The organism is Flavobacterium sp. WC2409 (genome assembly GCF_041200085.1).
GTDB lineage: Bacteria > Bacteroidota > Bacteroidia > Flavobacteriales > Flavobacteriaceae > Flavobacterium.
In genome coordinates this window covers 1492743-1608085 of record NZ_CP165625.1, presented here as the reverse complement: position 1 = coordinate 1608085, position 115343 = coordinate 1492743, and the positions used below count along the sequence as shown (strand labels likewise).

At 33.0% G+C, this 115343-nt stretch carries 94 protein-coding genes and 1 other RNA gene (2 of these 95 cut by a window edge); 42 read left to right on the top strand and 53 right to left on the bottom strand.

What is annotated here, in order from left to right:
- Positions 1–52: the 5' portion of a 5'-nucleotidase C-terminal domain-containing protein gene (locus AB3G34_RS06945; RefSeq protein WP_367770218.1), read on the bottom strand. It extends 728 nt beyond the left edge of the window; 52 of the gene's 780 nt are visible here — the first part of the coding sequence; its start codon is at positions 50–52; its stop codon lies off the left edge, out of view.
- A gap of 47 nt (positions 53–99) precedes the next feature.
- Between AB3G34_RS06945 and AB3G34_RS06940 the strand changes: the two genes are divergently transcribed.
- The 13 genes from AB3G34_RS06940 to AB3G34_RS06880 all read left to right on the top strand — a co-directional run bounded on the left by AB3G34_RS06940 (position 100) and on the right by AB3G34_RS06880 (position 12853).
- Positions 100–618: a hypothetical protein gene (locus AB3G34_RS06940; RefSeq protein WP_369753889.1), complete on the top strand. Its 519-nt coding sequence runs from the start codon at positions 100–102 to the stop codon at positions 616–618.
- A 6-nt stretch (positions 619–624) separates the two neighbouring features.
- Positions 625–1506, top strand: coding sequence for a 4-hydroxy-tetrahydrodipicolinate synthase (gene dapA / locus AB3G34_RS06935; RefSeq protein WP_367753365.1), 882 nt, complete (start codon positions 625–627; stop codon positions 1504–1506).
- Between the two features lie 137 nt (positions 1507–1643).
- On the top strand, positions 1644–2438 hold the full coding sequence (locus AB3G34_RS06930) for an outer membrane protein assembly factor BamD (RefSeq protein WP_367753363.1): 795 nt from the start codon (positions 1644–1646) through the stop codon (positions 2436–2438).
- Positions 2439–2446: 8 nt separating this feature from the next.
- The gene (locus AB3G34_RS06925; protein ID WP_007138306.1) at positions 2447–2764 is read left to right on the top strand and encodes a DNA-directed RNA polymerase subunit omega; all 318 of its coding nucleotides are present in this window, start codon (positions 2447–2449) and stop codon (positions 2762–2764) included.
- Between the two features lie 6 nt (positions 2765–2770).
- Positions 2771–3982: a bifunctional phosphopantothenoylcysteine decarboxylase/phosphopantothenate--cysteine ligase CoaBC gene (coaBC, locus tag AB3G34_RS06920; protein ID WP_367770212.1), complete on the top strand. Its 1212-nt coding sequence runs from the start codon at positions 2771–2773 to the stop codon at positions 3980–3982.
- Positions 3975–4859: a DUF4835 family protein gene (locus AB3G34_RS06915; RefSeq protein ID WP_369753888.1), complete on the top strand. Its 885-nt coding sequence runs from the start codon at positions 3975–3977 to the stop codon at positions 4857–4859. The genes coaBC and AB3G34_RS06915 overlap by 8 nt, the downstream gene beginning before the upstream one ends.
- Before the next feature lie 53 nt (positions 4860–4912).
- Entirely contained in the window at positions 4913–6565 is a 1653-nt protein-coding gene (gene recN / locus AB3G34_RS06910; protein WP_369753887.1) for a DNA repair protein RecN, read from the top strand.
- A 92-nt stretch (positions 6566–6657) separates the two neighbouring features.
- A complete protein-coding gene (gene fabV, locus AB3G34_RS06905) occupies positions 6658–7848 on the top strand; it encodes an enoyl-ACP reductase FabV (RefSeq protein ID WP_369753886.1) in 1191 nt (396 codons plus the stop codon).
- A 99-nt stretch (positions 7849–7947) separates the two neighbouring features.
- Positions 7948–8754, top strand: a complete 807-nt coding sequence (locus tag AB3G34_RS06900) for an enoyl-ACP reductase (protein ID WP_367770202.1) — start codon at positions 7948–7950, stop codon at positions 8752–8754.
- Positions 8755–8889: 135 nt separating this feature from the next.
- Positions 8890–9888: a glycosyltransferase family 2 protein gene (locus tag AB3G34_RS06895; protein ID WP_369753885.1), complete on the top strand. Its 999-nt coding sequence runs from the start codon at positions 8890–8892 to the stop codon at positions 9886–9888.
- Positions 9889–9890: 2 nt separating this feature from the next.
- The gene (gene coaE, locus AB3G34_RS06890) at positions 9891–10487 is read left to right on the top strand and encodes a dephospho-CoA kinase (protein WP_367770197.1); all 597 of its coding nucleotides are present in this window, start codon (positions 9891–9893) and stop codon (positions 10485–10487) included.
- A gap of 59 nt (positions 10488–10546) precedes the next feature.
- A complete protein-coding gene (locus AB3G34_RS06885) occupies positions 10547–12136 on the top strand; it encodes a sensor histidine kinase (protein ID WP_369753884.1) in 1590 nt (529 codons plus the stop codon).
- 3 nt (positions 12137–12139) lie between these two features.
- The gene (locus AB3G34_RS06880) at positions 12140–12853 is read left to right on the top strand and encodes a response regulator transcription factor (RefSeq protein ID WP_367770194.1); all 714 of its coding nucleotides are present in this window, start codon (positions 12140–12142) and stop codon (positions 12851–12853) included.
- A 193-nt stretch (positions 12854–13046) separates the two neighbouring features.
- Here AB3G34_RS06880 and AB3G34_RS06875 read toward each other — a convergent pair whose 3' ends face one another.
- From AB3G34_RS06875 to AB3G34_RS06845, 7 genes are all read right to left on the bottom strand, one after another.
- Positions 13047–13787, bottom strand: a complete 741-nt coding sequence (locus tag AB3G34_RS06875) for an acyl-[acyl-carrier-protein] thioesterase (protein WP_367770191.1) — start codon at positions 13785–13787, stop codon at positions 13047–13049.
- Between the two features lie 15 nt (positions 13788–13802).
- Positions 13803–14729: a tRNA (adenosine(37)-N6)-dimethylallyltransferase MiaA gene (gene miaA / locus AB3G34_RS06870; RefSeq protein WP_369753883.1), complete on the bottom strand. Its 927-nt coding sequence runs from the start codon at positions 14727–14729 to the stop codon at positions 13803–13805.
- A gap of 184 nt (positions 14730–14913) precedes the next feature.
- Entirely contained in the window at positions 14914–15741 is an 828-nt protein-coding gene (locus AB3G34_RS06865; protein ID WP_367770186.1) for an ion transporter, read from the bottom strand.
- A gap of 28 nt (positions 15742–15769) precedes the next feature.
- The gene (locus tag AB3G34_RS06860) at positions 15770–17131 is read right to left on the bottom strand and encodes an exonuclease domain-containing protein (RefSeq protein WP_367770183.1); all 1362 of its coding nucleotides are present in this window, start codon (positions 17129–17131) and stop codon (positions 15770–15772) included.
- A 71-nt stretch (positions 17132–17202) separates the two neighbouring features.
- Positions 17203–17862, bottom strand: a complete 660-nt coding sequence (locus AB3G34_RS06855) for a YggS family pyridoxal phosphate-dependent enzyme (protein ID WP_367753335.1) — start codon at positions 17860–17862, stop codon at positions 17203–17205.
- Positions 17863–18112: 250 nt separating this feature from the next.
- Positions 18113–19000, bottom strand: a complete 888-nt coding sequence (locus AB3G34_RS06850) for a 3-hydroxyacyl-CoA dehydrogenase family protein (RefSeq protein ID WP_369753882.1) — start codon at positions 18998–19000, stop codon at positions 18113–18115.
- Positions 19001–19058: 58 nt separating this feature from the next.
- Positions 19059–20024, bottom strand: a complete 966-nt coding sequence (locus tag AB3G34_RS06845) for a Gfo/Idh/MocA family protein (protein WP_367753331.1) — start codon at positions 20022–20024, stop codon at positions 19059–19061.
- Between the two features lie 145 nt (positions 20025–20169).
- On the opposite strand from AB3G34_RS06845, the gene AB3G34_RS06840 reads away from it, so the two are divergent.
- Positions 20170–20811, top strand: a complete 642-nt coding sequence (locus tag AB3G34_RS06840; protein WP_367753329.1) for a protein-L-isoaspartate(D-aspartate) O-methyltransferase — start codon at positions 20170–20172, stop codon at positions 20809–20811.
- A 133-nt stretch (positions 20812–20944) separates the two neighbouring features.
- Here AB3G34_RS06840 and AB3G34_RS06835 read toward each other — a convergent pair whose 3' ends face one another.
- Together AB3G34_RS06835 and smpB are read right to left on the bottom strand one after the other, a co-directional pair.
- Complete coding sequence (locus AB3G34_RS06835) at positions 20945–21997, bottom strand: Fic family protein (protein ID WP_369753881.1); 1053 nt, start codon at positions 21995–21997, stop codon at positions 20945–20947.
- A 103-nt stretch (positions 21998–22100) separates the two neighbouring features.
- Positions 22101–22553, bottom strand: a complete 453-nt coding sequence (smpB, locus tag AB3G34_RS06830; protein ID WP_369753880.1) for an SsrA-binding protein SmpB — start codon at positions 22551–22553, stop codon at positions 22101–22103.
- 70 nt (positions 22554–22623) lie between these two features.
- On the opposite strand from smpB, the gene AB3G34_RS06825 reads away from it, so the two are divergent.
- Complete coding sequence (locus AB3G34_RS06825) at positions 22624–22860, top strand: VF530 family DNA-binding protein (RefSeq protein WP_367770171.1); 237 nt, start codon at positions 22624–22626, stop codon at positions 22858–22860.
- On the opposite strand, the gene AB3G34_RS06820 is transcribed toward AB3G34_RS06825, so the two are convergent.
- The 3 genes from AB3G34_RS06820 to AB3G34_RS06810 all read right to left on the bottom strand — a co-directional run bounded on the left by AB3G34_RS06820 (position 22852) and on the right by AB3G34_RS06810 (position 24929).
- Positions 22852–23403 (bottom strand): DUF3575 domain-containing protein, encoded by a 552-nt coding sequence (locus tag AB3G34_RS06820; protein WP_367770168.1) that lies wholly within the window; start codon positions 23401–23403, stop codon positions 22852–22854. The genes AB3G34_RS06825 and AB3G34_RS06820 overlap by 9 nt on opposite strands.
- A gap of 106 nt (positions 23404–23509) precedes the next feature.
- Entirely contained in the window at positions 23510–24061 is a 552-nt protein-coding gene (locus tag AB3G34_RS06815) for a GNAT family N-acetyltransferase (protein WP_369753879.1), read from the bottom strand.
- A 19-nt stretch (positions 24062–24080) separates the two neighbouring features.
- A complete protein-coding gene (locus AB3G34_RS06810; RefSeq protein ID WP_369753878.1) occupies positions 24081–24929 on the bottom strand; it encodes an aldose 1-epimerase family protein in 849 nt (282 codons plus the stop codon).
- Between the two features lie 179 nt (positions 24930–25108).
- Here AB3G34_RS06810 and AB3G34_RS06805 point away from each other — a divergent pair, with 179 nt between their 5' ends.
- Positions 25109–27376, top strand: coding sequence for a M1 family metallopeptidase (locus AB3G34_RS06805; protein ID WP_369753877.1), 2268 nt, complete (start codon positions 25109–25111; stop codon positions 27374–27376).
- Between the two features lie 79 nt (positions 27377–27455).
- Here the strand turns inward: AB3G34_RS06805 and AB3G34_RS06800 are convergent, their stop codons facing one another.
- A complete protein-coding gene (locus tag AB3G34_RS06800) occupies positions 27456–28499 on the bottom strand; it encodes an agmatine/peptidylarginine deiminase (protein WP_369753876.1) in 1044 nt (347 codons plus the stop codon).
- 2 nt (positions 28500–28501) lie between these two features.
- The gene (locus tag AB3G34_RS06795; protein WP_367770160.1) at positions 28502–29389 is read right to left on the bottom strand and encodes a carbon-nitrogen hydrolase; all 888 of its coding nucleotides are present in this window, start codon (positions 29387–29389) and stop codon (positions 28502–28504) included.
- 183 nt (positions 29390–29572) lie between these two features.
- Between AB3G34_RS06795 and AB3G34_RS06790 the strand changes: the two genes are divergently transcribed.
- Positions 29573–29854: a hypothetical protein gene (locus AB3G34_RS06790; protein ID WP_367753311.1), complete on the top strand. Its 282-nt coding sequence runs from the start codon at positions 29573–29575 to the stop codon at positions 29852–29854.
- Positions 29855–29946: 92 nt separating this feature from the next.
- Here the strand turns inward: AB3G34_RS06790 and AB3G34_RS06785 are convergent, their stop codons facing one another.
- The 3 genes from AB3G34_RS06785 to clpB form a co-directional block, all read right to left on the bottom strand.
- A complete protein-coding gene (locus AB3G34_RS06785; protein WP_367770157.1) occupies positions 29947–30336 on the bottom strand; it encodes a DUF2809 domain-containing protein in 390 nt (129 codons plus the stop codon).
- 178 nt (positions 30337–30514) lie between these two features.
- Positions 30515–31603 carry a PAS domain S-box protein gene (locus tag AB3G34_RS06780; RefSeq protein ID WP_369753875.1) on the bottom strand — a complete coding sequence of 363 codons (1089 nt, stop codon included), beginning with the start codon at positions 31601–31603 and terminating at the stop codon, positions 30515–30517.
- A 524-nt stretch (positions 31604–32127) separates the two neighbouring features.
- Positions 32128–34734 (bottom strand): ATP-dependent chaperone ClpB, encoded by a 2607-nt coding sequence (gene clpB, locus AB3G34_RS06775; protein ID WP_369753874.1) that lies wholly within the window; start codon positions 34732–34734, stop codon positions 32128–32130.
- A gap of 158 nt (positions 34735–34892) precedes the next feature.
- Between clpB and ytxJ the strand changes: the two genes are divergently transcribed.
- Positions 34893–35282 carry a bacillithiol system redox-active protein YtxJ gene (ytxJ, locus tag AB3G34_RS06770; protein ID WP_367753301.1) on the top strand — a complete coding sequence of 130 codons (390 nt, stop codon included), beginning with the start codon at positions 34893–34895 and terminating at the stop codon, positions 35280–35282.
- 81 nt (positions 35283–35363) lie between these two features.
- Here ytxJ and AB3G34_RS06765 read toward each other — a convergent pair whose 3' ends face one another.
- From AB3G34_RS06765 to AB3G34_RS06690, 16 genes are all read right to left on the bottom strand, one after another.
- Positions 35364–36527, bottom strand: a complete 1164-nt coding sequence (locus tag AB3G34_RS06765; RefSeq protein WP_369753873.1) for a hypothetical protein — start codon at positions 36525–36527, stop codon at positions 35364–35366.
- Positions 36508–37506, bottom strand: coding sequence for a DUF2157 domain-containing protein (locus AB3G34_RS06760; RefSeq protein ID WP_369753872.1), 999 nt, complete (start codon positions 37504–37506; stop codon positions 36508–36510). The genes AB3G34_RS06765 and AB3G34_RS06760 overlap by 20 nt, the downstream gene beginning before the upstream one ends.
- A 143-nt stretch (positions 37507–37649) precedes the next feature.
- Positions 37650–38930 carry an argininosuccinate lyase gene (argH, locus tag AB3G34_RS06755; protein ID WP_367770144.1) on the bottom strand — a complete coding sequence of 427 codons (1281 nt, stop codon included), beginning with the start codon at positions 38928–38930 and terminating at the stop codon, positions 37650–37652.
- A 167-nt stretch (positions 38931–39097) separates the two neighbouring features.
- Positions 39098–40168: a M20 family metallo-hydrolase gene (locus AB3G34_RS06750; protein ID WP_369753871.1), complete on the bottom strand. Its 1071-nt coding sequence runs from the start codon at positions 40166–40168 to the stop codon at positions 39098–39100.
- A 52-nt stretch (positions 40169–40220) separates the two neighbouring features.
- Positions 40221–41006 carry an acetylglutamate kinase gene (gene argB / locus AB3G34_RS06745; protein WP_367770138.1) on the bottom strand — a complete coding sequence of 262 codons (786 nt, stop codon included), beginning with the start codon at positions 41004–41006 and terminating at the stop codon, positions 40221–40223.
- Positions 40996–41943, bottom strand: coding sequence for an N-acetylornithine carbamoyltransferase (locus AB3G34_RS06740; protein WP_367770135.1), 948 nt, complete (start codon positions 41941–41943; stop codon positions 40996–40998). The genes argB and AB3G34_RS06740 overlap by 11 nt, the downstream gene beginning before the upstream one ends.
- 66 nt (positions 41944–42009) lie before the next feature.
- Positions 42010–42771, bottom strand: coding sequence for a glutamate 5-kinase (gene proB, locus AB3G34_RS06735; RefSeq protein WP_367770132.1), 762 nt, complete (start codon positions 42769–42771; stop codon positions 42010–42012).
- Positions 42772–42861: 90 nt separating this feature from the next.
- A complete protein-coding gene (locus AB3G34_RS06730) occupies positions 42862–44058 on the bottom strand; it encodes a glutamate-5-semialdehyde dehydrogenase (protein ID WP_369753870.1) in 1197 nt (398 codons plus the stop codon).
- Positions 44059–44142: 84 nt separating this feature from the next.
- Positions 44143–45279, bottom strand: coding sequence for an aspartate aminotransferase family protein (locus AB3G34_RS06725; RefSeq protein WP_367770128.1), 1137 nt, complete (start codon positions 45277–45279; stop codon positions 44143–44145).
- A gap of 71 nt (positions 45280–45350) precedes the next feature.
- Positions 45351–46328: an N-acetyl-gamma-glutamyl-phosphate reductase gene (gene argC, locus AB3G34_RS06720; protein ID WP_369753869.1), complete on the bottom strand. Its 978-nt coding sequence runs from the start codon at positions 46326–46328 to the stop codon at positions 45351–45353.
- Between the two features lie 130 nt (positions 46329–46458).
- Positions 46459–47652 (bottom strand): argininosuccinate synthase, encoded by a 1194-nt coding sequence (locus tag AB3G34_RS06715; RefSeq protein WP_367753280.1) that lies wholly within the window; start codon positions 47650–47652, stop codon positions 46459–46461.
- Between the two features lie 69 nt (positions 47653–47721).
- Positions 47722–48339: a GNAT family N-acetyltransferase gene (locus tag AB3G34_RS06710; RefSeq protein ID WP_369753868.1), complete on the bottom strand. Its 618-nt coding sequence runs from the start codon at positions 48337–48339 to the stop codon at positions 47722–47724.
- Positions 48340–48797: 458 nt separating this feature from the next.
- Positions 48798–49982, bottom strand: coding sequence for a hypothetical protein (locus AB3G34_RS06705; RefSeq protein WP_369753867.1), 1185 nt, complete (start codon positions 49980–49982; stop codon positions 48798–48800).
- A 153-nt stretch (positions 49983–50135) separates the two neighbouring features.
- Complete coding sequence (locus AB3G34_RS06700; RefSeq protein ID WP_367770118.1) at positions 50136–51797, bottom strand: MFS transporter; 1662 nt, start codon at positions 51795–51797, stop codon at positions 50136–50138.
- A 194-nt stretch (positions 51798–51991) separates the two neighbouring features.
- The gene (locus tag AB3G34_RS06695; RefSeq protein ID WP_367753272.1) at positions 51992–52699 is read right to left on the bottom strand and encodes a LytR/AlgR family response regulator transcription factor; all 708 of its coding nucleotides are present in this window, start codon (positions 52697–52699) and stop codon (positions 51992–51994) included.
- Positions 52689–53522, bottom strand: coding sequence for a sensor histidine kinase (locus AB3G34_RS06690; RefSeq protein WP_367770112.1), 834 nt, complete (start codon positions 53520–53522; stop codon positions 52689–52691). The genes AB3G34_RS06695 and AB3G34_RS06690 overlap by 11 nt, the downstream gene beginning before the upstream one ends.
- A gap of 492 nt (positions 53523–54014) precedes the next feature.
- Here AB3G34_RS06690 and AB3G34_RS06685 point away from each other — a divergent pair, with 492 nt between their 5' ends.
- From AB3G34_RS06685 to AB3G34_RS06665, 5 genes are all read left to right on the top strand, one after another.
- Positions 54015–57044: a SusC/RagA family TonB-linked outer membrane protein gene (locus tag AB3G34_RS06685; protein WP_369753866.1), complete on the top strand. Its 3030-nt coding sequence runs from the start codon at positions 54015–54017 to the stop codon at positions 57042–57044.
- Between the two features lie 10 nt (positions 57045–57054).
- Positions 57055–58635 (top strand): RagB/SusD family nutrient uptake outer membrane protein, encoded by a 1581-nt coding sequence (locus AB3G34_RS06680; protein ID WP_367770107.1) that lies wholly within the window; start codon positions 57055–57057, stop codon positions 58633–58635.
- 103 nt (positions 58636–58738) lie between these two features.
- A complete protein-coding gene (gene nagB, locus AB3G34_RS06675) occupies positions 58739–60676 on the top strand; it encodes a glucosamine-6-phosphate deaminase (protein WP_369753865.1) in 1938 nt (645 codons plus the stop codon).
- Positions 60677–60705: 29 nt separating this feature from the next.
- Complete coding sequence (locus tag AB3G34_RS06670; RefSeq protein WP_369753864.1) at positions 60706–62733, top strand: beta-N-acetylhexosaminidase; 2028 nt, start codon at positions 60706–60708, stop codon at positions 62731–62733.
- Between the two features lie 198 nt (positions 62734–62931).
- A complete protein-coding gene (locus tag AB3G34_RS06665; RefSeq protein WP_367770099.1) occupies positions 62932–64548 on the top strand; it encodes an ABC-F family ATP-binding cassette domain-containing protein in 1617 nt (538 codons plus the stop codon).
- A gap of 52 nt (positions 64549–64600) precedes the next feature.
- Here the strand turns inward: AB3G34_RS06665 and AB3G34_RS06660 are convergent, their stop codons facing one another.
- Positions 64601–66406: a T9SS type B sorting domain-containing protein gene (locus AB3G34_RS06660; RefSeq protein WP_369753863.1), complete on the bottom strand. Its 1806-nt coding sequence runs from the start codon at positions 66404–66406 to the stop codon at positions 64601–64603.
- A gap of 106 nt (positions 66407–66512) precedes the next feature.
- Positions 66513–66686 (bottom strand): hypothetical protein, encoded by a 174-nt coding sequence (locus AB3G34_RS06655; protein ID WP_367770094.1) that lies wholly within the window; start codon positions 66684–66686, stop codon positions 66513–66515.
- A gap of 317 nt (positions 66687–67003) precedes the next feature.
- Between AB3G34_RS06655 and pyrR the strand changes: the two genes are divergently transcribed.
- From pyrR to AB3G34_RS06620, 7 genes are all read left to right on the top strand, one after another.
- The gene (gene pyrR / locus AB3G34_RS06650) at positions 67004–67543 is read left to right on the top strand and encodes a bifunctional pyr operon transcriptional regulator/uracil phosphoribosyltransferase PyrR (protein WP_367770091.1); all 540 of its coding nucleotides are present in this window, start codon (positions 67004–67006) and stop codon (positions 67541–67543) included.
- Positions 67544–67601: 58 nt separating this feature from the next.
- Positions 67602–68528: an aspartate carbamoyltransferase catalytic subunit gene (locus AB3G34_RS06645; protein WP_367753252.1), complete on the top strand. Its 927-nt coding sequence runs from the start codon at positions 67602–67604 to the stop codon at positions 68526–68528.
- Positions 68529–68582: 54 nt separating this feature from the next.
- Positions 68583–68915 (top strand): ribonuclease Z, encoded by a 333-nt coding sequence (locus tag AB3G34_RS06640; protein ID WP_367753250.1) that lies wholly within the window; start codon positions 68583–68585, stop codon positions 68913–68915.
- 55 nt (positions 68916–68970) lie between these two features.
- The gene (locus tag AB3G34_RS06635; protein WP_369753862.1) at positions 68971–69876 is read left to right on the top strand and encodes a ribonuclease Z; all 906 of its coding nucleotides are present in this window, start codon (positions 68971–68973) and stop codon (positions 69874–69876) included.
- A 77-nt stretch (positions 69877–69953) separates the two neighbouring features.
- Entirely contained in the window at positions 69954–70598 is a 645-nt protein-coding gene (pdxH, locus tag AB3G34_RS06630) for a pyridoxamine 5'-phosphate oxidase (protein WP_369753861.1), read from the top strand.
- 161 nt (positions 70599–70759) lie between these two features.
- Entirely contained in the window at positions 70760–71263 is a 504-nt protein-coding gene (locus AB3G34_RS06625; RefSeq protein WP_369753860.1) for a CAP domain-containing protein, read from the top strand.
- A gap of 483 nt (positions 71264–71746) precedes the next feature.
- On the top strand, positions 71747–72250 hold the full coding sequence (locus AB3G34_RS06620; protein ID WP_367770080.1) for a CAP domain-containing protein: 504 nt from the start codon (positions 71747–71749) through the stop codon (positions 72248–72250).
- Positions 72251–72318: 68 nt separating this feature from the next.
- Here AB3G34_RS06620 and AB3G34_RS06615 read toward each other — a convergent pair whose 3' ends face one another.
- From AB3G34_RS06615 to AB3G34_RS06580, 8 genes are all read right to left on the bottom strand, one after another.
- Positions 72319–74256, bottom strand: a complete 1938-nt coding sequence (locus tag AB3G34_RS06615) for an OmpA family protein (protein WP_369753859.1) — start codon at positions 74254–74256, stop codon at positions 72319–72321.
- Positions 74257–74315: 59 nt separating this feature from the next.
- Positions 74316–75014 (bottom strand): tol-pal system YbgF family protein, encoded by a 699-nt coding sequence (locus AB3G34_RS06610; RefSeq protein WP_367753238.1) that lies wholly within the window; start codon positions 75012–75014, stop codon positions 74316–74318.
- 19 nt (positions 75015–75033) lie between these two features.
- Positions 75034–75441 carry a tetratricopeptide repeat protein gene (locus tag AB3G34_RS06605; RefSeq protein WP_369753857.1) on the bottom strand — a complete coding sequence of 136 codons (408 nt, stop codon included), beginning with the start codon at positions 75439–75441 and terminating at the stop codon, positions 75034–75036.
- A gap of 12 nt (positions 75442–75453) precedes the next feature.
- Complete coding sequence (locus AB3G34_RS06600; protein WP_367753234.1) at positions 75454–76362, bottom strand: type IX secretion system membrane protein PorP/SprF; 909 nt, start codon at positions 76360–76362, stop codon at positions 75454–75456.
- A gap of 62 nt (positions 76363–76424) precedes the next feature.
- The gene (locus AB3G34_RS06595; protein WP_369753855.1) at positions 76425–83978 is read right to left on the bottom strand and encodes a gliding motility-associated C-terminal domain-containing protein; all 7554 of its coding nucleotides are present in this window, start codon (positions 83976–83978) and stop codon (positions 76425–76427) included.
- Between the two features lie 960 nt (positions 83979–84938).
- Complete coding sequence (locus tag AB3G34_RS06590; protein WP_369753854.1) at positions 84939–86876, bottom strand: OmpA family protein; 1938 nt, start codon at positions 86874–86876, stop codon at positions 84939–84941.
- 12 nt (positions 86877–86888) lie between these two features.
- Entirely contained in the window at positions 86889–87797 is a 909-nt protein-coding gene (locus AB3G34_RS06585) for a type IX secretion system membrane protein PorP/SprF (protein WP_367753228.1), read from the bottom strand.
- Between the two features lie 59 nt (positions 87798–87856).
- The gene (locus AB3G34_RS06580; protein ID WP_369753853.1) at positions 87857–98884 is read right to left on the bottom strand and encodes a gliding motility-associated C-terminal domain-containing protein; all 11028 of its coding nucleotides are present in this window, start codon (positions 98882–98884) and stop codon (positions 87857–87859) included.
- Positions 98885–99256: 372 nt separating this feature from the next.
- Here AB3G34_RS06580 and AB3G34_RS06575 point away from each other — a divergent pair, with 372 nt between their 5' ends.
- Genes AB3G34_RS06575 through AB3G34_RS06560 form a run of 4 tightly spaced genes read left to right on the top strand, consistent with a single transcriptional unit; the run spans position 99257 to position 103346 of the window.
- The gene (locus AB3G34_RS06575) at positions 99257–99742 is read left to right on the top strand and encodes a histidine phosphatase family protein (protein WP_369753852.1); all 486 of its coding nucleotides are present in this window, start codon (positions 99257–99259) and stop codon (positions 99740–99742) included.
- Positions 99743–99752: 10 nt separating this feature from the next.
- Positions 99753–101822 (top strand): polyphosphate kinase 1, encoded by a 2070-nt coding sequence (gene ppk1, locus AB3G34_RS06570; protein WP_367753222.1) that lies wholly within the window; start codon positions 99753–99755, stop codon positions 101820–101822.
- A 50-nt stretch (positions 101823–101872) separates the two neighbouring features.
- Entirely contained in the window at positions 101873–102763 is an 891-nt protein-coding gene (locus AB3G34_RS06565; RefSeq protein WP_367753220.1) for a Ppx/GppA phosphatase family protein, read from the top strand.
- A gap of 7 nt (positions 102764–102770) precedes the next feature.
- Positions 102771–103346: a TMEM175 family protein gene (locus AB3G34_RS06560; RefSeq protein WP_369753851.1), complete on the top strand. Its 576-nt coding sequence runs from the start codon at positions 102771–102773 to the stop codon at positions 103344–103346.
- Position 103347: 1 nt separating this feature from the next.
- On the opposite strand, the gene AB3G34_RS06555 is transcribed toward AB3G34_RS06560, so the two are convergent.
- On the bottom strand, positions 103348–103638 hold the full coding sequence (locus tag AB3G34_RS06555) for a DNA polymerase III (protein WP_367753216.1): 291 nt from the start codon (positions 103636–103638) through the stop codon (positions 103348–103350).
- Positions 103639–103705: 67 nt separating this feature from the next.
- On the opposite strand from AB3G34_RS06555, the gene AB3G34_RS06550 reads away from it, so the two are divergent.
- Positions 103706–103969 carry a hypothetical protein gene (locus tag AB3G34_RS06550; protein ID WP_369753850.1) on the top strand — a complete coding sequence of 88 codons (264 nt, stop codon included), beginning with the start codon at positions 103706–103708 and terminating at the stop codon, positions 103967–103969.
- 28 nt (positions 103970–103997) lie between these two features.
- Here AB3G34_RS06550 and dnaX read toward each other — a convergent pair whose 3' ends face one another.
- The 4 genes from dnaX to AB3G34_RS06530 form a co-directional block, all read right to left on the bottom strand.
- Positions 103998–105083, bottom strand: a complete 1086-nt coding sequence (gene dnaX, locus AB3G34_RS06545; RefSeq protein ID WP_369753849.1) for a DNA polymerase III subunit gamma/tau — start codon at positions 105081–105083, stop codon at positions 103998–104000.
- A 98-nt stretch (positions 105084–105181) separates the two neighbouring features.
- Positions 105182–106297, bottom strand: a complete 1116-nt coding sequence (locus AB3G34_RS06540; protein WP_369753848.1) for a class I SAM-dependent methyltransferase — start codon at positions 106295–106297, stop codon at positions 105182–105184.
- Positions 106298–106397: 100 nt separating this feature from the next.
- Complete coding sequence (locus AB3G34_RS06535) at positions 106398–106697, bottom strand: hypothetical protein (RefSeq protein ID WP_369753847.1); 300 nt, start codon at positions 106695–106697, stop codon at positions 106398–106400.
- A gap of 40 nt (positions 106698–106737) precedes the next feature.
- The gene (locus AB3G34_RS06530; protein WP_369753846.1) at positions 106738–107049 is read right to left on the bottom strand and encodes a hypothetical protein; all 312 of its coding nucleotides are present in this window, start codon (positions 107047–107049) and stop codon (positions 106738–106740) included.
- Between the two features lie 116 nt (positions 107050–107165).
- Between AB3G34_RS06530 and rnpB the strand changes: the two genes are divergently transcribed.
- From rnpB to AB3G34_RS06515, 3 genes are all read left to right on the top strand, one after another.
- Positions 107166–107485: RNase P RNA component class A (gene rnpB / locus AB3G34_RS06525), an RNA gene on the top strand.
- A gap of 125 nt (positions 107486–107610) precedes the next feature.
- On the top strand, positions 107611–108549 hold the full coding sequence (locus tag AB3G34_RS06520; RefSeq protein WP_369753845.1) for a ketopantoate reductase family protein: 939 nt from the start codon (positions 107611–107613) through the stop codon (positions 108547–108549).
- 63 nt (positions 108550–108612) lie between these two features.
- The gene (locus AB3G34_RS06515) at positions 108613–109146 is read left to right on the top strand and encodes a hypothetical protein (protein WP_369753844.1); all 534 of its coding nucleotides are present in this window, start codon (positions 108613–108615) and stop codon (positions 109144–109146) included.
- A 67-nt stretch (positions 109147–109213) separates the two neighbouring features.
- Here AB3G34_RS06515 and AB3G34_RS06510 read toward each other — a convergent pair whose 3' ends face one another.
- Together AB3G34_RS06510 and AB3G34_RS06505 are read right to left on the bottom strand one after the other, a co-directional pair.
- A complete protein-coding gene (locus tag AB3G34_RS06510) occupies positions 109214–109807 on the bottom strand; it encodes an RsmD family RNA methyltransferase (protein WP_369753843.1) in 594 nt (197 codons plus the stop codon).
- The gene (locus AB3G34_RS06505) at positions 109804–110625 is read right to left on the bottom strand and encodes a DUF3822 family protein (RefSeq protein WP_369753842.1); all 822 of its coding nucleotides are present in this window, start codon (positions 110623–110625) and stop codon (positions 109804–109806) included. Before AB3G34_RS06505 ends, AB3G34_RS06510 begins: the two co-directional genes overlap by 4 nt.
- 153 nt (positions 110626–110778) lie before the next feature.
- On the opposite strand from AB3G34_RS06505, the gene AB3G34_RS06500 reads away from it, so the two are divergent.
- On the top strand, positions 110779–112200 hold the full coding sequence (locus AB3G34_RS06500) for an ATP-dependent RecD-like DNA helicase (RefSeq protein WP_369753840.1): 1422 nt from the start codon (positions 110779–110781) through the stop codon (positions 112198–112200).
- A 13-nt stretch (positions 112201–112213) separates the two neighbouring features.
- On the opposite strand, the gene AB3G34_RS06495 is transcribed toward AB3G34_RS06500, so the two are convergent.
- Positions 112214–112576, bottom strand: a complete 363-nt coding sequence (locus tag AB3G34_RS06495) for a winged helix-turn-helix transcriptional regulator (RefSeq protein WP_367753196.1) — start codon at positions 112574–112576, stop codon at positions 112214–112216.
- Between the two features lie 118 nt (positions 112577–112694).
- Here AB3G34_RS06495 and AB3G34_RS06490 point away from each other — a divergent pair, with 118 nt between their 5' ends.
- The 3 genes from AB3G34_RS06490 to kdsB all read left to right on the top strand — a co-directional run bounded on the left by AB3G34_RS06490 (position 112695) and on the right by kdsB (position 115321).
- Positions 112695–113573, top strand: coding sequence for an SDR family oxidoreductase (locus tag AB3G34_RS06490; protein WP_369753839.1), 879 nt, complete (start codon positions 112695–112697; stop codon positions 113571–113573).
- Between the two features lie 121 nt (positions 113574–113694).
- Positions 113695–114525, top strand: a complete 831-nt coding sequence (gene ygiD, locus AB3G34_RS06485; protein ID WP_367770031.1) for a 4,5-DOPA dioxygenase extradiol — start codon at positions 113695–113697, stop codon at positions 114523–114525.
- 70 nt (positions 114526–114595) lie between these two features.
- Positions 114596–115321: a 3-deoxy-manno-octulosonate cytidylyltransferase gene (gene kdsB, locus AB3G34_RS06480; RefSeq protein ID WP_369753838.1), complete on the top strand. Its 726-nt coding sequence runs from the start codon at positions 114596–114598 to the stop codon at positions 115319–115321.
- Here kdsB and AB3G34_RS06475 read toward each other — a convergent pair whose 3' ends face one another.
- Positions 115322–115343 carry the 3' portion of a potassium channel family protein gene (locus AB3G34_RS06475; protein ID WP_367753189.1) on the bottom strand. The gene runs 689 nt beyond the window's last position, so 22 of the gene's 711 nt are visible here — the last part of the coding sequence; the start codon falls outside the window, past its right edge; the stop codon is at positions 115322–115324.

Sequence of the window (115343 nt, the reverse complement as noted above, 5' to 3'; positions counted from 1 at the left end):
AGAATATAACAAAAAGTTTTAAAACTTCGTTATACTTTTTTAGATTTACCATTTATAATATGACTTAATTAATTAATTTTGTAAGCGAGTAAAAATAGTATGTTTTTAAATTATATAAAAGAGTTTTCTGTAAAAAAAACAGTAAAAAATAGTTTACTTAATGTAAAGAGCAATCTGGATTCAGGAACTATTAAAACAGTAGGTTTACTTATTGACGAGAGTTATTTTTCTGAAATAAATCTTTTAGTTAATGAGTTACGGTTAAACGGAATCTTGGAAGAGAATATAGAAGTATTAGTTTATACTAATCGCTTAAAAAAAAATAAAAGTATTTCGCAAGCTACTTTTAGTTCAAAAAATTTAAACTGGAATGCAACGATAAGCAATTCAGCTGTAAATGATTTTGTAAATAAAGAGTTTGATTTACTAATAAGCTATTATGATATAGAAAAAGCAATTTTGTTAGTTGTTACAAACGAATCAAAAGCGCATTTTAAAGTTGGTTTTTCTTCTATTGATAAAAGATTAAATGATTTAATGATCAATACAAATGCAGAAAACTATAAGGTCTTTACTCACGAATTATTTAGGTATTTAAAAATTTTAAACAAAATATAATCTAACATGCAATCATTAATAGGAACTGGTGTTGCTCTAGTAACTCCATTTAAAGAAGATTTTTCAGTTGATACAGAAGCTTTAAAAAGCATAGTAAATTTTTCTGTAGATGGAGGAATTGAATACCTTGTTATCTTAGGTACAACTGCAGAAAATGCTACACTATCTCAAGAAGAGAAGGAACTAGTTATAAAAACGGTTATTGAAGCTAATAATGGAAGATTACCTTTAGTACTAGGAGTAGGAGGGAATGATACTAGAAAGATTGTAGAAGAATTGAAGACAAGAGATTTTTCTCCTTTTGTAGCAATATTATCAGTTTCACCATTTTATAATAAGCCAACACAGGAAGGTATTTATCAGCATTTTAAGGCAGTGTCTGAAGCTTCTCCTGTACCAGTAATTATTTATAATGTGCCTGGAAGAACAGCAAGTAATATGTTGCCGTCAACCGTTTTTCGTTTAGCTAATGACTTTAAAAACATTGTAGCTATTAAAGAAGCTGCGGGTGATATGGCTCAAGCACTTCAATTATTGAAAAATAAACCAAAAGATTTCCTTGTAATATCCGGTGATGATATGATTGCCTTACCAATGGTTTTAGCAGGAGGTTCAGGTGTTATATCGGTAATTGGGCAAGGATTTCCTAAACAATTTTCTGAAATGATACGATTGGGTTTGAACCGTAAGGTAGATGATGCTTATAAACTGCATTATCTTTTAATGGACTGTATCGATATGATTTTTGAACAAGGAAACCCTGCGGGAATCAAACAAGTGTTTCAATCACTAGGGATTACAGAGAATTTTGTACGATTACCTTTAGTAAAGGTAGATGAATCTTTAAGTAATAGAATATCGGAATTTGTTAAAAATATCGATAAATAAGCCTTTAAAACACTGCTTTTTTTTAAGCAAAGAAATATTTTGTAGTAGCTAAATTAATAACTAAATTTGCAACCGAAACTTCGGTATGATTTTTTGTGGATTGTTAACAGTTCATGAGATTTTAAAAAAATAAAAAAATGAAAAAAATTGTATCTCTAATACTTCTGATTGCTTTTTTTACTTCTTGTAATGAATATCAAAAGGCTTTAAAAAAGGATGATGTAGCCGTAAAGTTTGAAATGGGAACTAAGTTATATGATGCTGGAAAATATACTAAAGCAATTCGACTTTTTGAGCAAATTGCACCAGCATATAGAGGAAAACCTCAAGCAGAAAAATTGTTTTATATGTTTGCACAGTCTTATTATAAAACAGGTCAATTTTACTTAGCTGGATATCAGTTCGAAAGTTTTGTATCGGGTTATCCAAAAAGTGAAAAATTACAAGAAGCTGCATTTTTAGGAGCAAAAAGTTATTCAAAATTATCTCCAGTCTATAGTTTAGATCAAACAGATACTACTAAAGCAATTGATAAGTTACAAGCTTTTATAGATAGTTATCCTAACTCAGAATACTTGGCGGAAGCTAATGAAACGGTAAAGGTATTAGCAGAAAAAATTGAGAAAAAAGTTTTTGAAAATGCTAAAGGATACAATACAATTTCTGATTATAAATCAGCGTTAGTAGCTTTAGATAATTTTATTGCTGATTATCCTGGTACAAAATACAAAGAAGATGCTTTGTATTATAAATTTGATTCTGCTTATCAATTAGGGATTAATAGTATTGATTCTAAAATGGAGGATCGATTAAATGTTGCAAAAACGGCGTATTCTAACTTAATAAAATTTAAGGCAGATACCCAATATAAAGAAAAAGCGAACGTAATGTTAGCTCGTGTTGAACAAGATTTACAAAAATTTACTAAATAAATAAAGTCATGGATTTAAAAAAGACGAATGCTCCAGTAAATACAATAACATATAATAAAACTGTTATTGAAGAACCTACTGGTAATGTGTATGAAGCAATAACCATTATGGCTAAAAGAGCGAACCAAATTAACTCTGAGATCAAGAAAGAATTGACAGAGAAATTGGAAGAATTTGCTACATATAATGACAGTCTTGAAGAAGTTTTTGAAAACAAAGAACAAATTGAAGTTTCAAAATTCTATGAAAAATTGCCTAAACCACATGCTTTAGCAGTTCAAGAATGGTTAGATGGTAAAATTTACCATAGAGATTCAACTAAATAATACTATATGTCAGTTTTAAGCGGTAAGAAAGTTTTACTAGGGATATCTGGTGGAATTGCCGCCTATAAAACAGCGTCTTTAGTACGACTTTTCATAAAAGCAGGTGCACATGTCCAAGTGATAATGACACCTGCTTCTAAGGATTTTGTAACTCCTCTTACTTTATCTACATTATCCAAAAATCCCGTGCATTCTACTTTTTTTAATCAAGAGGAAGAAAACGAGAAATGGAATAATCATGTCGAATTGGGATTATGGGCTGATTTAATGGTCATAGCTCCAGCAACTGCAAATACGCTTTCTAAGATGGCAAATGGCAGTTGTGACAATCTTCTTATCGCTACTTATCTTTCGGCTAAATGCCCAGTTTACTTTGCTCCAGCAATGGATTTAGATATGTACAAACATCCTTCAACATTAGCTAGTTTTAAGGCTTTAAATGAATTTGGGAATACGATCATTCCTGCAGAAAGCGGAGAATTAGCAAGTGGACTTTCTGGTGAAGGTAGAATGGCTGAACCAGAAAACATCATCGCTTTTCTTGAAGCTGATTTAGAAAGTAAATTGCCTTTAAAAGGAAAAAAAATACTAATAACAGCTGGTCCTACGTACGAAGCAATAGACCCTGTGCGTTTTATAGGAAATCATTCTTCGGGAAAAATGGGATTTGATATTGCAAATAGCGCGGCAAATTTAGGAGCATCTGTTATTTTAGTTTCGGGGCCAACAAAATTTAAAGCTAACCATTCGTTAATTAAAGTGCTTAATGTGGTTTCTGCGCAAGAAATGTATGATGCTTGTCATCTGTATTTTAATGATGTAGATGTAGCTATTGCTGCAGCCGCCGTTGCGGATTATAGACCAAAAACGGTAGCTACACAAAAAATAAAAAAAGCACCGGACAACTTTACAATTGAATTAGAAAAAACAAAAGATATCTTAGCTTCACTTGGAGCAATCAAGAAAAAACAGTTCTTAATTGGATTTGCTTTAGAGACAGAAAACGAAATTGAAAATGCAAAGGGGAAAATCCAGAAAAAAAACTTAGATTTGATTGTTCTAAATTCTTTGCAAGATGAAGGAGCTGGTTTTGGTAAAACTACTAATAAAGTTACTTTTATCGACAAAGATTTTAATATTGAACCAATGGATTTGAAATCGAAAGAAGCAGTTTCTGACGATATTTTAAACAAAGTAGTAAACTATTTTCATGAATAAAATAATTACCTTTTTTGTGTTATTGTCATTTGGGCTTGTGCAAGCGCAACAGCTAAATTGTACAGTATCGGTAAATTCACAAAAATTGAGTAATTCAAATCAACAAGTTTTTAAAACTTTAGAAACTTCTTTAAATGAATTTGTAAATAAAACCGATTGGAACGGGCAAAACTATAAACAGCAGGAGAAAATTAATTGCTCCATGTTTATTACAATACAGTCAAACAGCTCAGATCAATTTGTTGCAACGATACAAGTTCAATCCTCCAGACCTATTTATGGTTCTTCTTATTCTTCACCAGTTTTGAATTATAATGATAAAGATTTTAGTTTTAGATATACAGAATACGAGAGTTTAATTTTTAACCCAACCGTTTTTGAATCTAATTTAGTTTCAGTTATTTCATTCTATAGTTATATTATACTAGGAATGGATAATGATACCTTTGAGTCCGAATCGGGAAATTCTAATTTTGAAACTGCACAAAATATTGCTGGAATTGCTCAGCAAAGTGGATATAAAGGATGGAGCCAAATTGATGGAAATCAAAACAGGTATTTTTTAATCAACGATATGTTATCTCCTGCTTATTCTCAATTACGCAAAACGAGTTTTGAATATCATACGGGATTAGATGTAATGTCAAAGGATTTGAAATCGGCTAAAGAAAAAATTAAATTATCATTATTAAATATTGGAAAACTGAATGCTTCCAAACCTAATGCATTCCTAACTCGCATTTTTTTTGATGCTAAGTCTGATGAAATTGTTTCTATTTTTTCTGGAGGTACCTCTATAACAGTTTCGGATTTAATTGAAAACTTAAATAAAGTTTCTCCTTTAAATTCAAGTAAATGGGCCATGTTAAAATATTGACATTTGCTCAATTTTAAGAATATTACACTCATAATTACCCTAAAAACAGCTAAATGATTACTGCACTATCGATAAAAAACTATGCCCTAATAGAAAAATTAACGATCGATTTTTCTAAAGGATTTTCAATAATTACAGGAGAAACAGGTGCTGGTAAATCGATAATATTAGGCGCATTAGGATTGGTATTAGGGAAAAGAGCGGATCTCTCTTCTTTAAAAAACAAAGAGGAAAAGTGTATTATCGAAGCTCATTTTGAAATCTCTAAATATAATTTAGCTCCTTTTTTTAAAGAAAACGATTTAGATTACGAAGACGATACTATAATTAGGCGTGAAATTCTTCCTTCAGGTAAATCAAGAGCATTTATTAATGACAGTCCTGTAAATCTTCAAGAATTACAAGACTTGGGTTTGTTTTTGATTGATATTCATTCACAACAACAAACAAGAGAACTCTCTGATGAAAATGTTCAATTTGAAATAATTGATGCAATTGCAAACAATCAGGATAATATTTTAAAATATCAGTCTCTTTTAAAATCGTATAAACAAGATAAATCTAAACTTAATTCCCTAATTAAAAAACAAGGGGAGTCAATAAAAGAGCAAGAATACAATACCTTTTTACTGAACGAACTCCTTGAAGCTAAATTAGTATCAGGTGAACAAGAGGTTTTAGAGTCTGATTTTGAAAAATTAAATAATGTCGAAATAATAAAAGAATCTATTGATCGCTCTTTAGCTATTGGAAACGATGAACAAATTGGTGTTTTGAATAATCTAAAAGAAATTAAAAGTTCATTACAAAAAATAGCTTCATTTTCAACAGATTATAGCGCGTTATCTGAACGAATAGTAAGTTTGACAATTGAGTTTGATGATATTTCGAATGAGTTAAATCGTTGCTCAGAAAAATTAATCAATGATCCAGAAAAAATGGATGCGATTGGACAAAAATTGCAACTTATTTACAATTTGCAAAAAAAGCATCAAGTTACCTCAGTCGATGAATTAGTAGAAATTCAAGCTAATTTAGAGCAGTCTGTTTTAGAATTAGGTAATTTAGACGAAGAAATTAAAGGTATTTCGATTGCAATTGGAGAGAAAATAATCGCCTTAGATTTAATTGCAAAAAGTATTCATGATAAAAGACATCAAGCTATTCCAGTTTTGTCTCAAAAAATGATTACTATTTTAGAAACTCTAGGGATGCCTAATGTTCGTTTTGATATTCAGTTAGTTGAATCAGACTCTTACCTAGCTAATGGAAAAGAGGAACTTCAATTTTTGTTTTCGGCTAATAAAGGAACCGACTTTGGAATATTAAAGAAAGTGGCTTCTGGTGGTGAAATGTCTAGAATAATGCTTGCTGTTAAAGCGATATTAGCACAATATTCAAAATTGCCTACTTTAATTTTTGATGAAATTGATACAGGTGTTTCCGGTGAGATTGCTATTAAAATGGGAGAGATAATGAAAGAAATGAGTAGCGGAATGCAAATCTTTGCTATCACACATCTACCACAAATAGCTGCCAAAGGGAATGCACATTTTAAAGTGTTTAAATCAACTATCGGGGAGGACACACAATCAGAGTTGAAACTCTTATCAGATGAAGAACGTATTGTTGAAATAGCCCAAATGTTATCAGGAACTGTTGTTTCTGATTCGGCTCTAAATCATGCAAAAGCCTTGCTGAACTAGATTTTTGGATTATATTTGTTCTGCTTTGAAAAGCCTACGTAAAGAAAACCGAAGTAATTAAAATTATAAATCAACGAATAAAAAGTATAAAAATGATCATAGAACCAAGAATGAGAGGATTTATTTGTTTGACATCTCACCCAGAAGGATGCGAGCAAAATGTTAAAAATCAAATCGAATATGTGAAATCAAAAGGCATTATTGATGGTGCTAAAAAAGTTTTGATTATTGGAGCTTCAACTGGTTTTGGTTTGGCATCTAGAATAACAAGTGCTTTTGGATCGAATGCTTCAACTATTGGTGTGTTTTTTGAAAAACCACCTAGCGAAGGTAAAACAGCTTCTCCGGGTTGGTATAATTCTGCAGCTTTTGAAAAAGAAGCGCATAAAGCGGGATTATATGCAAAAAGTATCAATGGAGATGCTTTTTCAGATGAAGTAAAAAAACAAACATTAGACTTAATTAAAGCGGACTTAGGACAAATTGATTTAGTAATTTATAGTTTGGCTTCTCCAGTTCGTTTGGATCCTAAAACAGGAATCTTGCACCGTTCTGTTTTGAAACCTATAGGAAGTACTTTTACAAATAAAACAGTTGATTTTCACTCCGGTAAAGTTTCTGAAATATCTATCGAGCCTTGTAGCGGTGATGATATTGAGAATACCGTTAAAGTAATGGGTGGTGAAGATTGGGCTATGTGGATTGATGCTTTAAAAGCAGAGAATTTATTAGCTCCTGGAGCTACAACAGTTGCTTATTCTTATATTGGACCATCATTGACTGAAGCGGTTTATAGAAAAGGAACAATTGGTCGTGCTAAAGATCATCTAGAAGCTACTGCTTTTACTATTACAGATAGTCTTGCGGATATTAATGGTAAAGCGTATGTATCAGTAAACAAGGCTTTGGTTACGCAAGCAAGTTCAGCTATTCCAGTTATTCCATTGTACATTTCATTATTGTATAAAATAATGAAAGAAGAAGGAATTCATGAAGGATGCATTGAGCAAATACAACGTTTGTACCAAGATAGATTGTATACAGGTGCAGCAGTTCCTACTGATGAAAAAGGAAGAATTCGTATCGATGATTTAGAGATGCGTGCTGATGTACAAGCTAAAATAGCCAAATTATGGCAAGAAGCTACAACTGAAAATTTAGCAGAATTAGGAGATTTAGAAGGATACAGAAGTGACTTTCATAACCTATTCGGATTTGGATTTGAAGGAGTAGATTACAAAGCAGATACAAATGAAATGGTTGGTGTCGAAAGTATTGGATAATATTCATTTACAGTAATAAATTTTTAATAACACCTTAATTTCATATTGGATCATTCCTTTAGAAATTAAGGTGTTTTTTTAACTAAAAAAGTATAATAAATGTACAATTTACTAAAAGGGAAAAGAGGAATTATATTTGGAGCCTTAGATGAAAATTCAATAGCATGGAAAACAGCTGAACGAGTTCATGAAGAAGGCGGTATTTTTATTTTGTCAAATGCTCCAGCGGCAATGCGTATGGGGTCAATTGATGAATTAGCTTTAAAAACGGGTTCTAAAGTCATAGCTGCAGATGCTACTTCAGTACCTGATTTAGAAAATTTAGTAGATCAAGCTATCGAAATTCTTGGAGGAAAAATTGATTTTGTTTTGCATTCTATAGGGATGTCTGTCAACGTCCGAAAAGGAAATCATTACACGAATCAGAATTACGATTACACCGAAAAAGGATGGAATGTATCTGCTGTTTCGTTTCATAAAGTAATGCAAGTTTTGTATAAAAAAGATGCTATGAATGAGTGGGGAAGTATTGTTGCATTGTCTTATATGGCGGCACAACGTGTTTTTCCAGATTATAATGACATGGCAGACAATAAAGCATATTTAGAATCAATTGCCCGTAGTTTTGGCTATTTCTTTGGTAGAGATAAAAAGGTAAGAGTGAATACAATTTCACAATCGCCAACAGCTACAAAAGCGGGACAGGGAGTTAAAGGTTTTGGTGGTTTTATTTCATTTGCGGATAAAATGTCTCCTCTTGGTAATGCAACGGCGCTGGATTGTGCTAATTATACCGTATCCATGTTCTCCGATTTAACCAAAATGGTTACACTTCAAAACTTGCTTCATGATGGTGGATTCTCTACTATGGGAGTGAGTCAGGAAGTCATGGAAATGTTTGAATAATAAGTCAATTCATAATAAAATGTTTGTTAAAACCATTGCTTAATTCGTGATGGTTTTTTTATTGATATACTTTAAAAGTATATCTTTGCTCCCTTATTTATCCAATTTATTTTAACTAATACCACATAGCTATATATGTTGTTTTCTTTAATTATTCCCGTTTATAATCGACCGGATGAAGTTGATGAACTTTTAGAAAGTTTGTCACAAACAGATTATAAAGAAGATTTTGAAATTGTGCTTGTTGAAGATGGATCGTATTTAAAATGTGATGATGTTCTTCAAAAATATTCAGCTAAATTATCTATTTCCTATTATTATAAAGAAAATTCAGGCCCTGGAGATTCAAGGAACTTTGGAATGCTCAAAGCCAAAGGAGATTATTTTATCATATTCGATTCAGATTGTATTATTCCAAAGCAGTATTTGAATGAAGTTGATAAAGCTTTAAAAGAAAATTATGTGGATTGTTTCGGAGGTCCTGATAAAGCTTTAGATAGTTTTTCGGATATACAAAAAGCAATTAATTTTGCCATGACTTCCTTTTTAACAACAGGAGGAATACGTGGTGGTTCTGAAAAAATCGATAAATTCCAACCTAGGAGTTTTAATATGGGTTTGTCTCGCAAAGCTTTTGAAGCGTCTAAAGGCTTTGGAAACATTCATCCAGGTGAAGATCCCGACTTATCTATCCGATTGTGGAATCTTGGTTTTGAAACCAAACTATTTCCAAATGCGTATGTATATCATAAGAGAAGGATTGATTGGGAGAAGTTTTCCATTCAAGTAAATAAATTTGGTAAAGCGAGACCTATATTGAATAGTTGGTATCCAAAATACAATAAGCTTACCTTTTTCTTTCCTTCTGTATTTATAATTGGATTTGGATTGGCCGTTTTCTTATTGATATTTACGTATGATTATTTGTTGAAATTGTATTTTGTTTATTTTCTAATTCTATTTATTGTTTCAGCTTATCAAAATAAAAGTGTCAAAATTGGTTATTTATCGATAGTTGCTGTTTGGAAACAATTTTACGGTTATGGTTTGGGATTTATAGAATCCTATATTAAAGTTATCGTTTTAAAGCAAAAACCTCAAATTGCTTTTCCAGAATTATTTTTTAAAGTTTAATTATGGCAAAAATTATTGGCTTAACGGGTGGTATTGGGAGCGGTAAAACTACTATTGCAAAACTTTTCATAAAAAGAGGAATTCCCGTTTATATTGCAGATGATGAGGCAAAAAAAGTAATGCAATCTTCAAAAATCGTTCATGCTATTAAAAAAGAATTTGGCGAGACCATCTTTGAAGGGACTACTTTAAATAGAGAAAAGCTGGCTGAAATTGTGTTTAATGATTCTGATAAATTGAAAGTGCTCAATAGTATTGTTCATCCAGCTGTAAAAGAGGATTTTAAAGCTTGGCTTTTGAAAAACGATGCATTTCCTTTTGTAATGTATGAATCGGCTATTTTATTTGAAAGCGGTAATTATAAAGATTTTGATATAATAATTACGGTTACAGCACCTATTGAATTAAGGATTGAAAGAGTTTTACAACGAGATAATACAACCCGAGATCTTGTTTTAAAAAGAATAAATTCGCAATGGACTGATGCACAACGTATTTCGAAAAGTGATTATATAATTGAAAATATTAATTTAGATATTTCAAAAAACGAAATTGACAATATTCTTAAAATTTTAAGGATAAAACAAAAGGAGTCCTAGATGTTAATGTTTGGTTAATATATTATCATTCATACTGTTAAAATGTTAATTTTGTTCCGATGAATAAATTATTTTTTAGATTACTTGTTTTGTTAATGAGCTTATCCTTAATAGGAATAATTCTCGTTCAAGTGTATTGGTTTAATTCTTCGTTTAAAAATAACGATGAACAGTTTAAATTTCACGTAACACAAGTTATTGCTAATGTTGCTGATAAACTTCAAAAACAAGAAGCATATAGTTTTTATGATAAATACAATCATTATAAAGATAGTACTGGAAAAATTCCTCAAAAGAATGATTTACTAGAGTTTTATTATGTTCAAAAGAATCCTTTAACAAATAAAACTATTGTTTATTCTAATAGTATTATTTCGGAAGATTATAACATATCTCCTTCGTTCTTTGAAAAGAAATTTGGTTCAGGTGCAGAACGTTTTAAGAATTTTAATTCTAAACGTGTTACTGAGGTTTATAACAACAATACCATTGATAAATCAAATTTATCTCAAAGTCTTACTCCAGATGTAAAAATTGAAAAATCAGGAAATTTAGATGTTTTAGATAATGCTCAATTTGAAATTTTCTTTAAAGATATTGCCTCTGCAATGCCTCTTCAAGAAAGGATTTCTAAAGAAACTCTTCAGAAATTAATCAAAAAAGAATTGGAAGAATATGGGGTTAAAACAAAATTTGAATTTGGAATATATAGTAATGGTTTAGCTACTAAAATAAAATCTGATGATTTTAAATATGATAAAGAGGCAACGTATTCTATTCCTGTTTTCGCGGATAATGAAGGAAATGAAAAATATAAGTTATTAGTTACGTTTCCACACAAGAAAAAATTCTTGTTGTCTGAACTGATACGAATTACAGTATTGTCAATCGTTTTCACATTGATTATTTTGGTGGCCTATTCAAGTGCATTGAACCAATTGATCCGCCAACGTCAAATTTCAGAAATCAAAACAGATTTCATAAATAACATGACGCATGAATTTAAGACTCCTATTGCGACAATCAATTTGGCTTTGGATGCCATTAAAAATCCAAAGATAATTGATGATAAAGAGAAGGTTTTGAAATATTTGCAAATGATTCGTGACGAGAATAAGCGAATGCATGCTCAGGTAGAAAATGTATTGAGGATTTCAAAATTAGAGAAAAAAGAACTTGATATCGAAAAAGAATCAAGCGATGTTGAGGAAGTTATAAATGATGCTATTGAGCATGTTAATTTAATATTAGAAGACAGAGAAGGTACAATTAATTGTCATTTTGATGCTGCAAGAACTACCGTTTTAATAAACGAGGTTCATTTTACTAATGTAATTGTAAATGTATTAGAAAATGCCATTAAGTACTCACCAGATATACCTGAAATTGATGTTTATACTGAAAATGTAAAAGACATGATTCTTATAAAGGTAAAAGATAAAGGATTAGGAATGAGTAAAGTTGCTCAGAAAAGAGTTTTTGAAAAATTTTATAGAGAGCATACAGGAGACCTTCATAATGTTAAAGGACATGGATTAGGTTTAGCGTATGTAAAAAGAATAGTTGAAGACCATAATGGTCAAGTATACGTTGAAAGTGAAAAGGGAAAAGGGAGTTCCTTCATAATAAAAATACCACTAATAAATTAAAATATGGAAAATATAAATAAAAAAATTCTTTTAGTAGAAGACGACCTAAATTTTGGTGCTGTACTTAAAGATTATTTAATGTTAAATGATTTTGATGTCGTTTTAGCTAAAAACGGGATGGAAGGATTTGAAAAATTCAAAAAAGATACTTACGATTTATGCATTCTTGATGTCATGATGCCTTATAAAGATGGGTATACTTTGGCTAAGGAAATTAGAGAGAAAAATAGCGAAGTGCCTATTATCTTTTTGACAGCAAAATCAATGAAAGAGGATGTCTTAAAAGGATACAAAGCTGGTGCTGATGATTATTTGAACAAGCCTTTTGATTCAGAAGTTTTACTTATGAAAATCAAAGCAATTATTCAAAGAAAGTCTTCAGATGTGAAAGCAGAACAAGTTCAGTTTGAATTTAATGTTGGAAAATTTCACCTAAATTCAAAATTGAGATTCTTAACTTTTAATGGAGAAGAACCAATTAAATTGTCTCCAAAAGAGAATGAATTATTAAAAATGTTAATCCTTCATGAAAATGATTTAATGCCAAGAGAATTGGCCTTAACTAAAATATGGAGAGATGACAACTATTTTACTTCAAGAAGTATGGACGTTTACATCGCTAAATTAAGAAAGTATCTTAAACTAGATGAGGATGTTGAAATCCTAAATATTCACGGAGAAGGGTTTAGATTGGTTGTTAAGAACAAAACAGCATAAATTAAAATAAGGCTTCGAGAAATCGGAGCTTTTTTTTTTGAAACTATTCCTGTCTTACACTACACCATTTATCATAAAAGAAACAATTTCCAATACCTAAAAAAGAGCTTCCGCTGGTCGCTTTTTTTAGGTAGGAAATTCATTTTTTTATTTCAAAATGCTTTTTGTTTCAGTCAGGGTTAGGGAATGGTATCTATTTCAAGTTAAGTTGTAATGCAAAACAGTTTTTTTCCTCTTTAGTAATGCTAAATACAACTGATTCTTCGGATACATTTTCATGAATAACCACTTGGTCCTTTAAAGAGAGTTCTTTCATGAAATTCATTTCAAAACTTTTGATTTCTTGATTTAAGATTGTTTTTTCATCTACTAAATCAAGGCACCATTCTAAGTACTTCACATTATTGACGTGATTTACAATATCCAAATCAGATAAAAAGACTGTTTTTTCAAATAACTCTTCTTTTTCGGGGCTAATGCTTATTTTAGAAAAAGGTGCTACAGTTGCTTTCTTTTCTGGATACAATTCAAAGTGTTCGTAAGGTAAAGCTAGTCCTTCTGGACGACGTTTTTCGGTATTAAAAACGGCCCAAAAAGTTTCAGTACCAATGATTTTTTTACCATTGAGATGCATTTCTAATGCACGAACTGAGCGAGAATTCTCTAATGTGTTGATCCAAGTTTTTACAGTCACAAGATCTCCCCATTTTGGCAATGCAGTGATTTCAACGCGCATTCTACTCAAAACCCAGGCTTGATTAAATTCCTGCATATCTGAAAAACTAATCCCACCCATATCCGAATGTGCAGCAGCAGTTAGTTGTAAAAGATTACACAAATCAGTGTATTTTAAGTAGCCGTTAGGCATGCATTGTGTAAAATTGATTTCCCAATCCTTGCTTAGTATTGAAGTGAAATTTGGACTTATTGGCATATAAATAATTATGAATTATGAATTATGAATTATCGATTCTATATAATTAAAGATAGTTTGGTATGGAGTTTCGTAATTAAACCATTTTGTATTCTCGTCTCTTTTAAACCAAGTGAGTTGGCGTTTAGAGAAGCGTCTAGTGTTTTTCTTGATTTCTTCGGTGGCAAATTCTAGTGTAAACTCCCCGTCAAAATAACTGAATAATTCTCTATATCCTACAGTTTGTAATGCATTGAGCTCTTTGTTAGGATATACTGTTTTAGCTTCTTTTAATAGCCCTTCTTTCATCATGATGTCCACTCGTTGATTGATGCGATTGTACATGATGCTTCTATCAGCTTCAAGTCCTATAAGAATAGGATTGAAGTTGCGACTATTTTGTTTCTGATTTAAAAAAGAAGAATACGGTTTTCCGGAACCAATACATACTTCTACAAAACGCATCATGCGTTGTGGGTTTTGTAGGGTTTGTGGATTTTCGGTTGTTAGGGTTTTAAAATAAGTAGGATCTAATTTTTGGAGTTGTTCTTGCAAATACCCAATCCCTAATTTTTCATAAGTTGCATTTACTGATTCTCGAATTGAGGAATCTATTTCTGGAAATTCATCAAATCCTTTTAGAACTGCATTGACATACAAACCAGAACCTCCCACAAGAACTACATAATCATTAGTTAAGAATAATTCATCAATTTTAGCAATAGCTTCTTTCTCGAAATCACCAACAGTATAAGACTCAAATATTGATTTATTTTGAATAAAATGATGTTTTGCGGCAGCCAATTCAGTTTTGCTTGGAACAGCAGTTCCAATAGTCATTTCTTTAAAAAACTGTCGGCTGTCACAGGAAATAATTTCACAGTTAAAATGATTAGCTAGGTGAATACTCAACGCTGTTTTGCCAATAGCCGTAGGTCCGATGATGGTAAGTAGGTATTTCATATTTATTTTTAGCCCAGATAGAAATGAAAACCCCGGACGATTGCAAGTTAGTATTTCTTGACGTAAAAGAGCGCCTTTTGAAGCTCCTTTTACTGCTTAGAAATACAATTGCAAACGGAGGAGTTGCAATGAATAGCTGGAAGAAGCTTCCTATTATTATTATTATTATTATTATTATTATTATTTAAAGTGGTTGTCCACAGCGGTGACAAAAATTAGCTTTATCTGGATAATCATTTTTACCACAAGTTTTACAGGGAATTTTTGTATTAACTGCTGGTTTTTGGACATTTTTGGCAATTTCTGCGGTAACAATTCCTGTGGGTACTGCTATTATGCCATATCCCAAAATCATTACAAAGGAGGCAATAAATTGTCCTAATGGGGTTACAGGGGAAATGTCTCCATAACCTACGGTAGTTAGTGTTACAATAGTCCAGTAAATTCCTGCTGGAATACTAGTAAAACCACTTTGTTTGCCTTCGACTACGTACATGATGGAGCCTATAATGATAGTAATTATGAGTACAAAATAAATAAAAACAACAATTTTACCGCGACTGGCATTGATGGCTTGCCTCAATTGTGTAGATTGACTGGTAAATTGTGGATGATTTAGTATTTTGAATAATCGAAGTAATCGCAACGAACGAACGACACTAAAAATGCTAGTCCCAATGAAGAAAATCGATAAATACATGGGCAAAATGGCGAGTAAATCGATGATGCCATAAAAACTAAAAATATATTTCCAAGATTTATCTATTGTTAAGATGCGCAAAAGATACTCCATCGTGAAAAATACCGTGATTAGCCATTCTAGAAAAACAAGTTCTGTATGGTATTGCAAATCAAATGCAGCAACCGTTTCCATCATTACTAAAAGGACACTTAGTAATATAAGTCCTAACAGAATTAAATCAAATAAACGCCCTGCTTTTGTGCTTGTACCATAAATAATGATATGCGTTTTTTGTTTAAAAAGATCATATTTAGATTTGACTTTACGCATTTACAGGAAATAAAATTTGGTTTTTTTGCTAGAATTTGATAATCTTAAAACCTTTGTTTTTTCGAATATACCCTTGGATGGCATTGCGGGTATCTCGATTGCTATCCATAGGGGTTATAATGTTTTTTAAGATCTCAACATTTGTTATTTGATAGTTTAAATCATAAAAAGCGTACCCTTTTAAAATGCCATTCTCAACTAAAACAGCTGAGCGCTCACTGATTTTTCTTCCTTTATCAATAATAATCATGTTGGTGTTTTCAAATCCATTTTTGTCTATGAAAGCTTGAACCCGGAGATTGTATTCTGAGGGTGTAATTTTTCCAATACAAGCGCCATCACATTCGTTAATGGTATGTTGAAAACAATGATTTTTGGTTTGATACAATCCAGTGAATTTCTGACATAAATTGAATTCGGTTGAAATTCTATATAAAGCATTTTTTCCTTCAAGCGCATTGGGGTAAGCTATGATTTCTTTTTTTCTCCCATCTGCTTTTTGAAGTTTTAAATTTAAATATCCATTGGCATCTTTCTCCGAATATATAGCCCATGAAAAATTGCTTTTTCTTGCCATTCTATTGTAAACTGGTTTGTTTATTTTAATTTCTTCGATTTCCTTCAAAAAAGAGATTAATTCTGATCCCGTTTCTTCAAAGGTTACCGTGAAAACTTCTTTTTGTATTTTTTTTGCACTAGTAGTAATACCCGTAAAATGCTGATTGACCCTTTTTTTAATGTTTCTGCTTTTACCAATAAAAATTATTTTACCAGCTTCATTATGAATATAGTAAGTACCTACTCTTGAAGGTAAACTTTCTATAATATCTTGTAGTTTTGGCGCGATCCCTTTTTGGATTTCAGTCTTGATTAGATCTCTGACAATTGCTTTTTCAATGTCTTTATCCAAGAGCATTTTGAATAATTTGACAGTTGCCATAGCGTCTCCACTTGCTCTGTGTCTATCAGCCATAGGAATTCCCAAGGCACGGACTAACTTTCCTAAACTGTGTGAAGGTTGCTCTGGTAGTAGTTTTTTTGATAACTCAACTGTGCAAAGTGTACGTTGATTGAAGTCATATCCTAAACGTCGAAATTCAGTGCGTAAAATACGATAATCAAAGTCGGCATTGTGTGCTACAAGAACACAGTCATTGGTCATTTCAATTATACGTTTGGCTACTTCAAAAAATTTAGGAGCACCTGTCAACATCGCATTATTAATTCCTGTCAATTTCACAACAAAGGGTTGAATTGGAATTTCAGGATTGACTAAACTAATAAATTGATCCACAATTTCATGACCATCATATTTGTAGATAGCAATTTCTGTAATCCCTTCTTCATTGAATTGTCCTCCGGTAGTTTCTATGTCTAATATTGCGTACAAATTTGTTTGTTTAAAGTTTGAGGTTTAAAATTGAAAAACAGCTAGAATAAATAGTAACTAGTTCGTAACTATTATCTTCCTCCAAATATACTACTTCCAATGCGAACCATCGTGCTACCGCATTCAATAGCCAACTTATAATCTCCCGACATTCCCATGGATAATATTGAAATGTGTGGTAATGTATCTTTTTGAGATTGTAATCCCTTGAAAATAGAATTTAAATGTATGAATTCTTTTTTAATTTGGTTTTGATTATCCGTAAAAGTAGCCATTCCCATTAATCCAACTATTCGAATATTTTTCATTTCTAGAAAATCATTTGAGGATAGGAGCGTAGCTAACTCTTCTTCGTCTAGGCCAAATTTAGTTTCTTCTTCTGCAATATGCATTTGCAATAAGCAATCAATAACGCGATTGTTTTTTAAGGCCTGTTTGTTTATTTCTTGTAATAATTTCAAACTATCTACTCCGTGAATTAAGCTCACAAATGATGCCATATATTTGACTTTATTCGTTTGCACGTGACCAATCATGTGCCATTGAATGTCTTTGGGCATTTGTTCCCATTTTTCAGCCATTTCTTGGATTTTATTTTCGCCAAAAATGCGTTGACCTGCATTATAAGCTTCCATTAAATCTGGAATGGGTTTTGTTTTTGAAACAGCAACAAGAGTTACGTTTTGAGGTAAAGTAGATTGTATAGATTGTAAATTGGCTGCTATATCCATTTTTATTTTTTTGTTGTTCAAACTTTTTCTAAGGTGAATTAAATCATTCCTTGTAATGTCTGATCTGTATTACGAATTTTTAGTGCTACTGATTTAGTATCTTAAAACTAAACCATGAAATTCATTATAAAAGTATGTTTTACTTTTTTAGAATCAATAGCTTCTGGAAATTTGAATAAAGAGCTTTAGTGGGATTATAGGTTTTCATTCGCAGAATTCAATGAAAAAACTGCGAATGAAAACAAAAATATTATATAAATTGTTTAGAAACTTTTTCTGCTTTTTTACTTTCACTATAGTCGTAAAAACCTTCTCCAGATTTCACTCCTAGTTTTCCTGCACGAACCATATTAACTAATAAAGGACAAGGAGCATATTTTGGGTTTTTATAACCGTCATACATCACATTTAATATGGCAAGACATACGTCTAGACCAATAAAATCGGCCAATTGTAATGGTCCCATTGGGTGTCCCATACCTAATTTCATTACAGTGTCAATTTCATAAACACCCGCTACTTTATTATATAAAGTTTCGATGGCCTCATTAATCATAGGCATCAAAATTCTATTAGCAACAAAACCGGGGTAATCATTAACTTCAACTGGCGTTTTTCCTAATTTCTCAGAAAGTGCCATAATAATTTTAGTCACCTCATCACTTGTGTTATAGCCACGAATGATTTCAACCAATTTCATAATAGGCACTGGATTCATAAAATGCATACCAATAACTCTTTCAGGATGCGTAACTACAGCACCAATTTGAGTTATTGAAATCGACGAAGTATTTGTTGCTAAAATAGTATTGTGTGAACAAGCTTCGTTTAATTGCTTGAAAATATCTAATTTCAATGCTACATTTTCAGTAGCAGCTTCAATAACTAAGTCAACTCCTACAACACCGTCTTTAATGTCTGTATAAGTAATAATATTGGTGATTGTTTTTGCTTTATCTTCTTGAGTGATGGTTCCTTTTGCAATCATTCTGTCCAGATTTCCAGCTATAGTTGCCATTCCTTTATCTAATGATTTTTCAGAAACATCAATTAATTTTACTGTAAAACCACTTTGAGCAAAAGTGTGGGCTATTCCGTTACCCATTGTTCCTGCTCCAATTACTGCTATTATTTTCATTTATTTTTGTTTAAATTTTAAAGTTTTCTCGTTTAACTTTTAAATCAGAAAGTCTGTTTTATTTTTTAAAACAATCAATTATTTGATAAGCGACTCTCAATGCTTCTGTTGCTTGTTCTAAAGTTACAATAGGAGTAGTATTGTTATTAATTGCATCGGCAAAAGTTTCTAATTCTTCAAGAATAGCATTGTTTTGCTCTACCTCAGGATTAGAGAAATAAATTTGTTTTTTAACGCCTTCGGCATTTTGCAAAATCATGTCAAAATCTCCAGGGATTTCTGGCGCATCTTTCATTTTTACCACCTCACATTTTTTCTCTAGAAAGTCAACAGAAATGTAAGCGTCTTTTTGAAAGAAACGTGTTTTACGCATGTTTTTCATTGAAATTCTGCTAGCAGTTAAATTAGCTACGCAACCATTTTCAAATTCGATTCGGGCATTAGCAATATCAGGCGTGTCACTAATTACAGAAACTCCACTGGCACTCACGTTTTTTACTTTGGATTTCACTACGCTTAAAATCACATCAATATCATGAATCATTAAATCTAAAACTACAGGTACATCTGTACCGCGAGGATTAAACTCAGCTAAACGGTGTGTTTCAATAAACATAGGATTTTCAATCATGTTCTTGGTAGCAATGAATGCAGGATTAAAACGCTCTACGTGTCCCACTTGCCCTTTTACATTGAATTCATTTGCAAGAGCTATGATTTCTTCTGCTTCTTCGAGTGTGTTTGAAATTGGTTTTTCTATAAAAACGTGTTTACCAGATTTGATGGCTACTTTAGCACATTTGTAATGGGAAAGCGTTGGCGTAACTATATCGATAACATCTACAGCATGAATAAGAGTAGCAATTGTACTAAAATGTTTGTACCCAAATTCTTTTGAAATTTTCTCAGCATTCTCTTGATTCGGATCATAAAAACCAACTAATTCATATTTTTCAGATTGTTGTAATAATCGCAAATGTATTTTTCCTAGATGGCCAGCACCCAATACTCCAATTTTCAGCATAATGATTGTAATTTCTACAAAAATAGGAATAAAATGATTAATCCATTAGAGATGAGGCACAATTATTTGCCTATTTAAAAATTAAAAATTGGCAATTGAAATTAGAATTTCTTTTCTATTTTTACCAAAATAAAATTAATAAAGTTTGAAAGATACAGGTAAACATCAAGGACTTCGAAACCAATTAGTAAGTGTTTTACAAGAAAAAGGAATAACAGATAAAAATGTTTTGGATGCTATTAAAAAGATCCCGAGACATCTTTTTTTGAATTCTAGCTTTGAAGATTATGCGTACCAAGACAAGGCATTTCCTATAGGTGCGGGGCAAACTATTTCGCAACCTTATACCGTTGCATTTCAATCGCAATTGTTAGAAATTCAAAAAGATCATAAAGTTTTAGAAATTGGTACTGGTTCAGGGTATCAAACTGCTGTTTTATATTTGATGGGCGCTAAAGTATATAGTGTAGAGCGCCAAAATGAATTATTTAAGCAAACATCAACCTTGTTGCCTAAGTTAGGTATTCGTCCCAAGCATCTTTCTTTTGGCGATGGGTATAAAGGATTACCAAGTTATGCTCCATTTGACAGTATTATTGTTACAGCTGGAGCACCATTTATTCCAAAACCATTAATGGCGCAATTAAAAATAGGAGGGAGATTGGTTATTCCTTTGGGAGATGATGTGCAAATTATGACTTTGCTTATTCGTAAAAATGAAACTCAGTTTGAGAAACATGAATTGGGAGAGTTTCGATTTGTTCCTTTATTAGAAGATAAAAATTAAAACACTCCCGTTTTCGTTTTGAAATTATACTTCGAGGTTGCACGCAGATTTTTTATTCTTTTACAGTTCTCTGTTATCTCTTTGTGAATCTTTGCGAAACGATACTAAATATCGGCATTGCTATCAAAAAAGTTTATTGCGCTATGATACCAATGTAACGCTCCAAACTTTCTTTTTCTATTTGCGCAATAAACAATAAAAAATCTTCTTTGTTGTTTTGGGTTTGTGCCGTTTCTAGGGATTGATAATAGTGCATACGGTTTTCATAATCTCCTTTAATATTGGCAATAACGTAACCATGTTGCAATAAAATTAAGTTCATGACCAAGCGTGAAGTTCTGCCATTTCCATCAATAAAAGGATGGATGGTAACTAAGCGTTCGTGCATTTCGGCAGCTAAGAGGATGGGATGTAAGCTGTTTTTGTGAGTCTCATACCAAATATAGAAATCTTCCATGTTTTTGGCTACCATATAAGGTTGTGGAGGCATATAAGTACTTCCTTTAATCATTACTTGAACTTTTCTATAACGACCAGCGTCTTCGGATTGAATTCCCCTCAGAATCAAATTATGAATTGATAAAACCTCACGCTCGTTAAGAGTGTTGTTTTTCTCCATTAACTGTTTAATGTAAGCAATAGCCTCTTGATGATTAATGGCTTCAAGGTGCTCGCGCATACTTTTTCCAGAAATGGTTAATCCTTCGTTGATGACTAAATCAGTCTCGCGAAGCGTAAGAGTATTCCCTTCTATGCGATTACTTTCAAAAGTATATTCCAATTCTAGAGCTTGTGCAATTCTAAAACTATCAAATTGACGAAATTTATCTAGTTTAATCTTTAAAGCATCAATTTCATCTAAAAGTTTTTCTAACGCTTTTGAGATTTTTTGATTTGGTACTGTTGTTCTAATATATTTTAATTCGTCTTCGGCTTCTTTTAATGCTTTAAGAGCAAAAGTTTCTTCACCAATTTCATAGATAATTTTTTCTTTTAACCAAGTAATCATCAAAGTTTCATAATCAATTTCAAGAATAGAAGCCAATTTGATAATTTGTTCTTTAGTTGGTTTGCGTACGCCACTTTCAAACTTACTTATTAAAGCTTGGTCAATACCCATTAATTGCGCTAATTCTCTTGTTTTTAGTGCTTTTTTTTCTCTTCCGTTTTTTAATAAGGTCTTCATAAACTGAAAATGTTTTTAATTGTCTTGACAAATTTAGTCATTTTTTTTAAAATAAAAAAAAAGTTTTTAAATTTGTTTATTGTATTAAAATGTAGAAAGATCTTTAGAATGTCTTTTTAATACGATCTAAATCACGTTTAGTATCTTGTTCTTTTAAAGATTCCCTTTTGTCATATGTTTTCTTACCACGACAAAGACCAATTTCAAGTTTGGCTATTCCTTTTTCGTTGGTAAATAATTTTAAAGGAACTATCGTAAGTCCTTTGGCTTGAACAGATCTAGCCAAACTTTTCAACTCTCTCTTATTAAGTAAAAGCTTGCGTTCACTTCTCGCTTTATGATTGAATTGGTTTCCAAAAGTATATTCTTCGATATAAGTATTTATTGCAAAAAGCTCTGTACCACTAAATTCACAAAAACTTTCGGTAATATTTGCTTTTCCAAGACGTATTGATTTAATTTCAGTACCAGCCAAAACAATTCCAGCAGTGAATTTTTCGATTATTTCATAATCAAATCGAGCTCTTTTATTAAGTATGTTGATAGTTTTTAGCATAGGATGACAAATGTAGCAACAAATGTATGAATCAGCAATTTTTTTTATAAAATTGGCATAAATTTGCAATATGGAAAAGCAACAATCAAAAGACCCGCTTCACGGAATTACTCTAAAAACTATTTTAGAAAAACTGGTTAATCATTATGGATTTGATACTTTGGGAGAATTAATTAAAATTAAATGTTTTAATGAGAACCCCAGTATAAAATCGAGTCTTACTTTTTTACGAAAAACCGATTGGGCTCGAAAACAAGTGGAAGAATTGTATGTTAAAAATGAGTCTAAATTTTCAAAATTAATTTAATTTATAAGAAATCATCACGCCACCTCTATAAGGAAGCCATTCTCCGCTCTTATTGTAATGTTGGGCAGTTTCGTATCGTTCGCCAGTTGCGGCAAAATATCCTTTATAGAACCCTTGATGCCAACCACCTCCCACAAAGAAATCTAACATAAATTTATCATTAATTTTAGTTTCATATCCTACAGTTGCTCCCATAAAATACCCAAAACCTTTTTCATATTGTCCAAGTCCCATATGTACTCCTTTTGATAATTTATAGACAGTGCCACCTACATTCGCTCCTGCATAAAATCCATTATATTTTTCTTTAAAATGATACCGATATTCAGGTGTTAAAGTAAAAATTTGATATGGTAAACCATTTATAGACTTCCAGAATGAAGCTAATGCGTCAATTTGCAGTGTTGATTTTTTACCGATGCTTGTTTCTACACCCACATTTGGGACAGCAATTAGTGCGGTCAATGCATTAGCTTTAATATACGTTTGACTTTGAGATTGAATTGAAAAAAATAGAATTATAAAAAAAAAGATTCTTTTCATAAGATGAAATGTATTGTGTATTATTATTAATGGCATTGAGTTTAAGTACAAAAATAAAATATTGTAACCAATTTACTATATTTATTACAATTAAAAATTGATTTACTTATGATTTATTTAAAAGTGAATAGATGACAGTATCTAAAAAACGACCTTCATAAAATTGATTTTCTATAAAATGAGCTTCTTTCTTAAAACCACTTTTTAGGAGGACTTTTTCAGAGGCAGCATTATTTGGATAAATTACAGCTTCAATAGTGTGTAGTTTCATTTCGTTAAAACCATATTCTAAAATTTTTTTTAATGCTTCTGGAATAAAACCTTTTCCATGATGATCAGGATGTAAAATATAACCCACTTCAGCTCGATAATTTTGAGGTTGGATTCTATAGTGACCAATAATTCCAATAAGCTTGGAGCTATTCTTTAAAGTAATTGCCCAGTTAATCCCTTCATTTTTATCAATGGTTGCATCTATAGTAGCTATATGTTCTAAAGCATCTTCATTTGTTTTTGCTAGAGGTCTCGGGATGTATTTCATTATTTCTTTATCAGAACGTAAGTAAAAAATTTCTTTGACATCACTTTTTACTACTCGTCTTAAAATTAAACGTTCTGTTTCAAGATTTGGAAATGGATTGAAATTTATAGTTAACATATTGTTTTATAGTATTTATTTAAAGAATTTCGATGCTGAATTGGGAATTAAATATTGCTTTAGGCTCTAGAATTTGGATTCCCTCTTTTTCCATTATATTACCTGTACTTTCAGTAGAATCAGAATACCCAAACCAAGGCTCAATGCAAAGAAAAGGGGCATTGTTTTTTGTCCAAATTCCTAAATGTGGAAAATCTTCATAGTGCATTCGTATCAAAGGTTTTTGATGTTCAAAAATGGTCAAATAATTTGATTTTAAAGTTTTGAAAATTAAGGCATCATTTTCGAATAGTGGATAGTTTAATGCCACTTTATTTTCAATTGTCGAAAGTGTTTTTGTATTATTCGAAATCAAATCATTTTCCAATAAGTTATACACTAATGGTTCTTCAATTTCAAATTCCATACTATAGTTTTCAAATGCTCCTGGCAAGGCTAAAGCAGGGTGCGCACCTATTGAAAATGGCATTAGTACATTTCCTTTATTGATTACTTTGTATTGGATATGTAAATTATTATCTTCTAAAGTATAAATTATTTGAAGTTCGAAATTAAATGGATATACTTTTAATGTTTCTTCATTAGATTGTATAGAAAAAATAGCGCTACTCTCTTTTTTATCTATTAATTTAAATTCAGTATCTCTTGCAAAACCATGACGTGATAGTTGGTATGAAATAGTATTATAAGTGTACGTATTATTTTTTAATGTTCCAACAATTGGAAATAGAACAGGGGAGTGCTTACCCCAGAATGCTGGATTTCCTTCCCAGATATATTCTTTCCCATTCGATACTAGTGAAAATAATTCAGCTCCAATAGTATTAATTTTAGCAGTTAAATTTGAATTAAGAAGTGTTACAGTCAAAATTTTCTTTTTTACGTGATTTAATAATTACTGTAAATATATTTTATAATTTTATTTTAAACTAGGATTTAAGCTAATTGTAATTTTAATAAAATTTTCATAATTTTTGATTAAAGCGTTGAATTTAATTTACTCATAAGCTTTTTTTTCATTAATTTGCTTTATAAACAGTCAAAAACATGAAAAATATTCGGTTCAAAGCCATCTTCCAATTGGCTTTATTATTTGGAATTTCGTCCTTATCGGCACAACAAGTTCCAGCAACTACATCAGCTGCTCCAATTTCAAATTACAATTATCATGATGCTTTTGCACCATTTTTTTATTCGAAAAATGGAACAACGACCCGTTCTGCTAGTGGTCAGCCAGGAGCTGAGTATTGGCAAAATAGAGCAGATTATGTTTTGACTGCTAAATTGAATGAAAACAAAAACGAGATTGTAGGTACAGATATTATTACTTATACAAATAATAGTCCAGACAAAATGTCTTTTGTGTGGATGAATGTGGATCAAAATTTATTTAAAGGTGATTCACGTGGAAATTCAGTTGTGCCGCTTGCTGGAAGTCGTAACGGAGCTCAAGGTGAGGTTTTTGATGGTGGTCATAAAATTAAATCAGTAACGATTGTAAATGCTGTAAAAGGAAAAGTTACAGAAGTAGAAGCTAAGTTTTTAATTACGGATACAAGAATGCAAATTTTTCTTCCGCAGGAATTAAAAGCAAAAGGTGGGTCAGTAAAAATTAAAATAGATTTCTCTTATATCTCTCCTAAAGAAGGATCGGATAGAACAGGCGTTTTGGAAACTAAAAATGGTAAGATTTTTACAATTGCACAATGGTATCCACGTATGTGCGTGTATGATGATGTAAGAGGATGGAATACGAATCCTTATTTAGGCGCATCTGAGTTTTACTTGGAATATGGAGATTTTGATGTAAATATTACAGCTCCAGCAAATCATATTGTAGTTTGTTCTGGGGAATTAGTAAATCCAACGGCAGTTTATTCAGCTACAGAGCAATCGAGATTAGCACAAGCAAAGCAAAGCGATAAAACCGTTTTTATTCGTACTGCTGATGAAGTTGCTACAACATCAAGTGCTACCGGAACTGCAACGAAAACATGGCATTATAAATTAAAAAATGCTAGAGATATGTCTTGGGCATCATCGGCAGCATTTATTTTAGATGGAGCCAAAATTAATTTACCAAGCGGTAAAAAATCTTTAGCATTATCTGCTTATCCTGTTGAAAGCGCAGGAAATGATGCGTATGGTCGTTCAACTGAATTTGTAAAAGGATCTATAGAAAACTATTCTAAAAGATGGTTCGAGTATTCATATCCTGTAGCAACTAACGTTGCTGGAAATGAAGGAGGAATGGAATATCCAGGAATTGTTTTTTGTGGATGGGAATCAAAAGGAGAAGATTTATGGGGCGTTACTGATCATGAATTTGGTCACAACTGGTTTCCTATGATTGTAGGTTCAAACGAACGTTTATTTGGATGGATGGATGAAGGGTTTAACACTTTTATCAATTCATTGAGCTCTGTTGATTTCAATAATGGAGAGTATAAAACGGAAGATTCTGATATGCATAAATTAGCCAATAGATATACGGATTCTAATTTAGAAGTAATTATGAGTTCTCCTGATAATATGAAAGAGGCTAATATTGGTCTTTTATGTTATTCAAAACCTAGCTCTGGTTTAGTTATTTTAAGAGAGCAGGTATTAGGGGAAGCTCGATTTGATTTAGCGTTCCGTACTTATGTAGAACGTTGGGCTTTTAAACACCCTACACCAGATGATTTCTTTAGAACAATGGAGAATGTTGCTGGTGAGGATTTAAGTTGGTTTTGGAGAGGTTGGTTTGTGAATAACTGGAAATTTGATCAAGGAATTAATTCTATTAAATACGTAAAAAATGACCCAAAACAAGGGGTTGTTATTACAGTGGAGAATTTTGAAAAAATGCCAATGCCAATCGTTTTGGATATAAAAACTAAAAGTGGTAAAGTGGATAGAGTAAAATTGCCTGTAGAAGTTTGGCAGAAAAATACCACTTGGTCATTTAAACATAATTCTACTGAAGAAATCGAAAGCATCACTTTGGATCCAGATCATGTTTTTCCTGATAATAATGAAGGAAATAATATGTGGAAATCAGGTTCAGGAGTTGTTGAAAAAGATGTTATTTTAGATGGTTATTTAGGAACATACTCTAATACAAAAGCACCAATTAAAATTACTTTTACAGAAAAGAATTCGGTTCTTAGTGCGTTAATTACTAATTATCCTCAGTTCTCTGTAGAGCCTATTGGTAAAGATTTATTTGAATCTAAAAGAGCAGGTCTTAAATTCCAGTTTAATGAAGATAAAACAGGATTCGATATGATTATCAGTGAAACTCAAAAAATTCCTTTTACAAAGGATAAATAGAAGCTTACGAATTTTATCATACAAAAAACACCAGCAAACTTGCTGGTGTTTTTTATTATAAGAATAATCAAATGATATTTTAAGTTGGAATTTGTTGACTTAAACAATGTAAAGTTCCAAACCCCCATATTAAATCTATAGCACTAATCCCAATAATTTCTCTATCCGGGAAACATTCCGCTAGAATATTTAAGGCTTTACGATCGTTAACATCGTTAAATGTTGGAACTAAAACGCATTTGTTCAAAATTAAGAAATTAGCGTAACTCGCAGGCAATCTTAAATCTTCAAAATCAATGCGTTTAGGCATTGGTAAAGCAACAATAACAGGTGATTTTCCATTTTCAAGCTTAGCATTTTGCAAACGTTTCAAGTTATCTTGTAATGGTCGGTAGTTATTATCTTTTTGATCTGTTTCTACAATGGTCACGATTGTATCTTCGTTAATAAAACGACATAAATCATCAATATGACCATGAGTGTCATCGCCTTCAATACCATCTCCAAGCCAAATCACGTTAGTAATTCCAAGGTATTCCTTGAAAACAGCTTCGTAATCGACTTTAGTAAAACCAGGGTTCCGAACTTGAATATCAGGGTGCATCAAGCATTCCTCTGAAGTCAATAATGTTCCTTTTCCATTACTGTCAATTGCACCTCCTTCAACGATAACTGGTTTTCCTTTGTACATCACTTGCGTAAGTGGCATATCTAGAAAATTTGCTACCCTTTCAGGAACGTGTTTATCTAATTGGTAGTTTTTATATTTTGCCCAACCGTTAAAGTTGAAATTCAATGCTTCTCTTTGATAGCCATTATAAACAACAATAGGTCCAGAATCACGCATCCAGCTTCTATTCGTTTTTTGGATAATGAAAGAGATATTATTTAAGTCTACTCTTGCCATTTCTAGCATTTCGGTCACTTTGTCTTTTAGCTTTTCATCTATGACTACTAAGAAAACCGTTTCATAAGTAGCTACTTTTTTAATGAATTCAACAAAAGCCCATTGAACGGCTTCGTATTTTCCTGGCCAATCTTTTCCGTTATGAGGAAAACAAAGTAATATGCCTTGTTGATTTTCCCATTCTGCAGGAAATCTTCTATTATTTGTAGTATTCATATTTAGTCGATTGCTCTTTTAGTAATATCTCCAAAAGCGTCAATGCGTCTGTCTCTAAAAAATGGCCAGTTCTGACGTACATTTTCTTGTAAGTCAAGATCTACTTCGGCAATTAAGATTTCTTCTTTATCATGTGAGGCTTGCGCCAAAATTTCTCCTTGTGGTCCGGCAATAAATGAAGATCCCCAAAATTGAATTCCTGCTGTATCTGGCAAGTATTGTTCTAGTCCGATTCTATTTGCAGCAGCTACATAAACGCCATTTGCAACAGCATGTCCTTTCATCACGCTCATCCAAGCACCGTGTTGGTTGACACCATATTCGTCTTTTTCGGCTGGATGCCATCCAATAGCGGTAGGATAAAATAAAACCTCAGCACCTTGAAGCGCCGTTAAACGAGCGGCTTCTGGATACCATTGATCCCAACAAATTAGTGTTCCAATTTTTCCTTTTTTAGTAGGAATTGTTTTGAAACCTAAATCACCTGGCGTAAAGTAGAATTTTTCATAAAAATGAGGATCATCTGGAATATGCATTTTGCGATACAATCCTGCTTCTGATCCGTCTGTGTCAATGATGTAAGCGCTATTGTGGTATATGCCAGCCATTCTTTTTTCGAAGAAAGGAACAATGATTACAACACCTAACTCTTTTGCCAAAGCACTAAAAGCAATAAATGAAGTACTATACAATGGTTCTGCTAAAGCAAAATTATCAACATCTTCACTTTGACAGAAATAATGACTGCTGTATAATTCTGGTAACGAAATTACTTCCGCACCTTGACTTGCCGCATCACGAACCCAGCTTAAACATTTTTTCAAGTTGTTTTCGGCAACATCGTTAAGGTTCAATTGGATTACGGCTATTTTGTATTTTTTATTTGGCATCAGATAAATTTTAGAGTACAAAAATAGGAATTTATGTGACTATTAAAAAGACGTTTGTTAAAATAGTAATAACAATGTATGGAGAAAGGAAATGTATTTTATATTTGTATTACTAATTAAAACCCTATTAAAATAGCATTGCCAATAAATTAAAACTACTGATTAATAAAAACCCCAATAATTATGACTAGTGATTTTGAAACCATCGAAAAAGAAAGCATCCATTCTTTAAAATTCCCTCATATTGAAGTATTAGAAGACGATGTTGCAATCAAGCAAAGAAAAAATGATTTGGAACGTGCGCTTTCTTTAGGGAATTTAGAACATTCAAAAATCCAAATTTACTTCGAAGACAGCAACTCTAAAAAAATGGTAGAAACAACAGTTTGGGCACTAACTGATGAAAGTGTCGTTTTAAAGCAAGGTGTTGAAATTCCCATTAATAGAATTTTTAGGATATTATAATAAGCATAAATAAAATAAAGTACGATTATTATGAATCAACACTTTGATTAATCTTAACCGTGGAATCGCATTTTTGGTTTGCTTGAGGAGTATTATCTAATTGTTTCGATATCCTTTCTTAGTACATATTTCTCTACCACAATAACGATAATTAAACCTATCAAATAGGTTAATAAATCAATCCAAGAGAAGGAAGTTCCTATTACTGTTCGTGCTATTTTAGAATTTTCTAAATGTAAGGTCTTGACAATATTTAGATATTGAAGAAACTCTATGGAAAAAGAGAAAATCAATACAAATAGCACGGCTGGTAAAACGCCTAATTTTAAAAATGATTTAATAAAACAATAGATTAAAATTACTACCAAAACATCCCCAAGATAAGGTCTTACAAAATTGTCATGTACAAAAACAGCAATTATAACTTCGATTACAAAAAGTAGAATAGTAACTCCAAAGTAGTTTTTATTGAAGGTTAACATGATTTATTTTTTAATGTATTATGTTTTTTAAAATCTAGATTTTGTTTGTTTCTTACGTTCAAACGGTAACGCTAGATGGTATTTTTATAAAAATAATTTGTGCTTTTAAAACGAATCCCACACCAAATAATTCATGGTAGCGATGATTTAATCGTGTGTTTTTGACGTTATTCTGTTTTTAGTCCTTGAATGTTATTGTGAATTTTGCTCCTTCGTTTATTTGACTTTCTACTTCAATCCGACCACCTAAATTAGTGATGTGATTGTATATTAAGTAAAGTCCGATACCATTACTATCAATATGATTGTGGAATTTTTGATGCAATCCAAATATTTTATCACGGACTAAATCCATGTCAAAACCCAATCCATTATCGGAATAAATTAACTGACTTTTTCCATTTTCTTTTGTAGAAGTAATAGAAATAGAAGGGAAAGTATCTGGTTTTGAATATTTTATTGAATTTGTGATTAAGTTTAAGAATATGCTTTTGAGGTATTCTTTATTGAAATTAATAGTAGGAACTGCTTCAAAATCAATAGCTATTTTAATTTTCGACTCTTTTATTAAAGAGTCTATAGAAAGTAATACTTCCTTTAAATTTTCTTTTAAACTTAGTTCTTCAATAGAAGCATTTAACTCATCTTTATGAATTAATTCGTCTACGGATTTTTTTAAAGTTAGGCTTAAACGTTCAGTTGTTGTTTTTAAGATCGTAATAAATTCAAGGGTCTCTTCATCATTAATTTTAGAAATATCAATAAGATCAAATACCGATAGCAAATTATTTATTGGTGACTTTAAGTCATGTGAGGTGGTATAGGATAAATGCTTGAGGTCTTTATTTATTTTTGTCAGATTTGTGAGGAGTATATTGCGCTCTTCTTCAATTCTTTTTTTATGAGTAATGTTTTTAGCAATGGCATATACTAATTTTTCATCTTCAACGGGCATTGATGTCCAAGATAACCATACCAGCTCCCCAGTTTTGGTTAAGTATCTATTTTCGAAATTTAACAGTGGCTTATTTTTATACACTTGTTCTCTCGTTTCGATTGTCATTTTAAGATCTGGTGCATAAACAAATGTATGTATGGGTCTAGCATACAATTCCTCATCGGTGTACCCTAATAATTCTGAGACAGCGGGATTTATTCTTTTAAAATACCCATCAAATCCGGCAATACAAATTAGATCAGCTGAGATATTAAAAAAATTATCAAAATGATATTCTATAACTGAAGTAGGACTTTTATTTATTGTCATTGCGTTTGAAAATTTAGACTAACTGGGATTTTAGACCAATATTTATTAAATGAATTGGTTTTATAGAGTAAACGGTGCTTTTTCAAATTTAGCAAATAATTATTTACAATATAAAGTATACTATAATTTAAATTAACAAAATGAGGTTGCTGTTATATTTATCGCTTTAGTTAGCCACGTTCAAAATGCTACTACTCATTTTCTAATTTAGGCAAGTACTCGTAGGAAACAAGTTCTAGATAATTGAGACAAACGTGAAGCAGTGGGGTTATTTTTTTTTGTGGTCACGAGCGGAACGCTCCGGTAAGCACATTAATATATATAATTTACTTCAAATTATGAAAATAGCTCGTTCTAGCTAGCCCTGATCGAGGCGGCATCCTCGTAGTGCAACGGAGAGATACAGCCGAAAGCAGGAGGGAGGGTTTTTATGGAAAACACTAGTTCTGCTCCTTAAAAATAAGGTATAAAAAAACACCAGCTTCATGGCTGGTGTTTTCTTACTACAAAAAAACTATAAATAATTATTCTACTAATTCGGATTGATTTCTAAAAACCAATTCTCCGTCAAAAGCATCCAACAGTATGATACTATCAGTAGCTATTTTACCAGCCAAAATTTCTTTGGACAAGGTGTTCAATACATCTCTTTGAATCACACGTTTTACGGGGCGGGCACCAAATTGTGGGTCAAAACCTTTCTCGGCTAAATAGGCGATGGCTTCTGGTGTGGCGTCCATGGTGATGCCTTGTAGGGCCAACATTTTGGTCACTGATTTCAGTTGTAAACTAACAATTCTTGTGATATTGGCACTTGTTAAAGGTGTGAACATCACGATTTCATCGATACGGTTAATGAATTCAGGGCGTACGGTTTGTTTCAATAAACCTAAAACTTCTACTTTGGCAGCCTCAGTAGCGGCTTCCATACTTCCTTTTAGATTTTCGAATTTTTCCTGTATGATCTGACTACCCATATTAGAAGTCATGATAATAATGGTGTTTTTGAAATCGGCCAAACGTCCTTTGTTATCTGTTAAACGTCCTTCATCCAGTACTTGTAGCAAGATGTTGAACGTGTCAGGATGTGCTTTTTCAATCTCATCCAATAGAATCACAGAATACGGTTTTCTACGCACGGCTTCGGTCAATTGACCGCCTTCATCATAACCTACATATCCTGGAGGCGCACCTACTAAACGGCTCACACTGTGGCGTTCTTGGTATTCACTCATATCAATACGCGTCATGGCGTTTTCATCATCAAACAAGTATTCAGCTAAGGCTTTCGCCAATTCGGTTTTTCCTACACCAGTTGTTCCCAAGAATAGAAAAGTTCCTACTGGTTTTTTCATGTCTTGCAATCCAGCACGAGAACGACGTACGGCATCACTCACGGCTTCAATCGCTTCTTCTTGTCCTACCACACGACGGTGTAGCTCTTCTTCTAGATGCAATAGTTTTTCGCGTTCTCCTTGTAGCATTTTCATCACTGGAATTCCAGTCCATTTAGCCACTACTTCGGCAATATCTTCGCGAGTTACTTCTTCTTTGATTAGAGAACTTCCACCAGCTTGGTTTTCGACTAATTCTTTATGTAAGACATCGAGACGCTCTTGGGCTTCTTTGATTTTTCCGTAACGAATTTCGGCTACTTTACCGTAATCACCATCACGCTCAGCACGTTCTGCTTCATATTTGTAATCTTCAATTTCCGTTTTGATTGCCTGCACATTATCAACTACATCTTTCTCTGATTTCCATTTGGCATAGATTTTATTGCGCTCTTCTTTTAGGTTGGCTAAATCCATTCCTAAGGTTTTGAGCTTGGTCTCGTCTTTTTCTCTTTTGATGGCTTCGATTTCGATTTCAAGTTGCATCACTTTTCGATCTAAAACATCCAGTTCTTCTGGTTTTGAATTGATTTCCATTCGGATTTTAGAAGCGGCCTCATCCATTAAATCAATCGCTTTGTCTGGAAGAAAACGATTGGTAATATAACGTTGTGATAATTCGACCGCAGCAATAATAGCCTCGTCTTTTATCTGTACTTTATGATGTGTTTCGTATTTTTCCTTGATACCACGAAGGATAGAAATCGCACTTTCGGTATCGGGTTCTTCGATGATAATTTTCTGGAAACGACGTTCTAAGGCTTTGTCTTTTTCAAAATATTTTTGGTATTCGTCTAATGTCGTTGCACCAATGGCTCTTAATTCTCCACGAGCCAAAGCTGGTTTCAAAATATTAGCAGCATCCATAGCACCTTCGCCACCACCTGCACCTACAAGGGTATGTATCTCATCAATAAAAAGCACAATGTCACCTTCGGCAGCAGTGACTTCTTTCACTACCGCTTTGAGGCGTTCCTCAAATTCTCCTTTGAATTTGGCTCCCGCAATCAGCGCTCCCATATCTAGTGAGAAAACTATCTTGTCTTTTAAATTATCAGGAACATCGCCATCCACAATACGGTGCGCTAAACCTTCGGCAATTGCAGTTTTACCAACTCCAGGTTCCCCAACCAACATGGGGTTATTTTTAGTTCGACGCGTAAGAATTTGTAATACACGTCTAATTTCTTCGTCCCGACCAATAACTGGATCTAGTTTACCTGCTTTGGCTAATTCATTTAGGTTTTTAGCGTATTTATTCAATGAGTTATACGTTTCTTCCGCTGATGCTGAAGTAACTCTTTCTCCTTTACGTAGTTCGTCAATGGCTGCTTTCAATCCTTTTTCGGTTACACCTTGATCTTTTAAGATTTGGGAAACTTTGCTTCTAGAACCAAAAATAGCCAAAATTAAATGCTCAATAGAAACGAATTCATCGTTCATTTTCTTAGCAATAATCTCCGCTTCGTTTAGTGCCGTATTTGCATCTCTCGAAAGCATCACTTCACCGCCCGAAACTTTAGGGAAGCTCTGGATTGTACTATCTAATATTTGTATGAATAATGGAACATTTACATTTAGTTTTTTCAAAATAAAAGGTGCTACATTTTCATCGACTTCAAAGATGGCTTTGAAAATATGTTCGTTCTCTATTTGTTGCTGTCCAAAGCTTTGAGCCAATTGTTGCGATTGCTGTATGGCTTCTTGCGATTTTATGGTAAATTTATTTATGTTCATGATTTTATTGTTTTTGTAGTTATATAATTATAGTTAATTGATAACTTTGCAGACAGATCTTCAATTTATATTCCATTACAATATTATAGACAAAATGGCGTATAAAATATGATTTTTATCATAAAAACCAGTCAAAATGACTGCATTAACGACAAATTATGAGTTTTTTTAAAAATATTTTTAGTGGTTCAGAGAACCAAAATGATTCTAGTAGCAAAATGGACTGGAATAACTTAACTGATTTGGGGCAGTTGAACGAAATAATGACACTTTCAAATGAAAAGCCAGTGGCTATTTTTAAACACAGTACACGTTGTAGTGTAAGCAGAATGGCATTGAAACAGTTTGAAAATGAGTTTGATAGCTCAGATAAAGTTACGCCATATTTTTTAGATTTAATAGCGTATCGTGAAGTTTCTAATGAAATTGCAAATCGTTTTGGAGTACAACATCAATCTCCTCAGTTGCTACTTATAAAAGATGGAAAAGCGATTTATAATGCTTCTCACAGTGATATTGACGCTACAGTTTTGAAGACTAAAGTATAATCCTGAAAGTTTAAAATAAGGCCACGAATTCACGAATTAAAATCTTTATAATTCGTGAATTCGTGGCTTTATTTTTTGTTTTTAAAAGTTGCCTGACGATCCGCCACCACTAAAACCACCACCACCAAATTCTATATTGGATTCTTGATTAATTTCGGGTTTTAATCCCAGTTGAGAAGTAATTAAAGCTTCAGCATTCATAAATGCATTTTTTGTACTAAAACGATCTGGTTGGAATGTGATTCCTGTAGTATTATTTTTTAATTTTTTTATCGAAAAATAAGTAAAGGCAAACAATACTAATCCGCCTATAGTTAATACTGTTTCAATAGGCAAAATAGCGTAATAGAAGCGTATAGTGTAAAAAGAAAAGCATAGTGCTACTAATCCAATCCAAAGCATGATGCGGACCTTAATTAACAAAGAGTACACCACATAGCCAATAGGAACAATAAACGTGAACGCATAAAACAAAAAAGCAAAAGGGATATCACTATTTGGAGCAATACCCGCACCAAGTAATGCTACTGAAAGTTCCCTAACTACTAGATAATTTCCCGATAGGTAAAATAAAATAAGACTAAAGCTATAGGCTAATTGAATTCCTTTGTAGTAGTAAAAGGTTTTTAAATTTTCCAAAACCTTTTTGCTATAAAGATAAATGCCTGCAGAAAAAAGCATCATTACAAATGGTAAAATCGTTTTACCAATGGCGCCAAACTCAAATAGGGTATACACCAATGTCGAAGTTCCTGCTATACAAAATAGAAATGCCATTGATAAATGAAGATAACGAAGGTAACTCAATAATGAAGTAATAGTAAGAATCGAGGCAATTACTAATCCGTTTCCATTTGTTGAAATTCCTATGGCTATTGCCAAAGTTAATTGGGAGCCAATCAAAAAGGCATCGTCAAGACCATGTCCATAATATTTTTGCTTGGTTAAAATTTCCGTTCCTACAAAACCTATAATAGTATAGATAAAAAGAAGAACTTTATAATTTTCAGTAAGTGCTTGAAGGAGAATTAAAGAAATAAATCCACAAATAGAAGAATATAAAAAACTGCCAAGTATAAAAAAACCAATGCGTACAAGGATGTTAGTATTACTTTTTAATATAATTAATTCTTTTACTATCAAGTTGTATTGTTCTTTGCTTATAAAGCCAGCATTTTTCAAAGAATGTGCTTCTTCAACTAAAGATACATTCTCTAATTCGGTTTTATCGTATTGTATCATCATTGCTATTTTTATTGAATTTTTTAATAAGTCGGATAAATAAAATTATAGAACCAATGAAATAAAAGGGAGCTAGATATAATAGTGGAATTAGAAAATCAGAGATATTTGCTATATCAATAAGTTTAAAAATAAAAATATTGATACCTACGTAAGCATATATAATGGTGAAGACGAATAAAGAAACAGATTTAACTTCATAGCTTGATTTATAAAAATAATAAGATGAGGCTAGTAATAGAAATCCAAATATTCCCCAATACGGATTGAATAAATTATTGATGCAGGAAATACTGATTAGGTGTAAGGCAAATGTTAAATAGATTATAGTGAAATGGGTTTTTAATGCAATCTTATTACTGTAAATGGACCATAGAACTAATATAACTCCTAAACCTATTGCCGAATAACTTAATGTAGTTGTTTCGTAAAAACTATTGTTTAGTAATGATTGTGGACTTACAGATAAACCGATATATGCAGCTAATCCTGTAATAGCAATAGATAAGATGCTTTTATTATCAAAATAATAAGCGCAAAAGAGTCCGATTGCTGTGGGAATTAATGTTGCTAATCCATAATGAGTACCAAAAGCAGTGTACTGAAATTGTAGATATCCTATGAAAATACAACTCAATAGTACAGCAGTAAGAATTAAGTAGTCAAATAGTGGATTTTCAAAATTAGTTTCTTGTTTTTTAAATCCTATCGTGTTTTTAAAACTGAAATAAAAACAAATTACTGTTACTATCAATAATAAGGAGAGAATTGCGATATGGCCACTGGTATCAATGTTTTCATAAATTAAAATACCAATTCCCGAGGTAAATAGTAAAACAGATAAGTATAAGGAGAATTTTAATTCTGAATGCAATGAAAATATATTTAAATCTCGGTGAACAGTAATTTCTTTGAATTGCTCCTCTGGTATTAAATTTTTTTCAAAAAGTCTATTTGTGGCGTTTTCTTCAAATTTTCCCATACGAATCGTTTAAAATTACTTTTATAAATATATAGTTATTTTTTTAACATTTAGCATTATGATATTTTGAGGTTTAAAATAGGGAATAAAAAAACGCACTGTGATTTACAGTGCGTAGTATTTTTTAAATTGATTTCCAGTTTTTAGAAAGCCTGATTCATTTTTTCTTTTATTTCAGCCAAACATAAGTTGTTTATACTTCCTTCGTGCGTGTGTTTGGTTTCTTTTGGAGAAGTGTAAGTTCCATTTTCCAGTTGCTCTGCAACCGCTTTATAAGCATCTCTAAATGGCATTCCAGCAACCACCATTTCGTTTAAAGTATCTACAGTAAACAAGTAGTTGTATTTTGGATCTGCTAGGATGTTGTCTTTTACTTTGATGTCTTTGATAGAAAAAATCGCAATATCCAAACAGGCCTGTAAATTTTGAATGGCAGGGAACAATCCCTCTTTCAATAACTGTAAATCACGGTGGTAACCACTAGGTAGATTATTTGTAATTAAAGTAATTTCATAAGGTAAGGCTTGAATTTTATTGCATTTTCCACGAATCAACTCAAATACATCAGGGTTTTTCTTGTGTGGCATAATGCTCGAACCTGTAGTTAAATGTGCTGGTAAACCAATGAAATCAAAGTTTTGACTCATGTACAAACATACATCCATCGAAAACTTAGCCAAAGTTGCTGCCACGCTGCTCATGGCAAAAGCCAATGTTTTTTCTGATTTTCCACGACTCATTTGAGCGGCAACCGAATTGTATTTTAAGGTTTCGAATCCCAGTTCTTTGGTTGTGAATGTTCTATTGATAGGGAAGGAGCTTCCATAACCTGCAGCGGAACCTAACGGATTTTGGTCTACCACTTTCAAAGCGGCATTCAACATGGTGATATCATCAATCAAAGTTTCGGCATAAGCGGAAAACCACATCCCAAATGACGATGGCATAGCAATTTGTAAATGCGTATAGCCTGGTAACAATACGCTTTGATATTTCTCAGCCGATTCCATTAGTAAATCAAAAAGTGATTTTACTTGCTGTTTTAGTTCGATTACAACATCTTTTAAATACAAGTTGACATCAACCAAAACTTGGTCATTACGAGAACGAGCGGTATGGATTTTTTTACCAGCATCACCTAGTTTTGCTGTCAGTAAATATTCAATTTTGGAATGTACATCTTCAAATGAATCTTCGATAACGAAATTTCCTTGAGCTACATCCGCAATGATTTCGTTTAAAGCAGAGACTAAAGCATCAGTTTCATTGGTAGTTAATAAACCAATGTTTCCTAACATTTTAGCATGAGCAATAGATCCTAAAGCATCGTATTTTGCCAAAACTAAATCCAGTTCTCTGTCGTTACCAACAGTGAATTGTTCTATTTGTTTATCAGTTGGTATTCCTTTTTCCCAAAGTTTCATATTGTTTTTTTGTTTCAGGTTCAATGTGTCAAGTTTATGGTTAAAACTTAAATAGTATTTTTGTTGTTTATTAAGATCTTCTAGCCCTGATAGTAGCGACATCCTTTTCCTGCTTTTTTTAAGCAGGGAAAGATATAGTGGATAGCAGGAAATAGCTCCTAATTATTTTATTGCTTTAAAAAATCACTAAGTATTTTAATATACAATTCGATTCCTTCTTCTATTTCATTTAAATAGATAAATTCATCAGCAGAGTGTGAACGCAGGGTGTCACCAGGTCCTAATTTTAAGGATTTACAGTTCAAAACGGACTGGTCTGAAAGGGTAGGTGAGCCATAGGTTGTTCTGCCTAAAGCGATTCCTGCTTGCACTAACCCATGCGATTCTGGGATTGATGACGAACTCAAATTCATAGAACGTGGTGTAACTTCTGCAGGGACGTTTTCTTTTACGATAGCTAAAATCTCGTGATTGGTGTAGCAATCGTTGACACGAATGTCCACAACTAAATCACACTCAGACGGTACTACATTGTGTTGTTTACCAGCATTTATTTGGGTAACAGTCATTTTTACTGGACCTAATTGGGCTGATATTTTTTCGAATGTATAATTTTTAAACCATTCCATTACAGGAATTGATTTGTAGAGTGCGTTGTCATCATTTTGATGTGCCGCATGACTAGGTGTTCCTTTTACCTTAACATCAAGAACTAATAAACCTTTTTCGGCTATGGCCAATTGCATTAAAGTAGGCTCTCCAACGATGGCACACTCTAGTTCAGGTAAACTTTTAAGCACGCTATTTAGCCCTTTTTTTCCACTGCTTTCTTCTTCTGCCGATGCTACCATTACAATGTTGTAAGGAAGATTTTCAGCAGGATAAAAATGGACAAATGTTGCCAAAAGTGAAACCAAGCATCCACCAGCATCATTACTTCCCAGTCCATATAATTTACCATCTTCAACAATTGCTTTCAAAGGATCTTTGGTATACGCCTGATTGGGTCTTACCGTATCGTGATGCGAATTCAATAAAAGTGTTGGTTTACTCTTGTCGAAAGTCTTGTTGTATGCCCAAATATTGTTATTTTCTCTCTCAAATGGAATTTCGTTTACTATAAACCATTTTTCGATTAAAGCCGCTGTATGCTCTTCTTCGCTTGAAAAAGATTGGGTTTCAATGAGGTTTTTTAATAAGGTGATCGCTTCTTGAGTAAGTGTTTCTTTGTTTTTCATATTTTATTATGTTTTGCCACAATTCTTTTTTTAAGGGTGTGACTAACTTTTATTATAATTCAATTTGTGTGCAAACTGCATTAGCGTCTTTCAGCATTTTATGATGACCAATTTTTATGCTATGCACTCCTTTGGATAAGCTATTGAAGCAGTTGTCTAATTTAGGAATCATTCCGGAATGTATGGCTTTCTCGGCTTTTAATTTGGCGTACAATTCGTAATTCATTTTTTCAATTACTGATGAATCATCTTCGGCATCGTATAAAACACCAGGTTTTTCAAAGCAGTAACTCAATGTTACCTCAAAAACATCCGATAAAGCAATCGCTAATTCGCTGGCAATTGTATCTGCATTAGTATTTAGTAATTGTCCTTTTTTATCATGCGTAATGGCACAAAATACAGGAACAATGGCGCTATTTATTAAAGTTGAAAGTAGGGAAGTGTTGACTTTTTTGACATCACCCACATAACCATAATCTATGGTAGGATGATTTCTTTTTTCGGATTGGATTAAATTCCCGTCAGCTCCTGAAAATCCGATTGCATTAGTGTTATTGGCTTGCAATTGAGCCACAATATCTTTGTTGATTTGTCCTGCATAAATCATGACCACAACTTCAAGCATGGCCGCATCAGTAATGCGACGTCCATCAATCATTTGAGGAACTAGGCCAATGCTTTTTGCCATTTTGGTAGCCGATTTTCCTCCACCGTGAACCAATACTTTATGCCCCTCTATTTTTGAAAAGTCAGCTAGGAATTGTTTAAGTTCTGCGGCATCATCAATAATATTTCCACCAATTTTAACTACTGTAATGGGTTTTTTATTGTGCATTTTCTAATATTTTTTGTAATATTAATTGCGCTGCATAAGTCCTGTTGTTGGCTTGTTCAATCACGATTGAATTTTCGCTGTCTATCACTTCATCTGTAACAATTACATTTCGTCTCACAGGTAAACAGTGCATGAATTTGGCATTGTTCGTTAATGCCATTTTCTCAGCAGTCACAGTCCAGTTTGGGTCTGAATTTGTTATTTTTCCGTAATCAATATAATTACTCCAGTTTTTAGTATAAATAAAATCGGCATTCTCAAACGCTTTGTTTTGATCGTATTCAATGATTGAATTTTTTGTAATTTCTGGATTCAATTCGTAGCCTTCAGGATGAGTAATTACAAAGTCGGCATCTTGTAACTGCATCATTTCCACAAAAGAATTGGCTACAGCTTGAGGTAAAGCTCTAGGGTGTGGCGCCCAAGACAAAACTACTTTTGGACGGTGTGCCGTTTTGTGTTCTTCCATGGTTATGGCGTCAGCCAATGCTTGTAATGGATGTCCTGTACAACCTTCCATGTTGACAACGGGTACAGTTGCAAATTTTAAGAATCCAGCCAAAACTGTTTCGGCATTGTCTTTTTCTTTGTCAACTAAGCCAGCAAATGCTCTTACCGCAATAATATCACAGTATTGAGAAACTACTTCGGCAGCTTCTCTAATATGTTCTGAAGCGCCTTGATTCATCACTGCGCCATCTTCAAACTCTAGTGTCCAACCTTCATTGGTAAAATTCATTACCATCACATTCATTCCTAAATTTAAAGCTGCTTTTTGAGTACTCAAACGCGTTCTTAAACTCGGGTTGAAAAACAACATTCCTAAGGTTTTGTTTTTACCTAGCTTTTTGTTTTTAAGAGGCTTCTTTTTAATTTTTAAAGCTTGTTTCACCCATGTGTCGAGTGAATCTATATTTTTTACTGATATGTAGTTCATTGTTTTATTGTTTAATCGGTTTTTGTTTAATCAGTTAATCGTTTAACCGATTAAACACATAAACATTTATATAATTTTCGTAAACGGAATACTGTTGTTTATCGCATTCAAAATAAAATCATCTTTTAATCCATTGACAACCCAAGTTTCAATATTGGCGGCTTTTGCAATTGCTGCCGCTTCAATTTTAGATTGCATTCCACCAGTACCATGCGATGATTTAGAATCGCCAACTTCTTGTTGCATTAAAGCTAAATCAGTTACTAATGTAATGGTTTCTGGAATATCGTTATGAATTGAAGCTTTTGTATAGATTCCGTTTGTGTTTGTTGCGATTATTAAAATATCAACTTTTAAAAGTACCGCTGTTAAAGCTGCTAATTTATCATTGTCTCCAAATTGGATTTCGTCTGTAGCAACTGTATCATTTTCATTAATTATTGGGATATAATTATTCTCAATCAATACATTGATGGTGTTAACGATATTCACTTTGGATTGTTCTTTTTCAAAATCTGAATATGACAATAAACACTGTGAAGTCAATAATCCTAAATCACTAAAGTTTTCATGGAAAATCCGCATTAAATGGGGTTGTCCAATAGATGCTAATGCTTGTTTAACGAAAATTTCTTTTCCTTTACTTTCTAACTTTACAAATTGTTTTGCAGCTGCAATAGCACCAGAACTTACAATTACAAATTCGTATTGATCGTTTAAAGCAGCTATTTGCATTCCAATATCTTCAATTTTTCCTCTCGAAATATGATTGGTTTCCTTGGTTAAGGTATTGCTTCCTATTTTTAGTAATATTCTTTTTTTAGCCATTATTTCTAATTTAAAAATTGAAAGATTTAAGAATTTAAAAATTTCTTTATCCCAATCTTTTAATACATGAATCTTTTAATCTTTAAATCCCTATCTAATCTGTCCTTCACCATAAATATACCATTTATTAGTAACTAGGTGCTGTAAACCAATAGGACCTCTTTGATGTAATTTATCAGTGCTTATTGCTAATTCTCCTCCTAGGCCAAACTGACCACCGTCTGTAAATCGAGTAGAGGCATTTTGATAAACTGCGGCAGTATCTACATTGTCCATGAATATTTGCGCTGTTTCATTATTTGTTGTAATTATCGAAGCTGAATGCCCGCCACAATATTTATTTATTTTATCAATGGCGCCTTGATCAGAATTGGTTGTACCAATTACAATTTTATAATCTAGAAACTCTTCATACCAAATTAAATCGGATTCGATTGCAGGAACGTTTGTAGCTGCAGCTACAGTTGAATCTCCTAAAACAATTACATTGAACTCTTTTAATTTTGCCACAACTCTATTTGCAAATACTTCCCAATTAGGAAGATTAGTATCAATTAATACTTTATCTAAAGCATTACAAACAGATATGTTTGAGGTTTTTCCGTTTACAATGATAGAAAGTGCTTGGTCTAAATTGGCCTCTGCATTTACGTAAACAAAATTGTTTCCTCTACCACTTACAATAACGGGGCAAGTAGCATGTTTTTTTGTAAAGGCAATTAATTTTTCTCCACCACGCGGAACAATTAAGTCAACTTTTTGTGTTGGTTTTTCTAAGAAAGCTTGGGTTTCAGTTCTATCATAATTTAGGTATTCTACCCAAGAAGTGGCAACGTCATTATCAGTCAATGCTTGATGCCATAGACTCACGATTTTTTGATTCGAAAGTAACGATTCTTTACCGCCTTTCAATAAAATTTTATTTCCCGATTTGAAAGCAATTCCGCCTGCTTCAACAGTTACGTCTGGACGTGATTCGTAGATGATTAGAATTGTTCCAAATGCAGCAGTTTTATTACTGATTTTTAATCCGTTATCATGAGTGAAGTTAAAACGAACTTTACCTACTGGATCTTCCTGACTAGCCAATTGTTGCAACGATAAAATCATTCCATCAATCTTAGTATCATCAACTAATAAACGTTTTTCCATAGCCAAATCATCCCCAGAATAATTGTTTAAATCCTGTTGATTGATTGCTTTAAGAGGGGCTCTCTCTTGTTCAAGAAGTACAGCCATTCTACTTAAAACAGCATTTCGTTTTTCTATGGATAATAAGGTATTCATCGTTTTTAGTTTAATAGTATAGAAGAAATTAAACATATAAGTCATATAAGTTTGAGGGCTTATTAGACTTATATGTTTAAAATATTATTTCAATTCGGCCAATGATTCTTGTAAAGCAACGATAAATGTGTCAATTGCTTCGGTTGTAATAGTCAATGGAGGAAGGATTCTCAATAAGTTTTTATTGTTGGCTCCACCTGTAAATATATGTTTTTCAATAATCATTTTCTTTCTCAAAGCACTCACGTCAAAGTCAAATTCAACTCCAAGCATTAATCCTCTTCCTTTTACTTTGATGATTTCTGGAATTACTTTAATTGCTTCAAAAAAGTATTCGGATACTTTATTCGTGTTTTCAAGTAAGTTCTTGCTTTCCATCACGTCTAGAACTGCGATACCAGCAGCGCAAGCCAAATGACTTCCACCAAACGTAGTTCCTAGTAATCCGTAGCTTGCTTTGAATTTTGGAGAAATTAAAACACCTCCAATTGGGAAACCATTCCCCATTCCCTTAGCAGTGGTTACAATATCAGGATTGATTCCGTGATGTTGGTGTGCAAAAAACTTTCCGCTTCTTCCGTAACCCGATTGTACTTCGTCCAAAATCAAAACCACTTCATTAGCAGCACAAACTTTTTCCAACCCTTGAAAGAATTCCGTTGTTCCTTGGTCTAAACCACCAACCCCTTGAATAGGCTCAATGATTACGGCACAAACATCTCCTTTTTTCAATTCTGTTTCAACCAGTTCGATTTGGTTCAATGGCAAGAAAGTAACTGCTTGTTGTGCGTTTAATGGCGCTACAATTTTTTTGTTATCGGTTACTGCAACAGCAGCAGATGTTCTTCCGTGGAACGAGTTGTCAAAAGCAATCACTCTTGATTTATTGGTATGAAAAGAAGCTACTTTTAAAGCGTTTTCATTGGCTTCAGCTCCAGAGCTACATAAGAACAAACTAAAATCAGTCAAGCCAGACGCTTTTCCTAATTTATCAGCTAGTTCTACTTGCAATGGATTTTGGATAGCATTCGAGTAAAAACTCAAATTATCCAATTGTGCTTTTACTTTAGCCACATAATCTGGCTGAGTGTGACCTATTGAAATTACTCCGTGACCAGAGTATAAATCTAAATATTCAATTCCTTTATCGTCTGTAATAGTGCAATCTAATGCTTTTACAGGCGTGATAGGGTATAATGGGTAAACGTCAAATAAGTTCATTTTGATTTTTTGTTTAATTGTTTAATCGCTTATTCGGCTAATCGATTAAACGATTCACCGATTAAACTTTTTTAGAATCCAGATGGTTTCAAATGCAATCCTGTAGTTTCTTCCAATCCAAACATTAAATTCATGTTTTGAACGGCTTGACCTGAGGCGCCTTTGAGTAAATTATCAATAACAGAGGTTATTAATATCCGGTTCCCTTTTTTCAATAAACTAATAATACATTTGTTTGTTTGTACTACTTGCTTCATGTTAATGTTAGTTGTAGTAACGGTTACAAACGGTTGGTCAACATAAAATGCTTCATATTTAGCAACTAAATCTTCTAAACTTTCCTCAGATTTTGTGTATAAAGTTGCAAAAATACCTCTTGGAAAATCACCTCTGTTTGGAACAAAAATTAATTCGTCACTGTAGGAAGCTTGCAATTGATTGATGCTTTGATTGATTTCGCCCAAATGTTGGTGCTCAAAAGCTTTGTAGTGTGAGAAATTGTTGTTTCTCCAACTAAAATGCGATGTAGGGGATAAACCAACACCAGCACCAGTACTACCCGTAGTAGCGTTGATGTGAACATCTTCGGTTAATAATCCGTCAGCGGCCAATGGCAATAAAGCCAGTTGGATAGCTGTTGCAAAACAACCAGGATTTGCGATATAATTAGCTTTTTGAATGTCTATTTTATTCAATTCAGGTAAACCGTAAACAAAAGATTTTCCTTCAAAATCTTTGTCTTTCGTTAAACGGAAATCATTTCCTAGATCGATGATTTTGGTTTTATCAGAGAATGTGTTGTTTTCTAAAAACGAAATTGATTTTCCGTGTCCTAAGCACAAGAAAAGAACATCAACATTAGGATTGATAGTGTCCGTAAAATTCATTTCGATATCGCCCATTAAATCTTGATGCGCTATAGAAAGTGGTTTTCCTGCGTTAGTTGTACTGTAAACAAAATCTAATTTTGTATTAGGGTGAAACATTAGAATTCTAATTAATTCTCCTGCTGTATATCCTGAACCACCTATTATTCCAATAGTAATCATAATCTATGTTTTTTTAGTAGAAAGTCAAATGTCTTAAAGTTTATAAAGTCAATTGCTTCATCACATGGGATTATTTTATAATACCAAGTAATTTCGACTTTATGACTTTTGACTTTCGACTGTTAAATTTTTACTCGTAAGTTTCATTGTTTACCGATGAAAATATGTTTTGAGCATTACCTAGAATTTTAATAAATCCTTTCGCATCGTCAGATGTCCAAGCATTGTTCATTTCCCCATATTGACCAAAACCAGTATTCATTAAATCATTAGCAGATTCTATTCCGTCCAATGAGAAATGGTATGGTTTTAATGAAACCGTAACTGTTCCGTTAACTGTTTTTTGAGTATCTTCAAGGAAAGCCTCGATGTTACGCATTACAGGATCAAGAAATTGACCTTCGTGAAATAACATTCCGTACCAGTTTCCTAGTTGCTCTTTCCAGTATTGCTGCCATTTTCCTAGAGTGTGTTTCTCTAATAAATGGTGTGCTTTAATTATAATCAGCGGAGCAGCTGCTTCAAAACCAACTCTTCCTTTTATTCCAATAATGGTATCGCCTACATGAGTATCTCTACCAATTGCGAAAGCGTTTGCTAATTTCTCTAAAACAACAATATTATTGGATGGCTTATCTGCTTTTCCATTTACGGCAACCAATTCCCCTTTTTTGAATTCTAGAGTTACTTTTTCTTCGCCTTCTTTTGTTAATTGAGAAGGGTAGGCTTCACTTGGTAAAGCTTGGTGTGAAGTAAGTGTTTCTTTACCACCAACACTAGTTCCCCAAAGTCCTTTGTTAATAGAGTATTGTGCTTTCTCCCAAGAATAGTGAACACCATTTTTTGATAAATAGTCTACTTCTTCTTGTCTTGATAATTTTAAATCACGAATAGGAGTGATGATTTCGATTTCAGGAGCGATGGTTTGAAAAATCAAGTCAAAACGAATTTGATCATTTCCTGCACCAGTACTTCCATGAGCGATAGCTTCTGCACCTACAGATTTCGCATATTTTATTGCTTCAATTGCTTGAAAAACTCTTTCGGCACTTACAGATAAAGGGTAGGTATTATTTTTAAGTACATTACCATAAATTAAATACTTTATAGCTTTATCGTAATATTTGTCTACAATAGTCAGGTTTGCGTGTTGTGCACTTCCTAATTCATATGCTCTTTCTTCAATTGCTGTTAATTCTTCATCATCAAATCCTCCTGTATTAATTAATACAGTGTGAACTTCATATCCTTTTTCGTTTTTTAAATATTTAAGACAATATGAAGTATCTAAACCTCCGCTATATGCTAATACTACTTTTTTCATTTTTGAGCTTTTATGGGCTAAATGTGTTAGTTTCATTTAGCTAATTTTATTTTTATTTTAATTTCCTTTTTAGTCTTCCAAAAAAAGGGCCTGCTTAATTTTTTTTAAACGGTTCCAAATCCGGATATTAAAAGGATGCTTTGGTGGGATCTTTTGTTTTTCTTTCGGGTCATAAAGCATTCCTGTACACAAACACATTTTATTGTCTTTGCTTTTTAGAATCTCATAATTCGTACAAGTTTGACAACCTTTCCAAAAACTTGGATCGGTAGTTAGTTCAGAAAAAGGCACGGGTTTGTATCCTAATTCTGAATTTATTTTCATAACGGCCAAACCTGTTGTGATTCCGAATACTTTAGCATTTGGATATTTCTTTAAAGAGTATTCAAAAACTTTAGATTTAATTTTTTTGGCTAAACCTAAATTTCTATAATCAGGGTGTACAATTAATCCAGAATGTGCAACATAGTTACTGTCTTGCCAACTTTCGATATAACAAAAGCCTGCAAATACACCATTGTCTAAAGCAATTACGGCATCCTTATTTTCCATCTTTTTTTGGATGTATTCAGGAGTACGTTTTGCAATTCCAGTTCCTCTCAATAAGGCAGATGATTCTATGGTATCGCATATAATTTGTGCGTACTTAAAATGTTCTTCCTGGGCTATAATAATAGAGATATTCATTTCAGAAGATGAATTTTTTGGTTAAAAAATAAGCTATAAATTAAATTTGAGAAGCAAAAGTTAAAGAATTTATATGTAAAAACAAAGTAATAAAGTATTGAATAACAATTAGATATAAATGTTATTGAATGTTGTTTTTTATTGTTTTTAGGATATGATAATCCAATGTTTAACAGTTGGGATTTCAAAACGGTAAAATGAAAAATGAATACTATATAACTAAACTTGTTTTGGCTACTATAAAGATAGTATCCGTACTTCGGGCGAAGTACTAGCTGGTTTTATCCGTGAGATAGATGTTATATGTAATCTTGTATAATTCATTGGTGCAAAAGTACACTTATTTTTGACATGTAATCTTTATTTTATATTTTCTAACAATTTTTTAGCAAAATGTTAGTAAAACTCGATATTTTAATATTTCATTGCTAAAATGTACTATTCAAATTGAAGATTATTTATTTTCTGAATTTATTTTGTGTAATTATAGCTTTTAGTTTTTCTTTCAAGTCTTCACCAGTATGATATACCATTTGTTCATTGGAAGGAAATGGTAATGGTCTTCGGTCAAAATAGTTATAGTAATCAATATCAGCAGCTCTTTTGTCTCCTTTGTAAGTTGCATATCTATTTTCAAATATAAACTCAGATGCAATTGGAAATGATTCTAATAATTGATTGGTTTTTAGATTTACATAATCAACTTTAGCGGTTATTTGACACGCTTTAAATTGATTGAATTCGTAAATTCTAATTTTGATTGCTTTAAAATTATCAACTTTTATTGGATTTCCAAGACTGTCTTTTACTATTTTTCCGTTTCTATCTACAACTGTTTTAAACCCGTCTTTTATCTGTTTTTCGTTGAAAAATTCTTTCTCTTTAATTTGCTCAGGGGAGATGTTAATTTCTCTAAAATTCATGATTAAGCCATAATTATAGTTAATTCCGTTCTGTTTATTGTTGTGATAAACGGTCCATTTGTCATTCATGCCATAAGTGCTAAAGTCTAACAGCTCATTTTGTAAAATAATTGGAATAACCATATTGGTTTCATTTCTCAAAAATACATGTACAAAATCAGTTCCTTTGAATTGGGCATCTTCTATTAATTTTAAAACATCCTTGAAATTGGGGTTTATTTGATTGAGGTAAACCAAATCGTCGTAAGCTTGTCGGAAATCTATTTTTGAATTAGACGCTAATAATTTTTTACTATTACCATATAAATATTGTGATAAAGCATTTTTACTTTCTACAATTTGTGTGTTGTAATTATCAAATGGAAATCGAGCATTTTTTCCTTGTGGTATAAATTTTAAGGGGAGTAATGGTTTTATTTTTTCTTGACGAATATTTAGTCCTATGTAGGTAGTATAAATTTTTTCTAAATTCGATGAGTTTGCATCTTGGTTCAACAAATTAAGAGTGTTTAAATCGCGTTCTTTTGCTTTTGCAAATGCCTCTTCAAGAATGTAAATATAGTCTTGCTTTCCTTTTTTGTCTTTATTGGACCTTAGATTAGAAATTGAATTATCAATAGCATCATCATAGTTTCCTGAAGTTAATAAATTGCGAGTTTGCTTAACGCCACAAGCCGAAAAAATAATTATAAATGCAAGGAGGAGTAAAGATTTTCTCATAAGGAATAGTTTAAACAAATGTATTTATTTGATTATCTAAAATCAATTTTAATGCCAAAAAAAACCACCAAAATTAAATTTTGATGGTTCTATTATTTTGAATTAAAAATTGAAACGCTATTATATTAAAATAGTTTTTTCTTGAAAAAGGAATTAGTGCGCTCCACCAACTTCAATGTCATGTCCAATACCTTGTTTTTCTAATATAGCAATTACTTTCCAACCGTAGAATGCAATGAAAGCAAAACATAAAACGGGAATGAAATAAGAGGCATGGATACCAATAATATCAGCTAACTTTCCTTGTAATGGAGGGATGATACCACCACCTAAAATCATCATTACTAAGAATGAAGAACCTTGAGAAGTGTATTTTCCTAATCCAGCAATAGCAAGAGAGAATATAGAAGGCCACATGATACTTAAAAACAAACCACCACTCATAAAAGCAAAAATAGCAATTGTACCAGTAGTTGATAATCCAATTAACATTGCTATCATACCCATTAAACCAAAAATCATTAATGTTCTTGAAGGTTGATCTTTTCCTAAAAAGAAACCTACAATTTGAAATGCAATTACAAATGCATAAGCATACAATGGCGTAACATCTTGTCCAGAAATTGCATTTGCTGCTAAAACTACTCCAAAAGCAACATAAGGAATAACGATTAACAATATTTTTTTAAGTTGATTTGAAGGGTTGAAAACTGAAATTGCTCCAGCCCAACGTCCAATCATTAAACTTCCCCAGTACATTGACATATATGGTGCTAATGAAGGACCTGTAATCGAACCAAAATCAGCAGTTTTTAATAATTCACCAAGATTACTACCGATCGTTACTTCTACACCTACATAAGTGAAAAGAGCTAGCATCCCTAAAACTAATTGAGGGTATTTCATTGCTCCCCATCCTTCTGATTTTTTTTGTGCCGTAACGTTTGCAAATAATAGTCCAAATACAACAATTACTAATGTAGAAACAGTTAAACCTAAACCTAAATAATCTTTTTCTTTATTCTCAATAAAACGAGTGATAAATTCAGGATCTTCGTAACGAGAGAAGATATAGGCGAATACAACAATCAAAATTAGTGTAATACCAATTAAAGTTTTCATTGCTTTACTAGCTGGTTCAAAAGTAGAATCACTTTTTCCATCAGGTAATTTTTTTGAGAAAAAGAATAAAGCTGCAGCCAATAAAAATAGACCACCAACAAATACATATAAAATTCTCATAGAATCCAAAGAATTAGCTTTTTGTGCAAATTCTTCAATATCTACTCCAGATATCACACCAAACAAAGCGATAGAAACAACTATCGGTCCTATTGTAGTTCCAAAGGAATTGACTCCTCCAGCAAGATTCAATCTACTGGATGCAGTATGTGCTTCTCCAAGTGAAGCAGCAAATGGTTGTGCTGATGTTTGTTGTAATGAGAAACCCAAAGCAACTATAAATAAAGCTCCAAGAATAAACAAATAACTTCCTTCCGTTACTGCTAATATCATCAATGCAGCTCCAAAAGTACTTACAAGTAAACCATAAATAATTCCTTTTTTGAACCCCCAAGCGTTTAAGATATCTTTTTTTGATATGCTACTAAATATAAAAAGTAAAATTGCACCTATGTAATAAGCACCATAAAAAGCAAAATCAATAAGTTGACTTTGAAATTGATCTAAGCCAAATTTGGCTTTACAAAAAGGGATGAAAACACCATTAGATGCGCCAATAAATCCCCAAAAGAAAAACACTGTAATAAGTGTATAAAGCGCGGAATTATTAGACTTTGTTTGTTCTGTATTCATAATTGTTCAAGAATTAGTTTTTTATGGTTAATTAATTTTTAGTTTTCAAGAGCGTAAATATATTTGTTAAGCAAATTAAAAAAAAACAATTTTGTATAAATATTATTTAAATTGTGTAATAATCACTTTTTATTAAAAAAAGATGATTATTTTTCAAGGAAAAGCAAGTTTTTTTAATAACCTACCTATTGTATTTATTCCAAAATTCTACTCTTAACTTCTTTATTGTAATTTCTTCCTATTGGTAAAGTGAAAGAATGAATTTGTATTCTATTCCCTTCAATAAATTTTATTTTGTTGAGAGCAATCGTGTACGATTTATGGATTCTTACAAACTGGTCGATAGGTAATTCTTCGGTTAATGACGTTAATGATTTATGAGTAATATAAGTCTTGTCAAGGGAAACGATCTTGATGTATTCTTTCATTCCTTCTATAAATAAAATTTCATCAATAATTAGTTTCACCATTTTTTTATCCACTTTAATAAATAAATGTGGCTCTACACGAAAGGGCTCAATTTTTATATTGTTTTTTAAGTTAATTTCGGTCGAAATTTTATTAATACACTTAATAAATCGAGTTATAGGTAATGGTTTTATCAAATAATCTAATACATCTAAGTCGTAACTTTCGGCGGCAAATTCTCGATATGCAGTTGTAATGATTATTTTAGGTTTGGGTTCCTTTTTTATTAACCTTATTAATTCAAAACCTGTCATAATAGGCATTTGGATGTCTAAAAAAACAACATCAAGAGCAGTCGTATTTATAAAATTTAATGCTTCTAACGTATTTGTGAAGGTTGCAACTATTTCAAAATCGGGAAAGTTTTTAAAATAATTCTGCAATACCTTTATCGCAAATGGTTCGTCATCAACTATAACACATTTAATCTTCATTATTGATAGGTATTTGTAAACTTATTATATAATAATTAAACTTTATTTTATGGTCTAAAGTATATTTATTCTTGAAAATTAATTCCAATCGCTTTTTAGTATTTTTTAAGCCAATGCCTATTTTGGGATTAAAGTTTTGTGAAAGTACAAAATTATTTAGGATTTCAAAACGCAATATTGATCCATTAATAATTTTACAATTGACTTTTATTTTAAGGTTTTGATTGTTAATGCCTCCATGCTTAAAAGCATTTTCAAGAAGTGTAATTAATAATAATGGGGGCACCATAACATCATCAATATTAGATTCGATATTAATAGATACTTCAATTTTTTCAAATCGAAGTTTTTCAATTTCAATATAATTTTGAATATAATTAATTTCTTTAATTAATGGAACAACTGTGTTTTCTTCAATATCATATAAAACATATTCCATCAACTGGGAAAGCTTAATAATTACATCTGGCACTTTATCTGATGACTCAAGAGATAAAGCGTAGAGATTATTTAAAGTATTAAAAAAAAAATGGGGTTGAATCTGGTTCTTTAAATATTTCAATTTTATTTTAAATTGCTCTTCTATCAAAGTTTTGTTTCTATCTCTTTCTTTCAACCAAGTTAAAGTGAGGTAAACTGAAGACGCCATTGCTAGAACATATAATTCACCAATACATACTGCTATTATATGGTTTATTTCAAATGGTTTGTATTCTCTATTTGCTTCTGGCCAAATATTTTCGGAAATAATATAATAGGTAAGTCCCGTTTTTAATAAATAGACCATGGTAAGACTGAATAGTAAAGCTATGGTATATTTCATGTACTTCGATTTGACTACATATTTTGGTATTAGTACAAATAAATTAAAATATACTAATGGAATATGAAGTGCAAATTCAATAATATTTGATTTAAAAGAGTACTCATAATCATTAAAATAAGCACCCCAACGCAAAAAATTTAATAAAAAGTATATACCCCAAAACCATAAGTGGTTTTTCAGTTTTATATCGAATTTTAGTTCTTTTAATTCACTCACTTAGTTCATCTTTAATTTAAATACAGAAAGTCCAGATTAATAACAAAAGTACAACTTTAGTCATTTTTTTTAATATAAATCAGTTTTTGTTACATAAAAATATGTTTTTTAATGAAATCCTTATTGAAAAATCATTTATGGTGTTTTACTAAAAAACCTGTTATAGACAAAATAATGTCGTTGGTTTAAAATAATGTACTGTTGGTTTAATTTTTTTTTTTGAGAATGTTCTTACTGATACATTTACGAAATAACTAACATAAACTTTTAATTATGAAACAAATTATTTTAATCTTTATGATGGTTTTTACTGCACAAGTTACGCTTGCACAGTCTAAAATCATCAAAGGTTCAGTTGCTGATGCATCTGGGATGCCGTTACCAGGGGCTTCCATTGTTGTAAAAGGCGAGTCCAAAGGAAGTGTTACCGATTTAGATGGTAATTTTTCTATTGAAGCTCAAAAAGGGAAAACTTTAGTAGTTTCCTATTTAGGATTTGAAACACAAAATATTGCTATTGGTGACTCTAGTACTATTACTGTTCAATTGAAAGATGCTTCTTCTAACGCACTTAATGAAGTGGTTGTAACTTCATTGGGTATTAAGAAAACGAGAAAGTCATTAACCTATTCTGCTCAAGAGTTAAAAGGAGAAGAATTAACTAGAGTAAAAGATGCTAACATTATTAACACGATTGCTGGTAAAATATCAGGAGTTGCGGTAACTAAAAGTGCTGGAGGAACTGGTGGATCTACTAAAGTTGTAATTCGTGGAAATTCATCAGTGAGTAACAATCAACCGTTATATGTTATCGATGGTATTCCATTGTTTAATGGAACTTCAGGTCAACCAAATAATGCTTTTGGTGATACTGCAGGTGGAAACCGTGACGGAGGAGATGTTGTTTCTCTTATTAATCCAGACGATTACGAAGGGATGACAGTACTTAAAGGGGCAGCTGCTTCTGTATTGTATGGAAGTCAAGGTGCAAATGGAGTTATTTTACTTTCTACAAAAAAAGTTAAAGAAGGAAAATCAAATTTTAAAGTTTCCTCTGTTACCACTTTTGAAAGTGCTGCTTATTTACCGAAATTTCAAAATGATTATGTAGCAGTTGAAGGCGGTGAAGAAACCTGGGGAGCAAAAGGAGCTTCAAATGACCATGTGAAAGGTTTTTTTGATACAGGAAGTACTCAAATTACTTCAATGGCTTTTTCTTCTGCGACTGAAGCATCATCAACAAGTTTATCGTATGCTAACACAAGTGCTGCAGGAATAATTCCAGGAAACAATTTGAAAAAAAATAATTTTGGAATCCGTCAGACAGCTAAATTTTTCAATGATAAATTAAATGTTGCCGCAAATGCTAATTATACAACTCAAACAATCATTAATAAGCCAGTTAACGGACTTTACTTTAATCCTTTGACAGGTGTTTATTTAATGCCTAGAGGAAATGATTTCAATGAATATAAAAACAATTTTGAAGTTTATGATCCCACAAGAAATCTAATGGCACAAAACTGGATGACGGATAGAGATATACTTCAAAATCCGTACTGGGGAATTAATAGAAATAAGTCTGAGGATACGAATCAGTTTTTTAATGGTTCTATTGCTTTGGATTATAAAGTGAATAATTGGTTATCACTTGCTTCAAGATACAGTTATAACCGTTCCGAAAGTGGTTTTGATAAAAAGATATATGCTACAACACAGGGTACATTGTCACATGCAAATGGGAGGTATATCAACGTAAATACATTAAGTACACAACGATATGCTGACTTTATTGCTACAATCAATACAGATTTGAATACAGATATTAGTTTTAACGCAAATGTTGGTACAAGTATAACTAATACAATAGGGAATCAAAGAACTACTTTAGATTCTGGTATTGGTGGAGGATTACAAATTGCAAACTGGTTTACATTAGGGAATTTTGTTAATAATGCGGGTAATCTACAAACATTAGATGCTGCCAAAGAAGTGCAATCAGTTTTTGCGGCAACTACTTTTGGTTACAAAGACATGTTATTTTTAGATTTAGCTGCAAGAAACGATTGGTCTTCTACATTAGTAAATACCAATAATTCAGGATTCTTTTATCCTTCAGTGGGTGTTACTGGAATTATTAGTGAAATGACAACTTTGCCAGAATTTATTAACTACGGAAAAGTTAGAGCTACCTATGCACAAGTAGGAAATGATATATTTTCATTTGTTACTTCGCCAACCTATGGATATACTGCTGAGGGTAATAAACCGCCAGTAGTTGCGCCAAGACCAGGAGGTTCATTGCAACCAGAATTAAAATCAGAAATAGAGATAGGTACAGAATGGAGAATGTTTGATAATAGATTGGGTTTCGAGTTTTCTTATTATAACTCAGAGACTAAACATCAATACTTACAAATACTTGCACCACCTACAAATCCTTTGGGAGTAAAATACTATGGTATTAACGCTGGAAGTATCAAAAATCAAGGTTTTGAAGCCGTTGTAACTGGAAAAATAATTAAATCAGATAAATTCTCTTGGGATACTGCTTTGAACTATTCCATTAATAAAAACACAGTTAAGGAGATCCCAACTGAACTAGGAGGGAAAGTAATCTTGACCGAAGCAGGTGTTAACAATTACAGATATGTATTGGAACAAGGAAAACCGTTTGGGGTTATTGAAGGAGTAAACATTAAAAGAGATGAACAAGGAAGAGTGTTATTGAATTCAGATGGAACAATTCAAAAAACGGGTTTTGAAGAAGTAGGAAATTCCAATCCTGACTTTATGTTAGGTTTTTCAAACTCTTTTAAATTTGGTTCTTTCTTTGCAAACGTTTTAATCGACGCAAGATTTGGTGGTGATGTAATGAGTTTAACAGAGGCTATAAATGATGAGTTTGGTGTTTCTAAAATAACAGGTGACGCGAGAAATGCTGGCGGAGTTACAATCAATGCAGTTTATCCTGATGGAACAGCGTATGCGGGAAAATACCCAACAGAGAGTTATTATAAACAAACTGGAGGTAGAGCAGGTGCTACTGGTGAATATGTATATAGTGCTACCAATGTAAGTTTAAGAGAAGTTTCAATAGGATATACATTTAATACCAATAAGCTACCTTTTTTACAAGCTGCAAGTTTATCGCTAATAGCAAGAAATTTGGGATTTATCTATAAAGACGCTCCTTTTGACCCAAATATTTCATTAAGTACTGGTGAGGGTTTACAAGGTATTGATGTTTATGGAATGCCATCTACAAGAAGTATTGGTCTTAATTTAAATGTAACTTTCTAATTAAAAAATCATGAAATTAAATACTATAAAAAAAGCAGCTATTTGCGCTACTTTACTCGCAGCAGTAAGTTGTACAGATAATTTTGAAGAAATAAATACAAATCCAAACGGTATTACCCAACAATTACTAGAGCAAGATTTTAATCATATTAAAGGTTCTTTTAGCCCTATGTTTAATAATATCTTAGTTCTTACTCCAGAGTGGAAATACCAAGTGCAACAAGGTTTGCAGGGAGATATTTGGTCAGGATATATGGCAACACCTACCGGTTTTGCAGGAGGGTCAAATAATACTACATATGATTTAGTAGACGGTTGGAATGGTTTCTCCTGGGGGGCTGCATACAGTGATGTTATGTACAATGCCTATTCAGTAGAACAGAAAGCAAAAGGCAAATACGATCAATTTTATGCATTGTCTTTGATTTTGAAAGTGGAAGGGATGCATAGAGTAACAGATACTTATGGACCAATTGTATATTCAAAATTTGGAACTACTGACCCAGTTATTGAATATGATTCTCAAGAAGAGGTTTATAATTTAATGTTTAAAGAATTGGATTTTGCAGTATCTGATTTAACAACAAGAGTAGATGCAAATGAAGTTTCTACATTTGTCACTACAGATTTGTCGGGTTACAAAGGAGATTATAAAAAATGGGTTGTATTTGCTAATTCATTGCGATTAAGATTGGCGATGCGAATTGTAAAAGTAAATCCGACATTAGCCAAAACTGAAGCAGAAAAAGCAATTTCGCAAAAATTTGGTGTAATGACAACTAATGATGATTTATTCAAAGTGGTATCGCCAGTTTATAATAATCCAATTGCTACAATAAGCAATGCTTGGGGTGACATTCGTATGTCAGCTGATATGGAGTCCATTATGGGCGGTTATGCTGATCCTAGGTTAGCCGTTTTCTTTAAAACAGCAGTACAATTCCCAGGACAATACAAAGGAGTTCGCACAGGAATTGAAATTGCAGCCAAAGCGGATCATGTTGATTTTTCAGGTATTGGACCAATTGTAAATTCAAAAGAAATTGTTTTAATGACAACAGCCGAGGTTTATTTTTTAAGAGCTGAAGGGGCACTAAGAGGTTGGAATATGGCTGGTGACGCACAAGGTTTATATGAATCAGGTATATCAAGTTCGTTTAGTCAGCTGGGAGCTTCTGGTGCAGCGGCTTATATTGCTGATAACATAAAAACAGCTAAGGCTTATGTGGATCCCAATTTTCCCGTAAATAATGGAGCTGCTTTAAACAATGTTACAGTTGCTTGGAATGCTGCTGGAACCAATGAAGTTAAATTGCAAAAAATTATTACACAAAAATGGATTGCAGGTTTTCCTGAAGGGCAAGAAGCTTGGTCAGACTATAGAAGAACTGGATATCCAAAATTATTGCCCGTACTTAAAAACACAAGTGGTGGTAAAATTGATACTAATCTTGGAGTACGAAGGTTAAATTTTGTTCAAGCTGAAAAAGACGGTAATGCAGGTGGAGTAGCTACAGGAGTTGCCAAACTTGGAGGACTTGACAATGGTGGAACAAGACTTTGGTGGGATAAAGTAGGAGGAAACTTCTAGAAAAAAAAAGATTAAATTTAAAAGGTATAAGTATTTGATTTGCTTATACCTTTTTATAAAATTCATATCTTTATAAATTTAAGTTAGATAAAATAGTATAAAAATGAAAAGTGCTTTAGAAATGAAACCTGATATTAGTTACAAAAGTGTAGGTAAGTTTGAAGAAACCAGATTTGAAAAAATTCATAATGAAATTTTTAAAAACTCTGCAGAAGCTTCTGTAGTTGTTGCACAAGAAATTGCGCAATTAATTAGATTCAAACAAGAAAAAAATGAAATTTGTGTTCTTGGTTTAGCAACAGGATCTTCTCCAATAAAAGTATATGACGAGTTGGTACGAATGCATAAAGAAGAAGACCTTAGCTTTTTTAATGTTGTTACTTTCAATTTGGATGAATATTATCCAATGAAAAAAGAAAACAATCAGAGTTATCATTATTTTATGCATCAACATCTTTTTGATCATATAGATATCAAACCAGAGAATATTAATATTCCTGATGGAACAGTTGCTATAAATGAATTAAATCAATATTGTATTGATTATGAAATGAACATCAAAAATGCTGGAGGTTTAGATTTTCAATTATTGGGAATTGGACGTACTGGACATGTAGGGTTTAATGAACCTGGTTCACATATTAATTCAGGTACAAGGATAATTACATTGGACCATATTACTAAGGTTGATGCATCATCTGATTTTAATGGTATTGATAATGTTCCTAAAAGAGCTATTACCATGGGAGTTTCTACAATTCTTAGGTCAAAACGAATTGTATTAATGGCATGGGGTCAAAATAAAGCGGACATTATAAAACGTACTATTCAAGGCGATATAAGTTCTGAAATTCCAGCTACTTTTTTGCAACATCATACTAATGCCACTTTTGTATTAGATCAATCGGCAGCATCAGAATTAACTCGTTTCAAAACACCATGGTTGGTTGGAGAGTGTATTTGGACTCAAGAATTGCAAAGCAAAGCTATTGTATGGTTGTGTCAAAAAACAAAACAGTCGATACTTAAATTAACAGATAGAGATTATAATAACAATGGGATGTCAGATCTTTTGGCATTGGAGGGTTCTGCTTATGATTTGAATATAAATATGTTCAATATTTTGCAGCACACTATAACAGGGTGGCCAGGTGGAAAACCAAATACGGATGATACCAATAGACCAGAACGTGCTAATCCAGCACAAAAAAGGGTAATCCTTTTTAGCCCACATCCAGATGATGACGTAATTTCTATGGGAGGAACATTTTCTAAATTGATAAAACAAGGACATGATGTTCATGTTGTATATCAAACTTCGGGAAACATTGCAGTTACGGATGATGAAGCATTGAAATTTGCTGAGGTATGTAATGATTTTGTTGGAGTAGAGGAATCAAAAATTAATTTTAAATCAATTATTAATTTTATAAATAATAAAAAAGAAAATCAAGCCGATTCTTTAGAAGTTCGAAAATTAAAAGGACTAATTAGAAGACGTGAATCTTATGCAGCTACAAGATATATTGGTTTAAAAGATGAAAACACTCATTTCCTAGATATGCCATTTTATGAAACGGGTCATATAAAGAAAAAGCCATTGGGAGCTGAAGATGTTGCAATTGTAAAAAATAGTATTGCAACAATTAAACCACATCAAGTGTTCGCAGCGGGAGATTTAGCTGATCCACATGGAACACATGAAGTATGTTTGAATGCTATTTTTGCAGCGATGGGAGAATTAAAACCAGAGCCCTACATGAAAGATTGTTGGTTGTGGTTGTATAGAGGCGCTTGGCACGAATGGGATATTCATGAAATTGATATGGCGGTACCATTGAGCCCAGATGAAGTGATGTTAAAAAGACATGCTATTTTATTCCACCAGTCACAAAAGGATCGCGTTATGTTTCAAGGAAATGATTCCAGAGAGTTTTGGGTTAGAGCTGAAGACCGAAATAAAAATACAGCAAAATTGTATGATGATTTAGGTCTTGCTGAATATGAAGCTATTGAAGCGTTTAAACGTTTCGATTATTAATTAATTGTTCCATTTTATTATTAAAATTTATGAAGTACATTTTGTTTTTATTACTATCTGTTTTTATTTCCAGTGCTCAAATTAAAAAAGAGCAATTAGATTTAATGCCGTGGCCTCAAAACATAGATTTAAACACAGGAACTTTTGCTTTAAGCAAAAACTTTAAAGTGAACATTACTGGGAATCCAAATCCTCGAATTTTTATTGGGGCAACCCGATTTTTGCGACGATTAGACGGAAGAACTGGTTTATTCTTTGAACAAGATTTTTTGACTAAAATCAATGAGGTTCCCGAAGCACAATTACAAATCAATTGTACTCGATCTGGAAAAATAGAAATAAATGAGAATGAAAGTTACCAACTTTTGATAGATTCAAATAAAATAGTAATCAATGCCGAAACTGATCTAGGGGCTTTACATGGTTTAGAAACCCTATTGCAATTGCTTCAAAATGATGGAACAGCATTTTATTTTCCATCAGTAAATATTACAGATTCGCCGCGTTTTACATGGCGAGGTTTAATGATTGATGCAGCAAGGCATTTTCAACCAGTTGATGTTATTAAAAGAAATTTAGATGCCATGGCTGCTATGAAAATGAATGTTTTTCATTGGCATTTAGTAGATGATCAAGGATGGAGAATTGAAATGAAAAACTTCCCCAAGTTGCATGAATTAGCTTCTGATGGAAATTATTATACACAAGAAGAAATTAAAGGGATTGTAAAATATGCTGATGATAGAGGAATATTGATTATTCCTGAAATTGATGTTCCAGGACACGCATCGGCCATTTTATCTGTTTTTCCAGAAATAGGAAGTAAAATTGATAACGGAGTTGGATCATATGCTGTAGAAAGGAGATCAGGTATTTTTAATGCTGCATTAGACCCTACGAATCCTAAGACATATGAAGTATTAAGTGCCATTTTTGATGCCGTTTGCCCTTTATTTCCCTCTAACTATTTCCATATAGGTGGCGATGAGAACAATGGAAAAGAATGGAATGCTAATCCTAAAATACAAGAGTTTAAGAAAAAACACAATCTGGCTAATAATCATGATTTGCAAACATATTTTAATATGCAGTTGGTTCCAATGTTGAAAAAACATGGGAAAAATGTGATGGGTTGGGAAGAAATAATGACCAAAGACATGACCAAAGACGCCATTATTCATGCATGGAGAGGAACTAATGAAGGTTTAGCTTCTGGGGGTTCCCTAATTGCAGCGGCAAAAAATGGCTACAAAACAGTTTTGTCAAACGGATATTATATTGATTTAATGCTCAGCCTTGAAAGTCATTATAAAAACGACCCAATTTCTAAAACAGTTTTATTAACTCCAGAAGAAAAAGCTATGATATTAGGTGGAGAAGCTGCAATGTGGAGTGAACTTGTAACTCCCTTAAATATTGATTCCAGAATTTGGCCAAGAACTGCTGCAATTGCTGAACGTTTATGGTCGGATGAAAGTGTGACTGATATGGTTAGCTTACGCAAAAGATTAAAAACCGTTTCTTTTAGACTAGAGGAATTGGGAATTACTCACATTAGAAACAAAGAAGTGATATTAAGAAATATTAGCAATAACCAAAATACTATAGCTTTAAATGACTTTACTAATGTATGCGAGCCACTTAAAAACTATACACGAAATGGTGGTGGAAAAAAATACTTTATGTTTTCTCCTCTAAGTTTATTTGCCGATGCTTGCTCTTCAGATGCATCAGATGCTATTGATTTTGATACCGCAGTAAATAAATATTTGAAAGATAAAAACATTGAAAATCAAAAAGAAGTTACTCATTTTTTTGAAAAATGGATCACTATGAATACTGATTTAGTACGGTTAAGTACAAATGCACCGCTTATTCAACCCTTATTGCCATTGTCTAAAAGTTTAAGTGACATATCAAAACAGTTTTTATTGCGTTTCGATAATCAACAAACTCTTAATCCAATTGTTTTGAATGTTTTATTGGAAGAATGCAATTCTAAAAAACAAGCTGATGTTGAATTAGCAGTTTATAGTAGTTTAAAAAAATTATTATAAGTAAATATTAGTTTCTTTTAATTTGGTTATGGTTTAGTTTAAAGAGATTATATTGTAATCCTGGCAATTTTTTGTCAGGATTTTTTTTTGATAAATACGATTCATTTTTGTTTAATTCAATTCAGCAAATTGTCTTTGTATAAATAAAAAAATCATTAATTTTTTGTACTTTTGCAAAAATTTTTATAAAAAACATTTATGTTAACAGTTAATAATTTATCAGTTCAATTTGGCAAACGAATTTTATTCGACGAAGTAAATACCACCTTTACACATGGTAATATTTATGGAGTTATCGGAGCTAATGGTGCTGGAAAATCAACCTTTCTTAAAATAATTTCTGGAGAAATGGATCCTACATCTGGACATATCCATTTAGAACCAGGAAAGCGTATGTCGGTTTTAAATCAAAACCACAATATGTTTGATGAACATACCGTATTGGAAACCGTAATAATGGGGAACAAGGTTTTGTATTCAGTTAAGAAAGAAATGGACGAACTCTATCTGGATTATAATGATAAAAATGCAGATAGAATAGGGGAGTTACAAGTTCAATTTGAAGAAATGAACGGTTGGAACGCTGATTCAGATGCTGCATCTATGTTATCCAATCTTGGAATTACTGAGGAGCATCACTATACCTTAATGGGTGATCTAGAAGGAAAAATAAAAGTTCGTGTGCTTTTGGCGCAGGCTCTTTTTGGTAATCCTGACTTGCTTATTATGGATGAGCCTACCAATGACTTGGATTTTGAAACTATTGCTTGGTTAGAAAATTTCTTGGCCAATTATGAAAATACAGTAATTGTAGTTTCTCACGATAGACACTTCTTAGACTCAGTTTGTACTCATATATCTGATATTGATTTTAGTAAAATAAATCATTATTCAGGAAATTATACGTTTTGGTATGAGTCTAGCCAATTAGCGGCAAAACAACGTGCACAACAAAACAAAAAAGCCGAAGAAAAGAAACAAGAATTAGAAGAATTTATACGTCGTTTCTCTGCGAATGTAGCCAAATCAAAGCAAGCTACTTCTCGTAAAAAGATGATTTCTAAATTGAATATTTCTGAAATTAAACCTTCGAGTCGTCGTTATCCTGCAATTATATTTGATCAAGAGCGTGAAGCAGGAGATCAAATATTAAATGTTCAAGGTTTAAGTGCTTCAATTGATGGCGAAGTATTGTTTAAAGGAGTTGATTTGAATATGGCCAAAGGAGATAAAATTGTTCTTTTTTCAAAAGATTCTCGTGCTACAACAGCCTTTTACGAAATATTGAATGGGAATAAAAAAGCAGACACAGGTAATTTTGATTGGGGAGTGACTACAAACCAAGCTTATTTGCCAGTAGAAAATCATTCTTTTTTTGAAAGTGATTTATCATTAGTTGACTGGTTGCGTCAATGGGTAAAAACAGAGGAAGAACGCGATGAGGTTAATATTCGTAGTTTTCTAGGTAAAATGATTTTCTCAGGAGAGGAAGCATTGAAAACCTGTAGAGTATTATCAGGAGGAGAAAAAGTACGTTGTATGTTGTCTCGAATGATGATGGAAAGAGGAAATGTATTGATGATAGATGAACCTACCAATCACCTGGATTTAGAGTCGATTACGGCATTCAACAACTCTTTGAAAAACTTTAAAGGTTCTGTTATTTTTACTACACATGATCATGAGTTTGCACAAACGGTGGGAAATAGAGTAGTGGAGTTAACGCCAAAAGGAGCTATTGATAGTTATATGACTTTTGATGAGTATCTTGACGATGAAAAAATACAAGAATTGAGAGTTAAGATGTATTCTTAATACTAAATAATACTATTATTTTTAGCCATCATAAAATCATTTTTTATGATGGCTATCTTTTTAAAGTAAAATGAGATTTGAATTCAGTGAGTTCCCCATTTTCTTTATAGATTGCTTTAAACCAATAATCATTTGAAGGTAATGGAACTCCTTGATAGTTTCCATCCCATCCAATATCATTTGGTTTAATTATCGCTAATGATTTGCCATATCGATCATAAATATAAATTAAGGCCTCGTTTTCTTTTACAAATTCAGGAATATTCCAAAAATCATTTTCTCCATCTCCATTTGGTGTGAAAAAATGGGGATATTCAAATGCATATGGAACTGGATAAATAGTTACAGTGATTTTTTTTCGTTGATTATCTTCGCATCCATTTATAGTCTGACTTACATAATAATCAGTAGAACCTAATATAGATGTTTGTGGAATTGGAGTTTCAGTTGAGCCTGTACCTCCCGTTTCAGTAGTATACCATAAGTGATTTGTTCCGCCAGCAGTTAATTCTTTAGCCACTGCAAATTGCACATAGGATATTGGGGTTGTAGCATAAATTTCTGGGAAATTGAGCAAATTATTTATCACAACAATTTTTGAAGCTTCACAATTTAAAACATTTCTAGTTTTTATAAAATATGTTTTTGACACTAAATTTGTAGCTACATTATTTGTTGTCCAGGTTTTTCCTCTGTCAAAACTATACTCTTTTGCAGGAGATGTTATCGTGATTGTTCCTGTATTTACGGAGCAAGTGGGTTGCGTAATTAAAACTGTTGGCTCTGGAATAGTATTGTTAAGGTTATAAGGTGAACTTAGAATACAACCAGTATTATCAGTGATTTTTACAATATAATTCCCATAATTTTTAGTCTCATATGGTATGCTGAAATCTTTATTTGTAGCTCCTACTATTGCAATTCCTTCTTTATACCATTGATACTTAATACTTGGTGTTATTAGTATAGTTGGGTTTGCAGTCAAAACTAAATTATTCTCGCAAAAGGCACCATTCCTTAAAATATTCACTCCAAATAGGGATGATTTATTTAAAATTAAATCATCATATAAAAAAAAAGGGGCTTCATAAGGACCTCTAAAAGGGGCATAAGGGTAACTTTCTGGCAGTTTTTGAGGACTACCAAGTATTATTGCTTCAATGTCGACTGTTGGTGTAAAAGTGATTGTTATTTTTTCCCATTTTGAAACTGGAGTATATGTTACGCTTCCTATTTCTATCCATTTTGGACCATAAGTAGGAGGACTTTGGTAAATGTTGACATAGACATCTGAGGTAAGTGGGAGATTTTCGCAATTACTAGTTCCGTATAAAGTAATATTTATGGGCTCTAATTCAGAAACTCTCAATTGTTTAAAATTTTCTTTAGAAACTTTGTTTGAAGTTCCTAAAGCTGCATCACCTCCAACGATTAATGTTGCAATATCGAGTGTCAGCTGGTATTCTTCGTCAGCTAACATTGGCGATATTAAACAAGTACCGATATACCCTTTTTTATTTCCTGTATACATGGCTCCATAAATACCAAATCCGTCTGGATAATTAGAAAGCCCATTTTTCAATATTTCTTGACCATCCAAATCTAATCCACAATTGATATATTCAGTTCTGGAATTATTAGCGGGTACCCAAATTTTGGCTTCTTTGCAAAAAGAATACTCTTCAAAAGAATGGTTTGGAATAATAGAACGCACCGCTGTTTGATTACAGATACAATCTAAATCATTTAAGTCGATCTTTCCATCACCATCATCATCAATTCCATTATTACAATTTTCTTGACAATATGAAATTGATGAAAATAAAAAAAGAGTAATATAAAATATAGTTAATTTCATAATCGAATAATTGTGAATTTTATATTAAAATTACTATTAAAATTATTGAAAAACTATAAAAATGAAGTGTAAAAATATTTTTTATTTAGAAATTTAACAATTAGTTCTATTTTTTACCTGATATTTTACTAATAACAAATAAAATAATTGCTACAATAGCGACTACAATAATAATACCTACGCCCATACCTGCTTTGAAGATACCGCCAATTACGGAACAGCTTGTAAATGAAATTAGGATTGTGAAAAGTAAAAGTGTTTTTGTTATTTTGGTCATCATAATAAATGGATTTAAAATTGAATTATAAAATTACCAATTGCCAAAAGAAATTTGTTATATAATTCAAATGGATTGTTATAAAATAACTTTCTATAGAATTATATTTAAGCTAATTGTTTTTTCTAGACTTAATTATCTTTAATCATTTTATAAATAAGATAAAGAACACCTAAATAAGTATTATTACAATATCTTTGGCTTATTGTAAATTGGTTTTCTTTATTAAAAAAAAATATCAAAAACATATTCTAGAGATATAATTATTAAATCATAAATTTGAATTTGTATATTTGCAAAACCAAACACAATACTTTACTATGACTCAAAAAGTTTTGCTCAATTCCAAAGAAGTCAATATCATTCTCCATCGTTTGGCTTGTCAGCTAATTGAAAAACATCTCGATTTTAAAGATACTATTCTAGTAGGTATTCAGCCTAGAGGTACATTTCTTGCTGAGCGTTTAAAAACCATGTTAGAAGATGAATACAATACTCCTGAAATTCAGTTAGGATATTTAGATATTACTTTTTTTAGAGATGATTTCCGTAGAACTGATAAACCATTAGAAGCCAATAAAACAAAAATCAATTTTATTGTCGAAAATAAAAAAGTTATTTTCATTGATGATGTTTTGTTTACTGGAAGAAGTATTCGATCTGCATTAACTGCTATTCAATCTTTTGGAAGACCATCAGAAATTGAATTACTGGTACTTATTGATAGACGTTTTAGCCGAAATTTACCTATACAACCGGATTATAGAGGGAGACAAGTTGATGCAATTAATGGGGAAAAAGTAAAGGTTAATTGGAAAGAAAATGACGGTGAAGATGTGGTCTATTTAATTACCAACTAATCAGTAAAACAAATCGTTCAAAAAGCTAAGCTGATAAAATAATAATAATCGTAAAAGAATGAAAGAATTAAGCGTAAATCATTTACTAGGTATAAAATACATTAACAAGAATGATATTGACCTTATTTTTGAAACTGCCGATCATTTTAAAGAAGTAATTAATCGTCCAATAAAAAAAGTACCTTCTTTACGAGACATTACTATCGCTAATATTTTTTTCGAAAACAGTACCCGTACTAAACTTTCATTTGAATTAGCACAAAAAAGATTATCAGCTGATGTGATTAGTTTTTCGGCAGCTCAATCATCTGTTAAAAAAGGAGAAACCTTAATTGACACTGTAAATAATATACTTTCTATGAAAGTAGATATGGTAGTAATGAGGCATGCTAATCCTGGAGCTGCTTACTTTTTATCAAAAAATGTTAAAGCAAGTATTGTAAATGCAGGTGATGGAGCGCATGAACATCCAACTCAAGCTTTATTGGATAGTTATTCTATTAGAGAAAAATTAGGAGAAGTAGCTGGAAAAAAAGTGGTTATAGTGGGAGATATTTTACATTCTAGAGTAGCACTTTCTAATATATATGCCTTGCAAATGCAAGGTGCCGAAGTTAAAGTTTGTGGGCCAAAAACATTAATTCCTAGACATATTGAGTCTCTTGGGGTAACTGTAGAACCTAATCTTCGAAAAGCGCTAGAATGGTGTGATGTAGCAAATATGTTACGAGTGCAAAATGAACGTATGGATGTTAATTTTTTCCCGTCTACGCGAGAATATGCACAACAATACGGTTTAGATAAAACCTTATTGGATTCTTTAAATAAGGAAATTGTAATTATGCATCCAGGTCCTATAAATAGAGGAGTAGAGATAACGTCAGAAGTTGCTGATTCACAACAATCGGTTATTTTAAACCAAGTTGAAAACGGTGTAGCAATCAGAATGGCTGTAATCTATCTTTTAGCATCAAAAATTCAGTAATTTAAAAAAAACGGTAGTAACTTAGCTACTTCCTAATTTTGAAAATCAAAAGCAATGAAAGTAGATCAAAAAAAACACTCCGTAATAATAAAAGATACTCAAGGTGATTTTACTTCTTTTTTGATGAAAGTGACGCACCAATATAAAACATTTGAAAAAGATAATATTGTTATAGATCTTTTGTTTCATGACGATCTGTCTATTAATGAGATCAAACAGTTTATGCCTTTGTCTAAACAGCATAAAAAAGCAAAAAAATCTTTCGTTATTGTTGTTGCCGATTTTGATTATAATGCAATACCTGAAGAACTTCTTGTTGTTCCTTCATTATTAGAAGCACATGATATTATTGAAATGGAAGAGATTGAAAGAGATTTAGGGTTTTAAACCTTAAACTTTATTGACTTATTTAACCTTTTGCATTTAACCGAAAATTATAAAATTGAAACTAACAATTCTTGGTTGCTATGCAGCAACTCCACGAACATTTACCAATCCAACTTCTCAAATTTTAGAAATTAAAAACAGACTATTTCTTATTGACTGTGGTGAAGGAACTCAGGTACAACTTCGTAAAAACAAAATTAAATTTTCAAAAATCAACCACATTTTTATTTCCCATTTACATGGTGATCATTTTTTTGGTTTAATAGGTATAGTTTCAACGTTTACTTTGTTGGGTCGTACCACAGATCTTCATATTTATGGTCCCAAAGGGATTAAAGAAATTATTTTATTGCAATTGAGATTAGCTAATTCATGGACAAATTATAATTTATATTTTCATGAATTAGAATCAAATGAAAGCGAAGTGATTTTTGAAGATGAAAAAGTAATTGTTAAAACAATACCTCTAAAACACCGGATTTATACTAATGGTTTTTTATTTCAAGAGAAACCTGATAAAAGGAAGTTGAATATTGATACAGTTAAAAGTTTTGAAATTGAAGAATGTTATTACCAAAACATTAAAAATGGGAAAAATATCGTTTTAGATGATGGAAGAATAATTGAAAATAATAAATTAACATTTGATCCATTACCAACAAAAAATTATGCATTTTGTTCCGATACGGTTTATGATGAATCGATTGTTTCATTGATAAAGAATGTTGATGTTTTATACCATGAATCCACTTTTTTAGAATCGGAAGATACATTAGCAAGGAAAACAATGCACTCAACCGCAAAAGAAGCAGCAAGTATAGCGCTGAAAGCAAATGTAAAACAGTTAGTTTTGGGGCATTATTCAACCCGATATGAAAATATAAAATTGTTTAAAGAAGAAGCGGAAACAATTTTCCCTGAAGTTGTATTAGCGGATGATGGAGTTGTTTTTAATTTCTAAAAATAAGTAGATCCTTTAATTAATAGTGTAATTGTAAAAGATGTTTTTGCAAAATTAAAATCTTAAAATTAAAAAAGATGAATGATTTAAGTAATTATAGAAAATCGTATGAAAAGAGTGAGTTATTGGAATCAAATATCCCTGAAGATCCAATAAACTTGTTTAATAGATGGTTCCATGAAGTAGAAGATTTTGATAGTGGAGAAGAGGTTAACGCAATGACTGTATCAACAATTGGTTTGGATGGGTTTCCAAAAGCAAGAGTAGTTTTGCTAAAAAAGTTTTCAGAAGAAGGTTTTGTATTTTATACCAATTATAATTCTGAGAAAGGGAAAGCAATTGCCAATAACCCTAATATTTGTCTTTCTTTTTTTTGGCATGGTTTAGAACGCCAAGTAATTATTAAAGGAATTGCTCAAAAGACATCAGCAATTGTGTCCGATAATTATTTTGATTCAAGACCTGACGGAAGTAAACTAGGAGCTATAGTTTCGAATCAAAGTGAAGTTGTTCCTTCTCGAGTTTTCTTAGAAGACAATTTGAAAGATTTGGAAAAAGAATATGAAAGTATGGTTATCCCAAGACCAGAACATTGGGGTGGTTTTTTAGTTGTTCCTTTAGAAGTTGAATTTTGGCAGGGGAGGGCTAATAGATTGCATGATAGGATCAGGTACAAATACCAAGATGATTATACTTGGAAAATTGAAAGGTTATCTCCATAATGTAAGAAAAAGATTAAAATAAAAATAAAAACATGTAGTTCATCGATATTATTGGTAGTTTAACTTAAAAAGTATGTAAGTTTGAAAAGAATTAGAACACATACGAAATTATCTTAAAGAAGTTTGCCCCACAATCTACTTTAAACTTAAACTACTATATTATGAAAAGAAATCTACTTAGTCTATTATTGTTATTAGCTGTAATATTCACAATGAACTCTTGTTCCTCTAATGCATCTGAAGCTACTCCTGTTGAAGTTAAATCTGAAGTAGTAGTTAATTATACTTACACCGCATCAGAAATTGAAGCAATGGATTTAATAAACGAATACCGTGTAAGTGTTGGTTTAAATCCTTTAGAAAAAATTAATCATATTTCTTATAAATCTGAGGAACATGATAAATACATGATAACAAATAATGTTGTAAATCATGATGATTTTGTAGCTCGTTCAGAAAATATCATAAAAGTATTAGGTGCTAAAACTGTAGGTGAAAATATTGCATATAATTATAATAGCCCACAAGCCGCCGTTACTGCTTGGTTAAATAGTCCTTCGCATAAAGAAAATATAGAAGGAAACTTTACTCATTTTGGAATATCAATTAGAGAAAATCCTACAACTGGAAAAAAATATTACACTAATATTTTTGCAAAAATATAATTTAAGTTAGTTTTGTTTTACATTAAAGAAAGGTGTCTTGTTAAAGGCACCTTTCTTTGTGTTTTAAATGTTTCCTTTTCCTTTTCCTTTTCCTTTTTAAATAGATTATATTATTCTAGGACATAAAATACGTTTATAGTTCATTTTAATCATATATAATGATTTTCTATAAGAGTTTATAAAGTCATTAATTTTCTTCAATATTAATTCTATTTATTTTTATTAATGTCTATATTTAGTTTTTAGAACGTAATTTTTTAATAAATTTTGGTATATTATGTTGCTGTTTATTTTAGTTTTTATTAACTAAAATAATTTAATTGTAGGAAAAAGATTAATATTAAAAACAAAAGATGTAGTTCATCGATAAAAATTGGTAGTTTAACGTAAATGTATCTATATTTGAAAAAGAATTAGAACGCATACAAAATTGTCTTAAAGAAGTTTGCCCCACAATCTACTTTAAACTTAAACTACTAAATTATGAAAAGAAATTTACTTCACGTATTAATGTTAATAACAGTAATATTTACTTTGAACTCTTGTTCTTCTAATAGTTCTGAAGCTAATCCAGTTGAAGCTAAATCAGAAGTAGTAGTTAATTATACTTACACCGCATCAGAAATTGAAGCAATGGATTTAATAAACGAATACCGTGTAAGTGTTGGTTTAAATCCTTTAGAAAAAATCAACCATATTTCTTATAAATCTGAAGAGCATGATAAATACATGATAACAAATAATGTAGTAAATCATGATGATTTTGTAGCTCGTTCAGAAAATATCATAAAGGTATTAGGTGCTAAAACTGTAGGTGAAAATATTGCATATAATTATAATAGCCCACAAGCCGCTGTTACTGCATGGTTAAATAGTCCAGCACATAAAGATAATATTGAAGGTAATTTTACTCATTTTGGAATATCAATTAGAGAAAACCCTACAACTGGAAAAAAATATTACACTAATATATTTGCAAAAATTTAAATCGAGTTAGTTTTTTTTATTAAAAAAGAGTGTCTATTAAAGACACTCTTTTTTAAGTTTATAGTTTTTTATAATTCAGTGACAATAAATTCACTACGTCTATTAAGTTGATGTTCTTCTTCCGTACAATCTACACCATCTGAACATTGATTAACAAGTTGGTTTTCACCATATCCTTTCCCAATTAATCGATTTTTATTGACACCATTTTTAATTAGCCAATTTATTGTAGATTTTGCTCTTCGATCCGATAAAGCTTCGTTGTATTTGGATGATCCACGACTATCAGTATGTGAACGGATATCTAATTTCATTTTTGGATATTGGTCCATTACATCTAATATTTTTTCTAAATCTAGCGCTGCTTCTATTCGAATGTCGGATTTGTCAAAATCGAAATAAATCATTTTTATACCAAAACATTTTCCTAAATCATCACCAACAGCCACTTTGCAAGTTGCTTTTTCTAATGCAAATGGGAGATGTGTTTTTCCATTTTCTTTAAGAATTGTGATTATTTGTTCTTTTGTAGTATAGTCTTCTTTTGCAGCTCTTACACTATATCTTTTACCACATTCTACTGGTATCGAATAGTTCCCTTTTTCGTCAGATGTAGTTGTACCAATAGTATTTAACTTGTCATCTAATATGGTTATTGTTGTGTTTTCGAGCACTTCCCCAGTAGAAATATCAGTTATTTCGCCGTATAATAATTGTTCACAAGTTAATCTTCTTGTTTCTAAAAATTTATAAATGTCATCATATCCTTGTCCTCCGTCTCTATTAGAGGAAAAAAAGCCTCTTCTTGATTTAGTATCAATTAAATATGCAAAATCATCTTTTGAGGAATTGACATCAGCACCAACATTTTGTACTTCGTTGAAAGTACCATCGTCATTCATTTTAGATACAAACACATCCAAACCTCCTAGCCCTGGATGCCCATTTGAAGCGAAATAGAGCTCATTTTCATCAGTAAAGAAAGGAAATGTCTCTTTACCTTCGGTATTAATTGTGCTACCTAAATTTACCGGATTTCCAAAGGTTCCGTCCTCTTTAATAGCTACTTTAAATAAATCAGATTGTCCTAAGGTTCCAGGCATATCAGATGCAAAATATAATGTTTTCTCGTCAGGACTTAATGCAGGATGTGCTGTACTGTAGTTATTGCTATCGAAAGGCAGTTCAGTTATGTTAGTCCATTGATCATTCTCGAAATTTGCTTTGTATATTTTAATTAAAGTAATGTTATTGCCATCTTTTCCTTTTTTTCCATCAAGAAAATTATTTCTTGTAAAATACATGGTTTTTCCATCTTTTGTAAATGTAGGGGTGGACTCATGAAATCTGGATTTTAAGCTTTTATTGAATTTCTCAACTCCACCAGGTGCCATATCATCTCCTAGGTTTGACGCATATAAGTTGGTAAAAAATTGATCGGTCCATGAATGTTTTCTATGTCCTAAACTTCCTGTATCTCTAGCTGAAGCAAATACAATTTTATTTAGATAAATAGCAGTTCCATAATCAGAATATTGAGAATTGATACCTGCATCTTCTACTTTAAATCTTCCTGAATTTTCTTTTATTTTATCTAAAAAATTCTCGTTGTTTTTAAAAATCTGCCCTCGAGTATCATTAGCAGAAAGTTGATTGAATTTTTCAAACATTTCATTGGCCTTGTCGTTTGCACCGATGGATCTTAGTGACTGTGAATAGCGAAAATAATATTCAGGTTCAACATCAGAAGTCATGGCAAATAATTCTCCATACCATTTTGCAGCCTCATCGTACTGGGCATTATAGTAGTAGGAGTTTCCTAATTTCTGAAACATATCAGCCGACTTGTATCCCTTTTCCGCAACCCTTTTATAGGTTTTTATAGCATCAATATAGGCATAGCTATCATATTTTTTTTCGGCTGAGGAAACCCTTGCCTTCTGAGCAAAACAGTTAGATGAAAAAACACTTACTATTGTTATAAAAAGGAGTATACTATTTTTCATAATGATTGTTTTTAGAGTAATCTTGGTGTTAACTTTTTTTGATCGATTTTTAAATACTATTATCTGGTGTTTTTTTCAGATAATTCATTGAATTTTTCAAGCATCTCATTGGCTTTATCATTTTTGCCGATGGACCTCAGTGACTGGGAGTAACGGTAATAGTACTCAGGTTCTAAATCAGATGTTAAAGTCAATAAATCACTATAACACTGTGCTGCCTTTTCCATTTCTGAATTATAGTAATAAGCATTTCCTAGTTTACTACATATTTCTATAGATTTGTACCCTTTATCCGCTACCCTTTGATATGTTTTTATCATATATACGTATGCAAAGTCATTGTGTTTATCAGTTGATTTTGGTTTTATAATAGGATCAGTAGTAATAACAGGCTTAGTCGTTTCAATTACTTTATTTTTTGGATAAGTAATTTCAGTTATTTTTTTTTCAGGTTGGGTTATTTCAATTGTCTTTTTTTCATATTTTGGTGTTACAACTCTAGTATTGTTCGGTCCTAAATCATAGCTGTTTACTAAACTCGAGTCGGATACATTATAAGTAGTTGTATAACCTCCAAATTTCATATTAATATTTTCCTCAACATGATATAATTTTACATTTTTAGTTATCTTATTTTGCATTTTTGTATTTGTAGTATCCATAATTTTATCTGTTACATTAGCTTTATTTGCTTGGGCTAAACAGTTAAATAAAAACACACTTCCAATTACTATATATAGAGTGGTATAAATTTTCATAATAATTGGCTTTAGAGGGTCATTGATTAACTTTCATTTTTTTGTTATATTCAAGCATCATTTCGGGTTTTTGACATAATTTATCTAAGATTTCATTCGCTTTATCATTTTGTCCTATAAAATTTAAAGATTGAGCATAATGGTAATAATATTCAGGTTCTAAGTCTGATGTCATAATAAATAATTCGCCATAGTATTTAGCTGCTTTTTCGAGCTCATTATTAGAATAATAAGAGTTTCCTAGTTTTTGAAATAGATCTATCGATTTATAACCTTTTTGAGCAACTCTTTCATATGTTTTTATAACATTTACATATACATATTCCACTTTTATTATTTTCGTATTTGCAATTATTTTCTTTTGTGAATAAGTATTGAATGAAAAAATACTTATAATTAAGATATAGAATTTAATTTGTTTTTTCATTTTTTTGGATTTTTAGAAAAATCTTGGAGTTGTCATTTTTTTATTGTTTTTAAATAACTCATATCTCAAGAATACTTCATGTGAGCCCGAATTATAATTGTCTAAATTTGTTGTTTCCCAATCGTATCCATAACCTATATATAAACCTTCGGATACTTGAAATCCTGCCATAGCACTTAAAGCTGCACTCCATCTATAGGCTATACCTAGAACAAACTTTTCATTTATCATAAAATTCCCTGATAAATCTACTTGTAACGGAGCTCCTTTTACCATTTTAGTCATAAATGCAGGTTTAAATTTTAGATCACTAGTTAGATCGAATACATATCCACCTATCAAGTAATAATTAATTTGCTCTTTGAATATAGCAACTTCATTATCATCATAACGATTGGTTTCTATGAAATTAGGAACCGATAGCCCCAAATAGGCTCTATCAGAATGGAGATAAATACCGGCACCAATATTTGGAGAAAATTTATTATTATAATCGTGCAAGCTAGGGTCATCATCTACAGGGTTTAAACGAGATACATCTAGATCAAATAAATTTGCGGTAGCTTTTATACCAAAAGAGAGTTTTACTGATTCAGTTGTTGGAATGGTATACGATAAATCAGCAGAAATTGTGTTTTCATGTGTAGGTCCAATTTTATCATTAATTATAGATATACCTAAACCTAACTTACTATTATTTATAGGTGTATTTATAGATATTGCATTTGTAACTGGTGCACCATCAAGCCCTACCCATTGTGCCCGATGTAAACCAAAAATACTCAGAGCACCCCTTGATCCAGCATAAGCAGGATTAATGTTGATTGTGTTATACATATATTGAGTAAATTGTGCATCTTGTTGTGCAAAACTTACAACTCCAGTAAACAGCAAAGCGAATAATAGTACTAATGTCTTCATTTGATTTAGTGTTTTATACCTGAGGGATGCTAGCCCTCAGGAGTTATATATTTGAGTTATATTTATCTGGTAAGGTATAGATACCCATCTTTTTTATTGACTTGAACACCACCATTACCATCAATAGAAGAGTAGCTCAGGATGTAATAATAAGTTCCTGTAGGTAATCCTGATGACTGGCTAATTGTTGTACGACCTTCTGAAAAACCTTTAAAGACTCTATTCACATTGTCATAATTTCTTGTTTCAAAAACTAAGATTCCCCAACGATTATAGATTTCTACCGTATTATCAGGATAACAAAGAGTATCATCAATATTGTCGATGATAAAGAGTTCATTTATACCATCACCATTAGGAGAAAACGCATTATGAACAGTGATACTTCCACAACCTAAGACTATTGCAGCCTCCACAACTACAGTATCTGACGCACTTATTGAAGACTCATTTGGAGTGAAACCAGTTGCATTAGCTACATTGGTAACTGATCCAGTTTCTCTGTCATTTTGTGTTACTGTATAATTTTGATTAAATTCTTGAGTTTCACCAGGACCTAATAATTCAATAATTGTATCCAAACTAGTTAGTGGATCTGTGACAGTTATTTGATGAAGTGTTACATTTCCAGTGTTTTTTACTTGAATAGTATAATTGATTATATCACCAACCGAACTATAAAATTCAGTATTTGACGTTTTTATAACTGTTAAACTAGGATTTTGAATTAAAGTTGTAATGGTTGGAGTATCATTCTCTATAGTTGTCCCAGAGATATCCCTCACATCATTTCCTTTAGGATCTTGACCCACAGCTAAAGCGGAATTAGTTACATGTCCTAAATTAATATCAGCTTGTGTAATAATATACGTTCCAGTTATTGTACTATTAGTAACTCCAGGTGCAAGTGCACTTATTATACTATTTGTAAATGTTAATCCAATTAATGGTTCTGTAATATCCGTGATAATAATATTTGTTATCGTTGCATTACCAGTATTTGTAACTGCGAATGTATAAGTAATAACATCACCAACAGCACCAGCGCCTCCTATAACTGCAGTTTTGACTAAAGCAATACTATTTGTAGAACAAATTGGAATTACATTTGGTTCATCATTAGTAGCTAAATCACCAGATTGGTCAGTTATTATTGTTGCATTAGGTGCAGTACCGTTTACAGAAGCCTGATTAGTGATACTACCCGTATCAATATCAGTTTGGGTTACAGTATAAGTTGCTTTATAAATCCAATTCTCAGTAACTTCTAATATATTGTTATTATTACTATCACCACTTTGCAAAACAATAGCTGATATGCCTGAATGCAAATCAATAACGCCTATATCATGTAAACTTACATTACCAAAATTTGTCACGCTAAAGGTATAAGTAACCACATCACCAACTTTTAGAGTAGCACATCCATTTGGTCCCACTTCAACATCATTACTTTTTACTATTGCAATTTTAGCTGTAGTACAAATAGGAATTACATTTGGTTCATCATTAGTAGTAGAATCACCAGATTGGTCCATTACTACTGTGGCATTAGGTGCAGTACCATTAACGGAAGCTTGATTAGTTATACTACCAGTATCGATATCGCTTTGATCAACAGTATAGGTAGCTGTATAAATCCAATTTTCATTAACTTCTAAAATACTGTTACTATTGCTATCACCACTTTGCAATACAATTGTTGATAGATCAATATGAGGGTCAAGAACAGCCACATCATGTAAACTTACATTACCAAGATTAGTCACGGTAAAAGTATAAGTTACAACATCACCAACTTTTAAATCGGCACATCCATTAGGTCCAACTTCAATATTGTTGGATTTTACAATGACAATTTTAGCAGTTGTGCAAATAGGAATGACATTTGGTTCATCATTAGTTGTTGAATTCCCAGATTGGTCAGTTACTTCTGTTTCTTTAGGTGTAGTACCATTAACAAAAGCTTGATTAGTAATACTACCAGTATCGATATCGGTTTGAGTAACGGTATAGGTTGCTTTATAAATCCAATTTTCTGTAACTTCTAAAATACTGTTATTATTACTATCACCACTTTGTAGCGCAATTGTTGATAAACCGGCATGATTGTCAAGAACTACTATGTCATGTAAACTTACATTACCAAGATTAACTACGCTAAAAGTATAAGTTACCACATCACCAACTTTTAAATCAGCACATCCATTAGGGCCAACTTCAATATCATTTGTTTTTACTAAGGCAATTTTAGCTGTTGTACAAATAGGAATGACATTTGGCTCATCATTAGTTGTTGAATTCCCGGATGGATCAGATACCAATGTAGAATCAGATGCAGTTGCATTAACTGTAGCTTGATTAGTAATACTGCCATTATCAATATCAATCTGCGTTACTGTATATGTTGCTTCATAAATCCAATTCTCACTAACTTCTAATATACTATTATTATTACTATCACCACTTTGTAGTGTAATAGTTGATAAACCTATATGAGAGTCAATAACAACTACATCATGTAAACTTGAATTACCAAGATTAGTGACGGTAAAAGTATAAGTTACAACATCACCAACTTTTAAATCAGCGCATCCATTAGGACCAACTGTAATATCATTTGTTTTCACTAAAGCGATTGAACAAGAGTTTATAGTCAATACAACGGCAGTACGAGTCAAGCTAGAACAAGTTCCGTTAGAAGCTTCTGCATAATAAGTTACTGTTCCTAAACCTATTAGAGTAGGAGTTGTCACCACATTTCCTGCAATGGCTGCATCGTACCAAGTAATGGTACCTCCAGTAGCTGTAGCAGTTAAAGTTTGAGTTTGTGAACCATCGCTACAAACTGTTTGATTGTTTGCAGCTGGTGCATTAGGTGCAGCATTAATTGTTAATACAACGGGAGTACGAGTCAAACTTGAGCAAGTTCCGTTAGAAGCTTCTGCATAATAAGTTATTGTTCCTATACCTACTTGGGTAGGAGTTGTTACCACATTTCCAGCGGTTGCTGCATCATACCAAGTAATAGTTCCACCAGTTGCCGTAGCTGTCAAAGTTTGAGTTGTTGAACCATTGGTACAAATCGTTTGATTACTTGCAATAGGAGCACTAGGCGCAGCATTAATTGTTAATACAACCGGAGTACGAGTCAAACTGGAACAAGTTCCATTTGAAGCTTCTGCGTAATAAGTTATCGTTCCTACACCTATTTGAGTAGGAGAGGCTACTATATTTCCAGCAGTTGCTGCATCATACCAAGTGATAGTTCCGCCTGTAGCTGTAGCGGTTAAAGTTTGAGTTGGAGATCCATTAGTACAAACTGTTTGATTACTTGCAACTGGAGCGGTTGGTGCAGGATTAATAGTTAATATAACAGGGGTACGAGTTAAACTAGAACAGGTACCATTTGATGCTTCGGCATAATAAGTTTTCGTTCCTACACCTACTTGAGTTGGAGTAGTTATACTATTTCCAGCAGTAGCTGCATCATACCAAGTTATAGTTCCTCCAGTGGCTGTAGCTGTCAAAGTTTGAGTTTGTGAGCCATTGGTACAAACGGTTTGATTGCTTGCAACTGGTGCATTTGGTGCAGGATTAATAGTTAATACAACTGCAGTGCGAGTTAAACTAGAACACGTACCGTTTGAAGCCTGTGCATAATATATACTTGTACCTACACCGACCTGAGTAGGAGAGTTAACAACATTACCAGCAGTAGCTGCATCATACCAAGTTATAATTCCTCCAGATGCTGTAGCTGTTAATGTCTGAGTTGGAGAGCCATTAGTACAAATAGTTTGATTAGTTGCGGATGGTGGAATTGACCCATCATTAATTGTTAAAATAACAGCAGTACGAGTCAAACTAGAACAAGTACCATTTGAAGCTTCGGCATAATATGTACTTGTACCTATACCCACTTGAGTAGGAGAAGGTACTACATTTCCAGCAGTAACTGCATCATACCAAGTAATAGTTCCTCCAGATGCTGTAGCAGTTAAAGTTTGTGTTAGAGATCCATTGGTACAAACAGTTTGGTTACTTGCAACTGGGGCATTTGGCGCAGGGTTGATTGTTAATACAACGGGAGTACGAGTTAGGCTAGAACAAGTTCCATTTGAAGCTTCGGCGTAATAGGTTGTAGTTCCTATACCCACTTGAGTAGGAGAAGGTACTACATTTCCAGCAGTCGCTGCATCATACCAAGTTACAGTTCCACCAGTTGCTGTAGCAGTTAAAGTTTGTGTTAGAGATCCATTGGTACAAACAGTTTGGTTACTTGCAACTGGCGCATTTGGCGCAGGATTAATAGTTAATATAACAGGGGTACGAGTCAAACTAGAACAAGTACCATTTGACGCTTGCGCGTAATAGGTTTTAGTTCCTATACCTATTTGAGTAGGAGAGGCTACAATATTTCCAGCTGTTGCCGCATCATACCAAGTGATAATTCCCCCAGTTGCTGTAGCGGTTAAAGTTTGAGTTGGTGATCCATTGGTACAAACGGTTTGGTTGCTGGAAATAGGTGCATTTGGTGCAGAATTAATAGTTAAAATAACGGTAGTACGAGTCAAACTAGAACAAGTACCGTTTGAAGCCTGTGCATAATATGTACTTGTACCTACACCAACCTGAGTAGGAGAGGCCATTATATTTCCAGCAGTCGCTGCATCATACCAAGTAATAGTTCCTCCAGTTGCTGTAGCAGTTAAAGTTTGAGTGGGAGATCCATTGGTACAAACGGTTTGATTGCTCGCTTCTGGTGCATTTGGTGCAGGATTAATAGTTAATATAACCGCAGTACGAGTCAAACTGGAGCAGGTACCATTTGAAGCTTCGGCGTAATAAGTTTTTGTTCCTACACCTATTTGAGTAGGTGAGGGTACTATATTTCCAGCTGTAGCTGCATCATACCAAGTTATAGTTCCTCCAGTAGCTGTAGCAGTCAAAGTTTGAGTTGGAGATCCATTTGTACAAACAGTTTGGTTGCTTGCAACTGGTGCATTTGGTGCAGGATTAATAGTTAATATGACCTGAGTACGAGTTAGGCTAGAACAAGTTCCGTTAGAAGCTTCGGCATAATAAGTTTTCGTTCCTACACCTACTTGAGTTGGAGTAGTTATACTATTTCCAGCAGTTGCTGCATCATACCAAGTTATAGTTCCACCTGTAGCTGTGGCAGTTAATGTTTGAGTTGGAGATCCATTGGTACAAACGGTTTGATTGCTTGCAATTGGAGTACTAGGTGCAGGATTAATAGTCAAAATAACAGCAGTTCGAGTCAAACTGGAACAAGTCCCATTAGAAGATTCTGCGTAATAGGTTGTAGTACCTACACCTATTTGAGTAGGAGAGGACACTATATTTCCAGCAGTAGCTGCATCATACCAAGTGATAGTTCCACCTGTAGCTGTAGCAGTTAAAGTTTGTGTTGGTGATCCATTGGTACAAACGGTTTGGTTGCTTGCAACTGGTGCACTTGGTGCGGGATTAATAGTTAATATGACCAGAGTTCGAGTTAGACTAGAACAAATTCCGTTTGAAGCTTCGGCGTAATAGGTTTTAGTTCCTACACCCACTTGTGTTGGAGTAGTTATAATATTACCAGCGGTAGCTGCATCGTACCAAGTAATAGTTCCACCAGTTGCTGTAGCAGTTAAAGTTTGTGTAGGAGATCCATTGGTACAAACGGTTTGATTGCTTGCAATTGGTGCATTTGGTGCAGGATTAATAGTTAAAATAACAGCAGTACGAGTCAAACTGGAACAAGTCCCATTAGAAGATTCTGCATAATAGGTTTTAGTTCCCACACCTACTTGAGTAGGAGAGGCAACTACATTTCCGGCAGTAGCTGCATCATACCAGGTAATAGTTCCACCAGTTGCTGTAGCAGTTAAAGTTTGAGATGGAGATCCATTGGTACATACCGTTTGATTGCTTGCAGCTGGCGAGTTAGGTGCTACATTAATAGTTAAAACAACAGCAGTGCGAGTCAAACTAGAACAAGTTCCGTCTGAAGCTTCTGCATAATAGGTTTTAGTTCCCACACCCACTTGAGTAGGAGAGGCGACCACATTTCCAGTAGTAGCAGCATCGTACCAAGTAATAGTTCCCCCAGTTGCTGTAGCAGTTAAAGTTTGTGTAGGAGATCCATTGGTACATACAGTCTGGTTACTTGCGGATGGTGCATTTGGTGCAGGATTAATAGTTAAAATAACAATAGTACGAGTCAAACTAGAACATGTTCCATTAGAAGCTTCTGCATAATAGGTTTTAGATCCCACACCTACTTGAGTAGGAGAGGCGACTACATTACCACCAGTAGCAGCATCATACCAGGTGATAGTTCCACCCGTTGCAGTAGCGGTTAATGTTTGAGTTGGTGATCCATTTGTACATACCGTTTGATTACTTGCAGATGGTGCACTTGGTATAGTATTAATAGTTAATACAACTGGAGTGCGGGTTAAACTAGGACAAGTTCCGTTAGAAGCTTGTGCATAATAGGTTTTAGTTCCTACACCTACCTGAGTAGGCGTTGCTACGACATTTCCAGCAGTTGCCGCATCATACCAAGTGATGGTCCCTCCAGTTGCTGTTGCGGTTAAAGTTTGAGTCGGTGATCCATTGGAACAAACAGTTAGATTGCTTGCGGTTGGTGCGTTAGGAGAAGGATTAACCGTTATTGTAGCTTCACTTGTAGTGATATCATTTCCAGCACATAAGCCTGTATTAGAAAAAAGTGCTCTAAATTTTGTTGTTGCAGTTAAATTAGTTGCAGTATAGGTTAATGATGTATTTGCTATGTCAGTCCAAGTAGTAAAAGGACTAACTGATGATTGCCATTTAGTAATAGTAGAACTACCAGTAATCCCTGTAACATTTAAAAGACTACTATTTATTCCTGAACAAACAGTTGAACTTGGTTCAACGGAACCTTTCAATGGTATACCAAATGTAAGAGCAGTGTTAATACATCTACTTGAAGAAGGAGAGTTCCCGCTAACAGAAGCTAATTTAGTAATTTTAATAAAACCGGGATTTAATGGATCACAGATATTAATACCAATACTTCCAAATGGAATATTAAATTCTAAAAATTCACCACCACCAGCACTACAACCCACTGCACTCCCATTTTTAGCAGCAAGGCCATTATTAACTAAAAGGGGAGTTAATGTACTTCCATTGCCAGAATATAAATTAAATGTAGAAGCATTGGAATTTATTTCAATAATATACTCGGCACCAGCTACAGATAATGCTCCACCAAAAGTGTCTGATGTTAACCCTGTAATAGGATTGTTATCTGTATCTAAATACATTCGAAAAAGTGCAGCTCCACCATTACCAATATTCATTCCTAATCTTAATACTTGAGTTATAGTATTAACTTTTGCGTGAATAGTTCCAATTTGACAAGTTGAGGATGCATTAACCGATAATTGTTGGCTAAAAAAGATTCCAGTTGCATACTCATCTCCAGGAGTGTTAGGAGCTGGGCAATAGTCACCATCAAATGTGTCTTGAGCATAAATATTTGTAATTGATGCAAATAAACTTAATAAAATAATGATAAATAATTTTGTCGAAAGTGTAAAGTTAGTTTTCATATTGATTTGTTTTAAATCGTTAGAAAGTGTGAGTATTTTAAATATTGAAACTCATATTTTTTTATGAATTATTGCGTATTCAAAGTTTATATTTATTAAAAATGACTATTTTGAATAAATTAACGAAAGTGGGTATTATGCTTTTTGTATAAAAACGATAGGAATTATAAAAATTGAGTTTTATTTATGATAAATTATCAATTGATGCTCAGTTTTAAGTATTACTAATTAATTGATTTCTACTTTTTCAAGTATTTTAATCATTAAATTAATTTACTATTTTTAAAAAAGAGTAAATTGTATAAGGTGGTATTTTTAAGATATTTCAATTTTTTTTAAATTTTAAAACCTAAGTAAAATAAATTTTTAAAAATTGAGATAAATTCAAATTTTTAAAATAAAAAATTTCTTATTGGGGATTAAGAATTTTTTAAAAGGATTATTATTTAATTAAAAGTTTTAATAGAATAATGTTTAATATTTTAAAGTTCACTTTTTGAATCAACAATAATTCAAAACTTCAAGTTCAAATGCATTTTGCATTAATTTAAATCTAAAGGAATTTCTTTTTTGGGGTTAAAAAATCCTTCATGACAGTTTACCTTTCTCATTTTTACTTATTAAAAATGAAAACCTTTTTATTTATAATTAAAGTTATAAATAATTTGTGGTATTGTTTAATTTTTTCCGTAAAAAACCTAATTAGTCGTTGAAATGTGTTTTTTGATGTAAATCTATCAAAAAATTAATTGATAATATTTAATTTTTTAGGTTAGTTTTAGTAATATAAGTATTTATATTTCAAGTAATTAACATTTTTTTTACATTATAATTCTTTCAATTCAATGCATTTTGGGTTAAAATTTAAATAATGGTAAGAATTAAATTATTGCTTGGTATAAAAACGAAAAAACCTCGAAGCTATAACTTTCGAGGTTCGGTTTTATTTTTTTTTGTGTATTATAATGCAGTAATAATGAATTCACTACGTCTATTCATTTGGTGTTCTTCTTCGGTACATTTTACTCCATCGGAACATTTGTTTACCAATTGAGTTTCTCCATATCCTTTACCAGTAAGTCTACTAGAATCAATTCCATTTTTTATTAACCAATTTATAGTAGATTTTGATCTCCTATCTGATAAGGCTTCGTTATATTTAAAAGTTTGTCTACTATCAGTATGGGAACGAATGTCTAATTTCATTGTAGGGTTTTGTCTAAGTACATCTAGAATTTTTTCTAAATCTAAAGCTGCCTCAACTCTAATATTGGATTTATCTAAGTCAAAATAAATCATTTTTATGCCAAAACATTTTCCTAAATCATCACCTATAGTTACTTTACATTCTGCTTTTTCTAAAGGGATTGGTAAGTTTGTTCTACCGTTTTCATTAGAAATTTTAATTTTCAACTCATTAGTTGCATATTCTTCTTTTTGTGCTCTTACATTATAGGTTTTATCACAATCAACAGAAAATAAATAGTCCCCTTTTTCATCAGAAATAACTTCGCTAATTAGATTAAATTGATTGTCAAATAAACTGACTTTTGAATTAGGAAGGGCTTCAGAAGTTACTAAATCAGTAATTTTTCCATATAATTCTTGGGTACATGCTAATTTTCTTAATTCTAAGAACTTATAAATATCGTCATATCCTAGACCTCCATCTCTATTTGAAGAAAAGTAACCTTTTCTTGAATTAGTATCAATCCAATAAGCAAAATCATCCTTTGAAGAGTTTACATCTGACCCTACATTTTGTACTTCAGTAAATGAGCCATCTAAATTTATTTTTGAAACAAAAATATCTAATCCTCCTAATCCTGGATGACCGTCTGATGCAAAATAAATTTCATTTTCATCATTTATAAAAGGAAAGGTTTCACGGCCCTCAGTGTTTATTGTTTTTCCTAAGTTTTCTGGAGTAGAATAAGTTCCATCTTCATTAATTTCTACTTTAAATAAATCAGACTGACCAATCGTTCCTGGCATATCAGAAGCAAAATATAACGTTTTTTCATCTGGGCTTAATGCAGGGTGTGCAGTACTGTAACTATCACTATTAAATGGTAATTCGGTTATATTGGACCATTTGTTATTATCTAATACCGCTTTATATATTTTTATGAGTGTAATTTGTTTACCATCTTTTCCTTTTTTTCCATCTAGAAAATTATTTCTAGTGAAATACATCGTTTTTCCATCTTTAGTAAATGCAGGAGTGGATTCATTAAATTTTGAATTTACATTTTCATCAAATTTACTTGGAATTCCAGGGTTCATGTCTTTATCAACATCTGTAGCATACAGATTTGTAAAATATTGATTAGTCCAAGTATGTTTACGTTTGCTTATACTTCCAGTATCTCTTGCCGAAGTGAAAATAATTTTATCTAGATATTTTGTTGTACCGTAATCTGAATATTGAGAATTTATTCCAGCATCTTCCACTTTATATCTTCCTGAATTTGCCTTAATAGCGTCAAGATAATTTTCGTTTTTTACAAATAACTTACCTCTTGAATCATTCCCTGAAATCTGATTAAATTTTTCTAAAATTTCATTTGCTTTATCATTCTCACCAATTGATCTTAATGATTGAGAATAGCGGTAATAATATTTTGGTTCTAAATCAGATGTCATCGCAAATAGTTCGGTATACCATTTAGCAGCATTACTTAGTTCTCCATTAAAGTAATAAGCATTTCCTAACTTTTGAAACATATCAATAGATTTGTATCCTTTTTCAGCTACTCTTTCATATGTTTTTATAGCATCTATGTAGGCAAAGTTTTCATATTTTTTATCTGCGGCTTTTAATTCCACTTTTTGTGAATAACCGTTGTAAGAAAAAATACTTATTAATGATAGGTAAAGGATTATATAGTTTTTCATAATATAAATATATTAAAAGAATCTTGGAGTCGTAATTTTGTCATTATTTTTAAATAATTCATATCGCAAGAATATTTCATGAGAGCCGGAATTATAATTATCCAATTTAGTGTTGTCAAGGTCATAACCATAGCCAATATATAATCCATCAGATATTTGCATTCCAACCATTGCACTTATAGCAGCACTCCATCTATATGCTAATCCAACCATAAACTTATCATTAAACATAAAGTTTCCAGAAACATCAACTTGAAGAGGGGCACCCTTTACCATTTTAGTAAGTAAGGCAGGTTTAAATTTAATGTTGCTATTAAGATCAAATACATAACCAGCAATTAAATAATAGTTTATTTTTTCTTTAAAAATGGCAACTTCATTACTATCGTAACGATTAGATTCTATAAAATTTGGAACCGAAAAACCTACATAAGCTTTACTGGAATGAAGGTATAGACCTACACCTATATTTGGTGAAAATTTATTATTATAATCATGTAAACTTGGGTCATCATCAACAGGATTTAATTTTGACACATCTAAATCAAATAAATTAGCAGTTGCTTTAACTCCAAAGGACAACTTAAAAGTTTCAGATGTTGGAACTGTATATGATAAATCTGCAGAAATAGTGTTTTCATGAATTGGACCAATTTTATCATTTATTACTGACACCCCTAAACCTAATTTGCTGGAATTTAAAGGAGTGTTTATTGAGACAGCATTTGTAGTAGGTGCGCCATCTAATCCTACCCATTGTGTACGATGTAAAGCAAATATACTCATAACTCCTCTTGACCCAGCATAAGCAGGATTGACATTGACTGTGTTATACATGTACTGTGTGAACTGGGAATCTTGTTGCGCATAACTTACAATTCCCGCAAATAGTAAAACGGATAATATGATTTTTCTCTTCATTTTGTTCTATTTTTTTAATCTAAGAGTTTTTAATTCTTAGAATCAGATTTGAGTTTGTTTTATCTTGTAAGGTATAAATAACCATTCTTTTTATTGGTTTGAATATTTCCATTTCCATCAACTGATGTATAATTTAATATATAAAAATACGTTCCAGAAGGTAATCCAGAAGACTGGCTAATTGTCGTTCTACCTTGTGATATACCCGTAAAAACTTTACTAGTATTATTATATCCTTGAGTTTCATAAACTAATATTCCCCAACGGTTATAGATTTCAACAGTATTTTCGGGATAACATATTGTGTCTTCTATATTATCAATTATAAATTGCTCATTAATTCCATCACCATTAGGAGAAAAAGCATTGTGTACTTCAACGACACCACAACCTAAAACAATACCACAATCCGCATCAGAAACATTCATTTTTATGATATATGTTATTGGACAACCATCAGTTTCAATTTCATATTGAATATTATAAATACCTTGAGATACGCCAAAAGGAGTGAATATATTTCCTATTAGAACTCCGGTATTATCATCAATCCAAATACCATTTAATGGAGTACCTTGAGGTAAGAGAGTTACTAAATCAATAGTTAATGTATTATCAGTATTACATGCAGTACTTTCAATTATTATAGGTTCAATTTTTTCTGGTTGAGTAATAGTAACGGAAGTTGTAGCATTACAGAATGCTCTTTCATCATTAGCTGTAAGAGTATAAGTTCCAGCAGGCAAGTTGGTATTAGATAAAACCTCGTTAGCTGCATTGGTTATTACAACAATAGAACCTGTACTACTAGTTACTGCGATTGAGCCATTGGCTAGACCAAAACAAGTAACATTGGTAGCAATTCCGCTAACGGTTACTGCAATTTCAGGTTGTGTGATGATTACTTGAGCAGTAGCTGAACAAGAATTTCCTTCATTACCACCATTTGCTGTAGCGGTAAGAGTATAAGTTCCAGCAGGTAAGTTTATATTAGATACCACTTGATTAGTAGCATTCGTTATTACCACAGTAGAACCAGTACTATTAGTTACAGTAATCGAACCATTAGCTTGACCAAAACAAGAAACATTAGTAGCAATTCCGCTAACAGATACTGCGATTTCTGGTTGAGTAATGGTTACATTAACTGTAGTTTGACATCCTTTAGCATCCGTTACGGTAAAAGTTTTTAAACCAGCAGTCAATCCTGTTTGAGCAGGTGTGATGGTATATCCAGCCGTTCCTCCAGCAGGAGTAATGACAACAGACCCATCGTTACCACCAAAACAAGACACATTTACTTGTGTTCCGGCTGTTGCACTTAAAGCTACAGCAGGCTCAGTAATGGTTACATCAACTGTAGTTTGACATCCTTTAGCATCGGTTACGGTGAAGGTATGTAAACCAGCTGTCAATCCTGTTTGAGCGGGTGTGATGGTGTATCCAGCCGTTCCTCCAGCAGGAGTAATGACAACAGACCCATCGTTACCACCAAAACAAGACACATTTATTTGCGTTCCGGCTGTTGCACTTAAAGCTACAGCAGGCTCAGTAATCGTTACATCAATTGTAGTTTGACATCCTTTAGCATCCGTCACAGTGAAGGTATGTAAACCAGCAGTCAATCCTGTTTGAGCGGGCGTGATGGTGTATCCAGCCGTTCCTCCAGCAGGAGTAATGACAACAGACCCATCGTTACCACCAAAACAAGACACATTTACTTGTGTTCCGGCTGTTGCACTTAAAGCTATAGCAGGCTCAGTAATCGTTACATCAATTGTAGTTTGACATCCTTTAGCATCCGTTACGGTAAAAGTTTTTAAACCAGCAGTCAATCCTGTTTGAGCAGGTGTGATGGTGTATCCAGCCGTTCCTCCAGCAGGAGTAATGACAACAGACCCATCGTTACCACCAAAACAAGACACATTTACTTGCGTTCCGGCTGTTGCACTTAAAGCTACAGCAGGCTCAGTAATCGTTACATCAATTGTAGTTTGACATCCTTTAGCATCCGTTACGGTAAAAGTTTTTAAACCAGCAGTCAATCCTGTTTGAGCAGGTGTGATGGTGTATCCAGCCGTTCCTCCAGCAGGAGTAATGACAACAGACCCATCGTTACCACCAAAACAAGACACATTTACTTGTGTTCCGGCTGTTGCACTTAAAGCTAGAGCAGGCTCAGTAATCGTTACATCAATTGTAGTTTGACATCCTTTAGCATCGGTTACGGTAAAAGTTTTTAAACCAGCAGTCAATCCTGTTTGAGCGGGTGTGATGGTGTATCCAGCCGTTCCTCCAGCAGGAGTAATGACAACAGACCCATCGTTACCACCAAAACAAGAGACATTTATTTGCGTTCCGGCTGTTGCACTTAAAGCTACAGCAGGCTCAGTAATCGTTACATCAACAGTAGTTTGACATCCTTTAGCATCGGTTACGGTAAAAGTTTTTAAACCAGCAGTCAATCCTGTTTGAGCAGGTGTGATGGTGTATCCAGCCGTTCCCCCAGCAGGAGTAATGACAACAGACCCATCGTTACCACCAAAACAAGACACATTTACTTGTGTTCCGGCTGTTGCACTTAAAGCTAGAGCAGGCTCAGTAATCGTTACATCAATTGTAGTTTGACATCCTTTAGCATCGGTTACGGTAAAAGTTTTCAAACCAGCAGTCAATCCTGTTTGAGCAGGTGTGATGGTGTATCCAGCCGTTCCTCCAGCAGGAGTAATGACAACAGACCCATCGTTACCACCAAAACAAGAGACATTTACTTGTGTTCCGGCTGTTGCACTTAAAGCTAGAGCAGGCTCAGTAATCGTTACATCAATTGTAGTTTGACATCCTTTAGCATCCGTTACGGTAAAAGTTTTTAAACCAGCAGTCAATCCTGTTTGAGCAGGCGTGATAGTGTATCCAGCCGTTCCCCCAGCAGGAGTAATGACAACAGACCCATCGTTACCACCAAAACAAGACACATTTACTTGTGTTCCGGCTGTTGCACTTAAAGCTAGAGCAGGCTCAGTAATCGTTACATCAACTGTAGTTTGACATCCTTTAGCATCGGTTACGGTAAAAGTTTTTAAACCAGCAGTCAATCCTGTTTGAGCGGGTGTGATGGTGTATCCAGCCGTTCCTCCAGCAGGAGTAATGACAACAGACCCATCGTTACCACCAAAACAAGAGACATTTATTTGCGTTCCGGCTGTTGCACTTAAAGCTACAGCAGGCTCAGTAATCGTTACATCAACAGTAGTTTGACATCCTTTAGCATCGGTTACGGTAAAAGTTTTTAAACCAGCAGTCAATCCTGTTTGAGCAGGTGTGATGGTGTATCCAGCCGTTCCCCCAGCAGGAGTAATGACAACAGACCCATCGTTACCACCAAAACAAGACACATTTACTTGTGTTCCGGCTGTTGCACTTAAAGCTAGAGCAGGCTCAGTAATCGTTACATCAACAGTAGTTTGACATCCTTTAGCATCGGTTACGGTAAAAGTTTTTAAACCAGCAGTCAATCCTGTTTGAGCAGGTGTGATGGTGTATCCAGCCGTTCCCCCAGCAGGAGTAATGACAACAGACCCATCGTTACCACCAAAACAAGACACATTTACTTGTGTTCCGGCTGTTGCACTTAAAGCTAGAGCAGGCTCAGTAATCGTTACATCAATTGTAGTTTGACATCCTTTAGCATCGGTTACGGTAAAAGTTTTCAAACCAGCAGTCAATCCTGTTTGAGCAGGTGTGATGGTGTATCCAGCCGTTCCTCCAGCAGGAGTAATGACAACAGACCCATCGTTACCACCAAAACAAGAGACATTTACTTGTGTTCCGGCTGTTGCACTTAAAGCTAGAGCAGGCTCAGTAATCGTTACATCAATTGTAGTTTGACATCCTTTAGCATCCGTTACGGTAAAAGTTTTTAAACCAGCAGTCAATCCTGTTTGAGCAGGCGTGATAGTGTATCCAGCCGTTCCCCCAGCAGGAGTAATGACAACAGACCCATCGTTACCACCAAAACAAGACACATTTACTTGTGTTCCGGCTGTTGCACTTAAAGCTACAGCAGGCTCAGTAATCGTTACATCAATTGTAGTTTGACATCCTTTAGCATCGGTTACGGTAAAAGTTTTCAAACCAGCAGTCAATCCTGTTTGAGCAGGTGTGATGGTATATCCAGCCGTTCCTCCAGCAGGAGTAATGACAACAGACCCATCGTTACCACCAAAACAAGAGACATTTATTTGTGTTCCGGCCGTTGCACTTAAAGCTACAGCAGGTTCAGTAATAGTAACCTGAACAGTAGTTTGACATCCTTTAGCATCCGTTACGGTAAAAGTTTTTAAACCAGCAGTCAATCCTGTTTGAGCAGGTGTGATGGTGTATCCAGCCGTTCCTCCAGCAGGAGTAATGACAACAGACCCATCGTTACCACCAAAACAAGACACATTTACTTGTGTTCCGGCTGTTGCGCTTAAAGCTACAGCAGGCTCAGTAATGGTTACATCAACTGTAGTTTGACATCCTTTAGCATCGGTTACGGTAAAAGTTTTTAAACCAGCAGTCAATCCTGTTTGAGCGGGCGTGATGGTGTATCCAGCCGTTCCTCCAGCAGGAGTAATGACAACAGACCCATCGTTACCACCAAAACAAGACACATTTACTTGTGTTCCGGCCGTTGTGCTTAAAGCTAGAGCAGGCTCAGTAATCGTTACATCAATTGTAGTTTGACATCCTTTAGCATCCGTCACAGTGAAGGTATGTAAACCAGCAGTCAATCCTGTTTGAGCAGGCGTGATAGTGTATCCAGCCGTTCCCCCAGCAGGAGTAATGACAACAGACCCATCGTTACCACCAAAACAAGACACATTTACTTGTGTTCCGGCTGTTGCACTTAAAGCTACAGCAGGCTCAGTAATGGTTACATCAACTGTAGTTTGACATCCTTTAGCATCGGTTACGGTGAACGTATGTAAACCAGCAGTCAATCCTGTTTGAGCAGGTGTGATGGTGTATCCAGCCGTTCCTCCAGCAGGAGTAATGACAACAGACCCATCGTTACCACCAAAACAAGACACATTTACTTGTGTTCCGGCTGTTGCACTTAAAGCTAGAGCAGGCTCAGTAATCGTTACATCAATTGTAGTTTGACATCCTTTAGCATCGGTTACGGTAAAAGTTTTTAAACCAGCAGTCAATCCTGTTTGAGCAGGTGTGATGGTGTATCCAGCCGTTCCTCCAGCAGGAGTAATGACAACAGACCCATCGTTACCACCAAAACAAGACACATTTACTTGTGTTCCGGCTGTTGCGCTTAAAGCTACAGCAGGCTCAGTAATGGTTACATCAACAGTAGTTTGACATCCTTTAGCATCGGTTACGGTAAAAGTTTTTAAACCAGCAGTCAATCCTGTTTGAGCAGGTGTGATGGTGTATCCAGTCGTTCCTCCAGCAGGAGTAATGACAACAGACCCATCGTTACCACCAAAACAAGACACATTTACTTGTGTTCCGGCTGTTGCACTTAAAGCTAGAGCAGGCTCAGTAATCGTTACATCAATTGTAGTTTGACATCCTTTAGCATCCGTTACGGTAAAAGTTTTTAAACCAGCAGTCAATCCTGTTTGAGCAGGTGTGATGGTATATCCAGCCGTTCCTCCAGCAGGAGTAATGACAACAGACCCATCGTTACCACCAAAACAAGACACATTTACTTGTGTTCCGGCTGTTGCACTTAAAGCTAGAGCAGGCTCAGTAATCGTTACATCAATTGTAGTTTGACATCCTTTAGCATCCGTTACGGTAAAAGTTTTTAAACCAGCAGTCAATCCTGTTTGAGCAGGCGTGATAGTGTATCCAGCCGTTCCCCCAGCAGGAGTAATGACAACAGACCCATCGTTACCACCAAAACAAGACACATTTACTTGTGTTCCGGCTGTTGCACTTAAAGCTAGAGCAGGCTCAGTAATCGTTACATCAATTGTAGTTTGACATCCTTTAGCATCCGTTACGGTAAAAGTTTTTAAACCAGCAGTCAATCCTGTTTGAGCAGGTGTGATGGTGTATCCAGCCGTTCCTCCAGCAGGAGTAATGACAACAGACCCATCGTTACCACCAAAACAAGACACATTTACTTGCGTTCCGGCTGTTGCACTTAAAGCTACAGCAGGCTCAGTAATCGTTACATCAATTGTAGTTTGACATCCTTTAGCATCCGTTACGGTAAAAGTTTTTAAACCAGCAGTCAATCCTGTTTGAGCAGGTGTGATGGTGTATCCAGCCGTTCCTCCAGCAGGAGTAATGACAACAGACCCATCGTTACCACCAAAACAAGACACATTTACTTGTGTTCCGGCTGTTGCGCTTAAAGCTAGAGCAGGCTCAGTAATCGTTACATCAACTGTAGTTTGACATCCTTTAGCATCGGTTACGGTAAAAGTTTTTAAACCAGCAGTCAATCCTGTTTGAGCGGGTGTGATGGTGTATCCAGCCGTTCCTCCAGCAGGAGTAATGACAACAGACCCATCGTTACCACCAAAACAAGAGACATTTATTTGCGTTCCGGCTGTTGCACTTAAAGCTACAGCAGGCTCAGTAATCGTTACATCAACAGTAGTTTGACATCCTTTAGCATCGGTTACGGTAAAAGTTTTTAAACCAGCAGTCAATCCTGTTTGAGCAGGTGTGATGGTGTATCCAGCCGTTCCCCCAGCAGGAGTAATGACAACAGACCCATCGTTACCACCAAAACAAGACACATTTACTTGTGTTCCGGCTGTTGCACTTAAAGCTAGAGCAGGCTCAGTAATCGTTACATCAATTGTAGTTTGACATCCTTTAGCATCGGTTACGGTAAAAGTTTTCAAACCAGCAGTCAATCCTGTTTGAGCAGGTGTGATGGTGTATCCAGCCGTTCCTCCAGCAGGAGTAATGACAACAGACCCATCGTTACCACCAAAACAAGAGACATTTACTTGTGTTCTGGCTGTTGCACTTAAAGCTAGAGCAGGCTCAGTAATCGTTACATCAATTGTAGTTTGACATCCTTTAGCATCCGTTACGGTAAAAGTTTTTAAACCAGCAGTCAATCCTGTTTGAGCAGGCGTGATAGTGTATCCAGCCGTTCCCCCAGCAGGAGTAATGACAACAGATCCATCGTTACCACCAAAACAAGACACATTTACTTGTGTTCCGGCTGTTGCACTTAAAGCTAGAGCAGGCTCAGTAATCGTTACATCAACTGTAGTTTGACATCCTTTAGCATCGGTTACGGTAAAAGTTTTTAAACCAGCAGTCAATCCTGTTTGAGCGGGTGTGATGGTGTATCCAGCCGTTCCTCCAGCAGGAGTAATGACAACAGACCCATCGTTACCACCAAAACAAGAGACATTTATTTGCGTTCCGGCTGTTGCACTTAAAGCTACAGCAGGCTCAGTAATCGTTACATCAACAGTAGTTTGACATCCTTTAGCATCGGTTACGGTAAAAGTTTTTAAACCAGCAGTCAATCCTGTTTGAGCAGGTGTGATGGTGTATCCAGCCGTTCCCCCAGCAGGAGTAATGACAACAGACCCATCGTTACCACCAAAACAAGACACATTTACTTGTGTTCCGGCTGTTGCACTTAAAGCTAGAGCAGGCTCAGTAATCGTTACATCAATTGTAGTTTGACATCCTTTAGCATCGGTTACGGTAAAAGTTTTCAAACCAGCAGTCAATCCTGTTTGAGCAGGTGTGATGGTGTATCCAGCCGTTCCTCCAGCAGGAGTAATGACAACAGACCCATCGTTACCACCAAAACAAGACACATTTACTTGTGTTCCGGCTGTTGCGCTTAAAGCTACAGCAGGCTCAGTAATGGTTACATCAACAGTAGTTTGACATCCTTTAGCATCGGTTACGGTAAAAGTTTTTAAACCAGCAGTCAATCCTGTTTGAGCGGGCGTGATGGTGTATCCAGCCGTTCCTCCAGCAGGAGTAATGACAACAGACCCATCGTTACCACCAAAACAAGACACATTTACTTGTGTTCCGGCCGTTGTGCTTAAAGCTAGAGCAGGCTCAGTAATCGTTACATCAATTGTAGTTTGACATCCTTTAGCATCCGTCACAGTGAAGGTATGTAAACCAGCAGTCAATCCTGTTTGAGCAGGTGTGATGGTATATCCAGCCGTTCCTCCAGCAGGAGTAATGACAACAGACCCATCGTTACCACCAAAACAAGACACATTTACTTGTGTTCCGGCTGTTGCGCTTAAAGCTACAGCAGGCTCAGTAATGGTTACATCAACTGTAGTTTGACATCCTTTAGCATCGGTTACGGTAAAAGTTTTTAAACCAGCAGTCAATCCTGTTTGAGCGGGCGTGATGGTGTATCCAGCCGTTCCTCCAGCAGGAGTAATGACAACAGACCCATCGTTACCACCAAAACAAGACACATTTACTTGTGTTCCGGCCGTTGTGCTTAAAGCTAGAGCAGGCTCAGTAATCGTTACATCAATTGTAGTTTGACATCCTTTAGCATCCGTCACAGTGAAGGTATGTAAACCAGCAGTCAATCCTGTTTGAGCAGGTGTGATGGTGTATCCAGCCGTTCCTCCAGCAGGAGTAATGACAACAGACCCATCGTTACCACCAAAACAAGACACATTTATTTGTGTTCCGGCTGTTGCACTTAAAGCTATAGCAGGCTCAGTAATCGTTACATCAATTGTAGTTTGACATCCTTTAGCATCCGTTACGGTAAAAGTTTTTAAACCAGCAGTCAATCCTGTTTGAGCAGGTGTGATGGTGTATCCAGCCGTTCCTCCAGCAGGAGTAATGACAACAGACCCATCGTTACCACCAAAACAAGACACATTTACTTGCGTTCCGGCTGTTGCACTTAAAGCTACAGCAGGCTCAGTAATCGTTACATCAATTGTAGTTTGACATCCTTTAGCATCCGTTACGGTAAAAGTTTTTAAACCAGCAGTCAATCCTGTTTGAGCGGGTGTGATGGTGTATCCAGCCGTTCCTCCAGCAGGAGTAATGACAACAGACCCATCGTTACCACCAAAACAAGAGACATTTATTTGCGTTCCGGCTGTTGCACTTAAAGCTACAGCAGGCTCAGTAATCGTTACATCAACTGTAGTTTGACATCCTTTAGCATCGGTTACGGTAAAAGTTTTTAAACCAGCAGTCAATCCTGTTTGAGCAGGTGTGATGGTGTATCCAGCCGTTCCCCCAGCAGGAGTAATGACAACAGACCCATCGTTACCACCAAAACAAGACACATTTACTTGTGTTCCGGCTGTTGCACTTAAAGCTAGAGCAGGCTCAGTAATCGTTACATCAATTGTAGTTTGACATCCTTTAGCATCGGTTACGGTAAAAGTTTTCAAACCAGCAGTCAATCCTGTTTGAGCAGGCGTGATAGTGTATCCAGCCGTTCCCCCAGCAGGAGTAATGACAACAGACCCATCGTTACCACCAAAACAAGACACATTTACTTGTGTTCCGGCTGTTGCACTTAAAGCTACAGCAGGCTCAGTAATCGTTACATCAATTGTAGTTTGACATCCTTTAGCATCGGTTACGGTAAAAGTTTTCAAACCAGCAGTCAATCCTGTTTGAGCAGGTGTGATGGTATATCCAGCCGTTCCTCCAGCAGGAGTAATGACAACAGACCCATCGTTACCACCAAAACAAGAGACATTTATTTGTGTTCCGGCCGTTGCACTTAAAGCTACAGCAGGTTCAGTAATAGTAACCTGAACAGTAGTTTGACATCCTTTAGCATCCGTCACAGTGAAGGTATGTAAACCAGCAGTCAATCCTGTTTGAGCAGGTGTGATGGTGTATCCAGCCGTTCCTCCAGCAGGAGTAATGACAACAGACCCATCGTTACCACCAAAACAAGACACATTTACTTGCGTTCCGGCTGTTGCACTTAAAGCTACAGCAGGCTCAGTAATCGTTACATCAATTGTAGTTTGACATCCTTTAGCATCCGTCACAGTGAAGGTATGTAAACCAGCAGTCAATCCTGTTTGAGCGGGCGTGATGGTGTATCCAGCCGTTCCTCCAGCAGGAGTAATGACAACAGAACCATCGTTACCACCAAAACAAGAGACATTTACTTGAGAACTGAGAGTTGCAACTATGGCAGGGCGAACTGTTACAGTTGCTTCTACGGTTGAAATACTAGACCCACTACATAAGCCAGAACTTGAAAATAAGGCTCTGTATTTAGTTGTTTCAAATAAGTTTGTAGGAGTATATGTAGTTGATGCATTAACAATATCTGTCCATGATGTAAAAGGACTAATAGACGATTGCCATTTAATAATACTTGAACCAGTTGGTACACCACTTATTGTTAGAGTTGAACTATTGTCCCCATAACACACTGTTGAGCTAGGGCCAACAGAACCTTTTAATGGAATACCAAATGTAAGAGGGGTATTTACACAACCACTTGAGCTACTGGAGTTACCACTAACAGATGCTAATTTTGTAATATTGATTAACCCAGGAGTATTGACATTACAGATATTAATACCAACACTACCAAAAGGAATATTAAATTCTAAAAAGGTCTCACTAGTTGTACAAATACTACCGCTTTTAGCAGCAAGTCCATTATTAATAGTAAGTAGAGTTAAAGTACTACCGCTTCCAGAGTATAAATCAAAACTTTTGGCATTCGAATTAATTTCTATAATATATTCAGCACCAGCTACGGATATGCTTCCTCCAAAAGTATCAGAAGTTAATCCAGTTGCGCTGTTATTATCTGTGTCTAAATACAATCTAAAAAGAGCTGCTCCACTATTACCGATATTCATTCCTAATCGTAACACTTGAGTTTGTGTATTAACTTTAGCTCTAATTGTTCCAACCTGACAGGTTGAAGATGGATTAGCAGATAATAGTTGGCTAAAAACTATCCCAGTTGCATATTCATCACCAACAGCTCCAGGACCTGGACAATAATTTCCATCAAAAGTATCTTGAGCATAACAATTTGAAATAGATATTGTTAGAAGGAATAGAACAAAAAGGATAAACTGTTTTAATTTTGAATTGGGTAAAATTGTTTTCATAGGATCAATTTTATATAGGTTTATAAAGCTTCAATTAGGACAAAATAATATTCGCATTCGTAATTAGATAGAGCTAAACTAATTACATTAAATTATTTTTTTTAATTTTCTCTTCGAATAGCTTAAAAACTCGTTAAATGACGCTTTTTTAGCAAAAAAAAAGTTAAAAAACAACTGTTTTCAAAGGTTTATCTGTAATTAATCTAAATTTTATGTTAATTTTTATGTGAGTTAATTGTGATTACTTGTTTTTTTTTAATACAAAAGTGATTTTAAGAATATTTTAAAAGGAATAATGTTTAATAACTATATATATTGTATCTTTCTATTTCGGTTAAAATATTAAAGAAATTAATCAGAAAGATTGAGAATATGAAAAATCTAATATTAATAAGACATGCTAAATCAAATTGGGATGCACCTCTAAAAGATATCGATAGACCATTAGATCAAAGGGGTTACAAAGATGCCCATTTGGTATCTTTAAATATAATTAACGACTTGCCCAAAACATTTATCATTTGGAGTAGTATTGCAAAACGGGCATCAGATACCGCTGTAATTTTTGCTCAAAACTTATTATATCCTATGGAAAGTATTGTATATAAAGATACACTATACACTTTTGATGAAAGTCAATTAGAAAAAATAGTTAAATCTTGCAGTAATTCTTATGATAGTTTGATTCTTTTTGGACATAATGCCGCAATTACAAATTTTGTTAATAAATTTGGGGATGTTTTTATAGATAATGTTCCTACAGCAGGTTTTGTATCTTTGCAATTTGATACAGATTATTGGGAAAAAATAAAAAAAGGTAAAACGAAAAAAATAATAGCTCCAAAAGATTTAAAATAAAATTAATATAGTGTTAGATCAAAAATATATAGATAGAGAAAAAAGTTGGTTAGCTTTTAATGCCAGAGTACTACAAGAAGCAGCAGACGATTCAGTACCACTTTTAGATAGATTGCGATTTTTAGGAATTTTTTCCAATAATTTAGACGAATTTTTTAGAGTTCGATTTGCAGCAATACGAAGATTGAGTCTTTCTGGTAAATCAGGAGAAAAAATTCTTGGAGGTATCTCAGCTCAACAATTAGTAAAAGATATTACTGAAATAGTAATTGAACATCAAACAGAAAGTCTACTTATACTTAAAGGAATCGAAAATGAACTTGAAAATGAAAACATTTTTATTATAAATGAAAATGAAATTTCAGTTGAACAGGAGATATTTCTAAAAGATTTTTTTATTCAAAAGTTGAGTCCTGAGTTAGTAACTATTATTTTAAATGATTTAGCTGAATTTCCATTGTTGAAAGATAATTTAGGTTATTTGGCTATAAAATTAGTAATGAATACAGATGCGGAAGTTCGTTATGCAATTATCGAAATTCCAAAAACAATGAATCGCTTCGTTGTTTTACCTTCAAACGATGAAAAACAATATGTTATTTTAATTGATGATGTCATTCGACATAATTTAAAAAGTATTTTTAACATTTTTGATTATGAGAGTGTATCAGCTCATATGATAAAAATCAGTCGAGATGCACAATTGGATATTGATAGTGACTTGAGTAAAAGCATGTTAGAGAAAATTTCAACTAGTGTAAAAGACAGAAGAATTGGTGAACCAGTTCGTTTTATTTATGATCAATTAATAGAAAAAGATACCTTACAGTTTTTTTTAGATAAAATGAAAATTGTTTCCACTGATAGTATTATACCAGGAGGAAGATACCATAATAGAAGGGATTATATGAATTTTCCAAACCTTGGAAGATTTGATTTATTATACAAAACAAATGTTCCTTTACCTATTCCGGGATTAAGCATAGAAGGAAGTATATTAGAAAAAATAAGTAAAAAAGATTATTTGCTAAATGCACCTTATCAATCTTTTTCATATCTCACAAAATTTTTGAGAGAAGCGGCGCTAGATCCTAAAGTTACCTCTATTAAAATTACACTTTACCGACTGGCTAAAAATTCTCAAATTATTAGCTCTCTTATTAATGCTGCAAAAAATGGAAAGAAAGTAACAGTACAAATTGAGTTGCAAGCTCGCTTTGACGAGGCTTCTAATATTTCCTACGCAGAGCAAATGCAACAGGAAGGAATCAATCTTATTTTTGGAATTAAAGGACTGAAAGTACACAGCAAAATCTGCGTGATCGAAAGAAACGAAAAAGGAAAAACAAAACGATATGGGTTTATTTCAACTGGAAATTTTAACGAGTCAACTGCTAAAGTTTATACTGATGTAACTTTATTCACGAGTCATCAACAAATTTTGAAAGATATTTCGAAAGTATTTGAATTTTTTGACATCAATTATAGAATTCATCGTTATAAGCATCTTATTGTTTCACCGCATTACACACGTACTCGATTTTATAAATTAATAGATAGAGAAATTTCCCATGCTCTCGCTGGGAGAAAAACATATATAAAGCTAAAAATGAATAGTTTGTCTGATTTTGGAATGATTGATAAACTATATGAAGCAAGTAATGCAGGAGTGAAAATTCAACTAGAAGTCAGAGGAATTTGTTCTTTAATACCTGGTGTTAAAGGAATGAGTGCTAATATTGAAGCGATTAGTATTGTTGATAATTATTTAGAACATTCTAGAATTTATATTTTTGGTAATGGAGGCCAAACGGAGGTTTATATATCTTCAGCTGATTTTATGACACGAAATTTAGACGGTAGGGTCGAAGTAACTTGCCCAATTTATGATCAAGAAATTAAAAATGAATTGATTGATAATTTTGATTTAGGTTGGAAAGGAAATGTAAAAGCGCGCTACCATTCTGATAAATTAGATAATAAATATAGAGAAAGAAATGGTGCCCCAATATTTAGAGCACAAATTGAAACGTATAAATACTACCAAAGAAAAGTAGATTTATTAGAAGAAACATTTTAATAAATTACTTTTTTAGTACCGTTTTGAAAAATAAAAATTCATAAGAGAGAATGATTAAGATAAAAAAATATGCTGCAATCGATATTGGATCAAATGCCATGCGATTATTGATTGTTAATATTGTTGAACAAGAGGGTAAAGAAGCTCAATTTAATAAGAGCTCATTAGTTCGTGTGCCAATTCGTTTAGGACAAGATGCTTTTACAGTTGGTGAAATTTCCGAAGAGAATATCGAAAGGATGTGTGATGCAATGAAGGCATTTAATCTTTTAATGAAAGTGCATAAGGTGCAGTCTTATAAAGCGTTTGCCACATCAGCAATGAGAGAAGCTTATAATGGAAAAGAAGTGGTAGAAGTTATTAAAGAAAAAGCAGATATTAATATTGAAATTATTGATGGTAAAAAAGAAGCCGCAATTATAGCATCGACAGATTTACATCACTTATTAAAAACGGATCAAACGTATCTTTTTGTTGATGTTGGTGGTGGAAGTACTGAATTCACGTTATTTTCTAATGGTAAGATGGTAAATTCCAGATCATTTAAGGCTGGTACTGTTCGGTTATTAAATAATATGGTTTGTGATGTTGTTTGGGAAGAAATTGAAAAATGGATTAGAACAAATACGGCTGATTATGAGGAAGTAACTCTTATTGGATCTGGTGGGAATATCAATAAATTATTTAAAATGTCGGGTAAAACGCAAGAGAAACCTTTATCATACATTTATATAAATTCTCAATATGCTTTTTTGAATTCATTAACTTATGAGCAAAGAATTTCTGAATTAGGTTTAAACCCTGATCGTGCTGATGTAATTATTCCTGCAGTTAGAATTTATCTTAATGCAATGAAGTGGAGTGGGGCAAGACAGATTTATGTGCCTAAAATTGGACTTTCAGATGGAATTGTAAAAGCAATGTATTATGAAAAAATATAACTAAAAGATGAATAAAAATAGATTAGAAGCTTTTAGTGACGGTGTTTTAGCAATTATCATTACTATTATGATTTTAGAAATTAAAGCACCTGAAGGAAAAGAATTTCAGGATTTAATCTCTGTTTTTCCAAAATTTTTAAGTTATGTTTTAAGTTTTTTATATATAGGTATTTATTGGAACAATCACCATCATTTACTTCAAGGGCTTACAAAAGTTAACGGTAAAATGTTATGGGCAAATTTACATTTACTTTTTTGGTTGTCCTTAATTCCATTTTCAACAGCTTGGATGGGAGAAAATTATTTTTCTAAGTCAACAATGACCTTATACGGGATTATTCTAATGTTTTCAGCAATAGCTTTTAATCTATTGCAAACGTGTATTGTAAAGACGGAAGGAGTAGATTCTTTAGTAGGGAAAGCTACTAAAAATGACCTAAAAGGAAAGTTGTCAATCGTTTTATATATTTTGGGAATTATTATTTCCTTTTTTAACCAATGGATTTCGGGAGTGATTTATTTAATTGTGGCATTTATTTGGTTAGTACCTGATACTCGTATTGAAAAGAGTTTAATAAAATAAATTAGGCATTTAAATCCAAACCAAAAGTAGTTCTTAGTAGTTCTATATTAGGATTTATTTCATGTAACCTATTGTAACGATCTTGATCGTTAAAGCTTTTATTACTAGTAATACTTTCATTAACTATCACTTCTATAGATAGGTCATGATTGTGTAAATGACTTCTTAAATACCCTAAGAGTCCATTTTTCTCACTTTCAAAATCTAATTTCGAACCTTCATTTGGTAATTCAAAATGTATTGTAGTGGATCCATTCAAAACGGGGTCATTGATAAGTAATATTGATTCCATTATTTTAAATCCTTTGTCACCCAGTCGTTTGGCGTATTTTGTCCATTGAATTAACATTTCTGTTTCAGTGAAAGTTTCTGTAGGTAAATGCACTGACTCTTTTACAAAGGACTTACTGCTTTCTTCTAAAGCTTTTTTGGCTCGAATACTAGATAGTGAAAAGGCTGAAATTTTTGGTTCATCTGAATTTGATTCAATAATTCTTGTAGAAGAACTTGGAGAAATAATATTTTCTGGTTCTGTGCTTACTGCAACTTCAATTGTATTCGTAACAGGAATTTCAGCTGTTTTAACTGGTTCAGTAGCTTTAGTATTATCAGCTATCGAATAATCATTTTTTCTAAAATAAGTTGGCGGAATTATGAAGGACTCAACTTTTTTTTTTCTCCATCAAAAGTGATAGAGGCTAGTTGCATCAAACAAAGTTCTACAAGTAAGCGTTGATTTTGACTTAGCTTGTATTTTAAATCACAGTCATTTGCAATAGCAATTCCTTTTAATAAAAAGTCTTGACTGCATTTTTTAGCCTGTAAACCGTACATTTTTTGAGCTTGTTCACCTACTTCTAATAACGATAGAGTTGATGGGTTTTTGCTTACTAATAAATCTCTAAAATGAGAAGCTAATCCAGATACAAAATGATGGCTATCAAATCCTTTTGAAAGAATTTCATTGAACGCCATTAGTAAATCAGGAATTTTATTTTCAAGTATTAAATCAGTAACTGTAATATAAGTTTCGTAGTCAAGAACATTTAAATTTTCAGTAACTGCTTGACGTGTTAAGTTTGCACCACAATAAGAAACTACTCTGTCAAAAATAGACAAAGCATCACGCATGGCGCCATCTGCTTTTTGAGCGATGATATGTAATGCATCGTCTTCGTAAACGACACCTTGATTCGTAGCTACTTCTGCAAGATGTTCTTTAGCATCTTTTACTGTTATTCTTTTGAAATCAAATATTTGACAACGCGATAAAATCGTTGGAATAATTTTATGTTTTTCAGTAGTTGCCAAAATAAAAATAGCGTGTTTTGGTGGCTCTTCTAATGTTTTTAAGAAAGCATTAAATGCAGCTGATGATAACATATGCACCTCATCAATAATATAAACTTTATATTTCCCAGTTTGTGGGGGAATGCGAACTTGGTCAATTAAATTTCTAATATCATCAACAGAGTTATTTGATGCCGCATCCAATTCGAAGACATTAAAAGCAAAATCTTCATTTGGGTCATCATAACCAGGTTGATTAATTTTCCGAGCTAAAATTCGAGCACAAGTAGTTTTACCAACACCGCGAGGTCCAGTAAACAAGAGGGCAGAAGCAAGGTGATTGCTTTCTATGGCATTCAATAAAGTATTGGTAATGGCTTTTTGCCCTACAACATCATTAAATGTTTGTGGACGATATTTACGAGCCGATACTACAAATTGTTCCATATAAATTTTATTCGATAGCAAATATAGGTAATGCGATTATATTATGAAAAGGATAATTTACTTAATTCAAAATTAAATATAGATTATGAAAAAGGGACTTATTCAATAGTTTTAATTACTGAAGTTTTTGCAAATTTTAATCCTGATAAAGAGTTTTGGTTTATTCCTTTTTGTTGAATTAATACTTTAAATTTCATTCCCATCGCCATCAATAATCCGTAATTAATATAGGATTCATGAATTTTTACTTGACTTTTACATAAGGGATTGTTTAAGGCTCTGTTTTGGTATTCTTTAATGCCAAGTGCTCTTAAAAAATTGGTTTGATCAATCATTCCACAATAATTAATTCCATATTTTAAACCCCAACGGCCAAGTGCCGAAAAATTAGTATGTGACGTAATATCTTGATAACCTATAAGTTGGTATGGATTTTCATTTTTTTGATGTTTGTTATAGCATAATAATGTGCCACTGCTTCTCGCATTTCGATATAGATCAGAAGAGAAAGAGCCATAATCAATTGTAATAATATATCCTTTATTTAGAAATTGTGAAACTTCCTTTATCCATGCTATTGCCTCCAGATTAATTTCTGTTCGATATCCTTTTGGAAGTACTACTTTTAAAGTTTTTAGGTACTCTTTAAGCTCCTTTTTAGCTGGCTGTAGCACTTCGATAAATCCATTGTCATAATCTACAAATACTTCTTTAAGTTCTTCGTCCATTATTACTTGATGAACTGAAAAATTATCAATAACTTCATTGGATAAGATACAGCCATTTATATCTGGAATTGTTTTTATAGAATTGTGCCAAGTTACTTTTTCAATTAAATATTTCTTTTCAACAGCACGCATGCTCTCACTTTTTTCTATTATGCAATAGCTTAAGTGTTTGTATAATTTGGTGTTGTTTTTTAAATAATGTAAAATATCCCGACATAAAAGCCCCGTTCCTGCTCCGTATTCAATAATTTTAAAGGGCTTTCTATCCAGTATTTCCCACATTTCTTCTATTTGCCGGCCTATCATTGCACCAAAAGATTCAGAAAGATTTGCACTGGTATAAAAATCTCCGTCTTGTCCAATTTTATTTTTCTTTGAATTGTAATAACCTAATTCTGGAAAATACAAAGCCATCTCCATAAAATCCCGAAAGGATAATGGACCCTCATTTTTAATTCGTTTAATTATTATTTCGGTAAGTAACATCAAATTACGATTAAATCTAGTTCGAAATATAGCTTTGAAAAAAAATAATTATTTGGGACGAATAATTTAAAAAATATAATTAGGAAATGAGTTGAGAAATTTATCTGTTTTTCTCTTCTATTGAAAGTTTTATTAATATTTGTGCAGCCTCACTAACTGAATTAGCTGAAAAACCAGAAACAAAAACACCTTTTGTACCTGATTCAGATTTAATACCATACACTATTGCTTCGTCATCTGGATTTGAATCTCCTTCATAACGGTAAATATGAATAATTTCATGTTGATTTGGATTTTTTACAATTTCCTGTTCGTGGATATTAAAATCATAGGTAAATCCTTTTTCATTTAATTCATTTAAAGCTTTTGAAACAGAAGCATAATGGTACATGTTTTTCATATTTTTATCTTAATTTGTTTTTTTTACTATTTTTTATACTTTAAATTCTGCATTGTTGATCATTTTCATCAACACATAGTTTTGATAATATTTGCGCCACTTTGCTATCAGAATTAGCCGAAAATCCAGCAACAAATACCCCTTTTTTTCCTGAAGTAGATTTAATGCCATAAACTACAGCTTCGTCTCCAGGATCCGAATCTCCCTCATAACGATAGATGTGTTTGATTTCGTAATTATGAGGTTTCTTTACAATATCTTCCTCATGAATATTAAAGTCATAAGTAAACCCCATTTCATTCAAATTATCAAGAGCTTCAGAAACGGTCGAATAATGATAGATTGGTTTCATGATAAGAGATTTTTTTCATCTTAAAGATAACTATTTTATAATTAAGATATTGCAAAAGTGTTGTTAAAGTAACGATTCTAAAATAGCAAAGCATGAATAAAAAAATGTAAATTTGCCCAGCAGACCGCCTTATCGTCGTTCCGATTTTTCGGAAGGGAGGAAAGTCCGGACACCTTAGAGAAGCATAGCGGGTAATACCCGTCGGTTCGAGTAATCGGATTAGGACAAGTGCAACAGAAAGTATGTACAGGTAATGCTGTAGTGAAACCAGGTAAACTCTATGCGGTGAAATATCAAGTATATCAGCATTTAAGGGCTTCTCGTCCGTTGTTGAAGGGTAGATAGCTTGAGTCTCGTAGTAATGCGAGATCTAGATAAATGATAAGGGTCCCGATTTATCGGGATACAGAATCCGGCTTATAGGTCTGTTATTTTTATTAAAAGATTTAATAAATCAAAGATTGTGAAATCTAAAAGAGAACCATTAAGAAATTCAGTTATATTAAGTCTAAAGACTTGATTTCTAAATTTCTTAATGGTTTAATTTTTTAAATAGTGGTTATGAAAACAAGAATAGGTATATTAGGTTTGGGTGGAGTAGGTGGCTATTTTGGTGGACTTTTGGCGAAAGCCTATGCTGAATCAGATCAAATTGAGATTGTATTTATCGCACGCGGGGAAACTCAAAAAGCTATAGCGCGATCTGGCTTAAAAATTGTTTCGGATGACAATGAAATGATTGTTTTTCCAAGCATAGTATCTAATGATCCTGCAATAATAGGAAAATTAGATTACCTCATTTGTGCTACAAAAACGTATGATATTGAAGAGAGTCTTCTTGCGCTTCAAAAGTGCATTACAAAAAACACCGTTTTTCTACCTTTGTACAATGGTGTTGATGCGCCAGAAAGAATTAGTATCCTTTATCCTGATAATGTTGTTTTAGAAGGTTGTGTTTATATCGTTTCGATGATTAATGCTCCTGGTGAAATTACAAAAATAGGGGCGTACGAAAAATTATTTTTTGGATCTAGAACAGCCTCTATTTCTAAACTGAAAGCCTTACAATCCATTTTTAAAAAGGCAACGATAGAGAGTTATTTAGTAGACAACATTGAAGAAACGGTTTGGGAAAAATTTATTTTCATATCCGCATTAGCATCAGCTACTTCTTATTTGAACCAAAATGTAGGTGAAATTCTAAGTACCGATTCTAGCCGAAAATTATATGTTGGTCTTCTCAATGAAATCACGCTGATTGCCGCTGTTAAAGGATTGGAATTACCTAATGACATTATTATGCAAACTATTTTAAAATTAGAAAAAACACCACATAGCGCTACGTCTTCGATGCATCGTGATGTATTGGCTGGACGTAAATTTGAATTGGCATCTTTGACTCAATTTGTAGTGGAACAAGGATTGAAATATGAAGTAGAAACACCAAATTATAAAATGGTTTTAGATAAATTGTCAGCACTTTTAATTTCTGACAATTAATTTATAACTGTATGTTTTTATGTAATAATTCTTACATTTGTTTTATACTAATCATATAATTAAATGAAGAAACAAATATTCCTTTTATTGGGTTTTCTAGCATTATCAACTACTAATGCTCAAGAGAAACTATCTGTTGAAAAAAATCAATTTAAAATTAACGTACTCCTTCCTGGAGTTGTTTACGAACATGGTTTTAACGAAAAAAACACGTTATATTCTGAAATAAGTACAGGGTTTGCATTCCGAAGTAACAGTAGTTTAGGTTCCGCGCATGCGTTTTATCCAAACATTAATGAACAGTTTCGCCATTATTACAATTTAGATAAAAGAACTGCAAAAGGAAAAGTAACAGCTAAGAATTCAGGTGGTTTTGTAGCGTTGAATGCTATTTATAATTTCCAATCTATTTCTTCAAACGAATCAGTATTATATTCAAATCCTTCGATTACCATTGCTCCTGTTTGGGGATTTCAAAGAACGTATAAAGGAAATTTTAATTTAGGTTTAAATATGGGGATGGGTTATAATATAGGGAAGTATGATAACGGTGTAGCGACTGTGCTTAATTTTTCTTTAGGATGGGTAATTAAATAGAATACTTTTATAAAAACAGAAAAGCCCGAACATCGTCCAGGCTTTTCTGTTTTTATATTGTAAGTGGCTATTCTTCTTCGCCGTCTTCGTTAAATAAATCCTCGTCTAACTCCTCGTCTGATGAAGGCAATTCGAAGAAACTGAAAATAGATCCGCCATAACTTTTCTTAAATGAAAAATGAATTAGATGATCTAGTTTAGTATATTTTGAATGCTCAATAACCATCATTCCGTCTTGATTCAAACTGTTTTTTTCAAAAACAAGCAGCACAATTCTGTCGAATGTAGCTTGATCTAATGCATAAGGTGGATCGGCAAAAATAATATCAAAAGTGGCATTGTTTCTTTCTAAAAATTTAAAGACATCACTTTTCGTAGCCGCAATATTAAAATCGTATTCAGCGGCTGTTTGTTTAATGAATTTCACGCAACCAAAATCCCCGTCAACTGAGGTTATTGGAGAACTTCCTCTAGAAGCAAATTCGTAGCTTATATTTCCTGTTCCAGCGAATAAGTCCAATACTTTCAATCCTTCAAAACTAAAATGGTTATTTAAAACATTGAATAAAGCTTCCTTAGACATATCGGTTGTAGGGCGAACGGGTAATCCTTTTGGTGGATTTATGCGTCTTCCTTTGTATTTTCCTGAAATGATTCTCATGAGTTGAAAAGTATATAATGATTTCTGTTTTCGGCCTCAGAAAAATAATTGTTCCATCGTAAAGCCTCAACGTCTACTAAAGCAACGTTGCGGATGTATTTGTAGGCTATTTTGAAAAATTCACTTTCTGTATCAATATCTCCTATTAATTCCAATAAGAATTTTTCTGGATTCATAGTCAATTGTTCAGCAGTAAATAAAACGTAATAAATAAAATCTTCGGGTGTTTGGTAATCAAAGGAGTTGAATAATAACATCTTTTGATTTTGAATAACAATAATTTCAAAATGGCCTTTATTAAAATGGACAGTCATTTTTTTATCGTCAATATTTTTGGATGCATCCAAAAGGGTAGTGATCAAAATACTATTCGCATGCTTATAATCAAAAGCACCAAATTTGTCAATAAAAAAATTATTCATATTCACATAAGGAATATAGACACAGTTGATTTGATAATTGCTAATTTCATCGAAAGCGAAAAAATCAGTTTTAAAAACTTTTGTATTATACTGTAAATAACTACCTATAAAATTCTCATCGAATAAGGGTTCAGGAACAAATGTGGAAAGATTGTTGTTGTGTATAATGAGCACATCATCATAGCTGTCATTCAATTCAGCATATTCCTGAAAAGCATTCGAAAATAAATCTTCAATTTGTATTCCTTTATGGAAACTGTCAAAATGAACTTCATTAAAAGAAGTTATGGTATTGTTTAATGTATCAAAACAACAAAAAGAAAGTCCAGTCAAGGAAACTTGAATAGACAGTTTTTTATATTTCTTTTCGGTAATATTCGTATTTTGTGTAGACATAAACTTTTTTGAAACCCAATCTAAATATGGAATTTTGAATCGATTAAATGCAATTGCAAACTTACAATTTTTTTTGATTCTAATGGGATTTAATGTGATTCACCGGAATTTCATCCTTATATTTGAAGTTCATTTTACAATAACAAAGCCCAGATGAATTCTTCCTTGTTCTATAGCCTTTTACGAAAACAGTTTCCTTTTGCTCCTACATACAATCAGGATATTTTTTTTCAAAAAATCGCCATTTTTTTAACGGATACGCACAATGACACTATTTTTGTACTTAAAGGATATGCTGGAACTGGAAAAACGACTGTGATTTCTACTATTGTAAATAACCTATTAGAAATTAACAAAAAGTACGTTTTACTGGCGCCTACAGGTCGTGCTGCCAAAGTAATTGCTAATTATTCGAACAAGCCTGCTTTTACGATTCATAAAAAAATATATTTTCCAAAGAAATCTTCGGGAGGTGGAGTGTCGTTTACTTTGCAACCCAATAAACATAAAAACACCATATTTATAGTCGATGAAGCTTCTATGATTTCGGATACGAATTCCGATTCTAAAATGTATGAAAACGGATCGTTACTAGACGATTTGATTTCTTATGTCTATTCAGGAGCCAACTGTAAAATGATACTCTTGGGAGATACCGCACAATTGCCACCGGTAAATTTAGATATTAGTCCAGCCTTAGATATTCAAACTTTAAGCATCAATTACAATAAAGAAGTCGAGCATATTGAACTCAATGAAGTAATGCGTCAGGAAGAAGGTTCCGGTATTTTATATAATGCTACGGAGCTTCGTACTTTATTGGAAGATTATTTTATAACCGATTTTAAATTTGATGTCAAAAAATTCAAAGATATTGTTCGGTTAACAGATGGATATGACATTCAAGATGCCATTAATTCTGCATATAGTAATTATAGTATTGAAGATACGGCTTTCATTGTTCGGTCGAATAAAAGGGCCAATCAATACAACGAACAAATACGAACCAAAATTCTCGATAAGGAAAGTGAGTTGTCTACAGGTGACTTTTTAATGGTAGTGAAGAATAATTATTTTTGGCTAAAAGATTCAGATGAAGCTGGTTTTATTGCCAATGGTGATATTATTGAAGTGCTGGAGATTTTTAAAATTCAAGAATTATACGGTTTTAAGTTTGCCAAAGTAAAAATACGAATGGTCGATTACCCAAATCAAATTCCGTTTGAAACCGTTTTATTATTAGACACCATAAAAAGCGAATCTCCATCTTTAACGTATGAGGAATCCAATAGATTGTATCAAGAAGTATTGAAAGATTACGAAGGAGAAACTAAATACAAGCAGTTCCAAAAAGTAAAAGCCAATGAATATTTCAACGGATTACAAGTAAAGTTCTCTTATGCCATAACCTGCCATAAGTCGCAAGGAGGGCAGTGGGATACGGTTTTCATTGAACAACCTTATTTACCTAATGGAATAGATAGTGATTACATTCGATGGTTGTATACGGCAATTACAAGAGCAAAGAGCAAGTTATATTTGATTGGGTTTAAAGATGAGAATTTTGTCGAATAGATAATATTGAGATTTACTTTTCCGCAAGTACTGTTTCCCTATGTTGCAAACCCCATTCTAGCATTTTATCTAAAACATCACCTAAGGATTTAGCTGATTCTGTTAATTCATATTCGACTGCAATTGGTATAGTATCATAAACAGTACGTTTCACCATTCCGTTCATTTCTAGATCTTTCAATTCCTTAGATAACATTCGTGGTGTGATTTTAGGAATATTGCGCAGTATATCAGTAAATCGTCTTTTTTCAAATAGTAATGACCCAATAATAGGCAGTTTCCATTTTCCACTAATGACATTCAAAGTATCATTTACAGCCAATACAAACTGAATTGGACATGCTTTTACATCTTTAAAGCTTATTTTATTTTCCATAGCTCCTTATTTTACTGATAGTATACTAAAGTATATCGATATACTTTAGTATAGCACTATACTTTAAGAAGCAAAGGTAGTTATCTTTGTATTAGAAATAATATAAATACAAAAAATAATGAATACAAAAATTTTGGTCACAGGAGCGACAGGTAATTTCGGAAAAACAACAATTGATTTTTTGTTGAAAAAAGGAATTGCAGTCTCCAATATTTCAGCCCTAGTTAGAGACGAAGGCAAAGCAGCTGATTTGAAAGCAAAAGGAATTACATTAAAAATAGGGGATTACGATAATTATGAATCGTTGTTAGCTGCATTTCAAGGAATTGATAAATTATTATTGGTTTCAGGAACTGATTTAGCTAATCGTAGTAAACAACAGTTAGCGGCTGTAAAAGCGGCAAAAGAAGCAGGAGTGAAGCATATTTTGTATACTAGTTTTGAACGTAAAAATGAATCTGATAGCTCTCCAATTGCCTTTTTGGCTAAATCACATATTGATACGGATACTGCTATTAAAGCAAGCGGAATGAAGTATACTATTTTTAGAAATAATTTATACCTAGATGTGTTACCTATGTTTTTAGGTGAGAAAGTTTTAGATACTGGAATTTATTTTCCAGCAGGTGAAACTGCTGCTGCATATGTATCTAGAAATGATTTGGCTGAAGCTGTTGCTACTGTTTTAATAACTGAGGGTCATGAAAATAAAGAATACGGGATGAATAATGTCGAAAATTATTCGATGCAAGAAATTGCAGATACTCTAAGTAAAATTACAAATACTACTGTAAATTATATAAGTCCTGACCCTAAAGCTTACGAAGCTGTTTTGACTCAGGCAGGAGTTCCAGGGGAATATATTGGAATGTTTGTAGGTTTTGCCGAAGCGATAAAGCAAGGTGAGTTTCAAGCAGAATCTTCGGACTTAGAAAAATGGTTAGGAAGAAAACCGATCACATTAGAAGTTTTTTTGAAACAAGTTTATTCAAAATAAAATTATAGATTTTTTTGATTTATAAAAAATGGGCAATTTTATTTGTCCATTTTTTTATAAAATGAATCTTTATAAAAGAAAAGATTTTTACATTTAATGATTATTAGGACAATTACTTGATATGAATACTTTAAACGACTTACATAAAATTTCTAGTTCTTTTTCGAATACCGAAAAAATGCCTGTCTTATTTTTAGGACACGGGAGTCCAATGAATGCAATTGAAGAAAATGAGTTTGTAGCCAATTTTAGAAATTTAGCCAAAACATTACCAGAACCCAATGCTATTTTGTGTATTTCGGCACATTGGTTTACTAATGGCACAAAGGTTACTGCAATGGAAATGCCAAGAACAATTCACGATTTTGGAGGTTTCCCTCAAGCATTATTTGATGTGCAGTATCCTGCAAAAGGAAGTCCTGAACTAGCAGTAGAAACTACCAAATTATTGCTTCCCACCGAAGTGGAACTTGACGAACACTGGGGATTAGATCATGGTGCTTGGAGTGTAATAAAACATTTATATCCAGATGCTCATGTTCCTGTAATTCAGTTGAGTATTGATTATACTAAACCAGGGAAATATCATTTTGAATTGGCTCAAAAACTCAGCGCTTTGCGTACTAAAGGCGTTTTGATAATTGGAAGTGGAAATATAGTTCATAATTTAAGATTGGTTGATTTTCAGAATTTCCATAGAGATGATTATGGTTACGATTGGGCGATTGAAGCAAGAGCTACAATAAATGATTATTTGCTAGATGGAGACTTTCAGCCGCTTATTGATTTTGAAAAACAAAGTAAAGCCTTTCAATTAGCGATACCTACACCAGACCATTATTTGCCTTTGATTTATACTTTAGGACTAAAAGGAAAAACCGAAGAATTAAGTTTGTTTAATAATAAACTTTTAGCGGGTTCGTTGAGTATGACTTCGGTTAAGATTTTATAAAATAAAACTTATATTTGGCGCACTAAATTAACTTTGTATTTTAGCGCCTTCATGGCAAAATAATAATAAAATGAAAATAATAGCAGTCATTCCCGCCCGTTACGCGTCAACTCGATTTCCAGCTAAATTAATGCAGGACTTGGGAGGCAAAACGGTAATTTTAAGAACATATGAAGCAGCCATCAATACCAATTTATTTGATGATGTATTTGTAGTAACCGATTCAGATTTAATTTTTGATGAAATTGTTGCTCATGGCGGTAAAGCGATTCGTAGTATCAAAGAACACGAGTCGGGGAGTGATCGAATTGCTGAAGCTGTTGAAAATCTAGATGTAGATATCGTAATAAATGTGCAAGGTGATGAACCATTTATTGATGCGGAACCTTTGGCAAAAGTGATTGAAGTATTTAAAAATGATTTGGATAAAAAAGTAGATTTGGCATCCTTAATGCGCGAAATTACTATTGAAGATGAAATTAACAATCCCAATAATGTAAAAGTAGTTACCGATCAAAATCAATTTGCTTTGTACTTCTCGCGTTCAGTAATTCCTTATCCAAGAGAGAAAAATGTAGGTGTGCGCTATATGCAACACATAGGAATTTATGCTTTTAGAAAACAAGCGTTGTTAGATTTTTATAGTTTACCTATGATGGCATTAGAAGCATCTGAAAAACTGGAACAACTTCGCTATTTGGAATTTGGTAAACGCATAAAAATGGTAGAAACTACCCATGTTGGAATTGGTATTGACACCTTGGAAGACTTAAAAAAAGCTAGGAAAATGTTGTAATTAGGCATCGTTATCTTGGTCA

Coding starts and splice junctions, on each gene's coding strand:
- argB (WP_367770138.1), bottom strand. CDS start 41,006: ATGCACAATAAAAAACCCATTACAGTAGTTAAAATTGGTGGAAATATT.
- AB3G34_RS06725 (WP_367770128.1), bottom strand. CDS start 45,279: ATGAACTTATTTGACGTTTACCCATTATACCCTATCACGCCTGTAAAA.
- AB3G34_RS06715 (WP_367753280.1), bottom strand. CDS start 47,652: ATGAAAAAAGTAGTATTAGCATATAGCGGAGGTTTAGATACTTCATAT.
- AB3G34_RS06855 (WP_367753335.1), bottom strand. CDS start 17,862: ATGGATATAGCAGCCAATTTACAATCTATACAATCTACTTTACCTCAA.
- AB3G34_RS06600 (WP_367753234.1), bottom strand. CDS start 76,362: ATGAAGACATTAGTACTATTATTCGCTTTGCTGTTTACTGGAGTTGTA.
- recN (WP_369753887.1), top strand. CDS start 4,913: ATGATTACTGCACTATCGATAAAAAACTATGCCCTAATAGAAAAATTA.
- AB3G34_RS06565 (WP_367753220.1), top strand. CDS start 101,873: ATGATTAAGATAAAAAAATATGCTGCAATCGATATTGGATCAAATGCC.
- AB3G34_RS06740 (WP_367770135.1), bottom strand. CDS start 41,943: ATGAACTACATATCAGTAAAAAATATAGATTCACTCGACACATGGGTG.
- AB3G34_RS06750 (WP_369753871.1), bottom strand. CDS start 40,168: ATGAAAAACAAAGAAACACTTACTCAAGAAGCGATCACCTTATTAAAA.
- AB3G34_RS06915 (WP_369753888.1), top strand. CDS start 3,975: ATGAATAAAATAATTACCTTTTTTGTGTTATTGTCATTTGGGCTTGTG.
- AB3G34_RS06655 (WP_367770094.1), bottom strand. CDS start 66,686: ATGATGACCAAAATAACAAAAACACTTTTACTTTTCACAATCCTAATT.
- miaA (WP_369753883.1), bottom strand. CDS start 14,729: ATGAAATACCTACTTACCATCATCGGACCTACGGCTATTGGCAAAACA.
- AB3G34_RS06660 (WP_369753863.1), bottom strand. CDS start 66,406: ATGAAATTAACTATATTTTATATTACTCTTTTTTTATTTTCATCAATT.
- AB3G34_RS06560 (WP_369753851.1), top strand. CDS start 102,771: ATGAATAAAAATAGATTAGAAGCTTTTAGTGACGGTGTTTTAGCAATT.
- AB3G34_RS06535 (WP_369753847.1), bottom strand. CDS start 106,697: ATGAAAAACATGTACCATTATGCTTCTGTTTCAAAAGCTTTAAATGAA.
- AB3G34_RS06615 (WP_369753859.1), bottom strand. CDS start 74,256: ATGAAAAATAGTATACTCCTTTTTATAACAATAGTAAGTGTTTTTTCA.
- AB3G34_RS06835 (WP_369753881.1), bottom strand. CDS start 21,997: ATGAAGACCTTATTAAAAAACGGAAGAGAAAAAAAAGCACTAAAAACA.
- argC (WP_369753869.1), bottom strand. CDS start 46,328: ATGATTACTATTGGAATAATAGGTGGTTCAGGATATACAGCAGGAGAA.
- AB3G34_RS06790 (WP_367753311.1), top strand. CDS start 29,573: ATGACTAGTGATTTTGAAACCATCGAAAAAGAAAGCATCCATTCTTTA.
- AB3G34_RS06795 (WP_367770160.1), bottom strand. CDS start 29,389: ATGCCAAATAAAAAATACAAAATAGCCGTAATCCAATTGAACCTTAAC.
- AB3G34_RS06490 (WP_369753839.1), top strand. CDS start 112,695: ATGAATACAAAAATTTTGGTCACAGGAGCGACAGGTAATTTCGGAAAA.
- AB3G34_RS06520 (WP_369753845.1), top strand. CDS start 107,611: ATGAAAACAAGAATAGGTATATTAGGTTTGGGTGGAGTAGGTGGCTAT.
- AB3G34_RS06530 (WP_369753846.1), bottom strand. CDS start 107,049: ATGAAACCAATCTATCATTATTCGACCGTTTCTGAAGCTCTTGATAAT.
- AB3G34_RS06505 (WP_369753842.1), bottom strand. CDS start 110,625: ATGTCTACACAAAATACGAATATTACCGAAAAGAAATATAAAAAACTG.
- AB3G34_RS06515 (WP_369753844.1), top strand. CDS start 108,613: ATGAAGAAACAAATATTCCTTTTATTGGGTTTTCTAGCATTATCAACT.
- AB3G34_RS06845 (WP_367753331.1), bottom strand. CDS start 20,024: ATGCTGAAAATTGGAGTATTGGGTGCTGGCCATCTAGGAAAAATACAT.
- AB3G34_RS06595 (WP_369753855.1), bottom strand. CDS start 83,978: ATGAAAACTAACTTTACACTTTCGACAAAATTATTTATCATTATTTTA.
- AB3G34_RS06665 (WP_367770099.1), top strand. CDS start 62,932: ATGTTAACAGTTAATAATTTATCAGTTCAATTTGGCAAACGAATTTTA.
- AB3G34_RS06495 (WP_367753196.1), bottom strand. CDS start 112,576: ATGGAAAATAAAATAAGCTTTAAAGATGTAAAAGCATGTCCAATTCAG.
- AB3G34_RS06605 (WP_369753857.1), bottom strand. CDS start 75,441: ATGAAAAAACAAATTAAATTCTATATCTTAATTATAAGTATTTTTTCA.
- kdsB (WP_369753838.1), top strand. CDS start 114,596: ATGAAAATAATAGCAGTCATTCCCGCCCGTTACGCGTCAACTCGATTT.
- AB3G34_RS06540 (WP_369753848.1), bottom strand. CDS start 106,297: ATGTTACTTACCGAAATAATAATTAAACGAATTAAAAATGAGGGTCCA.
- AB3G34_RS06895 (WP_369753885.1), top strand. CDS start 8,890: ATGTTGTTTTCTTTAATTATTCCCGTTTATAATCGACCGGATGAAGTT.
- AB3G34_RS06865 (WP_367770186.1), bottom strand. CDS start 15,741: ATGCGTAAAGTCAAATCTAAATATGATCTTTTTAAACAAAAAACGCAT.
- AB3G34_RS06705 (WP_369753867.1), bottom strand. CDS start 49,982: ATGAGAAAATCTTTACTCCTCCTTGCATTTATAATTATTTTTTCGGCT.
- AB3G34_RS06780 (WP_369753875.1), bottom strand. CDS start 31,603: ATGACAATAAATAAAAGTCCTACTTCAGTTATAGAATATCATTTTGAT.
- AB3G34_RS06825 (WP_367770171.1), top strand. CDS start 22,624: ATGGAAAAGCAACAATCAAAAGACCCGCTTCACGGAATTACTCTAAAA.
- AB3G34_RS06710 (WP_369753868.1), bottom strand. CDS start 48,339: ATGAATATCTCTATTATTATAGCCCAGGAAGAACATTTTAAGTACGCA.
- pyrR (WP_367770091.1), top strand. CDS start 67,004: ATGACTCAAAAAGTTTTGCTCAATTCCAAAGAAGTCAATATCATTCTC.
- AB3G34_RS06680 (WP_367770107.1), top strand. CDS start 57,055: ATGAAATTAAATACTATAAAAAAAGCAGCTATTTGCGCTACTTTACTC.
- clpB (WP_369753874.1), bottom strand. CDS start 34,734: ATGAACATAAATAAATTTACCATAAAATCGCAAGAAGCCATACAGCAA.
- AB3G34_RS06510 (WP_369753843.1), bottom strand. CDS start 109,807: ATGAGAATCATTTCAGGAAAATACAAAGGAAGACGCATAAATCCACCA.
- dapA (WP_367753365.1), top strand. CDS start 625: ATGCAATCATTAATAGGAACTGGTGTTGCTCTAGTAACTCCATTTAAA.
- fabV (WP_369753886.1), top strand. CDS start 6,658: ATGATCATAGAACCAAGAATGAGAGGATTTATTTGTTTGACATCTCAC.
- ytxJ (WP_367753301.1), top strand. CDS start 34,893: ATGAGTTTTTTTAAAAATATTTTTAGTGGTTCAGAGAACCAAAATGAT.
- AB3G34_RS06850 (WP_369753882.1), bottom strand. CDS start 19,000: ATGAAAATAATAGCAGTAATTGGAGCAGGAACAATGGGTAACGGAATA.
- AB3G34_RS06925 (WP_007138306.1), top strand. CDS start 2,447: ATGGATTTAAAAAAGACGAATGCTCCAGTAAATACAATAACATATAAT.
- AB3G34_RS06695 (WP_367753272.1), bottom strand. CDS start 52,699: ATGAAGATTAAATGTGTTATAGTTGATGACGAACCATTTGCGATAAAG.
- AB3G34_RS06590 (WP_369753854.1), bottom strand. CDS start 86,876: ATGAAAAACTATATAATCCTTTACCTATCATTAATAAGTATTTTTTCT.
- AB3G34_RS06645 (WP_367753252.1), top strand. CDS start 67,602: ATGAAAGAATTAAGCGTAAATCATTTACTAGGTATAAAATACATTAAC.
- ygiD (WP_367770031.1), top strand. CDS start 113,695: ATGAATACTTTAAACGACTTACATAAAATTTCTAGTTCTTTTTCGAAT.
- AB3G34_RS06815 (WP_369753879.1), bottom strand. CDS start 24,061: ATGTTAACTATAAATTTCAATCCATTTCCAAATCTTGAAACAGAACGT.
- AB3G34_RS06765 (WP_369753873.1), bottom strand. CDS start 36,527: ATGATGATACAATACGATAAAACCGAATTAGAGAATGTATCTTTAGTT.
- nagB (WP_369753865.1), top strand. CDS start 58,739: ATGAAAAGTGCTTTAGAAATGAAACCTGATATTAGTTACAAAAGTGTA.
- AB3G34_RS06670 (WP_369753864.1), top strand. CDS start 60,706: ATGAAGTACATTTTGTTTTTATTACTATCTGTTTTTATTTCCAGTGCT.
- AB3G34_RS06785 (WP_367770157.1), bottom strand. CDS start 30,336: ATGTTAACCTTCAATAAAAACTACTTTGGAGTTACTATTCTACTTTTT.
- AB3G34_RS06625 (WP_369753860.1), top strand. CDS start 70,760: ATGAAAAGAAATCTACTTAGTCTATTATTGTTATTAGCTGTAATATTC.
- AB3G34_RS06730 (WP_369753870.1), bottom strand. CDS start 44,058: ATGAATACCTTATTATCCATAGAAAAACGAAATGCTGTTTTAAGTAGA.
- pdxH (WP_369753861.1), top strand. CDS start 69,954: ATGAATGATTTAAGTAATTATAGAAAATCGTATGAAAAGAGTGAGTTA.
- AB3G34_RS06805 (WP_369753877.1), top strand. CDS start 25,109: ATGAAAAATATTCGGTTCAAAGCCATCTTCCAATTGGCTTTATTATTT.
- AB3G34_RS06580 (WP_369753853.1), bottom strand. CDS start 98,884: ATGAAAACAATTTTACCCAATTCAAAATTAAAACAGTTTATCCTTTTT.
- AB3G34_RS06820 (WP_367770168.1), bottom strand. CDS start 23,403: ATGAAAAGAATCTTTTTTTTTATAATTCTATTTTTTTCAATTCAATCT.
- coaBC (WP_367770212.1), top strand. CDS start 2,771: ATGTCAGTTTTAAGCGGTAAGAAAGTTTTACTAGGGATATCTGGTGGA.
- AB3G34_RS06760 (WP_369753872.1), bottom strand. CDS start 37,506: ATGGGAAAATTTGAAGAAAACGCCACAAATAGACTTTTTGAAAAAAAT.
- AB3G34_RS06555 (WP_367753216.1), bottom strand. CDS start 103,638: ATGGAATCAATATTACTTATCAATGACCCCGTTTTGAATGGATCCACT.
- AB3G34_RS06900 (WP_367770202.1), top strand. CDS start 7,948: ATGTACAATTTACTAAAAGGGAAAAGAGGAATTATATTTGGAGCCTTA.
- AB3G34_RS06620 (WP_367770080.1), top strand. CDS start 71,747: ATGAAAAGAAATTTACTTCACGTATTAATGTTAATAACAGTAATATTT.
- AB3G34_RS06880 (WP_367770194.1), top strand. CDS start 12,140: ATGGAAAATATAAATAAAAAAATTCTTTTAGTAGAAGACGACCTAAAT.
- AB3G34_RS06685 (WP_369753866.1), top strand. CDS start 54,015: ATGAAACAAATTATTTTAATCTTTATGATGGTTTTTACTGCACAAGTT.
- AB3G34_RS06610 (WP_367753238.1), bottom strand. CDS start 75,014: ATGAAAATTTATACCACTCTATATATAGTAATTGGAAGTGTGTTTTTA.
- AB3G34_RS06885 (WP_369753884.1), top strand. CDS start 10,547: ATGAATAAATTATTTTTTAGATTACTTGTTTTGTTAATGAGCTTATCC.
- AB3G34_RS06700 (WP_367770118.1), bottom strand. CDS start 51,797: ATGAATACAGAACAAACAAAGTCTAATAATTCCGCGCTTTATACACTT.
- smpB (WP_369753880.1), bottom strand. CDS start 22,553: ATGCTAAAAACTATCAACATACTTAATAAAAGAGCTCGATTTGATTAT.
- AB3G34_RS06585 (WP_367753228.1), bottom strand. CDS start 87,797: ATGAAGAGAAAAATCATATTATCCGTTTTACTATTTGCGGGAATTGTA.
- AB3G34_RS06930 (WP_367753363.1), top strand. CDS start 1,644: ATGAAAAAAATTGTATCTCTAATACTTCTGATTGCTTTTTTTACTTCT.
- argH (WP_367770144.1), bottom strand. CDS start 38,930: ATGAAACTTTGGGAAAAAGGAATACCAACTGATAAACAAATAGAACAA.
- AB3G34_RS06940 (WP_369753889.1), top strand. CDS start 100: ATGTTTTTAAATTATATAAAAGAGTTTTCTGTAAAAAAAACAGTAAAA.
- AB3G34_RS06800 (WP_369753876.1), bottom strand. CDS start 28,499: ATGAATACTACAAATAATAGAAGATTTCCTGCAGAATGGGAAAATCAA.
- proB (WP_367770132.1), bottom strand. CDS start 42,771: ATGGCTAAAAAAAGAATATTACTAAAAATAGGAAGCAATACCTTAACC.
- AB3G34_RS06500 (WP_369753840.1), top strand. CDS start 110,779: ATGAATTCTTCCTTGTTCTATAGCCTTTTACGAAAACAGTTTCCTTTT.
- coaE (WP_367770197.1), top strand. CDS start 9,891: ATGGCAAAAATTATTGGCTTAACGGGTGGTATTGGGAGCGGTAAAACT.
- AB3G34_RS06640 (WP_367753250.1), top strand. CDS start 68,583: ATGAAAGTAGATCAAAAAAAACACTCCGTAATAATAAAAGATACTCAA.
- AB3G34_RS06875 (WP_367770191.1), bottom strand. CDS start 13,787: ATGCCAATAAGTCCAAATTTCACTTCAATACTAAGCAAGGATTGGGAA.
- AB3G34_RS06690 (WP_367770112.1), bottom strand. CDS start 53,522: ATGAAATATACCATAGCTTTACTATTCAGTCTTACCATGGTCTATTTA.
- dnaX (WP_369753849.1), bottom strand. CDS start 105,083: ATGGAACAATTTGTAGTATCGGCTCGTAAATATCGTCCACAAACATTT.
- AB3G34_RS06575 (WP_369753852.1), top strand. CDS start 99,257: ATGAAAAATCTAATATTAATAAGACATGCTAAATCAAATTGGGATGCA.